The sequence below is a fragment of the Flavobacterium sp. ASV13 genome (genome assembly GCF_000745775.1).
In the GTDB taxonomy this organism is placed as follows: domain Bacteria; phylum Bacteroidota; class Bacteroidia; order Flavobacteriales; family Flavobacteriaceae; genus Flavobacterium.
The window spans coordinates 346030-461372 of the sequence record NZ_JQJY01000003.1 but is presented as its reverse complement, the minus strand read 5'-3'; the positions used below and the strand labels follow the sequence as shown (position 1 = coordinate 461372).

Genomic DNA, 115343 nt, shown 5'->3' with positions numbered 1-115343 from the left:
TTTGAAATGATTACAGATCCGAAAAAGTTCAATATCGAAAAAGGAATTGCTTATATCAGTGTAAGCGACAGGATTTTGGGACACTTTTTAGAGCAGTGCAAAGAGAAAGATTTTGAACCGGGAAAGGATGTCGGATTTTTATCCTATAACGAAACCCCAATGAAGAAATTTATATACAAAGGAATTTCGGTTGTATCAACTGATTTTAAAGAAATAGGAACCAAAGCAGCGGCATTTATTACGCATGACGAAGAAACGCAGTGTTATGTGCCGACAAAATTAATAATAAGAGAATCATTGTAAGTATGTATTATATCGGATATGATATTGGAAGTTCTTCTGTCAAGGCAGCCTTGGTAGAAGTTGAAACGGGAAAAAAAGTAATCGTTTTGAATGAACCGCAAAACGAAATGGAAATTCTTTCGATTCACCCGGATTGGGCGGAGCAGGATCCTGAAATTTGGTGGCAGCACATTTGTACGGCAACCAAAAGAGCGATTCGTGAAGCTAATATAGACGCATCGAAAATTCAAGGAATTGGGATTTCGTACCAAATGCATGGATTGGTGATTGTGGATGAAGCTGGAAATGCACTTCGAAATTCTATTATCTGGTGTGACAGCCGCGCGGTTGAAATTGGAAATAAGGCTTTCGCCGAAATTGGAGAAGAAAAATGTATGTCACATTTATTGAATTCGCCAGGGAATTTCACGGCTTCGAAATTAAAATGGGTTAAAGAAAATGAACCAGCAGTTTACAATAAAATTGCTAAATACATGCTTCCGGGCGATTATATCGCTTTGAAATTAACAGGCGAAGTAACGACTACCAAAAACGGTTTGTCTGAAGGAATGCTTTGGGATTATAAAGAAAATAAAGTAGCCGACTGGCTTTTGGATTACTACGGAATCGATCAGTCTTTGACGCCAAAAATCGTAGAGAATTTTACAAATCAAGGTGTTGTTACTGAAAAAGCTTCAAAAGAATCGGGTCTTCCAGCAGGAATTCCGATTGTTTACAGGGCAGGAGATCAGCCAAATAATGCGTTGTCATTAAATGTTTTGAATCCGGGAGAAGTTGCGGCTACGGGCGGAACTTCGGGCGTTTTTTATGCAGTAAGCGAAATGTCGTCTGGAAAAAGCACTCGAGTAAACAATTTTGTTCACGTAAACTACGAATTAGAAACGCCGAGAGTAGGTAAACTTTTAAATATTAACGGAGCAGGAATTCAATACAGATGGCTTCGAAATAATATGGGCAACGAAAGTTATGAAGCAATGAACGAAAAGGCTTCGAATGTTGAGGTTGGATCAGAAGGTGTTGTTGTAATTCCGTTTGGAAATGGTGCGGAACGTATGTTCAACAACAAAAACATTGGAACGCATTTCTTAAATCTGAATCTGAATATTCATAACAGTGCGCATTTGTTCAGAGCTTCTTTAGAAGGAATTGCGTTTTCGTTTGTGTATGGAATGGAATGTTTAAAAGAGGATAATGCGACGATTAATGTCATTAGAGCCGGAAATGATAATCTTTTCCGTTCGGAGATTTTCTCCAATACTGTAGCGACTTTAATTGGTCATGAAATTGAAATTTACAATACAACCGGAGCAGTTGGTGCAGCAAGAGCAGTTGGTTTAAAAGATGGTGATTATAGCAAATTTGGCGCTAATGTTAGTGACAACGATCACGTAATGACGTTTTTACCGTTGCACAACGCAGCCCCTTATGAAACGGCTTATAAAAAATGGAAACAAGAATTAGAATTAATATTAACAACTAAATAAAAGAACAAATGATAGTTTTAGGAGATAAAGAATACTACAAAGGTATTGGCCAAATTAAATTTGAAGGAAAAGAATCTGATAATCCATTGGCATTTAAATATTACAATCCAGATCAAGTTGTAGCTGGAAAAACAATGCGGGAGCACTTTAGATTTGCAATCGCTTACTGGCATACTTTCTGTGGACAAGGTAGTGATCCATTCGGACCAGGAACGCAACATTTTGCTTGGGATCAGTCTTCAGATCCATATCAGGCTGCAAAAGATAAGGCAGATGCAGCTTTCGAATTCATCAGCAAAATGGGATTTGATTATTTCTGTTTCCACGATTACGATTTAATTGCTGAAGGACCAACTTTCGCAGAATCAGAAAAACGTTTGGCTTTTATTACAGATTACTTAAAACAGAAAAAAGCAGATTCTGGAATTAAATTGCTTTGGGGAACTTCAAACTGTTTCTCAAACCCAAGATTCATGAACGGAGCAGCTACAAATCCTGATTTCAATGTAGTAGCAAGAGCTGGTGGACAAGTAAAATTAGCGCTTGACGCAACTATCGCTTTAGGTGGAGAAAACTATGTATTCTGGGGTGGTAGAGAAGGTTATATGTCTTTATTAAATACAGATATGGGAAGAGAATTAGATCACATGGCGCAATTCCTTACAATGTCTAGAGATTACGCAAGAGCACAAGGTTTTAATGGAACTTTCTTTATTGAGCCAAAACCAATGGAGCCATCAAAACACCAATACGATTTTGACTCGGCAACAGCAATTGGATTCTTGAAAGAATACGGTTTAGACAAAGATTTCAAAATTAATATCGAAGTAAACCACGCTACATTGGCACAACACACTTTTCAACACGAATTAGAAGTTGCTGCAAAAGCGGGAATGTTAGGAAGTATCGATGCGAACAGAGGTGATTACCAAAATGGTTGGGATACAGATCAGTTTCCAAACAATATCCAAGAAACTACTGAAGCAATGTTGGTTTTCTTAAAAGCTGGCGGATTGCAAGGTGGTGGAGTTAACTTTGATGCTAAAATCAGAAGAAATTCAACTGACTTAGAAGATGTTTTCTTAGCGCACATTGGTGGAGCTGATACTTTCGCAAGAGCTTTACTGACTGCAGATAAAATCATCACTTCTTCTCCTTACGAGAAATTAAGAACGGAAAGATACAGCTCTTTCGATTCTGGAAAAGGAAAAGATTTTGCTGATGGAAAATTAAACCTAAAAGATCTTTATACTATCGCTCACGAAAATGGAGAATTAAATCTTCAAAGCGGTAAACAAGAATTGTTTGAAAATATTATCAATCAATATATTTAATTGATCAACAAACTGTAAATACAGTTTTTGCATAAAATAATTTTCGGTTTTGTGTGAGGTTACAAAATCGAAATGAAGATTGTTTTTTGTAGTTTTTCTTCTCTGGTGCATATTTGAAGGTTAGTTGATGCGCCAGAGAAAAATTTATTAATTAGTAAGTATGGCTGTTCGTTGCATGAAGCAGCAACAGCCATATCATTAATTTCTTGTTCAAAAGATGGATTTCTACTGTCTTTTCAAAGTAATTTCTTTTACTTTTTTTATTTCAAATTAAAACATAATACCATTTTTTCTGTATTGAAGATTCATTTTGCTATGAATTGAAAATATAGAATTTCTTAATGAACTCTATTAACATAAAAACTAAAAACCAATGAAATTTTTTATTGACACAGCAAATTTAAATGATATTAAAGAAGCGCAGGCATTAGGCGTTTTAGATGGCGTAACAACAAATCCGTCGTTAATGGCTAAGGAAGGAATAACTGGAAAAGCTAATATTTTAAAGCATTATCTGGATATCTGTAATATCGTTGACGGCGATGTTTCGGCAGAAGTAATTTCGACAGATTTTGACGGAATGATTAGAGAAGGCGAAGAACTTGCTGCTTTGCATCCGCAGATTGTGGTAAAATTGCCAATGATTGCTGACGGAATTAAAGCATGTAAATATTTTTCTGATAAAGAAATCAGAACAAATGTAACATTAGTTTTTTCGGCTGGACAAGCGCTTCTTGCAGCCAAAGCTGGGGCGACTTACGTTTCTCCTTTTTTAGGAAGATTAGACGATGTATCAACTGACGGAATGCATCTTATTGCTGAAATCAGAGAAATTTATGATAATTATGCCTTCAATACACAAATCCTTTCGGCATCTGTGCGACATACAATGCATGTAATTAATTGTGCCAAAGTAGGTTCAGATGTTATGACTGGACCATTATCAGCAATTAAAGGTTTATTGAAACATCCTCTTACTGATATTGGTTTGAACCAATTTGTAGAAGATGCTAAAAAAATGAATTTATAAGATTTTAAAATCTGTAGAGCATCAAAATGGAAAAATTAGAGGTAATTACGATTAAAAACAAATCGGCATTGGAAATGACAATTTCTAATTTCGGTGCAACAGTTATTGGACTGAAGGTTAAAAATGCAAAAGGTGAAATCTATGACGTTGCAGCAGGTTTGAAAAATGCTTCTGATTATCTTGAACCGCCTTATTCAAATGTAAAACTATTTTTAGGATCAAGTATCGGTAGATATGCTGGCAGAATTTCTGGTGGTGGATTTGAAATTGAAGATATCTTTTATAAGGTTGAAAATCAGAATGGCGTTCATCTTCATGGAGGCGAAAACGGATTTTTTAAAAAATTCTGGTCGATAAAAGAAGTGGCTGATGATCGAGTAGTGTTTTCGTATCAAAGCCAAAATCTTGAAGAAGGTTATCCTGGAAATTTGAGTATTGAAGCTATATTTGAATTGACACCAGAAAACGAAGTAAAAATTACTTACAAAGCTGTTACAGATCAGGCAACTCTAGTAAATTTGACAAGTCATGTTTATTTAAATTTAAACGGAAAAGGTTCTGTTTTAGATCATGAACTTCAAATCAACAGCGATTTTTATTTAGATGTTGACTCGAAATTGATTCCGACAGGGAAGCTAAATAAATCAGAAGGAACTACTTTTGATAGAAATCAAAAAGCTAAAATCAGAAGAGAAGATTTTAAAGGTTTTGATGATACTTTTGTATTTAATGAAAAGCAGCTAAAAGCATCTTTGTCTTCTGCAGAAAGCGGTATTAATATGAATATTTTTTCGAATCAACCGGCAATGGTTGTTTATACTCCCGAAAAATTTCCTGACTTACCATTTTCAAATAATAATCAATTTGGAACTTTTCCTGCTATTTGTTTTGAACCACAAAATTTTCCAGATGCTCCAAATAAAAACCATTTTCCAAATTCAATTTTGAGAGTAGGTGAAAGCTATTTAAACGAAATGATTTTCGCATTTACTTTTAAATAAATTAGACTCAAATAAAATTTTAAAGCTTCTTTTTTCAAAAGAAGCTTTTTTTATTGTTTTATGCAAGCGATTGTGTGAAAAACGATTCCTTTTTCTGGCAAAATAAAAACTTGATTTTGATTCTTATTATAATCATAAATAGTCGTTTAAGATTATTTTTTAAATTGTATAAGATACACTTATTTTTATATGGTTTTTATTAATGTTAAAATGCTGTAAGTCTTAGTTTTATTGAGTTTTGTGGAATTATTAGTTATTATTGAAAATCAATTAATATAGACTTAAATGTTTTGTTAAAAAAGAAGTTTTGTTGTTAATCGTTTAATTATTTGGCTTTAAAATTATTCAGTATTTAATTTAAGTGGTAATTTTTTTTGGTGTAAATAAAAAAATAATACACAACCGGTTGTGCGATTTGAAATTTTATATATATTTGTTAAAGAAATGCAAAAACATATGCTTTTTAATCTTGTAAAAAGCACATGATTTTGCTTCATGATTCTAAACTAACTTAATCTATATATTAACTATCTAACTTAATTTTTATGACTGACTTTTTTACAATTAAAAGCAAATCAAAGCTCCTGAAATGTCTGGGGTTTTTATCTCTGATGTTTCTGTTTTCTGTGAGTGCGACGGCTCAGAGTACAGTAACTGGAGTTGTATCTGACGCAAGTGGGCCAATTCCAGGGGTAAATGTGACTGTTAAAGGCACTAAAAACAGTGTCGCTACAGGTTTTGACGGAAATTATTCTATTACTAACGTGCCTTCAAATGGCGTTTTAGTATTTACTTTTTTAGGTTTAAAGGATAAAGAAATTCCTGTTGGAGGAAAGAATAAAATAAATGCAGTTTTAGAGGAAAACCAGAATAACCTGCAGGAAGTTGTAGTTATCGGTTATGGTACGCAACGAAAAGAGGCCGTAACTGGATCTGTTTCTTCAATTAAAGGAGAGGCAATTCGTGAAGTACCATCGGCTAATATTACTCAGGCTTTGCAAGGGCGTTTGGCGGGAGTGCAATTGAATCAAACATCTTCTAAACCTGGTGCCGAAATGCAAATTCGTATTAGAGGTACACGTTCCCTAACGGCTGACAACAATCCGCTGGTAGTTTTAGACGGAGTCCCATTTGCAGGATCGATTGGTGATATCAGTCCAGACAATATTAAAAGTATTGATATCTTAAAAGATGCTTCGGCAACAGCCATTTACGGATCTCGTGGTGCAAATGGTGTTATTTTAATATCAACAAATAAAGGACAAAAAGGACAAAGAGCAAAGTTTTCATACAATACATACAGTGGTTTGAAAACCATTTTTGCTAAATTCCCAATGATGAACGGACCTGAATTTGTTGCTTTGCGTAAAGCTGCTACACTTCCGGGAACAACTACTCCGCTTTATACAAACGGCGCAGATGAAGCTGACAATATAAATACAGATTGGCAGGATTTGATGTATGGTGCAGGTTTAGTGACTAATCATGATGTTGGCGTTTCGGGTGGTACTGAAACGGGCAACTATAATTTTGGAACTAGTTATTACAAAGAAGAAGCAGTAGTGCCAGGGCAGGATTACAGCCGTATAACATTGAGAGCAGCTGTAGATCAAGCAATTGGACAGTACTTTAAAGTTGGTTTCACTACTAATAATAACTATTCTATTTCAAACGGAGGTAATTTAAGTCTTTATAATACTTTAAGTACGACTTCTATATCTAATCCATATAATGCAGATGGTTCTTTGAAAAGAACGGTTAAGATGCCATTAGATGAAAACTGGGTATATACGAGAGGAACTATAGAAAATTTGGGAGATAAATGGATCGATCAGACAAAAGCTTATAGTTCTTACAATACATTATACGGTGAAGTAAAAATTCCAGGTGTTGAAGGTTTAAAATTTCATTTAGATTTAGGAGGTAATTTCCGTACTACTAATGGAGGTCAATATACAGGAGAAGGAGTATTTAGTATTAATCCAACAACAGTTTCTACGGCTTCTGTAACAAATACTCTTAATACGAACTGGACGATTCAAAACTTACTAACATACGATCGTACTTTTGGAAAACATCAAGTGAATGCCGTTGCAATGTATTCATCTGAACAAACAACATACAACAAATCACAAATTTCCGCTAAAGATATTCCTTCAGACGATTTCCAATTTTACAATTTAGGAAGAGCGGCAGGTGAAATTTCGGTTAACCCAGATAATCAGGACTATCAACAAAGCGGATTGGTTTCTTACATGGCGCGTGCTATGTATTCTTATGACAATCGCTATATGCTAACAGCGACTGTTCGTTCTGACGCTTCTTCAAGACTTGCTAAAGGACATCAATGGCATACTTATCCTGCGGTTTCTGCTGGCTGGAATGTTAAAAATGAATCATTTATGCAAAATGTGAATTGGCTGGAGCAGTTAAAATTACGCGCAGGTTATGGTGAAACTTCTAACCAGGCAGTTGCTCCTTATTCTACATTAGGAAGTTTAGCTTCAAGACCATACAATTTTGGAGAGACAAATACAACAGGATATTATGTATCGACATTGCCTAATCCTGATTTAGGTTGGGAATATTCGACTACAGTGAATTATGGTGTTGATTTTGGTTTATTTAAAAACAGGTTAACTGGTACATTTGAATATTATGTTACAGATACAAAAGATATTCTTTTAAGTGTTGGTTTGCCTCCAACAGCAGGTGTGGGAAGTTATACAGCAAATATTGGTCAAACTCAAAATAAAGGTTATGAATTTACGCTTAACGGAACAATAATCGATAATGCAAATGGTTGGTCGTGGGATGCTGGTGTTAACTTCTATTCAAACAAAAATAAGCTTGTAGCGCTATCTTCAGGACAGACTCGTGACGAAAACAACTGGTGGTTTGTTGGTCATCCAATTGATGTAATCTTTGATTATGAAAAAACAGGACTTTGGCAACAAGGAGATGCAAATCTTACTAAATATGAGCCGGGAGGAAATGTTGGTATGATTAAAGTAAAATATACAGGAGATTTTAATGCAGATGGTTCACCAACAAGACAAATTGGACCTGCGGATAGACAAATCATAGATGTAAATCCTGATTTCCTTGGAGGTTTCAATACTCGTGTAGCTTATAAAAACTTAGATCTTAGTGTAGTAGGAGCTTTTCAAAGTGGAGGAGTTTTGATCAGTACACTGTATTCTTCAACAGGTTACTTAAATATGTTAAGTGGTCGTAGAGGAAACGTAGAAGTGGACTATTGGACACCAGAAAATACAGATGCAAAATATCCAAGACCAGGCGGAATTTCAAGTAATGATAATCCAAAATACGGATCAACTTTAGGATACTTTGACGCTTCTTATGTTAAAATCCGAACAATCACCCTTGGTTATAATATTACTGAAAAATTCATTAAGGATTTAGGAGTTGATAGATTTCGTTTGTACTGCACCGTGCAGAATCCATTCGTAATTTATTCACCTTACCACAAAGAAACTGGTATGGATCCTGAAACCAACTCATACGGTAACGAAAATGCTGCAGTAACTGATTTCTACAAAAGACGTTTACTGACATTAGGAACAAACACTCCTTCAACTCGTACCTTTTTGCTTGGCCTTAATTTAACATTTTAAAAAAGATAACAATGAAACCTATACAAATAAAAACTTTTATGGCAACAGCGATGATAGCGCTGTTCCTGGGAGCATGTTCTAATGTTTTAGAAGAAGAGCCTCGCAGTATTTATACTCCTGAATATTTTAAAACCGAAAAAGGGGTTACAGCAGGATTGACTTCTATGTATGCACATTTACGTTATATTTACGGACAAGGTTATTACTATAATACAACTGAAACCGGAACTGATGAGGCAACTTATGCACAAAGTGCCGATGCCAATTTCAAAGATATGGATCTTTCTGGCGTTGGATCAATCACGCCTTCTTCAAGCCGTGCAGATGCTTTATGGCAACCGGCATTTATCAACATTAATACGGCAAGCGGAGTTATAGAAAATGCTACAGCAATTGGAACTGTTTCAAACGCAATGATTGCTGAAGCTAGATTCTTCCGCGCATTTGATTATTTCTTGTTAGTTCAGACTTTTGGCGGAGTGCCATTAGATTTGGGAGCGGGCGAACTTAAGTTCAATACAAGTCCGTCAAGATTCTCTGTTAGAAATACGGTGCCACAAGTTTATACAAAAGCAATTTTTCCTGATTTAGTAACAGCAGTAAATGATTTGCCAGATGTTGGAAGAGTAAAAGGTGGCGTGACTAAAACGGCTGCCAGACTTTATTTGGCTAAAGCTTATTTGACGTATGCATGGTGGTTGAAAAATCCAAACAATATTCCAACTTATCCTGAAACTACGCGTGTAGATCCAGACGGGCATGATGCAGCTTGGTATTTCCAAAAAGCGTATGATGTAGCAGCAGCAGGAATTGATAGCCACGGTGCATTTGCATTGCAACCAACTTACTACGATGTAAACTTAGGAAGCAACGACCGCAATAGCGAAATTGTATTATATGCAGACCACACAGAAAAAAGCGAATTTTTTAATGCCAGCAGTCTTACGTTTTCAAATGGTAATGCACCAGAAAACTTTGCTGTTTGGATGATGACGCCAAATTATACTGTTTTAAGAAGTTCTGGCGTAAGTTCAGTACAGCGTGAAGCAGAACAGCATTTAGGTCGTCCATTTGTTCGTATGTGTCCAACTATTGGCGCTATTGCGAATACATTTGCCGACAAAACAAATGATTCTCGTTACGATGGAACGTTTACAACGGTCTATCGCGGAAACTGGAACAAAGCAGGAATTACGACTCCGACTTTAAATAATGCAAATGGTTTGCCAGTTGCTCCAGGAGGCGCAATACTTTCATTCTTAAATGCTGAAAATCCAGCTATTGTTTATGCAGCAGGAAACGGACCAGAAGGCGGAGCTGTTGGAGCAGGAGTATTGCCAGGAAGATCTGATTTTGTTATCGCTCCAAGCGGTATTAGTAGAATTATTTTCCCAGGTTTATGGAAACTAGGTACTTATAGAACAGATAACGGAACTGGACTTGGTTCTCCAAATGGAGCCAACACACGTCCTTATAATATTGCAAAATTATCAGAACTTTATTTGATTGCTGCGGAAGCTGCTGTTATGGGAGCAGCTCCTCAAGGAGGAAAAAGTGCGAGAGAATTGGTAAATGTTTTACGCGCTCGTGCCGGAAAATGGAGATTTGATAACAATGGAAATGTAGCAAAATCAGCTGATAACAGTGCAGCAATGACTGCAGCAACACCGGCAGTTATTGATATTAATTACATTTTGGCAGAGCGTTCTCGTGAATATTATGGTGAAGGATACCGTTGGTACGATTTGCTTCGTACTCAAAAATGGACAGAACTTTCAAGTTCGTACCAAATTTGCGGTCCAGCATACGGAAATCATACACCACTTACAGTAGCAAGAGATATTAAGCCATATCACTATTTACGTCCAATTCCGCAAGTTCAATTTGATGCAATGATTATGACAAATGAAGAAAAAGCGGTATATCAAAATCCAGGCTACTAGGAAATAAAATCCTAATGCTGGAAATAAAATGATAAAACAAATCAAAGCAGCAATTAAGTTAGATAAAGTTGTAAGTAAGTGTTTATTCTACAGAATTGGTTAGAACTGCAAATCAATTTGTTTTATAAAAAGCCGAGAGTTGAGCCCTCTCGGCTTTTTGCTGTCAGATATACGGGCAGAATAATTATATTTAGAAATGATTTCAGAATTAAATCAGAAAAAATAAATTGTAAAATGAAAAAAGTACTAGTTTTTATTAGCCTACTTCTTTATTCGGTCATTTATTCCCAAATAAAACTCCCGAGGTTGATTAGCGACGGAATGGTTTTGCAGCGTGATATTCCAGTGAAAATTTGGGGTTGGGCAGCGCCTAATGAAAAAGTTGAGATTGCTTTCAACAAAAATAAGTTTAAGGCCACAGCCGTACAAAATGGAAATTGGGAAATTATATTGCCTTCTCAAAAAGCAGGCGGACCTTATGAAATGACTTTAACGGCAAGCAATACAATTGTTTTAAAGAACATTTTATTTGGTGATGTTTGGCTTTGCTCCGGACAGTCGAACATGGAACTTCCTATGGAACGTGTAAAAGACAAATACAGGGATGTAATTGCAAAAGCAAATAACTCAGAAATCAGACAGTTTTTAGTGCCGGATCAATATGAGTTTGCAAAAGAAAATACTGATTTGTCAAGTGGTGAATGGAAAGAAGCAAACGCATCAAATATTTTGGGTTTTTCAGCTGTTGCCTATTTTTTTGCCAGCGAAATTTATGCAAAATATAATGTTCCGATTGGATTAATCAACAGTGCTTTAGGAGGTTCTCCGGCTGAATCTTGGCTTAGCGCCGATGCCATTAAAAAATTCCCTGATTATGATGCCGAATACCAGAAATTCAAAGACGGAACTTTAGGTGCACAAATCGAAGCAAACGACAGAAAAATCAGCAGCAACTGGTATTCTGAAGTAAATCGTCAGGATGAGGGTTTGAAAAAACAATGGGCAAAAGCAGATTTCGATGATATTGATTGGCCGGTTATGAATATTCCAGGATATTGGGGCGACTATACTTTAGAAAAAACGAATGGAGCAGTCTGGTTTAGGAAAGAAGTTAATTTATCAAATTTAAAAGCTTCTTCGGCAAAATTGATTTTAGGAAGAATTGTAGATGCCGATTCAGTTTATGTTAACGGAAATTTCGTTGGAACAACTTCGTATTTATATCCGCCGAGAAAATATTCATTTGATCCAAAGTTCTTAAAAGAAGGAAAAAATGAAATTGCAATCAGAGTTATTAATAATTCCGGAAAAGGTGGTTTTGTTGAAGACAAACCTTATCAATTGATTTTAGATAAAGATTCCCTTGATTTGAAAGGAGAATGGAAATACAAATTAGGAGTAAAAATGCCTCCTTTGCCACCGCCAACTTTTATTAGATGGAAACCTGTCGGACTTTATAATGCTATGATTGCGCCTTTGAAAAATTACGCAATAAAAGGCGTGCTTTGGTATCAGGGAGAATCAAGCACTAAAAAACCTCAGGAATATGCAGCACTTATGGAAACCTTAATCACAAGCTGGAGAACAGAGTGGAGGCAGGGTGATTTTCCGTTTTTATATGTTCAGTTGGCAAATTTTATGGAACCAAAAACAGAACCAGCTGAAAGCAATTGGGCAGCTTTAAGACAACAGCAAAAAAATATTTTAGCAGTTCCAAATACAGGAATGGCAGTAATTATTGATTTAGGGGAATGGAATGACATTCATCCACTAAATAAATACGATGTCGGAAAAAGATTGGCTTTACAAGCCAGAAAAGTGGCTTATGGAGAAAAAAATATAGTTTCTTCAGGACCACTTTTTAAATCGATGGAACAAAAAGGAAATCAACTTATTTTGTCTTTTACGGACACAGGAAGCGGGTTAATAGCTAAAAATAACACAAGTTTGAAAGGTTTTGAAATTGCAGGAAGCGACGGAAAATTTGTTTGGGCAAGCGCTGTTATCGAAAACAATAAAGTCAAAGTTTGGAATGAAACTATTTCAAAACCAGTAAAAGTTAGATATGCGTGGGCAGACAATCCAGTCGAGGCAAATTTATATAATAAAGAAAATTTACCAGCTTCGCCTTTTGAGGGAAGTTTAGATAAATAAAGATCAAAAAGAAAGCAGGATTTCAAACAAAGAAATCCTGCTTTTATTTTAAAATTATCCGATTAAGAAAAATGAATTAGCGAAAACTTCTTTCTTCTTGATTCTTTCATCTTGATTCTTTCATCTTGGTTCTTTCATCTTGGTTCTTTCATCTTGGTTCTTTCATCTTGGTTCTTTCATCTTGGTTCTTTCATCTTGGCTCTTTCTTCTTTACTACTGTGCAATCTTCAAATTTACATCGTTTACAAAAATCAATGTTTGCATATTGCTCATATTGGTAAGTGATAAAACGCCATTTTTGTTTTCATTTACTCCATTTATTTTAAAGCAATACTCATCGCCGTCTCTGTCTCTTAAGGTTATAAATTCAGAAGTATCACTTGAATTGTTCTGACAGCTGTTTGATATAGAATATTTATACATCACTTTCATTATGTCTTTGTCGTAGTTGTAAAGTTTTCCATCCTGTGTAAAAACCCATTTTGTCGTTCGGATGGTGTTCGAATACCAATTTCCTAAAATGCGTTTTGATGAAGGATCTTGAGTTTGTGAAAAAAGTGCTGAAACAAAAAACAGCAACGGCAGGGTAAAAAATAGCTTTCTCATAGATTTTAAATTATAAATAAGATTTGCTTTTGATAAACTTTAATAGTTCGCCGGAATATAAATGTCAAAAACAGCTCCTTTATTCAATTCGCCTTTGGCCGTGATGATTCCGTTATGATTGTCTACGATTTTCTTTACGATAGCAAGACCAATTCCGGTTCCGGTATATTCGAGTTTTCCGTGAAGACGCTGAAAAACTTCAAAAATTTTAGAGCTGTATTGCTGTTCAAAACCAATTCCGTTATCTTCAATCCTGATGTGACAGTAGTTAATTTCTGCTTCTAAATTTTGATTATTTAAAGCCGAACCTTTAGCGATTTCACTATTAATTTTAATGACAATCGGATTTTCAGGATTTGAAAATTTAAGAGAATTGCTCACTAAATTGTACAAAAGTTGTCTAAATTGAAACGGAATAATCTTCGCTTCGCAATTTTTCAGGCTTTCAATTCTGGCATTTTTTTGTTCAATTTCTTCTTTTAAATCCTCTTTTACTTCATTTATAATTTTGCCAATATTCGTTTTTTCAAAAATTCTTTCCTGAACATTTGTTTTGGAATAAGAAAGTAAATCGTTGATAAGCGTTTGCATGCGTTGTGCTGCATTTTGCATTCGTTTAAATTTATCTTTTCCATAATCAGATAAATTTTCCGATTCTTTCTCCATAATCTGTGTCGCAAAAGTCTGGATTTTGCGCAACGGTTCCTGCAAATCATGACTTGAAATATAAGCGAAAGACTGAAGTTCCTGATTCATTTTTTCAAGTTCTTTGTTTTTCTGTTCAAGTTCTAAGGCATTTAATTTCAGCTTGTCATCGGCAGTTTTTTTATCCGTCAAGTCATGTGTCATTTTTGAAAAACCAATAACCTGATTTTTTTTATTATGAACAGCTGTAATTGTTACATTTGCCCAAAAAAGGGTTTTGTCTTTGCGAACGCGCCATCCTTCGTGACTTGCTTTTCCTTTTTGAATCGCAAGGTTCAATAAAGTCTGAGGAAGATTGTTTTTTCGGTCAGTTTCGGTGTAAAATTCTGAAAAGTTTTTCCCAATAATTTCGTCCGCTTTATAACCTTTTATTTTTTGCGCGCCAAGATTCCAGTTTTCAACAATTCCTTCGTGATTAAGGTATAAAATGGCGTAATCCTGAACTTCTTCAACCATTAAATGATAACGTTCTTCACTTTTTTGAAGTGATTCGTTCATTAAAATCAGTTCTTTTGTTCTTGCCGTTACTTGTTGTTCAAGTTCATTTGTAAATGCTTTTTCAGTATGAATATCAGTAAAAGCGCCAACCCATTTTATAATTTTATTTTCTTCGTTTAAAATCGGCTCACCAATTACAGCATGCCATCTGTAAATACCATCATTTCTCTTGATTCGAACATCGCATCGGTAAATTTCTCCTGTTGCAAGGCTATGGCTCCAAATCCGGGCATTTTCTTCGTAATCATCAGGATGAATCATGCTTCTCCATTCTTCTTCACCTTTTGGATAAATTCCGGTGTATTCAAACCATTTTCCAGAGGCAAATAAGGAATTTCCTTTTTCGTCTGTTTCCCAAATTAATTGCGGAATACTCTCCGCTAAAGAACGAAAACGTTTCTCGCTTTTTTCTAGTTCCTGCTGATGATTTTTCTCGTCTGTAATATCTCTGACAGTGCCCAGAAGTTTTTCCGGATTTTTATTGGCATCAAAAAAGACTTTTCCTTTGGCTTCAACCCAATGAATCGAATTGTCCTTCCAGATTACTCTTAATTCATAATTTATAACTCCAGTAAGAAGTGCTTCATTATATGCCAGATTTCGTATTTCTAAATCGTCTGGATGAACGTAGGTAAGAATTTGTTCGTGAGTTAAATTGACATTTTCTTTATTTCCGGTTACAATTTCCAAATAACGTTGCGAATAATGAACTTGTTTTTCTTTTACATTTAATTCCCAAGTACCAAGTTCGCTGGCTTCTACAATAATTTTCAGTCTTTCTTCATTGAGTTCGATTTTTTTTCTGGCCTCAACTTTTTCGCTTACTTCAGTAACGGTAACAATAATTCCTGAGATTTCCCCATTTTCCTCTTTCAGCGGATTATAAAGAAAGTCAAAATAAGAAATATCAAGTTTTCCGTAGCGTTTTAAAGGAATTGGAACTTCATTTCCATGAAAAGGAATTCCGGTTGTCAAAACGTCGTTTAGAAGTTTGTTTACACTTTCTTTAACCTCTGGCAAGGATTCAAACAGCGGTTTGCCAACAAAAGTATTTTCCTCCCGATCAATAATCTTTAAATAAGCATCATTGGCCATTTCAACCATAAAATCAGGTCCGCGTAAAATAGTAATTCCTACCGGAGCCTGTTTTACAGTGTTGCGAAAACGCTTGTCAGCTTCTTCTATTTTTTTTGTTGCAAGATGCAGATCTGTAATATCTGCAGCCGTATTCATTACGCCATAAATTTTGCCATTTATATCGTAAAGAGGTGTAAAACTGTAGTTAAAATAAAAGCTTTCCAAAACGCCGTTCATTGTAAGATCAATGCGGGCATTTTTTGTATGAAATGATTGTCCAGTTTCAAAAACAGTATTTATTTGTTCAAAAACGGATTGATTGTCAAGTTCAGGTAAAATTTCTGTATATAATTTCCCAACAACATCATTGCCCTTTCCCCAAACATCCATAATGGCTTGATTGGCAAGTTCAATGCGTTTTTCTTTACCTGTATAAACACCAATTGGGAATGGTGCATTTTCGACCAATTGTCTTATTTTCTGCTCGCTTTCCCTTACTTTCGATTGTGCTAAAAGTTTTTCATTTTTTTCAGTCGTTTCAATTACAGTTACCAAAATTCCGCCAACTTCGCCATCTTCTTTTTTAATTGGGCTGTATGAAAAGTCAAAATAACATTCTTCGTCATAACCATTTCGGTTTAAAATAACCATAAAATCGGGAGAACTGACTGCGTTTCCTTTCATTACATCTTTAAACATGGGGCCAATTGTGTCCCAAATTTCTGCAAATGTTTCTTTTGAACTTATTCCTAAAGCTTCAGGATGTTTTGTTGCGCCTAAAATAGGGCGAAAGGCATCATTATAAATTTGGGTAAAATCATTTCCCCAGGCAATGTACATCCCGAATGGATTGCTGAGTATTACCGAAACCATCGTTCGCAGACTTTGAGGCCATAAATCAGGATCGCCTAATGAGGTTTTACTCCAGTCTTTGGATCGCATTAATTCGCCCATTTCACCGCCATTGGCTATAAAATAATGTTCCCTGTTTTTATGGCTCATTCCTGAAAAAATTACGGCTGAAGAACAAATTGTTCCCGCGCAGGCTGTTTTTGATTGTTTTCGACAGTTGTAGTCAAAGCATTGTTGATCACCGTTTTTAGTTTAGCAAATTCGCCGGGTTTTCGGATGTAATGTGTAGCTCCTTTTTGGTACATCAAATCAACAATTTCAATATCTAAAGAAGTTGAAAAAATAATGACAGGAAGTGTGTCAAACTCGCTAAGTTCCTTAATTTCTTTAAGACATTCATGACCATTTTTACGTGGCATATTAAGATCCAAAAAAAGAATATCGGGTAAAGCGTTCGGAGAATTGGCTTTTAAATAATCCATTAATTGTACACCATCATGTACTGTTACAAGAGTTACAGGAAGCTTCAATTCGTCGATTGCTTCTCTAAAAAAAGAGCAGTCATCATCATCATCATCTGCTAGTAAAATATTGTAATGTTTTTTATTCATTTTTATTGATGGAAGTAAAATTAAATTGAAAGCATATTTGCCGCGAAAAAGAATCTACGATTAAATGTAAGCCAATGTGCTTCAGTTGTTTTTGATAATGTATTGCCAATTTCTTATCATTTAAACAAGGCTTTGGTTAATTTATTGTCAATAATATGCTTTTTATACTGCTAATATAGGGCTATTTTTTCGACAACGAATAAATATTGCGCTAATAACTTCTTTGTATGATGCAAAAATATTGACAAAGCGATATGATTTTATCTAAGTTGTTGCAATTCATTTGAATATAATAAAATGTTTTTAAAATTTCAGATTTCCCTAAATGATATTTTTATGCGAAATAACTTGATATTTTAATTTTTATAAGTACTTTTAAGGTATAGTTTTAAATCCTTAAATATATGAAAAACAATCTCTTAAAAGAAATTTTATTGTTGGGTATTTTAACTTCTGTCTTTGCCTGCAATACAAAAAAAGAAGAACCTGTCGTAGTTGATAAAGAAGCGATAAAAAAGGAAATTCAGGCTAAAGAAAATGAATTTGCTGCGGTTTATAATTCTGGCGAAATAAAAAGCATCGGTTACTACGATGACAATGCTACAACTTTTTTTCAGAATCGTCCACCATTAGTTGGAAAAGCAGCGATTGTTGAATTCTTAATAGCTGACGCAGTAGCAAATTCGAATAAAATTTCATTTAGAACAAATGAAGTTTTTGTTTCGACTGACGGAAATCAAGTTGTTGAAACTGGTGCTTATACCGTAGTTGATTCGACAAATGCAACTATTGCAACTGGAAATTATATGAGTTTGTTTGAAAAGAAAGAGGGCAAATATGTATGCGTTAGAGATATGAGTGCTTCTGATACAGCGCCTAACTAAAACAAGATACTATATAAATAAAAAGGTGATTGAATAAAATTTATTCAATCACCTTTTTATTTTAAAACGTTTTTTTATCGTCTGCGTCCGCCGCCTCCAAAGCCGCCTCCACCGCCGTGAAAACCACCGCCTCCACCGCTAAATCCGCTTCCGCCTGATCTTGTACGACCACCAGAATTAAGGTTTGAAGAACTGCGATTTGATGTTGATGGACGATCAAAAGATCTATCTGATGTTCCTGCTGAAGGACGATTTACAGAAGATCTGTCTGATACTCCTGATCCACGATTCCCGGTTCCGTTTGAAGCTCTGTCAGATACTCCGGCTCTGTTTCCTGATCCATTTGACATTCGGTTTGAAACGCCTGTATTGCCGGCGCGATTTCCATAGTTTCCATTTCTATTATTGTTAGCGACCGTATTGGATCTGTTTCTATTGTTATTGTAATGATTGATACTATTTCTATTATTGTTGTTGATAATTACTGTATTACGGCTGTAATGCCCTCCATAATAACCGCCATGATACCAGTTATTATGACGATAAATACCAACTGCAAGAACTGTAAATGCTGCAAAATAAGGAGGATAGTAACCGTAATAATAAGGAGGATAATAGGGTACGTAAGCTGGTGAATAAACATATTGAACTATGGGAGCCGATTCGACCACTACTGTTGTTGCAGGGGCACTTACAGTAACAGGATTGGAACCCTGATAAGCTGGATTTGCAGTAACTGCAGGCGTACTTTTTGGCTCAATAACATAATTTTTACCATAAAGATCTTCATCTCCAACACATTGAATAGAAACTTTTCCGTTTTTATCTTTATTTACTAAAATGACAGCGACATCCTGTGTTTCAGTTTTGCTGACTGCATCCTGAAGTACAAATGTGAAAGAATTATCTTTTTTCGTCGTAGTGACTTTTATAAAATCTACTTTTTTATCCAGATTAAGATCCAGATTATTAATTCCGGTTTCTTTTTTATTTAACGCTGTTTCAAATTCTTCAATAGTTTTTGATTTTTGAAATAACGTCAATACAGCATAAAGGTCAAGATTGTCTCCTGGAAGATTCAAAGCTGGTGCATCGTCACCAGATTGCGAAAAAATAGATTGGCTTGATAAACTAATCACAACTGCTAAAAAAAAGAATAGAAATTTTTTCATAATGTGTTGGTTTTTAATTTGCTACATGCAAGTTAGATAATATTACGCATATAAAAAAGCATTCGTCTTAAAATTCTTATTGTAAGATTCTTTTAATCAGTGTGTTAGTTTTGTGTTGAAAGGGAAATTAGAATATAAATGAACTGAAATTGAAAAATGAGCTGGAACCTCTTGTTTTAAAGGATTTTTTTAGAAAACTTCGAAGTAATTCATCAAAATAAAATCTTATTGTGTTGTTTTTAAGTCTTTTAAGGTGTGGTCTTTCATGTGGAGACAAGATAAATTTGCATCAAAATAAAATAGTTTTTTAACAAGCTGTTTAACGTAAATTTTTAAATACCACTCTTATGAAAATTTTCAATTTAATCTTATTTCTTTCATTATCTATTTTTGGAAATGCAAAAACAATTTCAGGCAAAGAAAATTGGACTGAAACGGAAGCCGAAAGATTCAACAATCAACTGGCTGAAGTAAAAGAGAAAATAAAAACCTGCAATTTATATAATACAAAAATTGCTTTTTTTGTTGATATGAAAATCAAATCAGGCAAAAACCGATTCTTTGTATATGATTTGGAAAACAATAAAATTATCGACGAAGGACTTGTTGCACATGGTTGCGGTTCTGAAACCGGAATTGCCGGTAATTTGAAATTCAGTAATGAACCAAATTCAAATGCTACATCTTTAGGTTTATATGAAATTAGAAAATCCTATACAGGAATGTTCGGAAAATCATACAAATTACATGGTTTATCTCAAACGAATAGCAATGCCCTGAAAAGAGCCGTTGTTTTACATTCATATTCTGCAGTTCCTGAAGTAGAACAGGATTATTATATTCCACGAAGCCACGGATGTCCAATGATAAGCGAAGTTTTTTTTAGAAGACTTGAAAAAATTATTGATCATTCAAAATCTACAATTCTTTTAAATATCTATTACTAAACAGGATAGTACATGACGCAAACTTTATAGCTATTCAATAATTTTATTACGAACTAACTAACCGTAATAAATATGAAAATTCAAAAATGGTATTCCTTAAGCGTTGTTTTCGCAATGTTTTTCTTCGGAATATCAAATAAAACAATAGCTCAAAATCGTACGATTAAAAATGATGTTTTTTGGAATACAAAAGACGGAAAACCGTTAAACAGTCAAGGCGGTGGTATCTTCAAATTCCCGGATCCTATAACAGGAAAGCAAAAATATTATTGGTACGGAGTGCATTATGCCGAAGCGGATCAATATCGAGCAGATCCTTCTGTGACGCATGAAAAAAATAATTTTGAAGCTGTAACCTGCTATAGTTCTACTGATTTAGTGAATTGGACTTTTGAAAAAAATGTTTTGTCAAAAGAAGAAGCGAACAAAACTGGAAAAACCTGGGTTGGGCGTTTAGGCGTTTGTTACATTAAAGAAATAAATAAATATGCCATGTTTGTACAGCATGGAAGCGAGGTTCTAATTACGCTTTCTGATTCTCCAACAGGTGAATTTTTGTGGGATAAAAAGATAAATATGGAAAAAATGATTGGAACCAGCAATACTGGTGATCAAACCGTTTTTACAGATGAAGACACCGGAAAATCGTATTTGATTTATTCGTACGGAAGAGGACGAAACAAAATTTACGTTTCTGAAATTGGAATCAAAGATGGAAAAGTGAATTTGTTGGATTGTACCGAAATTTTTAAAGGAGAAAGCAGAGAAGGAAATTGTATGTTCAAATACAAAAACCGCTATTATATGTACGCTTCAAATATTTACGGCTGGGATGGTTCGTTTGCCTATTATTTAGTTGCCGATGATATTCGTGGACCTTATCTTCCAACGAATGAAATGTTGATTACAAAAGGCGCTGAAGATGATTTTGCACACGTTTCGCAAACCGGATTTTTCTTTTCTGTAAAAGGAAGTATACAAGAAACGATTGTGTATTGTGGAGACCGTTGGGCCGATTTTGCCGGAAATGGTTTAGGATATAATCAATGGTGTCCAATGTCATTTGATGGAAGTGTACCGTATTTCAATTCGCTGAGCGCTTGGGATTTGGATGCCAAAACAGGAAATTGGAAAGTAAACAAGGAAAATAATTATGTAAAAAACGGCAGTTTTGAAGCTGATCGAAGACATATTCCGAGTCCTGTAAAACCAGTACAGATTCAGTTAACAGGCTGGGCAAGCGAAGTTATTGAAGGCAATAAAATAAGTTTAGATACTCTTACTTCGCCAGTTCTAAATCATTTTAACACACAAGCCGAAAGAAAAATCGTAATTGGAGAAAAGAGTTTGAACATTAGTGATAAAATTGATTTCAAACGAAAAGTTTTTCAAATAATTACATCTTCGCCTTATGTTAAACTAGAAGACGGATCATATACTTTAACTGCCAAAATCAGAAACAGCAACGGATTTGATAATCTTGAAGTCTATGTTTTAAGTAATGAAAAGAGATTTCAGTTTGTTGTAAAAGAGGAAAATCCAGAGTGGAAAACAATTGTCATCAATAATATAACTATAAAAGGAGGAAAGGCCGAAGTAGGATTTCTTGCGAATGGAAAAGCAAAATCTTTTTGTTTAATAGATGATGTTTCCTTGATGAGAAGTGGGAAGTGATATTTAGAAAAAAGAAGCAAGAAGCAAGAAGAAAGAAGAAAGATTAAAGAAACTGGAGTTTAGATATTAGAAGAAAAAAAAGAGAAGAAAGTAATTTAATTTTATTTGTTTAGTTTTTTTTAAAGTCTGTAAGCGTTTTGTTTACAGATTTTTTTTATGGATTTTATTTCGAAGAAATAAGGATTCTACATTTTCTAAAATCTTGCTTCTTTCATCTTGCTTCTTATCTCTTTTTTCTAAAAACAAAAAAAATAATTAATAAAAAAGCGTTCATTCATTTATTGTTTTATCTTTGTCAAAAAAATACAGCTATGAGAGTTAGAGATATTGACAAAGAAAAACTGGTTATTGAAATGGCGATTGACCAGATTGTGCAGGAAGGATTTCAAGGTTTCAGTATGAATAAATTGGCGAAAGCCTGTTCAATTTCTGTTGGCACGCTCTATATTTATTATGCTGACAAAGATGATTTAATTCAAAAAATAGGAGCCAAGATCGGGCTGAAGTTTTTCAAAAGCACTATTAAAGACTTTTCGCCCGACATGCCATTTGAAGAAGGTTTGTGGAAACAATGGGAAAACCGCGCCAACTTTGCAATGAAATATCCTAAAGAAGTTGCATTTTTTGAAATCATCAAACATTCGCCTCACGGAGAAATCATTTTGGACTCTATTAAAGAATTTGCTGATTTTAGAACCATTATGACCCAATTTACAGACAACGCACTTCGGAACAAAGAACTTCTCCCAATGAGTTTTGAAGCGTTTTGGTGTGTGGCGTACGGACCTCTTTATACCTTATTGAACATGCATGCTGAACGCAAAAGTATGGGAGGAAAACCATTTGTGCTTACAAAAGAGATTATGAAAGAAGCCTTTCAAGCAGCTGTTAAAGGCTTAAAACCTTGAAAAATTATGGAAACAGATTTAAATATCATACATATTTTTAAAACGAATATCAGTGCAATTAACGCAGAATGCCCGGCGCATTATGTACTGAATAATCATCAAAACATTGAACAGTGGAGTATAGACTGTGAAGATGTTGACTGCGTTCTACGTGTGGTTTCAGAGACTTTGAAACCTCATGAAATTATTACAATAATCACCAATTTAGGCTTTGAATGCCAGGAATTGTCTTAAAACATATTTATAAATTAATGGAAAAAACTACCATTGAAAGCCCTGCTTTCACTTCAAATCAAAAAATTATTATTGCCATACTGGCGCTTTTGCAATTTACTGTAATAGTAGATTTTGTTGTAATTTCTCCGCTTGGAGATATATTAATGAAAAAGCTGAGCATGACGACTTCAGATTTTGGTTTTGCAGTTTCTGCATATGCTTTCAGCGCAGGAATTTCTGGACTTTTGGCGGCAGGTTTTGCAGATAAATTCGACCGAAAAAAAATGCTTGTTTTCTTCTACATCGGATTTATTATCGGAACTCTTTTTTGCGCATTTTCTTCAAATTATCATATGTTGCTTATGGCACGCATTTTTACAGGACTATTTGGAGGCGTAATTGGCTCGATTTCATTGGCCATTGTAACCGATTTATTTGTGATTCACCAACGCGGACGTGTGATGGGATTTATTCAAATGGCCTACGCATCAAGTCAAATTTTGGGAATACCAGCCGGATTATTTTTCGCTAATCACTGGGGTTGGCATTCTACTTTTATCATGATAGCAGTTTTGGCTTTGTTAATTCTTGTAGCAGTTTTTACGCAATTGCCGGCAATTACAAAACATTTAGAAATCCAATCAGACAAAAGTCCATTTTTGCACTTGTGGCATACGTTAAGCAATAGACAGTACCAGATTGGGTTTATGGCGATCGCTTTTCTTTCAATAGGTGGTTTTATGCTACAACCTTTTGGAAGTGCTTATTTAGTAAATAATATTCATATCAGTCAGGAAGAATTGCCAATGGTGTTTTTCTTCACAGGTCTTTCAGTATTAGTTATTATGCCACTTATTGGAAAATTAAGTGATAAAATAAGCAAATTCAAATTATTTGCAGCTGGATCGGTTTTGTCCATAATTATGATTTTGATTTATACTAATTTAAGCCCAATTCCGCTTTGGCAGATTGTTGCCCTAAATATGATTTTATTTATGGGAATTATGAGCCGAATGATTCCAGCGACAACGTTAAACACAGCAATTCCTGATATGCAGGATCGTGGCGCTTATATGTCGATCACTTCATCATTACAGCAAATTGCTGGTGGAATAGGAGCTGTTTCTGCCGGATTTATCGTGCATCAGCAAACAAAAACTTCGCCTTTGGAGCATTATGATATTTTAGGATTTGTAGTTGCAGGCGTTACTTTAATGAGCATATTGTTAATTTATAGAGTAAGCCAATTGGCGAAAGCAAAAGTTAAAGACGCTAATCTTTAATTTCAATTTTAGAATAAAATAAAAGCTTGTTCCCAAACGGACAAGCTTTTTTGTTTTAAGATCATGTGTAATGTTTTTTCTTCCAATAAAAATAAACGGAAAGCGCATTTATAGTGGCCAAAAGCCATAAAACCGGACTGCTGAAAAAACTGTAATAACTTCGCCCGTTTGGTATTTCTACAAAAGGAACGGTTATCAAAATATCTAAAATCAAAGCCGTTGCCGACATTGCAATTCCAAGGAATAAGCCGTGGGTTTCCAGAACTTTTTTATAATATAATTTTGCTCCGAGAATCCCAAAAAAGACAATTCCAAACATTACGATTATGGATTGAATCCAAAAGAAATTCTGTACAAACGGAATTTGATCCAAAATATAAAATGAAATACTGACTAAAATCCAAACTATAAAGCCAGAAAAGATTGCTCTGAAATAATTCATCTTTTTAGTTTTAAGAATTCCAAATTCCGGTTTTGGCAGTTTCTTTTGCGTAAACAGAAAAATCTTTTGCTTTTCGGCCTAAAACTTTTTCAATGTCAGAAGTGATATGCGAATTTCTTCCATCTAAGACTTCTTCAAAAAGATAATTTGCCAACCAAATATGATCTTCAGGAACCTGATATTCTTTCAACATTTGCGAATATTCAGCTAATGATAAACTCTGAAAAGTAATATTTCTGTCGCTTGCTTCGGCAATTGTATTAATGGCTTCTTTAAAAGTCAATAATCTTGGGCCGGTCAATTCGTATGTTTCTGTATTGTGTTTATCGCTCAAAAGTGATTCAACAACAACATCGGCAATATCATCGGCATCTGTGAAAGGCTCAAGTGCCTCGGCTCTTGGCAAAGCGACAATTCCGGCTAAAATAGGTTCTAAAAAAATGCTTTCGCTAAAGTTTTGATTGAACCAACTTGCCCGTACAATCGTCCAGTTTTTGGCATTTTCTTTTACGATTTCCTCACAAAGTTGTGCTTCTTTTTCACCTCTTCCAGATAATAAAACCATTTTTTGAACGCCTAATTCTGTTGCCAAAACGGTAAATTTCTGAATTGCCTCAACTGCCGAAGGAATGGCTAAATCAGGCTGAAATGTGATGTAAACAACTTCAATATCTTTCAGCACATTTTTCCAGGTTTCTGGATTTTCCCAATCAAAAGGAACTTTTTCAGATCGTGAACCCAAACGAACTTCAACGTCTGAATTATTTTTCAATCTTTCAATTACTCTGCGTCCTGTTTTCCCATTGGAACCCAAAACTAAAATTTTCTTTTTGCTCATATCAATATTCTTTAAATGATTACTGATACAAAGTTGATTAGATTAAAAACGAAACATTTGTCGCAAAAGAATTATGATTTGTTTGAAAGGAATTGAAGCCGAACTTCATTCGGGCGCATTCCGAATTTTTTATGAAAAGCATTCGAGAAAGAGCTCAAACTTTCATAACCAACTTCCCAAGCCGCTTCCTGAACCGTTTTTTCGCTTTCGCGGAGCAACTCATACGCTTTATGAAGTCGTTCTTCCTGAACATATTTGAAAACCGGAATGCCAAAAAGTTCTTTGAAATTCTTTTTTAATTTATTGCTGTTCAATCCAACCATTTGCGATAATTGAGTGATTGAAGGCGGTTTAGAATAATGCGTTGTAACAATTTCTTTCGCTTTGTATAATTTATTTTTGTCGATTTCCGAAAAGTCAATTTTTGCATCGGTACTCAAAAGAGCAAAAAAATGTGCCAAAAGTTCGTTGACCTGACTTTGTAAAAACAATAATCGAGTATTTCCTGTATAGGTTGTATTGAAGATTTTTTGAACCGCCAATTGCATATCGAGCGTCATATAATAGGATGGACCTTTTACAAAATGTTCCTTCGGATTTAATAATTCTGGAAGGTGTTTTTCAAAAATCTCTTTTTCGGCCTCAGGTAGCGAATTTAAATGTTTTGGTTTTGTAAAAATACTGATGGATTGCAAAGGTTTGTCGGGTTCAATTTTATGTGAGAATTCTACTTTTTGATTTCCGAAAAAACAAATCGCCAAACCGGTCGTATTCATCAAATACTTTGTCTGATTATTGTGTTTGATTTCCAGTTCGACATTGCCAGATCCATAAAAAGCAAAGCCAACTGCGTCGCCGTCGATTTCGCATTTCTGAACTATAGTTTTTGTCGTATTCGATTGTTCGATTAAAACAATAAAGTCATTCAATTCTATAATATCTGTTGTCATTTTGTTTGTCGTGTATTTTAAAACTGTTTAAGAAAAAAGTTCATTTTTTATTTCTTTCCTCAGATTTAGAAATTAGAGTTCAAACAATTCTTAAATTATGTAAAATGTTTAAAATTAAATAATTAGTTTAATTTAGGCAATTCGATTTTTTTGAACTTCAAACTTTTTTAGTGTACAAATGAGACTTTGAAATCCTTTTTTTGTAACAGTTTTTTGGCAAAATTTTGCTCTTTTTTGAGTTTGCTGTTGATAACTGTTTTTTTTAATCAACAAATAAAAGCGTTTTTTCCTGTTGACAACTTTATTTAGATTCTTTTTAAATAACTGATTTTTCGAGCATTATGACTTTAAAAAGTGATGTTGATAAAAACTTTTTTAACGAATAAAAAACCACAATTTTTCCTGTTGATAATTGCTTCTATTTTTAACATCAAAACGAAAGTAAAACAAAAATTCGTGGCTTAAATTTGTAAGTAACGAGATGTAAAAATACCTCCCAAATCTGCATTTCGTTTACTTACATATTCACCATTAAATACAATTTTATTATGTCTATTTTCGATAAAAGAATCAATTATAAGCCTTTTGAATACCCGGAGGTACTACAATTTACTGAAGCCATAAACAAAGCGTACTGGGTTCATACAGAGGTTGATTTTACAGCTGATACACAGGATTTTCATTCGCATTTGTCGCCAGCTGAAAAAACGGCAATCAAAAACAGTTTATTAGCAATTGCTCAGATTGAAGTTGCTGTAAAAAGTTTTTGGGGAAATATTTACGAGCATTTTCCAAAGCCTGAATTTAATGGTCTCGGAACTACTTTTGCCGAATGTGAATTCAGGCATTCTGAAGCGTATTCACGTTTGCTGGAAGTTTTAGGATATAATGATGAATTCGAAAAATTACTTGATGTTCCTGTAATCCGCAAACGTGTCGATTATCTTTCCAATGTTTTAAAAGATACGCGTTCGCAGGACAACAAAAAATATATGGTTTCGCTGATTTTGTTCAGCATTTTGATTGAAAATGTATCGCTTTTCAGTCAGTTTGCAATTTTGCTTTCGTTCACAAGATTCAAAGGTTATATGAAAAATGTAAGCAACATTATTGCGTGGACTTCAATCGATGAGCAAATTCATGCCAATGGAGGAATTTTCATTATCAATAAAATACGTGAAGAATTTCCGGATTATTTTGATGATGCAACTTTGTTGACCATCAGAGATACGGTTAAACATTCTATTGATGTCGAATCGGATATTTTGGATTGGATTTTTGAAGATGGTGAAATCGAATCGATCAACAAAACAGATCTGGTTAATTTTATGAAATTCAGATTAGACGAAAGTCTGAAACAAATTGGAATTCCAACTGTATTTGATGTTTCAGCAGAAGATTATAAAGCGATGTTGTGGTTTGAAGAAGAAGTTTTTGCTAATAGTCTTGACGATTTCTTTGCAAAAAGACCAGTAGAATATACCAAACACGATAAAAGTATAACGGCAAACGACCTTTTTTAAAAGTATAAAACAATGAATACGATAGATATAAATCCAGAAAGTCTTCCGATGAGCGAAGCTGGAAATAAAATGTGGTGGAAAAATTCAGAAAGCGAACAAATCTTGAATCGTGGTTATCTTTTAAAAGGCGAAACTGTTGAAGGTGCAATTGACCGAATTTGCACAGCGGCAGCCCGCCGACTTTATAAACCAGAATTAAAAGAGTCTTTTGTTGAAATGATTGAACGCGGCTGGATGAGTATCAGTTCGCCGATTTGGGCAAATATGGGTACAGAACGTGGTTTACCAATTTCGTGTTTCAATGTTCACGTTCCAGACGAAATAGAAGGAATTACGCATAAACTAGGCGAAGTAATCATGCAGACCAAAATTGGTGGAGGTACATCTGGATATTTTGGAGAATTACGCGAAAGAGGAAGCGCCGTAACTGATAATGGAAAAAGTAGCGGTGCGGTAAGTTTCATGAAACTTTTTGATACTGCAATGGATACAATTTCACAAGGCGGCGTTCGTCGTGGTGCATTTGCAGCGTATTTAGATGTTGATCATCCGGATATTGAAGAATTTCTGAAAATTAAAAGTATTGGAAATCCAATTCAGAATTTGTTTACCGGAATTTCTGTACCCGATTATTGGATGCAGGAAATGATTGACGGCGATATTGAAAAACGCCAAATTTGGGCGAAAGTTCTGGAAAGCCGTCAACAAAAAGGATTGCCTTATATTTTTTTCAGTGACAATGTAAACAAAAACAAACCTCAGGTTTATAAAGATAAAAATCTCCGAATCAATGCCAGCAATTTGTGCAGTGAAATTATGCTTCCGTCAGATTTTGATGAATCGTTTATTTGTTGTCTTTCGTCAATGAATCTGGAACTTTATGAGGAATGGAAAGATACTGAGGCAGTAAAATTAGCGATATTTTTCCTAGACGCTGTATTGCAGGAATTCATCGAAAAAACAGAAGGCAATTATTATCTTTCAGCAGCGAATAAATTTGCAAAAAGACATCGCGCATTAGGCTTAGGCGTTTTAGGATGGCATTCGTATTTGCAAAAAAATATGATTCCGTTTGAAGGTTTAGAAGCCAAAATGAAAACGACGGAAATTTTCAAACATATTAGTGACAAAGCCGATAAAGCAACTCAGGATTTAGCTAGAATTTACGGCGAACCAGAATTGCTGAAAGGTTATGGAAGAAGAAATACAACGACTATGGCAATCGCTCCAACTACTTCTTCATCGGCAATTTTAGGGCAGACTTCTCCGGGAATTGAGCCTTTCAGCAGTAATTATTATAAAGCCGGTTTGAGCAAAGGAAATTTCATGCGTAAGAATAAATATCTGAAACAATTATTGGAAGAAAAAGGTCTTGATAACGAAGAAGTTTGGCGTGGTATCATGTTAAATGGAGGAAGCGTTCAGCACATGGAACAGCTTACACAAACGGAAAAAGACGTTTTTAAAACTTTTAAAGAAATCAGTCAGCTTGAGATTGTTCAGCAAGCAGCAATTCGCCAAAAATTTGTAGATCAGGGACAAAGTTTAAATCTGAATATTCCTGCTGAATTGCCTATTAAAGAGGTAAATCGATTAATGATTGAATCCTGGCAACTCGGAATCAAAAGTTTGTATTATCAGCGAAGCCAAAGCGTTTCAAAAGAATTGGTTACAAGTTTGGTTAGCTGCAGCAGTTGTGAATCATAAATTTAAAATCGGAAGTTTTCTTCCGATTTTTTTTTGCTCTTAAGTTTCATAAAATACATCTAAAATTATAGTAAAGCTTTTTTTACTAATTCCTATAAGCTGTTTTCCGTTGCATTTCTGAACTAAGAAATTGGCTACGGTATTTTTACAATAATTAATAAAAACATGATTTTATCTTAACATGAACCGGTTTGTAAAATCCATTTTTAAAAGGTTAAAAATTATTTAAATTATAAATTTTTAGATTATTCAAGGTTTTTGATTGCCGAATTTATAACGATTTTGGTTTTTTGTGGAATAAAATCAACAACAAAGAATAGATGATCGACGGAAGAACAAATTAGGATTATTGGATAATATTATTAAGTTTGTTGCGAATTATTCAATTTACCAAAAGCCAAAAAACTTGCCGTCACTGTTATCAAATCAAGATAAAACTTTAATTGATCGTCTTCGTTCCGGAGATGAATCGGCTTTGACGGAATTGTACAATGCCTTTTGGCAGGCGCTCTTTGTGTCGGCTTACAATGTCATTAAAGACAAAGAATTGTGCGAGGATATTATTCAGGATATCTTCCTGAATATTTGGACAAATCGTGAAAAGTTAGAAATTCATATTTCATTAAAAGGCTATATGTATGCCTGCGCACGCTATCAGGTTTTTAATCATTTGAGAAAAAACAAAGACAAAATTCACGTCGAGCTTTTTGATGATTTAGAAAAACGATTTCAATATACTACACCTGAAACCCAATTGATGCACGAAGAACTAGTGCAGCAACTTCATTTAATTGTTGAAACGCTTCCTGAAAAATGTCAGGCAGTTTATAAATTAAGCAGAGAAGAACAATTGAGTCACAAAGAAATCGCTGAGCGCCTTAATATTTCAACCAAAACTGTTGAAAATCATATCACCAAAGCGCTTCAGACAATTCGTCTGTCTATGGGCAGCACGCTGGGCATGGCAATGGTTTTATGGCTGTCTAAAAATCTTTAAAGGAAAATAAAAATGATTGCCGATTTTAAGCCTAAAACGTTGATTTATCTAGTTTCCGGCGAGGCTTTTCTTAAAAGATTAAAAAAAATCAAAAAAAAAACACAATTTGGACTAGGGGGTAAATGTCTTTTTAGATACTTACTTAATATACTCCTGCATTAATAATAAAAAAAATGAAAAAAGAAGAATTCTTAACGTTATTAAACAGATATCTTTCTGGCGATACGAATCGGGAGGAGAATAAACAAATGTTGCATTTTTATGAAAGTTTCCAAACTTCAGAAGAATGGGACGAAAGTTTAGGATCAAAAGAAGAAATTCAAAATAAAATGCTGCATCGGATTCAGACGGCGATAAAATCGGAAGAAACAAAAGTTATTCCGTTAAGGCCATTCTATTCCAGAACAAGCTTTAAAGTTGCAGTTGCGGCTTCAGTTGCCATGTTGATTTCAATTTCGTTATTATTCAATACAGCGAAAAATTCAAAACAAAATATTCCAGTTGTTGTTAATAAAAACATTTTGATTGGAAGCGACAAAGCAACGTTAACTCTAGAAGACGGATCTGTAATTGAACTGAAAAAAGGAGAATCCTACAATCAAGGAAATGCAACTAGCAACGGCGAAAAATTGATTTATAATTCTAAAAATAATGCTGCAACGATAGCAAATAACTTTTTAACGATTCCGAGAGGAGGACAGTTTTTTGTTCAATTGGCAGACAGTACAAAAGTTTGGCTGAATTCAGAATCGCAATTAAAATATCCTGTTGCTTTTGTTGATGGCGAAATCAGACAAGTAGAGTTGGTTTATGGCGAGGCTTATTTTGAAGTTTCTCCAAGTACAAAACACAAAGGCTCTAAGTTTAAGGTAAAAACAGCAATGCAAAATGTAGAGGTTATTGGTACCGAATTCAATATCAAAGCCTACAGAGACGAAACGGCAATTTATACCACATTGGTAGAAGGAAAAGTTGCTGTAAGCAATGCAAGTAATAAAGAAATTTTAGCGCCAAACGAGCAATCCAGAATTAGCAAAAGTGATGATCGCATTGCAATTTCAGAAGTTGATGTGTACAACGAAATTTCATGGAGAAAAGGATTGTTTGTTTTTAAAGGAATGCCTTTGAAAGATATTGCAAGAGTATTGTCAAGATGGTATGATGTTGATATTGAGTTTGCAGATCCGGCACTCGGCAATGTTAGATTTAATGGTGTTTTGAATAAAAATCAAAAATTAGAAGACATATTAACCACGATCAAGAATATTAATTTTATTAATGCCTATGAGAAAAAAGACAATAAGATTATAATCAAATAAAAAAGAAAAGGGATTAAAGTTCAGACCTCTCACCGTACCGCACTTCATCCCTTTCTGTGTATTAATCAATTAATCATTTAACAACCGACCAACCAATTAACATGTAAATTTATGAAATTTAAATTAACCGACGTCTTTTTCTATTTTAGAAAAAGACTAATTATTAACATTATGAGAACTTTTATATTCTTGTTTTGTACTGCAATTTTTGGTTTTTCACCCGCAAATTTATTTTCACAAAACACAAAAATTGTAATTGCAACCGATAAAACGGTAACTGTTGACGAAGTTTTTGACCTTATAAAACAACAAACAGACTACACTTTTATTTATCAGGAAGATTTATTTAAGAAACTACCGAAAGTACATTTGAAAAAAGGTAAAATCAGAGTAAATGATTTATTAGAAGCCAGTTTTCCTAATAAAGATTTCGATTTTAGTTTGTCAAATGGAAACACCATTTTAGTTAGAAAATTACCAAAGGAAAATGTTGTCGTTTTTCAATCAAAACTGATTGAAATTAAAGGTATTGTTACCAATGAAAAAAAAGAACCTTTACCAGGCGTAAACATAAAAGTGAAGGGCAGTACTGTAGCTGCTCAAACTGATTTTGACGGAAAATATGTGATCAAAGCCCCAGAAGATGGACAAATTTTGTTTACCTACATTGGGCATTTAGCACAAATAATTCCTGTTAATAAAAGAAGTGTTATTAATGTTGTTTTAGAACAACAAACCAAAGAACTTGGTGGAGTAGTTATAAATACTGGAGTTACAGTTCGTAAAAAAGAATTAATTACAGGAGCAGTCTCTACTTATAAAGGTGAGGAGTTAAGACAAGTTTCGACGCAAAATGTTGTTCAGGCTTTAAAAACGTTAGATCCTTCTTTTATGGTTTTGAACAATAACATTGCAGGCTCAAACCCAAATGTCTTGCCAGTAATCGAAGTGAGAGGACAGACCAGTTTATCTGTTAACCAAGTTAATGATCGTTTTAAAGAAGATCCAAACCAACCTTTGTTTATCTTGGACGGATTCCCCACAACATTACAGCAGGTTGTCGATTTAGATATTAACAGAATTGCCAATATTACGCTTCTTAAAGATGCTGCTTCTACAGCATTATATGGTTCACGCTCTGCAAATGGAGTTGTCGTTATTGAAACAAATAAACCAATTCCTGGGAAATTACAAATTTCTTATGTCTATAATTCATCTTATGAATTGGCAGATTTAAGTGTTTATAATTTAATGAATGCCGAGCAGAAATTAGAATTCGAAAGACTTTCGAAAGCTTATGTTGTGCCACGTCTTGGCGACTATGCGCAACAATTTAAATGGGATGAAATTTACAACAAACGTCTGGCTGATGTGCGCCGTGGCGTTGATACGTATTGGCTGAATGAACCGATCCAAATGGGAATTACTTCTGGACACAGTTTGGCAATTGGCGGAGGATCTGACGAGTTTAGATTCAATCTTGCCGGAAATTACAAATCTTTGTCAGGAACAATGAAAGGTTCTGAACATAATACTTGGGGATATAATGCGAATTTGATTTATAGAAAGAAAAAAGTAAGCTTTAACAATAACTTCTTTGTTTCGGGTGGAAATAATCAGGAATCGCCATATGGCTCTTTTTCTACTTGGGCAAAAGCAAGCCCGTATTATGAAAAATATAATGAAAATGGAGTTCCAACACGTTACATGGACGGAACAAATATACCAGTCGGAAATCCTATTGTAAATGATTACGTAAATCAGGAAGAAAATCCTTTGTATAATGTTCGTTTAAATAGCTACGACAAAGGTGTAGATTTTAATTTTACAAACAACTTTGCTGTAAATTATGATGTTAACCCTCATATCAAAACAACTGCAGCAATTTCAGTTTCAAGATTACAGACTACATCAACTAAATTTATTTCGCCAGATGACACACAATTCATTTCAGATATTCCAACAGAAAAAGGAAGTTATAAAAGGACAGATTATCTGACCAATAAATGGAATGGAAATATTGGCGGAACATATTCAAATGTTTTCAATAATGTTCACTCGCTTAATTATACTTTGAGAGCTTCTGCATTAGAAACAAGATATGGTTATTATGGTTCTACTTTAAGAGGTTTTCCTTTAGGAGTTCCGGGTAATCCTAATTTTGCTTTTGGATTTGAAGTCAATTCAAAACCTGAAACTTACAGCGAAATGGTACGAAGTGTCGATTTAACCAATCAGCTGAATTATGCTTACAACAGAAAATATTTGCTTGATTTAACTCACACTATTTCTGGAGCAACCAATTTTGGAACAAACAAAAAATATTCTCCATATTACGGCATTGGTATTGGCTGGAATATGAACTACGAATTTAACATGAATGAAGATGTCGTAAATATCTTAAAGCTTCGTGCAAATTATGGTCAAACCGGAAATCAGAACCTTGTGGGATTTGCTTCTCATGATATTTATACTTATGATGCAAATACAAATATTTTTGGTGCTGGATTAAATGTTTCGCAATTGGCGAATATCGATTTGGAGCCTCAAAAAACAAAAGATTTGTCTTTAGGATTAGATTTGGCAATGTTCAGAAACAAGCTTACTGCAACTTTTGGAGCATACAGACGTAGAACTTCTCCACAAATTGTTGCAATCGATCTTGCCGCTTCAACCGGAGTTACTGCTTACCCGTTAAACATTGGTTATATTACGACTCAAGGTCTGGAGCTTAAAGCAAATTATACCATTATAAGCAATCCCAAAGCTAATTTTTATTGGGCTCTTGGCTTGACAGCAACTACAAATGAAAACGAATTAGGCGGTTTTAATAATGCTTTGGCTTCACTAAATGATGCAGCTAAAAAAACGACTAGCCTAACAAGATTTTATGACGGAGCAAGCACAAATGATCTTTGGGCAGTACCATCATTAGGAATCGATCCTGCTACAGGAAGAGAAGTTTTCTTGAAAAAAAATGGAGAAACTACATTTATTTTAGATAAAAATGATGAACGAATCATGGGGAACTCAAGAGAAATTGCAACTGGTGTTTTTTCTACAAGTGTTAACTATCAAAACTTTAGTTTAGGAGTATTCATTCGTTACAGTTTTGGAGCAGATCAATTTAATACCGCTTTATATGATAAAGTTGAAAATATCAGCTCAAGCAATATTTTTGATAATCAAGATGCGAGAGCATTTACAGATCGATGGACAACTCCAGGACAAATGGCACAATTTAAGGCAATCAGCTTGACAAATAATACTCCAATTTCTTCTCGATTTATTCAAAAAGCAGATTACATCTCAGGAGAATCCCTTCGTCTTGGATATCGTGTGACCAATAGAGATTGGCTTAATAAATCAGGATTGGCTGGTTTAGGATTCAATGCTTACGCAAATGAGTTTTTTAGAGTTTCAACTATAAAAGCAGAGCGAGGTATTGAGTATCCTTTTTCAAGAATTTATTCTTTAAGTATAAACTTATCATTTTAATACAGTAATTATGAAACATTATTTACATAAAATAACATTCATTGTCTTGATTGCATTGTCATTGGCGGGTTGCAGTGATTTCTTGGATGTAACGCCTCAGGATAAAATTTTAGAAAGTCAAATATTTGAAAATGAAGCCGGAATGCAGAATGTGCACAACGGACTTTATTTAAGTCTCGTATCTGATGACCTATACGGACGACAGCTTACCATGGATGCAGTCGAAATTTTAGGACAGCAGTACAATATGACAAGCAATGTTTCTAAAAGTAAAATAGCATCTTACGCCTATACAGAAAGCCATCCTAAAGCTGTGTTTTCTAATATTTGGGAAGCAGGATATAAAACTATTTTGTATACCAACAAGTTTTTAGAAAGCATGGACGAACATGCCGGAATTGTATCAAAAGAAAAAGCCGATCTTTTAAAAGGAGAAGCTATCGGAATTAGAGCAATGCTTCATTTTGATATGCTACGTTTGTATGGACCAATTTACAAAGTAGATCCTTCTCTTCAGGCAATACCTTATTATGATGCTGCTGTTACAGCGAACCAGCCTTTGATTTCAGCTAAAGATGTTGTTGCCAGGATTCTGGCAGATTTGGATAAAGCCTTAGAGTTGCTTCAAAAAGATCCAATTCTTACTTCAGGAAAATACAATGCCACAACAGACTTTGATGCTAATCCGTATTATTCAGCAAACAGAGGCATGCGTATGAATTATTTGGCAGTAAAATGCCTTAAAGCTCGTGTATTGTTATATTCTGGAGATAAAACGGGTGCATCTGTCGTTGCAAATGAAGTTATTAATTTTACAAAAACGACGACATTTTTTCCTTGGACTCCATTCTTAGAAGCTACAAATGCAGCAAATCCTGACCGAATTTTTTCATCTGAAAACTTTTTCGCTTTAAGTGATTACAGATTATATGCGAAACAAAAAGCTTTATTCGATTATAATTTAGCAGATGCCACTATTTATGCTCCCTTATTGAGCCGATTAACAGCTGTTTTTGAATCAAACGATAATGATTATAGAAGCCTGCCAAGCTGGAAAGTTCCTGTTGTTGGAGGAAAAACACAAAAGACATTTTATAAATACGAAGATGTAGCAAACAAAGAAAAGCTTTTTCGTCTGCAGATTCCTATGTTCAGACTTTCAGAGATGTACCTGATCGCAGCAGAAACAGCTCCAGTACCGGCAGATGGAATTGCTTACCTGAATACACTTCGTTTCAATCGTGGTTTAACCAATTTAGCTGCTACTGCAAATGTTACTACAGAAGTTACTAAAGAGTATAGAAAAGAGTTTATTGGCGAGGGACAGTTGTTCTTTTATTACAAAAGAATAAATAGTGCAACAGTTCCTAACGGCTCGGCCGCTTCTGGAAATCTTACTATGGGAGCACTTCAATATGTTGTACCATTGCCAGAGATTGAAGTTAATTTCCAATAATTTTAAACAAAGTAACATGAAAAAAATATTCATTTTAAGCATATTGTTTTTGTCAATTTTAGGTCTTGCTTCATGTGATCATGAAGAAATTGCAACATATTCAGGGAAGGACAGCGTGTATTTTACACCATCCGTTTTCGGAATTTCTGATGGAGCGATTACAGCTATAACCGATAGTGTAGGATTTACTTTTGCTTTAGAGAAGCCTGTAATTGTTGGCAAAACTTATAATCTACCAATTCAAGTACAAGGAAATATCAGCGATGTTGACAGAAAAGTAAAAGTAGTTGTAGATCCAAAAAGTACAGCTATTGCCGGAACTCACTTTGAAATTCCACAAGATTTTGTTATTCCTGCAGGGAAAGTAGTAAATGATCTTCCTATTAAGGTTTTCAGAACTGAAGATATGAAGAAAAATAGCTTTTTACTGATTTTGAATTTAGAAGAAAATGAATCATTTAAGACTGAAATGAAGAGCAAAGAAATTAATGCGTTGACGCATAAAAGAATCAGCTTTATTACTTTCAAACTTTCTTTTGATGATAAATTAACGCAGCCTATTGGTTGGTATGCACCATATTTAGGCGTTTTTACAGCAAAGAAATTTTTCCTGATGTGCGATTTGATTCATTTAGATCCGGCTATTTTCAATCAAAAATTGGGTAGTCCAGGACTAGCTATTGCTGATTTTATGTACTACCAAGCTTTTATGAAACGTTACTTGGCTGATCAAAAAGCATCTGGCAACATTATTTATGAAGACGATGGGAAAGAAATGATCTTTCCTTAAAAATCATTTAATAAATTTTAAAAATAGAACATTATGTTAAAAAATATAAAGATTCAATTTATTCTGCCACTGATGCTGGTTTTAGCCTACAGTTGTGCAGAAGATGAAGGGAATTACGATTATAATGCAATAAATGAAATACACGCGACTGGTATTGAAGAATCATATACAGTTTATACTGGAGATAATTTTAAAATTACGCCTGATTTGAATGAGACTTTAGTTGAAGGCAACAGTACAGATCGTTACAGCTACGAATGGGTAGCGCTTAATCCTTCTAAACTTTTATTAGAATCAAGAACATTACTTGCAACTACTAAAAATTTGGATGGAGTCATAAAGTTAGCACCAGGAAGTTACAATGTCTACTATTTTGTAAAAGATAAAGTTACAGGCGTTACTTGGCAGCAAGAACCTTTTAAGCTAAATGTGGTTTCGGCAATTTATGAAGGTTGGCTAGTGATAGGAAACGTGCAGGAAAAGGCGCGCTTAGATATGGTTTCAATTTTGCCAGGTATTTCACAACCTAAAATTATTACAGATGTTTTGGATGCTTCAGGTTCTGCTTTAAAATTAACAGGTAAAGCTGTTGATGTTTCATGTTTTGCAAGCGCAGTTTCTTCTGGTTCAGCTTACGGAGTTTACGTAACCACCACTGAAAATGGAACAGCAAGACTTGATCCAGATTCTTTTGGATGGACTCAAACACAAAATTTGGCTTATGAAACTTTAGGAGGAGCATTCCCAACAAATTTTGGCATTGATTTTATGGAAACACCTGGAGGCGGAGGCGAAAATTTTATTTACAGCAAAGGTGATATTTACTATTATTATCGTGCTTTTAATATAAAATATGGTCTTCCGCAAAACATATTAGAGACTGCAACAAAAACTTTTCATGCAGCGCCTTTTATTGCTTCTAATAGAGGTTCTGCCGCTTCACCGGTTTTCTTTAATAATGATACTCGCAGTTTCGTTCGTTTTAATTATTCAAAAGGAAATTGTTCGGCAATGCCACCAGTTACTGGATCGTCAACAGTTTTAGATTGGAATAATACAGATTCAGATCTAATTTACATGACTACCTCTGGTTTTAATGGTTTTGAAAATTTTGCAGTCCTAAAAAATCGATCAACAGGAAAATACTATTTACTGCGTTTTTCCACAGGTTTAATTCAAAGTTATTACAAAGAGATTCTGAATGCACCAGAATTTGACAAAGCAACAAAATTTGCAGTAAGTCCGGATTCAGGATATTTGTTTTATGCTGTTGGAAGCAAAGTGTATGAATATGACAACGGAACCCAATCGGCTAAATTAATGATCAACAAAGGTACCGATGAAATAACGTATATCGCTTTTAATCCTTTGGCAAAAAATGCAGACAAAAAATTAATTGTTGGCAGTTATGGAACTACGGGTAAATTAGAACTTTACAACGTTCCTCCTGTAAATGGAGATTTAATACTAACAGATACATTTAGCGGTTTATGTAAAATCGTTGATGTTGCTTACCGACGCAGATAATCTAAAACTATAAAAGAAAAACCGAATGAAGTATGAACTTCATTCTTCATTCGGTTTCTAAAAACCACATCTTATGAAACGTTTTTTTAAAATCGCAAGTGCAGTTTTGCTGCTTGCCAGCTCTTCTATTGCCTTAAATGCACAGATAAATCCAGCTGATGAAAGTTGGGAACTTGCTAAAAAACAAGCTCAAACGGAGAAAAAAATAATCTTTGTCGATTTGTATTTTACTGGTTGCGCGCCGTGTGCACAAATGGACAAAGAGGTATTTCCAGATCCTAAAGTAGCGGCTGTTTTAAGCAAAGATTTTGTCACTTTCAAATCGGATATTTTGAAAGAAGAAATTGGTAAAAAGCTATGTATGAAATATGGCGTTACCGGATTTCCAACATTTTTATTCTTGAACGCTGATGGAAAAGTGATTGATGTTGAAAGTGGTTTTCAAAGTGTTGAGCAATTTACAGCTTTGCTTGAAAATGCAAAAACAGCATCAAAAAATGGAATATTTAAAAAATACAGTCCGCAAATTCAGGAAAAAGAATATCCGGAATTTTATGCACAGGCTTATTTGGCAAATAAACGAAACGTTTCTTTTGAAACAGCCGATGCGTATTTAAAAGCACAACCTTCTTTATTGGCCGAGGTTCCTTTTGTAATTATTACTGGTTTAAGAATTGGCAGACAGTACGATGATTTTTTCCTGAAAAATGTCAGTCAACTTGAAAAAGATTACGGAAAAGCAAGTGTTGAGAATCATGTATTTACCATTTTACAGCGCAAGAGAAAAGAATTGGAGAAAACAAACGATTTAGCTTCATTCAAAAAATTACTTGATGAGGTAAAACCAATTTATTCTGCAGATGATTGGACAAAATTTGAAGGCATTTTATTGAAAGATTTTGGGGTACAGAAACCTGCAGCCAATAATCCCTATACTTTACAAAAGTAAACCGAAATGAAAAAGTTATTCTTGTTTTCAATATTGATTTTTGGATGCACTATTTATGCTCAAAATAGCATTCAAAAATCTATTGAATCTTTCGAAAAAGCATTTCAAAATAAAAGTTATAGTGAGATTAAAAGTCTTTTAGCTCCAGAGTTTACGGTTGGTGTTGGAGATGCTTCTTCAAATGAATTTTATTTAAACGGAATTTTCAATGCATTTCCTGTTCTGGATTCTATTCAGATTGGAAAACCGGTAGCAATGAAAAATGAAACTTTTGTTTTGGCCGATTTTTGTTTCAAAGGAAAAGAAAAAAAGCCATCTCAAATTGTTTTCAATTCAGATAATAAAATTTTGTATGTGACTTTTTTTGACGGTTTGTATAAAGTTGACCGACATGCTACTGTAAAAGAAGTAGCAAGTATTCCGTTTCAAATTGTCGAAAACGGAATCGCCATCAAAATAAAACTAAACAAAGCCGATCGCGAGTTTTTAATGCTTTTTGATACCGGCGCAGACGGAATGGCTTTGAATCCTGATAGCGCTTACAAAGCCGGAGTTGTGGTTACCAAAAATAAATCGGCTTCTGTGGTTGGCGGAAGTCAGCAAGTACAGTATTCGGCAGACAATACCATTTATATTGGCGATCAGGTTTTGAAGAATCAAGGTTTGGTTATTTTTCCAAAACACGGCGTTTACGACGGATTATTTGGCGCAAATTTGCTTCGCAATTTTATTACTTCTGTCAATTTTGATACGATGACGATTGATTTGTACAATTTCGGAAATTTCAATTACTGGGGAAAAGCAAAACCATTTGTTTTTGACTATAAATCAGGACTTCCGGTAGTAAAAATGAAGCTGACTTTTGAAGATAAAAAAACAGTCGAAGGCAGTTTCACTTTTGATACAGGAGCAGGTTATGATTTAATTGCATATGGACCTTTCAATCATAAAAATAATCTCGAAGCAAGTCTAAAAACAGAATACACTTCTGTGAATTATAGTTTAGGAAAACAAACTAAAATTGTCGGCGGTGCGATTCCAAATGTAGCGATTAACGGAAATAATTTTCCAAACGTAACCATCGCGTTGCAGGAATATGACGAAGCCAATAAAAGCTGGGCTTTCGCCGATGGATCACTCGGAATTGATTTAATAAAGCGTTTCAATTTCACAATCGATCTTTTGCATAAAACGGTCTATTTAGAGCCCAATAAAAATTTCAAAAAAATATCTTCTTTCTATCTAGGCGGAATGAATTTAGATTTTGATGAAAACCAAAATCTGATAGTAAAAAGAATCATAGATCGGCAAAATGAAGATTTGAAGAAAGTAAAAGAAGGAGCCAAAGTCACTCAAGTAAATGATTTTGAAGCCAAAGATTTACTGAATCCCGAGAACCTTAAAAAGCTGAAAGAAACTAAAGAAAGCAAAGATTTTATCATAGAACAAGGCGATCAATCGATGCGAATTTCAATTTAAAATTATCAACAAAAAACAATAGAATATCATGAAAAAACACATTTTAAATTTCATTTTGATCTGCTTTGCGGTTCAGGTGAGTTTTGCTGCAAATTTTTCGGAATATGCAGTTATTAAAGGAACAGTTTCAATTCCCGATTTTAAAGCAAAAGAAGTTACGCTTTATAATGTCGAAGAAGGAAAACCAGCGGTAGCTGCAACTGCAAAAGTCAACACACTTGGGGAATTTGGCTTTATGATACCGGTTTCAGCAGCTGGTTTTTATTACGTTGATTACGGTCAGATGAAAAGTAGAAATCAATTGATTCGCTTGTATTTGGAACCAAAATTAGACATTAGCCTTTTGATCAATAAAGAGAATTATGTTTTGAGCGGCAAAAATGTTGGACAGAATGTTTTGGTTCAAAAAGCAAATGAAATCTACAACGAATTTGCACCGTTTTCAAGACTCGGAACTAATATTACGTATGTAGATTTTTATCCGTGGATTGATAAAGGCGTTGCAAAAGCAAATGAATTTTCAAAAAGCATTAAAACCAAAGATGCAGCTTTTGATAAATTATTAAAATTAGCCGTAGCAACTGATGTCGAAGAATTGACATATACTTTTTTCAGAATGCCAAGAAGTGCTTTTCCTGATAAAGACGATCGCCCGGCGGTTATTAAAACTTGGCAGACAGATAAAAAATTTACAGATGCTGATTTGCTAAAATTGCAAAATGGTCTTTCATTAATGTCAAATTATTTCTTTTATGTAACAATGAATAGCGGTGATGCGCCAAAACGTTTGGATTTGGCAGAAGCAATTACACATATTACAGAACCGGCTCTAAAAGATGTTTATCTTCGTGACGCGGTAGCAACTTCAAGAATGAAAATTGAAGAATATGAAAAAATAGCTCCAAGCATCAAACCGTATATGATTTCTGATGCAAGTAAAACGTTTTTAATCGAATACGAAAAAGTGCTTCATAAAAATGTGGGTCAAAAAGGACTTGAATTTACGTATAACGACATAAACGATAAACCAGTTTCGTTTTCAGATTTTAAAGGTAAATTTGTTTACATCGATTTATGGGCAACGTGGTGCGGACCTTGTAAAGCGGAGATTCCGCACATGAAAAAAATTGAAGAGGATTATCACGGAAAAAATATCGTCTTTGTAAGTCTTTCGTTAGACAAACCAAAAGACGCTCAAAAATGGAAAGATTTCGTTACCAAAGAACAATTGAAAGGAATTCAGTTGATGGCAGATAAAGATTTTGGTTCCGATGTGGCTAAAAACTATGATGTGAATGCTATTCCGAGATTCTTATTGTTTGACACAAAAGGAAATATTATCAATGCCGATGCGCTTCGTCCGTCAAATCCGGAATTGAGGGTGCAGTTGGATAAATTATTGAAAGGTTAATAAATAGAAGTGAGATCACTATCTATTAATTCTCGGAAATTTAATGATGAGTTTAATAAAAATAAGCTATTAGCAAAGTAGTCTATGAAAAATAAAATAAAATTAATTTTCAATCACTTTTTACTGGTTTTAGTCGGGATACTACTTTTTAATTTAAGTTCTTGTGCAACTGAAGAATATTCTTCTGAGAATGCACAAATCGATCCTGATTTAATTGTTGCCACTAAGCAATTTGTTGAAAGTGAGATGTCTAAAAATAAGGATAATGCATTTTTAACTTCTTTTCCTTTAACTCCAGATTGGGAACATGTATTTGCAGGTAAAGATAAGTCTATTCGTGTGCCAATGATTTCTAACAAAGGTTCTCAAGATACTTTTGAATTATTTATTATCCAAAAAGAAGGGAAATTTGTAGGTGAGATTGTACAATTTATGCCATTTGATGTAATGGGAATAACAAGTTATCATCGTATTCTATATTCTCTGCAGGGCAAAAGAGAAACAGATCTTTTGATGCCAAAGTCATATGTTTCAGATCTACAAAAATTAGCAGGTAAGAAATTAACAGGAAAAACTAAAGGAGAAGATTTTTCTTATTTGTGTGGTTTTTTTAGAGACAATCAAGGGAATCCAGCTCAAATAGTTGTGTTAAATATTTGTCCTGATGGTACACTTTTTAATAATTCGATTCAGGTTTGTGATTGGCCTGATCTAGCTGGCGAAAATGCAAGAAAATCATTTTTTTCTGTGAGATTTTCAGATGGTGAAACTATCAATGTTAGTACTTATGGTTTTTTAGAAGAACTTGAAGAAGTTACAGTTGATAATAACTACCAAAATCCAAATTATGTGGGAGATGATAGTTCTGTCTGGATAAATTTCCCTCCTAATTATAGTTATCCTAGCTCTCCTGGTGGCGGTGGAGACGAATATTATCCGATAGGAGAACTTCCTACAGTAACAACTAAAGCTCAGGAAGTAAGATCAGAATTATCATTAAATAATGATCAGTTTAATTGGCTTAAGCAAAGACCGGAAATTGCAAATTCATTATTTGATTATTTATTTATGGAGAGTTTTAGTTCTTGGGCAGATGTTTTTGCTTTAGATATGATCAATCAAATGATGTCAAAGCCAGGATTGGTTCTTAATCCCATTGATTCTTATAAATCTCCTTTTAATGTTGATAGATCAGCAATTTCTACAACAACTCCTGAAGGAATTAAGTTCAACGAAATTTATGGCGCTTTGAAAAATTCTCCACAATTTAAAACATTATTTCTTGATATCTTTGATGGAGATCAAGCCAGGTTTAATGTTAAATTTGAAATTAATGATCACGTATATGAAGATAACAACCCAGCCGAAAAAGAGGTAAATGCAACTACAAGTCAAGATCCAATTACAAATATTATAACAATTAGAATAAATAGGCAAATACTAATTGCAGGAACTGATCAAAGTCAAACTAAGATAGAAAATGCCAAAACCATATTACACGAATGTATTCATGCTTATCTTTTCATTAAATCTAATAATTCTAACATAGGAATGGATATAGGAAGAACAATCAATTCGATGTATCCTGTAGCCAGCGAGCAACATGATTTTATGTATGGAAGAATGATACCGATAATGCAAAATGTACTTTCTGAGATTAGAGATTTTGTTACTACTCCCGAAAATAGAAATAAAGTTGAACAAAGAACAATGCACCCAACAATTAATCCCTTAACGTCAACTCCTTGGGATTGGAATGAATATTACAAATATTTAAGTTTAAAAGGACTAGATGAGGCATATTGCTTTTTATTTGATTATCCTAAAAACTCAGATCAATGGAATTTATTAGGAAATTATGTCAATTATGGACATGAAGATTTAAGACAATAAAATTTAATATTATGAAGAATTTTTCAATAGTAATAGTTCTCTTTATTTCAAGTTGTATTTATTCTCAGAGCTATGAGCAGATAAAGAAACTTGACACAATATATATACCTTTTAAAGAAGGAAAATATAATGTTAAGATCGATTTTCCTGAGGAAAAGGATGGGTTTAAAAATAGACGATATGTTTTTAATGACAACAAGAAAAATACTTACAGTTTTGAATTCAAGAAAAACGCAAATCTGACTTTAGAAAAAGAGATTATTAATAAATCTTTTTTAAAGAGATATAAAGGAAAAATTGTAAAAATAAAATCCTTAGAAAAATTTGATGATCAAGATATACAATGTGAATTATTCAATAGATCTAAAGTTTTTTACATTATAGATTTTTCAGAAAACAAAAAAGGTATTAAATATAGAGTCATTTTTATGAACATGTGTAATGTTAGGGAATGAAATAGCTATAGATAAAAACTGATGGTGTAAAAAAAAAAATATAAATAAATGAAAAATTTAGTAGCAATATTTGTAATGCTAACGGGCTGTATATTTTCTGGTTACGCCCAAAATTACAAAGTAAATGACCCAATTGTGGTCAATCAAAAAATCAAAAAAGGTGTTCTTCCAAACGGAATGACGTATTATATTTATCCAACAGATGTAAATAAAAATACGGCGAGTTATTACATTATTCAAAATGTAGGTTCGATATTAGAAAACGACCAGCAGAAAGGTTTGGCGCATTTTCTGGAACATATGGCTTTCAACGGAACCAAACATTTTGAAGGAAAAGGAATCTTGAATACGCTTCAGAAACAAGGAGCCGTTTTCGGGAAAAATATCAATGCATACACAAGTACAGACGAAACAGTTTACAATTTAGATAATATTCCGTCAAAAGATGGAAGCGTTGTCGATACATGTTTGCTGGTTTTGCACGATTGGTCAAATTTTTTGTCGCTGACAAATGAAGAAATCGATGCCGAACGTGGTGTAATTACCGAAGAATGGCGTACGAGACAAAATGCCCGAGCAAGAATTTACAATCAGTTGGCGCCTTATTATTACAACAATTCGCTTTATGCAGATCGCATGCCGATTGGCGATATGGAAATCATCAAAAACTTTAAATATCAGGTTTTAAAAGATTTTTATAAAGATTGGTATCGTCCCGATTTACAAGCGATTGCTATTGTTGGAGATATTAATTCAGATGAAGTTGAAGCAAAAATCAAAAAACTTTTTGCGGATATTCCGACGCCTCAAAATCCTAAACAACGTTTTGAAATTGCAATTCCTGAGAAAGAAGAACCAACTTTTAAATTGGCTTTGGATAAAGAAATTTCGGCTTCAAATATCACTTTCATGGTTCGCCATTCTGCCGAAAAACCAACGGGGACTTTTTCCGATTTAGAAAAATCAACACAGAGAAGCATTGCTTTTGGGATCATTAGCAATCGTTTATCTGAAATGGCTCAGAAACAGGAATGTCCTTTTAAAGGAGCACAAATTGGATATCAAAAATATTCTCGTTTGAATGATGTTTTTGTTTTAAGCCTAAGTCCGAAACCGGGGAAACAAGCGGAAGCTTTTACAACTGTTATGAACGAATGGGTTAGAGCGTACAAATTTGGTTTTTCAAAAGGAGAAATTGAAAGAGCCGTTACTGAAACTATTTCGGGTTACGAAAATTATTTAGAAAAACTAAATGAGATTTCGCATAAACAAGTAATCGGAATGGTAAAAGACGATTATTTGGATCATGAAATAATTGCCGATCCGAAAGTAGAATTTGAAATGACGAAAAGCATTTTGAAAAGTCTGGATAGCAAAATTCTTCAAGAACAAATTGCCAAATTATACACAAAACAAAATCGTGTTATTACGGTAACTGGAGTAGAAGGCGAAGAAAATCTAAGTCAGGAAAAAGCTTTTGATATTATTCAGAAAGCGGAAAACGACTCATCATTACAGCCATATGTTGATACTTTTGTGGCTAAATCACTTATGGATGGAACAGATTTAAAGCCAGGTAAAATAGTATCAGAAAAAGAAACTAAAGAAATTGATGCGACTACTTATATTTTAAGCAATGGCGTAAAAGTGCATTATAAATTTGCTGATAAAAATAAAAAGACGGTTAGTCTGCAAGCAGATAGTTATGGAGGAACTTCTTTGTATGACGGTGATGATATGCCATCTGCTCAACGTTGCGCAGATTTTGCTATGATGTCGGGATTAGGTTCATTTTCAGATACTGATTTAGAGAAAATATTGAAAGGAAAAATAGTTAGTTCTGGTGTTGGAATTAGTCCTTCGTCTGAATTTGTATCAGCGTCAGCTAATGTGAAAGACATTGAAACAATGATGCAGTTAGTTTATTTGCGTTTTGAGGGACCAAGATTTGATCAGGAGAAATTTTTATTGATGAAACAAAGATTTCAAAATTTTCTAAAAAATAAAGAAAAAGATATTAATTCTAAAATGTCAGATAGTGTGTCAGTTGCTGTGTACGGAAAAAATAATCCGCGAGTATATTCAATAGACCAAAAGTACATTGATGATTTGTCTTTTGATAAAATGAAAGTAATTTATGAAGATCGCTTTTCCGATGTGTCAAATTTTGAATTCAATATAGTAGGTGATGTAACGCCTGAAGTTTTAAAACCTTTATTAGAAAAATATATTGCCAGCATTCAAGGAGTTAAGCGTAAAGAAGGATATAAGGATAATAGAGCAAAATGGATTTCGGAAAAAATAAATAAAGAAGTTTTTATTAAAATGGAAACGCCAAAAAGTGCTGTAAAAATCAACTATACAAAAGCCTATTCTTACTCTGAAAAGAATAAAATGTTAGCATCATTTTTTGGAGATATTTTGACTTTAAGGTATACAGAAAGTCTTCGTGAAAAAGAAGGTGGTACTTATGGCGCTTATGTGCAGTGCGTTTCTACAAAGTATCCTGTACCAACGACTAAACTTGAAATTTCATTTGATTGTGATGCAAATAGAGCAGATCATTTAGTGCCTATTGTTTATCAGGAAATTGATAAAATTAAAAAAGGAGAAATCGCTTCTGAAGATTTAGAGAAAACGAGAACGAATTATTTGAAGTCAAGAGAGGACAGTAAAAATTTCAATAAATATACCAGCGATCTGCTTTACAATTACTTTAGGGAAAACTTCAATATGAATGATCCTAAAAATTATGAAGATATTGTAAAATCCATTACTGCAAAAGATATTCAGAATTTTGCGAATTCGTTTTTAAACAAAGCCGATTCGTATCAAATTGTCTTCAAACCCTCAAAATAATCTACTAGAATTTAATTTGTACTTCCGTAATCAATTGATATTTTGAATTAGTAAGCATTATTAGTTGTAATATCGGATTTTACGAGAGGGTTGTTTTTTGCTATTCAGCCCTCTTTTCTAAAATTTTACCCATGAACAAGAACATATTTTTAGTGAGTTTGCTGTTGTTGTTTACAATAATGGTAAAGGCTCAAATTTATACTCCCATTAAGTGGAAAACCAGTGTCGAAAAGATTTCAGATACTGAATATGAATTGCAGGCAAAAGCAACTTTAGACACAGGTTGGCATTTATACAGCCAGGAAGTTTCTGACGGCGGCCCAATTCCAACGCATTTTGTTTTTACTAAAACTCCAGATTTTCAATTGATTGGAAATGTAAGAGAAGAAAAAGGAAAAACCATAAATGATCCTGTTTTTAAAATGTCAATTAAGTTTTTTGAAAAAGAAACTACATTTAGACAACGTATAAAAAACATTGGAAAAAAGTCTTTTAAAATCAAAACAGAGGTGGAATATATGGTTTGCAATGATGAAAATTGCCTTCCGCCGAGTTATGATGAACTTGAGTTTGACGTAAACGCAACGATTAGTGCCAATGCCACAATTGTAAAAGAAATTGCTCCTGTTGAAGTTGTTGAAGAAATTAAGACAGATTCATTATTGGCAGAAGTTAAAACCGAAATTCCGGTTCAGAAAAAGACAGTTTTACCAACAAAATCAGTTGTTCACAAAAAGCTGAATAAAGCCGAATTAGATAGTTTATGGACGATTTTTATATTGTCATTTTTCTCTGGTTTTGCTGCTTTGCTTACGCCATGTGTTTTCCCGATGATTCCTATGACGGTAAGTTTTTTTACCAAACAAAGCAAAAGCAAATCGCAGGGAATTAGAAAAGCTATTTTTTACGGCATTTTTATTATTACGATTTATATTTTTCTAGGAGCCGTTGTAACCTGGGCTTTTGGTGCCGATTCGCTGAATGCGCTTTCGACAAATGTTTGGTTTAACCTGATTTTCTTTGTGCTTTTAATTGTTTTTGCCATGTCATTTTTGGGCGCTTTTGAAATTATGCTACCCAATGCATTAGCTAATAAAGTGGACAGTCAGGCAGACAGAGGCGGGATTATCGGAATATTATTTATGGCTTTGGCTTTAGCAATTGTTTCGTTTTCATGCACCGGCCCAATTGTGGGAACATTATTGGTCGAAGCTGCTTCAAGAGGCGGAATTGCACCTTTCATGGGAATGTTTGGTTTTTCTCTGGCCTTGGCTTTGCCGTTTACCTTATTTGCGGCTTTTCCGGGTTGGCTGAATTCATTGCCAAAATCGGGTGGATGGCTAAATTCGGTAAAAGTATTTTTAGGATTTTTAGAATTGGCTTTAGCCTTTAAATTTTTATCCAATGCCGATTTGGTGCTGCAATTGCATTGCCTGGAAAGGGAAACTTTTTTAGCCATTTGGATTGCGATTTTTGCGGTGCTGAGTTTGTATTTATTGGGGAAAATACAATTGCCACATGACAGTCCGTTATCGCATATCAGCGTTGGGAGATTGAGTCTTGGAATCGTCGTTTTATCTTTTACAATTTATTTGATTCCAGGTATTTGGGGTGCGCCTTTGAAATTAATAAGCGGTTTTCCGCCACCGTTAAATTACAGCGAAATTCCGAACGGCTTAGGAACTAATTCCGATGAATTACCATCAAAATTACCTGCCGGAGCAGAATTTGGACCCCACAATATTATCGCTTTTACCGATTATGATTTAGGAATGGCATACGCCAAAAAAATGCAAAAACCAGTCATGATTGATTTTACTGGACATGCCTGTGTGAATTGCCGAAAAATGGAAGATAATGTCTGGTCTGACAAAAAAGTGCTTAAGGTTTTGAAAGATGATCTTGTTTTAATTTCTCTATATGTTGATGATAAAAGAGAATTACCTCAAAATGAACAAGTTGTTTCCAAATTGACAGGCAGAAAAATTAAATATATTGGACAAAAATGGAGTGAATTCCAAACCATTAAATACAAAACAAATGCTCAGCCTTTTTACGTATTGGTAAATAACGAAGGCGAAGCACTAAATGAAACTTCGGCATATAATCCAGATATCGATGATTATCTGAATTGGCTCCAAAGTGGCATTTGTAATTTTAAAAATAGTTTTAATTAATTTTTATTTATTGTTACCCAAGGTTAAATTGTAAAAACGGAATAGCGAAACTGCTATTCCGTTTTTTTTGTGCAAATTCCAGATTTTATATCGTCTTTTTGGCAGGTAATAAATTGTTTCAAATTCTTAAAAAATCCACTAAAATATAACGTGAATGTGGATAATTTATCCGATCTTACTCTTTAAATTTGAAAGAAAAAGACAGAACTAAAATCATGAAACAAGCGATTGTAAATGCTGTAGTACATACAGGTGAAGAAATAATTGAAAATGGCGTTATTGTTATTGAAAACGGAAAAATCATTTCAGTACAAAAGGAAATTCCAAACGATATAGAACAGATTGACCTTAAAGGAAATCATATTGCAGCAGGTTTTATTGATATTCAGATTAACGGTGGAGAGCAATATTATTTTAGCCAAACGCCTAATGAAGAAACCATTCAGGATATTTATGATTCCAGTTTGAAATTTGGAACAACGCATGTTTTACCGTGTTTAATTTCGTCTTCAAAAGAAACAATCTTAAAAGGAATTGATGCGGTACGTGATTATAAAGCAAAATACAATAACGGAGTTTTGGGAATGCATTTAGAAGGACCATTTTTAAATCCGTTAAAACGTGGCGCGCACAGTATTGATCAGGTTCGAAAACCAACGAATGAAGAACTTGAAGAAATTATCAAACATGGAAAAGATGTTATAAAAGTAATTACAATTGCTCCTGAATGTTTTACAGAAGAACAACTGAAAATGTTGTTAGATAGTGGTATTATCATTTCAGTTGGACATTCTACAATAACCCACAAAGAAGCGCAATTTTATTTTTCAAAAGGAATAAATCTGGTAACACATTTATTTAATGCAATGACACAATTCGGACATCGTGAACCGGGTTTGGTTGGAGCAGTTTTTGAAAACGAAAAAGTGTATGCGCCTATTATTTTGGATGGAGCACATTGTGATTATGCAGCAGCAAAAGTGGCATATAATTTAAAGCAGGAAAAATTCTTTTTAATCAGCGACGCGACATTTTTAGGGCGAAAAGTAGCTAATTTTAAATGGGATAATTTTGATGCGCATTTAGAAAATGGTTTTTACAGAAATGAAGATGGAAATTTGGCAGGCGCTACAATTTCTATGAAAGAAGCGGTACAAAATGCTTATAATCATTTGGATGTTTCAGCAGATGAAGCAATAAAAATGGCAAATACGAGAGTGGCTTCGGCAATTGGAATGGAAGATAAAATCGGAAAAATAAAGGCTGGATTTCCTGCAAGCTTTGTGCAGTTTTCTGAAGATCTAAGCGAAATTGAAGTTCTTAATCTTGAAGTTTAGCTTTTAACTATAAAAAAATATTCGCATCATTGACTTAAAAATAGCAATGATGCGAATAAAATTTTATTCTAATTAAAATAGAATTACACTTTAAAAATCAATTTCTTTTTATAGAAAATCCACAAAATAAAACACCAGAAAGTCGCGTACAATAAAGCATAAGCTAAAGAAGCGTTTAATGGATTTTCAAACCAAGTAGCAATTCCGTGTTTGTATATTGAAGTTTGAAAGCTGATTTCTTCTCCAGCGATTTCTGGATCAGCAACTTTTATAGCGCTTAAAACCCTCGGAATTATTCCAGAAAAGAAAAATACAATCATTGGATTTACACCCCAAATTAAAAATAGTTTGGTCCATTTATTATAACCTTTTACATCAATTATAAAATATAAAAGTGTCAACAAAACGGTAGCTATTCCGGCAGTATACAAAACGTAAGAACTTGTCCAAAGTGATTTGTTGATCGGGAAAATGATATTCCAAAGTAAACCTCCAATTAATAAAACAATTCCTGTGATGGCTGTTTTTTTGACAATTTCAATTTTATCGATTGATAAGTTTAATAATTGACCAATGTACATTCCTAAAATTCCAGTTCCAATTGCTGGTAATGTGCTTAAGATTCCTTCAGGATCCCAAGTTTTAGAAGATGCCCATAAATGTCCGTTTAAAAGTGTATCGTCAATCCAAGCCGCTAGATTAGTCCCTTTTTCAAAATTAGCAGGACCAAATCCTGGAACGGGAACAAAAGCCATCAATAACCAATATCCAATTAAAAGTGTGGCTAAAACTAAAAGTTGTGTTTTTAAATTTGTCTTTAAATATAAAATAGAAGTAAAGAAATATACAATTGCAATTCGTTGTAAAACGCCTGGAATTCGGGTATCTTCAAAATGTTCAAGACCGCTAAATGATAATGCAATCAATATCAAAAAGATTCCAACGGCAAGATACGTTTTGACTTTCATTGAAAAATTTCCTAAAAGGGCATAAGCAACTGCAAAAGCGATTACCAATCGTACTCCTAATAACGGAATTCCTTCTAAACCAAATAAATGGATTCTGCTGAAGACGCTTAAAAATAATCCCAAACAAAAAATTCGAAGCGAACGAACTAAGATTTTATTAAAAACACTTCCGTCAAAATGTTTTACGGGCATTGCAAAAGGAATTGCAGTTCCCATTATGAAAACGAAAAACGGAAAAACTAAATCGGTAGGAGTACAGCCATTCCATTCAGCATGTTCTAAAGGCGGATAAATAGAAGACCAGCTTCCGGGATTATTGACAATTGTCATTAAGAAGATGGTAAATCCTCTAAATACATCTAGTGAGGTTAAACGTTCTTTGGTCATTGGGTTTTGTTTTTTTGTGGTTAGGTTTTTTTATAGAAGAAAGAAGCAAGAAGCAAGATGCAAGATCTTTGGTTACTTTATTATTGCTTCTTGGATTATTTTTTGAATGTCTTCTCGGATATTTCCTTTGGCTAATTTATTTTCATCGTTTACTACTTCTGGATACGTTCTGTTGGAAAGGAATACATACACAATTTCAGTTTCTGGATCTGCCCAGGCCATATTTCCTGTAAAACCAGTATGTCCGAAACTTGATTCAGAAACACAGTTGCAAGTTGGTCCGCCTTTGTGTACTCTCTTATCAAATCCTAAACCTCTCAAAACGCCTTGGTTTTTATAATAACAAGTATTGAAAGTATCAAAAGTTTGTGGAGAAAAATATTGAATACCTCCGTAATTTCCTTTTTGTAAAAACAGCTGCATCATTTTGGCAACATCCATACTGTTTGAAAAAATTCCGGCGTGACCCGCTATTCCACCTTCCATCGCGGCTGCCATATCGTGTACATAACCTTGAATTGTCTGATGTCTGAAATAATTGTCAATTTCGGTTGGAGCAATATTGCTTTTATCAAATTTATCCAGCGGATTGTAAAGCGTATTTGTCATTCCTAATGTGCTGTAGAAATTTTCTTTGCTTAAATCTTCCAGTTTTTTATGTGTTTTTCTTTCTAGATATTCTTTTAAAATGATAAAAGTAAAGTCGCTGTATTTGTATTCCTTTTTTTGTGATACCGGACTTTGAGCAATGATTTTCATAATCGTATCATGATAATCATTTCTGATATAAAGATTATCGGCAACTTTTGTTGTAAAACCGTTTTCGGCTATTTTTCGATAGTATTTATCAGAAGGTTGATTATTGTTGTCTAAAGTTGCTTTGTAAAACGGAATCCATGCCTGAAGTCCTGCGTAATGATTTAGCAAATCTTTGAAAATGATATTTTCTTTGTTTGTTTTGGCAAACAATGGTAGCATATCTTTTAGTTTCGTGTCTAGCGTTACTTTGCTTTTATCATACAATTGCATCACATTTGGCAGTGTCGAAATCATTTTTGAAATCGAAGCGACATCATATAAATCAGAATTGGTTACTTTTTTTCCGTTATCATAAGTCTGCGCTCCGTATGATTTCTGAAAAATTACATTTCCTTTTCTTGCTACCAAAACCTGCATTCCTGGTGCCATTTTACCATCAATTGCTTTTTGTGCCACAGCATCTATTTTAGATAAAATCGCAGGATTCATATCGACATTTTCCGGAGCGGTAAAAGCAAGCCGATTTAGTTTTTCGGTAGTTAAACCATCATTGACATGAAAAGCATTATTAATCGAAACAGGAAGTTTACCTTTCGCATCAATCGCTCCAAAAAGCAATTCTGCAGAAACTACCTGACTGATATCTGAGTTTTGATAGGAAACCACTAATCCTTCAATATCTTCAAAATTATCAATTGACAGAAGTGAATATGGTTTTGCAAAAACATCCAGAATTACTTTGTTGTGTTTTGCGACTTCTTTCAGCCAAAGCAATTCTGTTAAAGTAAATTCTTGTTTTTCCCAAGGTTTGTTTACTTTGTGAAAACTAATAATAACCTTGTCAAATTTTTTCAATTCCTTATTCAGACTGTCAAGATTGGTGTCTTTAACTTCTGTGATTTCGGTGTATTTTTTTAAGGTAGAAACAAAAGTGCTGTTCGTGTCTTCGCCAAGTTTTATGTAAGCAATTTTTTCGCTTAAATCTTTTATCGGAAGTATTTCTTTATCATTCTTTAAAACTGTAATTGCATTTTCATACAATTTATAATGTAAAGCATCATTACCAGAAGGATTTAGATCGTTATAAATATTAGCCATATCGATTGGCTTGTATTTATTTAATCCTGCTTTGTATTTGTAATGCAAAATCTTTTTTACAGAATGCGCCAATCGCTCTTCTGTAATTACTTTTTCGTTGTAAGCTGTTTCCAGTTTTTGGAAAGCTACTGGAACATTATCAGGACAAAGTAAAATATCATTTCCAGCTAAAATCACGGCTACTTCCAAATCTCCCGGGCCTTTAAAATTGGCAGCGCCTTTCATCCCTAAACCATCAGTAAAAATTAATCCATCGAAACCTAATTCTTTTTGAAGCAGATTTGTAACGACGTTATAGGAAGCTGAAGAAGGACAATTTGGCTGTGATTCTAAACTCGGAATATTAAGATGCGCAACCATAACAGAAACCAAACCTTCGTTGAACATTTTTTTGTATGGATACAACTCAATTAAATCAAGACGTTCTTTAGAAAAATTAACGGTAGGTAAGGCATGATGCGAATCGGTAGAAGTGTCGCCGTGTCCTGGGAAATGTTTTCCAGTACAGAAAACGCCGTTGCCTTGAATTCCTTTCATTAAAGCAATTGCTTTTTCGCTTACGTTTACTTTATCTTCTCCAAAAGAACGATTTCCGATAATTGGATTTTTAGGATTTGTATTAATATCTAAAACTGGAGCAAAATTAAAATGAACGCCAATTCGCTTATTTTCGGCCGCCATATTTCTTCCGACTTTTTCAATTAAACTCAAATCCTGAATCGCGCCCAAAGTCATGTTCCAAGGATAACGATAGGTAGAGTCTAAGCGCATTGCTAATCCCCATTCGGCATCGATTCCAACAAACAAAGGAACTTTTGCTTTTGACTGATATAAATTGGTCAATTTTGCCTGACGAACTGGCCCGCCCTGAAAAAAGATAACACCTCCAACTTTATAATCGGTAACTAATTTATTGATCTGGTTAATGTGAACGGAGTCTTTATTGGAATAAGCCGAGACCATAAACAATTGCCCGATTTTTTCCTGAACGGACATTTTATTATAAATGCTGTCAACCCAAGCCGTTTCTTTGTCAGAATCTTTGAAAAAAGTCTTTTTCTCGCTTTCTTTTTTTTGATCATACACAACGGTATCTTTTAAAGAAATGTCTTTTTTTGCATCAATTGTATTTGTGTTTTTTTTGGAAGCACAATTGGTAATTAAAAAGATAAAAGCGGCGTATAGACTTATTTTTAAGATTGAATTTTTCATGTAATTTTTTTTGAAACAATTGAATCTAAACATAGATTTCAATTGATTATTCTGGTAATTCTTATGCTGTTTAGAAACTTATTCTGGTAGTACTTCTTGAACTTGTAAAATATAATCCTAAATAGGTAATTAGTCCGTTTAGAACGATTAATTCATTGTCAAAAACATATCCTCCAAATAATGCTTTCGAATTTTCATTGATTAAATACGTGAAAAATGGAGAAAGCAAACAAATAAACGGAACTAGTTTATCGTTGACATTTCTTGTTTTTTGGAACAAACCAAAAGCATATAATCCTAACAATGGACCATAAGTATAAGAAGCCACTTTAAAGATCATTCCAACAACAGAGCTGTCATTTATCGAATTGAAAATCAAAATGATAAAAAATATTAAAATAGAAAAACTAATATGAACCAAATGTCTCACTCGTACTGTGTTTTTCTTATGATTGTTTTCGGCTTTGTTCATTCCTAAAAAGTCCACACAAAAAGAAGTCGTCAAGGCTGTTAAAGCCGAATCTGTAGTGGCAAAAGTGGCAGCAATAATTCCCAATAAGAATACGATGGCAGGAATTAGCGCTAAATGATTTAAGGCAATTTCAGGAAATAATAAATCGGTTCTTGGTTTTCCTGTTACTAAATCAGTTGGAATTGCGATTCCGTTTTTATTCGCATAAATGTATAACAGTGCGCCAACACTCAAAAAGAAAATATTGATAACAACAAATATTCCTGTAAAAGTGAACATATTTTTTTGTGCTTCGCCTATGTTTTTACAGCTCAGGTTTTTTTGCATTAAATCCTGATCCAGACCTGTCATTGCAATTGTAACAAACATTCCGCCTAAAATTTGTTTGATGAAATGGAATTTACTTCCCATAAAATCATCAAAGAAAAAAATCTTCGAATAATTACTGTTTTTTACTTCTTCAAAAGCGCTGATGGCACTCAAATCCATTCGGTCGCAGATAAAGTAAATCGTAAGGAAAACTGAAGTTACTAAAAAGAAAGTTTGTAAAGTATCTGTAATAATAATGGTTTTTAAACCGCCTCTATAAGTATAAGAGAAAATAAGTAACAGCGAAATCAAAACCGTGAAAGCAAATGGAATATGATAGAAATCAAAAACAAAACGCTGCAAAACAATCACCACCAAATAAAGTCGGAACGCCGAGCTAATGGTTCTGCTAATTAAGAAAATAGAAGCAGCTGTTTTATAACTGAAAACGCCCATTCGGTGCTCAATATAGCCATAAATTGAAGTCAGATTCATTCTGTAATACAAAGGCAATAATAATTTTGTAATAACAATGAAACCTAGTGCATTACCCAAAACAAACTGAAAATATTTGAATTGTTCACCACTTACAGCACCAACTTCGCCCGGAACCGATATAAAAGTAACTCCAGAAAGCGCAGTTCCAATCATTCCGAAGGCTACTAAATACCATTTCGAATTTTTATTGGCTGTAAAAAAAGCATCGTTTCCGCTGTCTTTTTTACTCACTCGGTGTGAGATATAAAATAATGTTCCGAAATAAACGATAATAAGGATAAGAATGGTACTTGGTGTCATTTTATTTTTTGGTTTTTGATTCTTTTATAAAACTATAAAAGATTTTAAATAGTTTTGGTTTTGCTGATTTTATTTTTGAGCCTGTAAAACCGCTCTTACGCTTTTGTGCTTATGAAGTAATTCTTCGGCTAAATCATATTCAATTCCAAGTTCTTCAATAATCATTTTAATAGCACGTTTTACCAGTTTCTCGTTAGAAAGTTGCATATCAACCATTTTGTTGCCTTTTACTTTTCCTAATTTAATCATCACCGAAGTTGAGATCATATTTAGCGTCAGTTTTTGCGCTGTTCCCGATTTCATTCGGGTGCTTCCAGTTAAAAATTCTGGTCCGACAATCAATTCAATCGGATAATCTGCTTCCTGAGCAATAAGTCCGTTGCTGATGCAAGAAATACTTCCTGTTTTAACATTGTGTTCTTTTGCTTTTTTCAAAGCTCCCAAAACATAAGGCGTATTTCCTGAAGCCGCAATTCCGATAATAAAATCTAAACTTGAGATTTCATATTTGGCCAAATCTTTCCAGGCTTGTTCCGTGTCATCTTCAGCATTTTCAACTGCTTTTCTGATAGCAGTATCTCCACCAGCAATAATTCCGATAATCATGTCATGCGGAACGCCAAAAGTAGGCGGGCATTCTGATGCATCTAAAATCCCAATTCGTCCTGAAGTTCCTGCTCCAATATAAAATAGTCTTCCGCCCAATTGCATTTTTTTTACAATGGCTTTAACTAGTTTTTCTATTTTAGGGATTTGCTCTTCAATAATATGCGGAACTTTTTTGTCTTCTGTATTAATGTTTGTAAGAAGTTCTTTCACGCTCATTTGATCCAAGTCTTTGTACAAAGATTCTTGTTCAGTTTCAGGATTTTTATTTTTCATTTTTCTTTTTTTTTGATTTTTGAAACCACAATTCTTCGAATTTCAGGTTTCACTACTTTACATTAATAGTTTGATATTTTTATCTAGAATGGAATTTAATTTTAAAACATAGAAACACAGATTTTGATTTTTGTATAAAAAGGTAACCAATCTTTAAAAAGAAAACCAAAGAGAAATACATTTATGCATAGCAATATATATGTGTGTGTTTATACTTATGAAACGCTTTTTTGTAAGTCTATAAAGTCTATGTTTCTAGTGTTTAAAAAATTAAGTTTAAAGGAACTGAATTAGAAATATTATTTATAAATGAGATATTTTATTCGCATTTTTTTGAAAGTTTCCAAGTCTTTTTTCCAACTTTTTCTGATTTCAGTTTCAGAAACGCCGTTTTCAATTTGTTGTTGTAATTTTTTTGTTCCAGCCAATTTGGTAAAAAAAGCATTAAAGAATTTCGTTTTGTCACTTGTATTTTGATACGCTTTAATAAGCCATTTTAATTCAAGCTGTTTTAATTTTGGGTAAGAAGTCAGGTCTTCACCAAAGCATTCTTTCCCGTTGTATAAAGGATCTTTTGCGCCAAAATTAGGTTTAGGTGTAAAAGTGAAATTCGTTTTGCTTAAATAAGGAGAACCGTAAATTTGAAATTGTGTTTCAGTACCGCGTCCCACGCTTACATTTGTTCCTTCAAAAAGGCATAAACTAGCGTAAAGATTGATGGATTGGTCATTAGGTAAATTTGGTGAAGGTTTCACTAATAAACTGTACGGCATTGTTCTTTTATAATCCAAACAAGGAATAACGGTCAGTTTGCATTGAGCGCCATCTTTCAGCCATTTTTCGCCGTTTACCATTTGCGCATATTCACCAATTGTCATTCCGTGTAATAATGGAATAGGATGCATGCCCACAAAACTTGTAAATTCTTTTTCTAAAAGCGGTCCGTCTACGATAGAACCATTTGGATTTGGTCGGTCAAAAACAATAAGCGGAATGTTGTTTTCTGCGCAAGCTTCCATTACATAATGCAACGAAGAAATATACGTATAGAAACGCGCGCCTACATCCTGTAAATCAAAAATCATGACATCGATTCCGGCTAATTGCGCTGGTTTTGGTTTTTTGTTATCACCGTAAAGTGAAATGATTGACAAGCCGGTTTTAGGATCTTTTCCGTCAACAATGTGTTCGCCAGCATCAGCAGTTCCTCTAAATCCGTGTTCAGGAGCAAAAATAGTTTGTACAGCAATTTTTTTCTCTAAAAGAAAATCAACAACATGTGTTTTGTTGGATAAAATTCCGGTTTGATTGGTTACAATTCCAACTTTTTTATCTTTTAAAAGAGGAAGATATTTTTCGTAATTATCAGCTCCGGTCTTGATAACAGCAGCATTGATTTCTTCTGAATTATTAGTTTGAATTGCTGAGGAATAAGTCGGAAGAGAAAATAGAAATGCCGCAACAAAAGCGCTTTTTGCTATAAATTTTATCATTTTAAATACAGTTAATAGTTAAGACAAAAATATTGACTAAATAAAATTAAGATATTATTTGGTTGTATGTGGATGTTTTAGGTAGATTGGGGAAATCTAAAAACTAATATTGTATAGCCTGAATATTGAGGTTAAAATTTTATTTGGTCTCTTTTTATCTATCACCATGTGTTTAAAAAAGAGTATTTTTAAAATACTGCCTCTGAAATAACTCAATTCAGAGGCAGTTTTATTATAAAGGGGCAAATAGTTTATTATGAATTCTGAATTACCAGCCTGGGTTTTGTTTCAATGTAACTCCCTGAGCTTTGTATAAATCAATGTCATTCGTTGGAATGTTCATTAAGTAATGTTTAGCCTCAAAATTTCTCGTACTTGCTGGGTATATTTTCACATAGCCATTAGCATCTACAACAGTTTGTGAACCAACTGGAGTTCCAATTCTTGCACCAAGATTTACGTCAGGATTTTTTGAAGTATCTAAATAATCACCTTTTTTCCAACGATAAATATCAGCTTGTCTTAATGTTGTCCAGCTCATGAATTCAATTTGACGCTCACGACGTACTTCCCAAATCAACGGGTTAACAACACCTGAAATTTGCTCTAAAGCAGAAGTTCTTCTTGGATCATTGATTGCTACACCTCCAGCAGAAGCATTAGTTCCATTAGTAGTTAAAGGAGCAATTCCTGCACGAGTACGTACTTTGTTGATTGATATATCAAGATCGTTATTAGTTGCAGTTCCTAATTCAGCACAAGCTTCAGCATAATTTAAATATACTTCACTTAGTGTAAATAATGGAGCATCAGTGTAATTACGTCCTCCAGTTGTTACATCTGGACCAGTAGTAGCTGGGTTGTTGTATAACTCAAATACATATCCAGACATTGAAACTAAAGCTGTTGTTCCAAAAGGTTTTCCTTTGTAACCATAGTTAGCAGGATTTACAGTTTTTCCAAAACGAGGATCTCTGTTAGTAAAAGTATTTGTAACTGTATTATCACCAAGATATTGGCTGTTTCCAGCTTGCTGAATTGGCAATCCGTTTGTAGTTACATAACTGTCTGCTGCCCATTTTGTTAAACCGTACTGAATTGTTGAAGTATTCGTATAGTTTTGCAATGAGTGCATTAATACGTTTGTTAAATAACGTTTTGCAAGAATAACTTCAGTATTTCCAAGTAATTCAACTGAGTTGTAAAGACCTTTCCAATCCGCATTTAATTTGTAAGCTGGATTATTCATAATAACCAAAGAAGCCGCTTTCGCTTTGTTTAGATAAGAGCTTCCGTCCTGACCTAAATGGTATTTTCTGTAAGTTCCTTCATAAAGACAAGCATTGCTTAAAGCAGCATAAGCTGTGTATTTATTAGCTGTAACATTTTTATCATCAGCAGGAAGCATTAAATCAGCAGCTTCTTGTAATTCTGCAATTACTTTGTCCATGATTTCTGCTCTTGGTTTTGCCGGAGCATAAACCTCTGCATCACCTTGTGCTAAATATTTATCAGTATACGGAACGTCACCAAATTTTTGAACTAAACGATAGTAAGTATAAGCTCTGAAAAATTTAGCCACACCAGTGTAATGGTTCTTTTTATCTGCAGACATATTTACAGTAGGCAGTTTTTCAAGCATCAAATTGCAACGGCGAATAAGTGTATAATATTCATTCCAAGAATAAGTATTAGTTGTAGCTGCTGTAATTGGCATTTGATAAAAAGTAAAAGCCGATAAATTGTCATCTACTCTGTAATCACTTCCGTGGTAGTAGAAAAAAGAAAGTCCAATTGTGGTTCCGTTTCCATAACCGTAAAAAGTATCATAGTTAAGCCATGAAAATGTTCTTACATTATCTTCTGATTGCCAGAAGTTATCATTGGTAAATTTATCTGCAGGATCATCTTGAAGATAATCTGTACAGCTCACTGCAGTCATTGATGTTGCAGCAACAGCAAACAAAAGCAGAAATCTTGATTTTATATTTGATTTTTTCATTTTAAAAGTTTTGTAAGATTAGGATTAGAAAGAAAGCTCAACACCAAAAGACCATGTTTTAGTATAAGGATAAGCTCTTCCCCAGAAAACTTCAGTTTCATCAATTTCAGGGTCAACAGGAAGACGTTTATCTTTCCATGTTACGATGTTTTCACCTGAAGTATAAAGTCTTACTTTATCTAACCCGGCTTTTTTCACAATATTTGCTGGTAAAGAATATCCAAGGCTAAAGTTTTTAAGACGGAAGTATGACATATCTAATAAATATCTTGTTTGTGTTACAAAGTTATTCATACCATTTGTGCTTCCTCCAAATGCAGTTGATTCACTACCGTAATAAGGATTAGGAAAATAAGCATCTGTGTTTTCTGGTGTCCAGTAATCAACTTGGTTTGCATACATCTGTTGTGGTGCACGATAAAAAGGTAAAACAGCATCAGAAGCAGCCCAGTAATCACGTTTACCAACTCCTTGGAAGAAAGCTGAAACATCAAATCCACGATATGTACCACCTAATGTAATTCCGTATTTGTAACGAGGAGTTGAATTACCAATTTTGCTTAAATCTCCATGATCATCTGCAGTTCCTGCTCCACGTGATATAGAACCATCTCCATTTGTATCGATATAATGAACATCACCAGCTCCGTATTTAAAATTACCAAGCATTGTTTTAGAATAATCAACACCATTAACCGTTTTACCGTTATTAGTAATTACGTCATCAGCCTGAAGAAGTCTGTCACTTGTAAGTCCCCAGATTTGTCCAATTTCATAACCATCATAATAAGTAGATAATAATTTAGAACTGTTGTTCCATTTCGTTACAACTGATTGATAATCTGATAAAGCAACATCAACAAATACCGAAGCATTTTCGCCTAATTGTTTGTTAAAGTTCAAAGAAAGTTCCCATCCTCTTGTTCTCATGTTTCCTGAGTTTGTCTGTGCAGCCGACTGACCAAAAGATCCTGGAAGTGTTATACCTGGAGCTAACATTCCTTTTGTATCACGTTGGTACCAGTCAAACGAAGCACCAAGCATGTCAAATATTTTAATGTCAATACCTACATCTTTTGTATATACTTTTTCCCATGTTAAAGCAGGGTCAACGTTAGTTGGCAAACTCATAGAAGGAGGAAGTGTAGAACCGCTATTTACCCAAGAAGGATTTGTAGAGTTTAATAAAGATAAGAAAGCATTGTTTCCTACGTTTTGATTTCCGATTGATCCAATAGAAGCACGTAATTTAAGGTCATTTAACCAAGAACGAGTACTTTCCATAAATTTCTCATTCACAATTTTGTATCCTACAGAAGCAGAAGGGAAGAAGCCCCATTGTTGGTCTGTTGGGAATTTTGAAGAACCATCATAACGAGCATTTAATTCTACTAAATAAATTCCATTATAATCGTAATTGATACGTCCAAAGAAACCTGCAATTGAATACGTTGTTTCTGCTGGATTTAAAGAACTATTTGCTGATCCTGAAACAAATTGTTCACCTACTGCAAGGTTAAATTCTGGTTTTGATTTATCTAAAAGAGTATTTCTTCTTGCATAATTACGAGAATATTCTTGCCACTCAGAGTTGAAACCTCCTAAGAATTTGAAGTTATGTTTATCCAATTGCTTTTTGTAATTAGCATAGACATTTATAACATTTGTAGCAGATTCTGATTTTGATTGCCCTACGAAATCATTTCCTGTTTCAAGTGTTGCAGGTACTGCTGTTTGAATTGTTGTCGCATCATATGGCATCGCAGACCAGCTATCCCAAGCCTGGAATTTTCCACCATTTTGTTTTCTGTTCGAATAGTTCGTTACGTTGCTTACTTCAGCAATTACATTGAATGCTTTAGTAATGTCAGCCGTAAATTTTGCGCTTAATCTAGTATTGCGGTTAGTGTTTTCATTTCTTGATGCATTCGATAAATATCCTCCTGCAGTACGGAAATTATATCCTCTGTATGTTCCAAAATTCGGAAAATACTGACCCCAACGAAGAGCATATCCAAAATAACCTCCATAACCAGTATCATCAGTACCAGAACCACCATAGTAGTTAAAAGGTTGCTCATAAGAACTGTTGATTGACATTACTTTGAAGTCACCAGTAAGCCATTCAGCTAATTTTGTAGTAAATCCTAAGTTAATATTGATACGCTGTTTTTGTTCCTGGTTTACTCTTAACATACCTTCTTGGTTGCTAATTGCAAACGAAGCAAAGAAAGAACTCTTATCACCTAAATTACCTTGTGCAGATAAATTGTGTGTTGTTTGAAGTGCATCTTTTGCATATAATTCTTTGTTTGCGTCCCAAACTCTGTAGAAGTATGGCGTACCATTTTTAATTTCCCAGTCTTCTCCATAAACCATCTCATGACTGGTACGATTATTTGCGTATTTTTCTTTCCAATTTTTAATTCCTGCAAGTAAAGTGCTATAGTTTTGACCAAAAATCTCTGGAGTAGAACCATCTGTACGTGTTCCCGCTGCAATTAACCCCGGAATCTCATCAGTTGGATCTAAGAATTTTAATGTAGAAATTGGGTTAACAAAAGCGGTGTTTCCACTATATGAGAATCTTACTTTTCCTTCTCCAGTTTTTCCTCCTTTAGTTGTAATAAGTACAACACCAAAAGCTGCACGAGCTCCGTAGATAGAAGCAGAAGCGGCATCTTTAAGTACAGACATCGTTGCAATATCATTTGGATTGATAAGAGACAAATCTGTCGGAACTCCATCAACTAATATTAAAGGAGCATCTGAACCATTAATAGTACCAGCACCACGAATATTGATATTGGCAGCACGATTAATATTTCCTGAGTTAAAACTAACATTTACACCAGGTGTAGTTCCCTGTAATGCTTTGCTGACATCAGTTAAAGGTCTGCTTCCGATTGTTTTTGCAACATCGATATTTGCTACAGCACCTGTTAAGTTTGTTTTTTTCTGAGAAGCAAAACCAACGACTACTACTTCATCTAATTTTGAAGTCGTTTCCGAAAGAGTGACATTTAATTTTTGCTGATTCTCAATTTTAATTAATTGGGTTTCAAATCCCATGTAGCTAAAGCTCAAAGTTCTTCCTGGCGCGATTGAGATGGTGTAGTTTCCATCAAAATCGGTGGTGGTGCCATTAGATGTTCCTTGAATAACGACAGTGACTCCAGGAATTGGAACTCCGTCCGTTTTGCTTTTTACAGTTCCAGTGATTGTTTTTGCTTGTCCAAACGCTGTTTGAATAAACAAAACCAATAATGAAATAAGAAGTAATTTTTTCATGATTATCTGGTTTTTTTTAATGGTTGTTGAGCAAATATATTTATTTATTGCATACAAATGCATTATTTAATCTTTTTTTTCAAAAATTAACTAAAATAACGCAAAAACATGCAAAAATTCATATTTAAATTATTCGTAATTAAGACTTGGAATTTAAAATTTGCGTACTGTTGCAGATTGTAAGGAGTTTTCGGATATAAATTGAAATATTTGATATATTTGTCCTGAATTTTAACTTTTCAAAAATATGCTGAAAGCCGAAAGACATAAATACATAATGACAAAGCTAATTGAGGACCAAAAAGTTGTCACAACAGATTTGGCTTTGGCTTTAGATTTGTCTGAAGATACTATTCGTCGTGATTTGAACGAACTTGACAGTAAAAAGCTGTTAGTGAAAGTATATGGCGGAGCAGTTCAGGTATCAGAAAAATCTGCTAATGTATTTGATATATATATTGCAGAAGAGGAGGAAAAAACTAAAATTGTGACAAAAGCATTGTCTTTACTTCGTGATGACCAGGTTATTATAATGAGTGGAGGAAGCACAAATTTGGTTTTTGCAAAGTTAATTCCAGCCAATTTAAAAGCTACTATTTATACTTATAGTCTTCCAATTGCCATGCAATTATCACAGCATCCAAATATAGATTTAATATTTATTGGTGGAAAAATGCAAAAAAACGCAATGGTAACTATTGGTATGGATGTAATTCAGGTTGTGTCCAAAATTAAAGCCGATATTTGCTTTATCGGTGCAAGTAGTATTAATATAAAACAAGGCTTGACGGAAATTGGTTATGAGATTTCAATTGTCAAAAAAGCTATGATAGAAGCTTCTGATAAGGTAGTTTCAATGTTTTCTTCGGATAAATTAAATACTAAAATGGCACATGGTGTTTGTGATCTTACACAATTGGATACTATAGTTACTGATCTTGATCCTAATGATAACAGATTGGAAGAATATAGAAAATCCGGAGTACTTATACTGTAATTTTCATTTTCATATTTCAATTTTTGCATGTTTTTGCATGTTTTTAATTTTATTTTGTTAAATAACGCAAAATAATGTAATTGTTCTGTTTTTGTTCTATATATTTGTTAAAACTAAATTTTAACTATATAGATATATTATGAAAACCACTACTTCTTTGGCTTACGACATACCAGGAAAATTTGAAGAAACCCGATTTGAGAAAAATCATAATGTAATCTTTGAAAGTTCTGCTACAGCTTCAAAAAATGTCGCTCAAGAAATAGCTGAATTAATACGTTTAAAACAAGCTACAAATGAATCCTGTGTATTAGGTCTGGCAACAGGTTCTTCTCCTATAAAGGTTTATGAAGAACTAGTGAGAATGCACAGAGAAGAAGGATTAAGCTTTAGCAATGTAATTACTTTTAATTTGGATGAATATTATCCAATGAATAAAGAAAATCGCCAAAGTTACCATTACTTCATGCATCAGCATCTTTTTAATCACATTGATATTAAGCCTGAAAATATTAATATTCCTGACGGTACAGTTGCAATTGATGAATTGAATCAATATTGTATCGATTACGAAATGAACATTAAACAAGCTGGAGGTTTAGATTTTCAATTATTAGGAATTGGTCGTACAGGTCACGTTGGTTTCAACGAGCCGGGTTCGCACATCAATTCAGGAACACGAATCATTACATTGGATCATATTACAAGAGTTGATGCTTCTTCTGATTTTAATGGAATTGACAATGTACCAAAACGTGCGATCACGATGGGAGTTTCAACCATTATGAAATCAAAACGAATCGTATTAATGGCTTGGGGGCAAAACAAAGCTTCTATTATTAAGAGAACAATTCAAGGCGAAATAAGTTCTGATGTTCCTGCAACGTTTCTACAAAATCATCCAAATGCAACTTTCGTATTGGATCAGTCTGCAGCTTCAGAATTAACTCGTTTTAAAACGCCTTGGCTGGTTGGAGAATGCATCTGGACAGAAGAATTAAAAAGTAAAGCTATCGTTTGGCTTTGTAAAAAAACGAAACAATCCATTTTAAAACTTACTGATAGAGATTACAATAATAACGGAATGTCTGATCTTTTGGCGCAGGAAGGTTCTGCTTACGATTTGAACATCAATATGTTCAACGTTCTGCAGCACACCATTACAGGATGGCCAGGAGGAAAGCCAAATACAGACGATTCACATCGTCCGGAAAGAGCCAATCCAGCCAAGAAAAGAGTGATTCTTTTCAGTCCGCATCCAGATGATGATGTGATTTCTATGGGGGGAACTTTTTCAAAATTGATCAAACAAGGACACGATGTGCATGTTGTATATCAGACTTCTGGAAATATTGCCGTTACTGATGACGAAGCATTGAAGTTCGCTGAAGTTTGCAACGACTTTGCTGGAGAAAATCTTCCAAAAGATATCAACTTCAAATCGGTTATTGAGTTTTTGAACAAGAAATCAGAAAATCAGATTGATTCTCTAGAAGTTAGAAAACTAAAAGGATTAATCAGAAGAAGAGAATCTTATGCAGCAACAAGATACATCGGCCTAAAAGATGAAAACACACACTTTTTAGATCTTCCGTTTTATGAAACAGGACAGGTAAAAAAGAATCCGTTAGGACCAGAAGATATTGCTATTGTAAAAGAAATCATCGCAAGAATAAAACCACATCAGGTATTTGCAGCTGGAGATTTGGCAGATCCACATGGAACGCATGAAGTATGTCTGAATGCGATTTTTGCAGCCATGAAAGAATTGAAACCAGAAAAATACATGGACGACTGTTGGTTATGGTTATACAGAGGAGCTTGGCACGAATGGGATATTCATGAAATTGACATGGCTGTTCCTTTAAGCCCTTCAGAAGTATTGTTGAAACGTCACGCGATTTTATACCATCAATCTCAAAAAGACCGAGTTATGTTCCAAGGAAATGATTCAAGAGAATTCTGGGTTAGAGCCGAAGACCGAAATAAAAACACTGCGATTCTTTACGATAAATTAGGATTAGCAGAATACGAAGCTATCGAGGCTTTCAAACGTTTTGATTATTAATTAGTATGCTTGTATGAAAGAACCTGGCGGGATTTTAAATTCCGTCAGGTTTAAAATTATACAGCCAATATCGACTTTCAAATTAACTTCCAAAAGCAATACAACCCAATAATGCCTGATTTAATTCAATTACAACAACTATCAGATTCCTTAGAAGGAACTCTTTTTTATGATGATCTTCATAAAAAACTGTATGCCACAGATGCTTCTGCTTATAGAATTATGCCGGAAGCCGTTGCTATTCCTAAAACTGAAGAAGATATTGTAAAAATTATTCGCTTTGCGTCAGAAAATAATATTTCAATAACACCAAGAACGGCAGGAACTTCTCTGGCGGGACAAACAGTTGGAAACGGAATTATTGTAGACGTTTCTAAACATTTTACCAAAATTGTTTCTTTTGATGCCGAAAAGAAAACCATTACAGTACAGCCCGGAGTAATTCGCGATGAATTGAATTTGTATTTAAAACCGCACGGATTGTTTTTTGCGCCAACGACTTCAACAACCAATAGATGTATGATTGGAGGAATGGTTGGAAATAATTCATCTGGAACAACTTCAATTCGCTATGGCGTTACTAGAGATAAAATAGTCGAAATAAAAGCAGTTTTAAGTGACGGAAGTATTGCGGTTTTTAAAGATTTAACTTCTGCAGCATTTATTGAGAAAACAAAAGGAGATTCTTTAGAAAGTAAAATCTACAAAACAATTTACGAAGAACTTTCAAACGAAGAAAATCAGAAAGAAATTTTAAAAGAGTTTCCAAAACCAGAAATTCACAGACGAAATACGGGTTATGCGATTGATGCTTTACTGAAATCAAAACTTTTTTCGGGTACAGAAGATACAATCAATTTAGGAAAATTGCTTTGCGGAAGTGAAGGAACTTTGGCATTTACGACAGAGATAACTTTAAAAGTAGACGATTTACCGCCAACCAATAATATTATGGTTGTGGCGCATTTTAATACCATTCAGGAAAGTTTAGAAGCAGTCGTTACCGCAATGAAACATCATTTGTACACTTGCGAAATGATGGATGATACAATTTTAGATTGTACCAAAACCAACAGAGAGCAAGCTAAAAACCGATTTTTTATTGTGGGTGAACCAAAAGCAGTTATTATGCTTGAAGTTGGATCACACATTAGTATGGAAGATGCCGAACTACAGGCCGATGCATTAATTAAAGAACTACAGGATAATAACTTTGGATATGCCTTGCCAAAAATTTACGGAGAAGATATTGATAAAGTAAATGAGGTAAGAAAAGCAGGTCTGGGACTTTTAGGAAGTATTGTTGGAGACGACAAAGCAGCTGATTCTATTGAAGATACAGCGGTAGAATTGAGCGATCTTCCTAATTATATTGCTGATTTTACGGCAATGATGGAAAGACACGGACAAAGCGCGATTTATTATGCGCATGCCGGAGCGGGAGAGCTGCATTTGCGTCCGAAAATAAATTTGAAAACAAAAGAAGGCTTGCATCAGTTTAGAAATTTATCTACTGAAGTAGCGCATTTGGTGAAAAGATACAGAGGTTCGTTAAGTGGTGAACATGGCGACGGAATTTTAAGAGGAGAGTTTCTGCCTTTTATGATTGGCGATAAAAATTACGAACTGCTAAAACGAATTAAAAAAGCATTTGATCCTAATACCATTTTGAATGTTGGGAAAATCGTAAATGCTTCCAAAATGGATGAAAATCTTCGTTTTGAAGCAGGAAGGGTAGAACCAGAGATTAAAACGATTCAGGATTTCTCGGATAGTTTAGGGGTTTTGCGTGCTGCCGAAAAATGTAATGGTTCTGGAGATTGCCGCAAATTGCCTTCGGCGGGCGGAACTTTATGTCCGAGTTATCGTGCCACAAGAAATGAAAAAGATACTACGCGTGCACGTGCGAATGCTTTACGTGAATATCTAACAAATTCAGAAAAAGAAAATAAATTCGATCACGAAGAATTATATAAGGTTTTTGAATTATGTGTAAGCTGTAAAGCCTGCGCAAGCGAATGTCCAAGTAATGTAGACGTAGCGACTTTAAAAGCCGAATTTTTATACCAATATCAAAAAGCAAACGGATTTTCTTTCCGAAATAAAATATTTGCTTTCAATTCTAAACTAAATGAATTTGGAAGTATTGCGCCATCTGTTACCAATTGGGTTTCCAATCTTTCATTTGTTAAAAAACGTATGGGAATTGCACCTGAAAGACAAGTGCCTTTATTGGCTCCAAAGACTTTTAGAAAATGGTACGAAAAGAATAAAAAGCTTAATACAGCGGATTCTTTTGAAAACGGCAGCATTTATCTTTTTTGTGATGAATTTACCAATTATTATGATGTTTCAGTCGGAATTGATGCCTACGAATTGTTTACGAAATTAGGTTACAACGTAATTATAATCGATCACGAAGAAAGCGGAAGGGCTTTTATCTCAAAAGGTTTTCTGGAAGAAGCGCAGGAAATTGCCAATAAAAATGTCAATACGTTCAAAAATATAATTTCTGAAAACACGCCTTTAATCGGAATTGAACCTTCTGCAATATTAACTTTTAGAGATGAATATTTGCGATTAGCCGGTGATAAAGAAAGTGCTGAAAAATTAGCCAAAAATACGTTTACAGTTGAGGAATTTTTCAAAAGAGAAATTACAAACGGAAAAATTCATTCGGGACAATTTTCTGAAAAAGAGAAAAATATCAAAATTCATGGACATTGTTATCAAAAGTCGTTAAGTACAGTTGAAGCGTCTTTTGCGATGCTGAATGTTCCAAAAAATAATACGGTTACGATTTACAATTCTGGATGTTGCGGAATGGCGGGTTCATTTGGATACGAAAAAGAACATTACGAAATAAGTATGCAGATGGGAGAAGATACGTTGTTCCCGAAAATCAGGACAACAGAATTATCAACTGAAATTGCCGCTGCAGGAACCAGTTGTCGTCATCAGATTTTTGACGGAACGAGTAGAAAAGCCATGCATCCCGTGACTATTTTAAAGGATTGCCTGAAATAATTTTTTTGTACTTTACTAGTGCTTTTCAAAAATAGTATTTTATAAAAACAGCAGTTATGAAAAAAACAATTTACACCTTTTTGTTCGCATTTCTAATTTTTACAGCAAGAGCAGCAAAGGTTGATACTTTACAAGTTTTTAGCGCTTCGATGCAAAAGAATATTAAAACTTGTGTCGTAGTTCCGGATAATTATAAAAAAAGCAAGAAAGCATTTCCGGTTGTTTATCTGCTTCATGGCTACAGCGGAAATTATCGTTCTTGGGCAAAAGATTTTAAGGAACTCGGAAAACAAGTCGATCAATATGGTTTTATAGTAGTTTGCGCCGACGGAAATTATGGAAGTTGGTATTTTGACAGTCCAATAGATCCGAGTTTTAAATATGAAACTTATGTTGTAAAAGAATTGGTTCCTTTTATTGACAAACAATACAAAACCATTGCAGACCGTAAAGCAAGAGCCATTTCAGGTTTGAGCATGGGCGGACATGGCGCATTGTATTTATCTTTCAAACATCAGGATGTATTTGGAGCTGCGGGAAGTATGAGCGGAGGAGTGGATATTCGTCCGTTTCCTGAAAATTGGGATATCAAAAAACGATTAGGATCAATTTCTGATTATCCTGAAAACTGGAATCAAAATACAGTAACAAATATGCTGGATTTGGTAAAAGACAATAAATTAAAACTGATTATTGATTGTGGAGTTGATGATTTTTTCATGACTGTAAACAGAGAACTTCATGCAAAAATGTTGGCTCTAAAAATAAATCACGATTATATTGAGCGCCCTGGTGAACATAATTTAAAATATTGGGAGAATTCCTTAAAATTTCAACTGTTGTTTTTTTACAATTATTTCAATGATGCTGAAAAAACAAAGTAAACGATAAGTGTATTGCGGTTTTTTTGTCAATTTACCGTGAGACATAAACTTTGGTTGGTTATCCTAACAGGTTTTAAAGCCTGTTAGGTTTTTTTCAGCCACAGATTAAAAGATTAAAAAAGATTTTTTTTTACTACAAATTAAATCTATTGAATCTGCTTGATCTGCGAGAGAAAAATAGCCACTAAAGATTAAAAAAAAAAGTAAAACTTTGCGAACATTGCGTAAACCATTGCGCACTTTGCGGTTAAATAAACTATACTAACTACCTAAAATAATAATTATGAAAAGCATAAAAATTATGATTTTGGTATTGCTGATTCAAACCAAAATTTTCAGTCAGCAATCTCCAAAAAGAGAAATGCGAGCAGCTTGGATTTCTACTGTAGAAAATATCGACTGGCCGTCTAAACCTGGTTTGTCAGATAAAGAAATGAAAAACGAAATGATTGCTATTTTAGATAATCTTCGTTCGTATAATCTTAATACCGTAATTTTTCAGATTCGCCCTACTGCCGATGCATATTACAAATCTACAAAAGAACCAGCATCACATTGGATAACAGGAACGCAAGGTGTTGCGCCAGGTTTCGATCCGTTACAGATGATGATTGATGAAGCAGGAAAACGCGGAATGAACGTTCATGTTTGGCTGAATCCGTATCGTGTTCAGAAAGATACCGTGAGAGATGTGCTTTCAAAAGATCATTTATATTTTAAAAGACCAGACCTTTTCTTGACGTACGGAAAAACAAGGTATTTTAATCCGGGTTTAAAAGAAACCAGAGATTTTGTGGCTTCTGTTGTTGGCGAAATTGTTCGTAAATATGATATTCAAGCAGTTCATATGGATGATTATTTTTATCCATATAAAATCGCTGGACAAGAATTTCCAGATGAAAAAACATTTGCCAAAGAACCGCGTCAGTTTAAAGATAAGGACGATTGGAGAAGAGACAATGTCGATTTAATCATCAAACAAATCAGAGATACTATTATTGCCAATAAACCAGAAGTTGAATTCGGAATTTCGCCTTTTGGAGTTTGGAGAAATATCGCCAAAGATTCTGAAGGTTCTAAAACTGTTGCCGGAGCTACAAATTATGATGATTTGTATGCGAATATCTTAAAATGGCAAAAAGAAAACTGGATCGATTATGTAACACCTCAAATATATTGGCACATTGGTTTTGACCGCGCCAATTTTGAAGTTCTGGCAAAATGGTGGGCAGAACACAAATATGGAGCAAATGTTTACGTTGGTCATGGTGATTATAAAATTTCAACTTCGGCGAAAGAACCTGAGTGGAGAAGCCCTGACCAAATCGTAAAACAAATTGAAATGATTCGCAAAATGCCTCAAATTGAAGGTTCTATGCATTTTACAGCTTCTACTTTTTTGAAAAAAGGAGATACGCTTAGAAATCCTCTTCTTCAAAAAGAATACAAATACATTGCTTTAACTCCAGAAGCAAACAGAATTACAAGATTAAAACCAGAACCACCAACAAATGCAGTAATTGCAAAAAAAGGCGATAAAGCAGTTTTAACTTGGAAAGCAGCATTTAACGACAAAAAATATGTGATTTACAGATTTCTAAAAGGAAAAATAACTGATTTTTCAAATCCTTCAAATATTTATTACGTGACAACAGCTCTAAAACTAGAAGTGCCAAATCCAGATTTGGAAAACTACGTTTATGCGCTCACCGCTTTGAGTCAGACCCAGACAGAAAGCAGTCCGATTGAATTTTCAATAAAATAAAATATAAAAAGAGATGAGAAAAAATATTCTTCTATTAGCCCTATTTCTAAGTTCGCTTAGTTTTGTACAAGCCCAAAAATTAGACATAATTCCGAAACCTGTATCCGTTCAACAAAGTGCGGGACAATTTGTTTTTCCTTCACCATTAAAAGTTGTTGTAGACAAAAAACTAAAAAATAGCGTCGATTATATCACTGCAGATTTTTCAAAAAATACCAGAATTACCCCAATTGTTTCCATTGGAAAAAAACACGGAAAAAATAATATTTCATTTTTAGTAGATAAGAAATTGGATCTTCCAAATGAAGGTTATCAATTAGAAATAAACGAAAAAGGAATTTTCGTAAAAGGAAAAACGGATAAAGGTGTTTTAAACGGATTCCAGACTTTACTTCAAATTTGTTCTGCGAAAGAAGTTAAAAAAGGAGCTGTTCCATTTGTCAAAATTGAAGATTATCCTCGTTTTGACTGGCGCGGAATGATGCTCGATTGTTCGCGACAATTCTTCGATAAACAAACCGTAAAAAATTATATCGATTGGTTGGCCGCTCATAAAATGAATGTTTTTCACTGGCATTTAACTGATGATAACGGCTGGAGAATCGAAATCAAATCGATGCCAGATTTAACTCTAAAAGGCGCTTGGAGGGGCCCAGGTGAAGTTTTGCTTCCATCTTATGGTTCTGGAGACAAACGTTACGGAGGTTTTTATACACAAGAAGATATTAAAGAAGTCGTGGCTTATGCAGCAAATCGCGGTATTTCTGTAATGCCAGAAATCGAAATTCCGGGACATTCGCGTGCCGTAACAGCTTCGTATCCAGAAGTGGGCTGTGCGATAACGCAGGAACTAAAAAGTGTTCAGGGCGAAGTAAAAAATGTTTGGTGTGTAGGACGCGAAGAAAATTATGATCTTCTGGATTCGATTATTAGAGAAGTATCTGGATTGTTTCCTTTTGAATATATTCATATTGCAGGAGATGAAGTCAATCGTGCGAATTGGGAACATTGTCCAAAATGCCAGGCTTTGATGGCGAAAGAAGGATTTACAGATAGTTTTCAGCTTCAGAATTATTTCTTTAGAAGAGTTCAGAAAATTGTAGATAAATACCATAAAAAAACCGATGGATGGAATGAAATTCTGAAAGGTGGAGAAATCAACCCAAATACGCTTATTTCTGCTTGGCAGGGAATTAGTTACGGAATTGAATCGGCGAAAAAAGGGTATAAAACTATTATGATGCCAGGACAATTTCTGTATTTTGATATGGCGCAATCTGAAACGGAACGAGGTCATCGCTGGGCAGCAATTACTGATACAAAAAGAGCCTATTCGTTTGAACCAATTCCTGATGCAGATTTAACTCCAGAAGAGCAAAAAAATATAATTGGAGTTCAAGGTGCTTTGTGGAGCGAATATTTGGATCGTCCTGCAAGAATTATGGAATACCAAAGTTATCCGAGAATTAGTGCACTGTCTGAAATTGGCTGGTCTAAAAAAGAAGATAAAAACTGGGATGATTTTTATGGAAGATTAACCAACAGCCATTTAAAAAGATTGGCTAATATGGGAATTGCTTTCAGAGATTTTCCTCCAACAGCCATTTATAAAAACGGAATTATTACCGTAACGCCGCCTTATGAAGGAGCAATCGTGCGATTTGATAAAGACGGAAATGAACCAACTAGGCAATCGACATTGTACACAGGGCCAATTCAGACTAAAGATTATGAGCATTATATGTTTAGAGTTTTCTTCAATGAAACTTCGGCAAGTCCTGCGGTGAAAGTAGAGAAACTCCCTGTTGCAACTTGGAATACTTCAAAAGCAGAAGTTTTGACTATTTCTGAAAACATTTCGGAACATGTGGATAAAAAAGGGATTTGGTATTTGACATTTAATCCAACAGAGGATGGAGCAAATGGAACAATCAAAAATGTTTCGCTTTTTGAAAATGATAAATTAGTGCAGACATATGCAGACGAAAAAGGGTTAAAATCAAAACCTCGTTTGCGATTTTTGATTGAAAATTATAATGAAAAAAATACGTACAGATTAGATTTTACAGTCGAAAATAAAGAAGAAAAAAAATCTGCTGCAAATGTAAAATTCAACTGTTCGCCATATCAGGAACCAGAAGTGAAAGTGACTTCTTCAATGGCAGAAAATCCGAAGTTTCCAATTTTGAATCTGCAAGATTATAATGAAGAATCGTATTTGCGTACCGATGTTGCATGTAAAGAGGGCGACTGGATTTTATATACTTTTACCAATCCTGTAACATCTTCTAAAATTGATGTTTTAACTGGAATTCCGCATCATCCGAGATTTATCATTAATAATGGTTTTGTGGAGTTTTCATACAATGGAACTGATTTTATAAAAGGCGATAATTTCGATTACGGAAACGCATCAATTTATCCGAAACAGCCTGTAAAAGCGGTTAGAATACAAATTACAGGAACCAATAACGAGCCTTTGATGGCAGGACAGGACTTAAAAATTAATCCATAGACTATGAAAAATATTGGTATCAAAATTATAATTGTTTCCTTGATTTTCTTAGGAATAAATGGCTATTCTCAGGAAAACTCAAAACAACCAGATGGTTTAGAACGAAATAAAGTTTACATCGATTCAATGATGACAAATGCTCTGGAAAAAGGTTTTTTTCCAGGAGCACAAATTATCGTAGGAACTGGAGATTTTAACTTAATTTCTAAAAATTACGGTTATCATGATTATTCCAAAAAGCAATTAGTAAAATCAGATGACATTTTTGATCTGGCTTCGATGTCTAAAGTTTTAGGAGCAACGCTTGTAACAATGCGTTTGGTTGGAGATGGAAAAATTAAACTTACAGATCAAGTAGGTGAAATTGTTCCGATGTACAAAAACACTGCTATTTCGGATTTAACTCTTTTTGAGTTGTTGACACATACTTCTGGATTAACACCAAGTATTACTTTTTATCAGGCATTGCTTTCTACACCAGATAATTCGCCATTTTTGAGCAATCAAAAATCGGAGAAATATGTTGAGCCTTTTGATAATATGTATGTAAATAAAAACATTGTTTACGATTCAAAATATCTTGTTTTTGAGCCAAAGGAAAATTGGGTTCAGATTTATAAAAACATGTGGCTGAATCCAGAATTTTATCCATCGGTTTATGAAAGGATTGCGAAAGCAAATACAAATCCGAGAGGGAAATATTTGTACAGCGATTTAAACTTGCTTTTGGTGAAACAAATGATAGAAACCAAAACAGGAAAAAAACTCGATCAGTTCACAAGTGAAATTTATGCAGAATTAGGCATTTCAAAAATTGGATATAATCCGTTAAAATGGACTTCGATCGAAAATGTAATGCCAACTGAAGTAGATAATTTTTTCAGAAAAGATACCGTTAAAGGTTATGTACACGATGAAGCAGCAGCTATTTTTGGTGGTGTTTCTGGAAATGCAGGTTTGTTTGCCAATGCAGAATCGATTGCCGTTATCTGCAAAATGCTAATGAACAACGGAAATTATAAAGGAAAACAAATTCTAAAAGCCAAAGTAGTAAAAGAGTTTACAGATTCTCCGCTTGCTAAAGAAGGAATTTACAGAGGCTTAGGTTTCGATAAAAGAAAACCTGACGAGTTTTTTACAAAAGATGATTTTGGACATACAGGTTTTACGGGAACTTTTTTCTTTATGAATAGAAATACAAACCGATTTTTAATCATTTTGACAAATCGAGTTAACCCAACAAGAACAAACAGATTAATGTACAAAGATGATTTTAGTGCCAAAATCTGGAGACAAATTAATAGGTGATTTTTTTTCGCCACGAATTGCTTCGCCTGTTCGCTATCGCTCGAGTCACGAATTATTTCAAATAATTGGTGTAATTCAACATGCTTTTTAAACACACAGATTATAAAAAAAATAATTCGTGAATTCGTGGCGAAAAAACTTTAACCCAAAATATTCACATGAAAAATATAATAATCTGCATACTAATTTCAGCAGTTTCTTTTGCGCAGCAAATAAAAACAGGAGCTGAGAATTCTGAAAAATATTTGTCATTATTAAAAGGCAAAACCGTTGGAATCGTAACCAATCAAACTGGAATTATTACTAAAGAAAAACATTTAGTCGACTTTTTAGTAGAACAAAAGATAAAAATCAAAACCATTTTCGCTCCCGAACACGGCTTCAGAGGAACTGCAGACGCAGGCGAAAAAGTATCTGACGAAATAGATTCTAAAACAGGTTTATCAATTGCTTCGCTTTACGGAAAAAATAATAAACCAACTCCAGAGCAATTAAAGGGAATCGATATCATGATTTTTGATTTGCAAGATGTTGGAACCCGACTATATACTTACGTTTCTACAATGCACAGAATTATGGAGGCTTGTGCAGAAAATAATGTTCCGCTAATTGTGTTGGATCGCCCGAATCCGAATATTGCGATTGTTGACGGACCAGTTTTGGATATTGCATTTAAAAGCGGTATCGGAATGCATCCAACGCCTTTGCTGCACGGAATGACTTTGGGGGAAGAAGCAAAAATGATTAACGGACAAAAATGGCTGAAAGATGGAATTCAATGTAATTTGACTGTAATTCCATGTTTGAATTATAACAGAAAAAGTTCTTACAGTTTGCCAGTAAGACCTTCGCCAAATTTGCCAAACGATCAGGCAATTAATTTATATGTGAGTTTGTGTCTTTTTGAAGGAACAAATGTGAGCATGGGGCGCGGAACCGAAAAACAGTTTCAAATTTACGGTTCGCCAGATCTTCCAAAAAGTAATTTTGCTTTTACTCCAAAACCTAATTTTGGTGATAAAGATCCTTTGTATAATGGAGTAGAATGTAATGGCGAAGATTTATCTGCAATTCCGAGAATAAATAGATTAGAAATAAAATGGCTTATTAAAGCATACCAAACCACAGCAGATAAATCGAAGTTTTTTGATAAAAGGAAGTTTTCAATTCGCGCAGGAAGCGAAAAACTGCAGCAGCAAATTGAAGCCGGAATCTCAGAAGATGAAATTAGAAACAGTTGGAAAGAAGGTTTGGCGGAGTTTAAAAAAATGAGGTCTAAATATCTGATTTATAAATAATAATAAATTCGTTTGCTTTGCTTTCATTTTGAGATTTAAATCGGGATTATAAAAAAACGTTCACGACTTGAATAATTATAAAAATGATTTGCTTGGTTGGAACAATAAGGTGTTACTTTTGCAAAAAAAAGTAAGCCAAAATGAAAAAACTCTATATTGCTGTTTTAACAGTAATTTGTAGCAATTTTTACGCACAAACCAAGAAAGATTCCATTAATGAAATGGATGAAGTCCTTATAAATGAAAACCGTTTTAGTACTCCCATTTCTAAACAAAACAGAAATGTGTACATCATTTCAAGTGAAACCATTAAAAAACTTCCGGGAAGAACACTTCAGGAGGTATTGCAATATGCTAACGGAGTCGATATCAGACAAAGAGGTCCGTTCGGGACACAAGCTGATATTAGCGTTGATGGTGGAAGTTTTGAGCAAACCGTAGTTCTTTTAAATGGAGCAAAAGTAATCGATTCGCAGACTGCTCATAATATGCTGAATCTGCCTCTTCCGGTAGAAGTTATTGAAAGAATTGAAGTCGTTCGCGGACCAGCTGCCAGAATTTACGGAATTAATAGTTTAACCGGAGCGATCAATATTATTACTAAAAAAACAAAAGATTCTGGATTTTTAGTAAGCACTTATGCCGGTTCTAATTTTGAAAAAGATACGCAGGATACCGGAGATACATTTTATGGAACCGGAATTCAGGCAGGCGCTGTTTTAGGGAAAGAAAAACAACAACATTTGATTTTCGCTTCGCACGATAAAAGTAACGGATATCGTTATAATACAGCATTTGAGAATAATAAAATTTTCTATCAGGGAAATGTTCAAATCAATGATAATAACGAAATTTTAGGTTCTGCGGGTTACATCAAAAACGGATTTGGCGCAAACGGATTTTACGCGGCACCCGGCGATATAAATTCGACAGAAATTGTACAAACGACTTTTGCTAATATTCAGTCAAAACATTCGATTACAGAGAGCTGGAAAATTATGCCAAGAGTTACTTACAGATACAATTATGATGATTATCGTTATTTAGGAAACTCAAATTTGGCGGTTGGAAGAAGTCAACATTATACCAATTCAATTGCTGCAGAATTGAATTCTACTGTAAAGTTGTCTAAAGGTGAAATTGGTTTTGGAGCTGAGTTCAGAAACGAAGATATTCATTCGTCAAACATTGGAGATCATGACCGCGAAAATGTCGGATTGTATGCAGAATACAGAACTAGTTTCTTCGAAAAATTAGACATTAATTTAGGAACTTATCTCAATTATAATTCAGATTATAAATGGCAAATTTATCCGGGAATCGACGCAAGTTATGCCATTACAAATGAATTTAAAATTATTGGTAATGTTGGCACAAGTCAAAGAATTCCATCGTTTACAGATTTATATTTGAAACAAACTGGAAATATCGGAAATTCGGATTTAGATTCAGAAAATGCTTTTCAGAGTGAAATCGGATTCAAATACAATAAAAAAGCGTTGAGTTTTAATGCGAATTATTTCTACAGAAAAATTGATAATTACATCGATTGGATGCGTAATTCCACAACAGTGCCTTGGCAAAGTCAGAATACAGGAGATCTAAATACAAACGGAATAAATTTGCGTGGCACTTACAGATTTGATTTCTCTAAAGATGCCAGATTAAATATTCTTTTAGCCTACACGTATTTGGATTCAGAATTCAAAAGTTCACGTACAGAAATCTATTCAAAATATCTTATATCGTCTTTAAAACATCAGATTACGAATACAATAGATTATCAATACAAAGATTTTTCTATCTTATTTGCAACACGTTTTAACGAAAGAATTACAGGCCCTTCTTATTGGATAAATGATTTTAGAGTAAGTCAGTCGATTCATAAATTTACGATCTTTTTAGACGCCCAAAACATCTTTAATGCTACTTATTATGAAGTTGGTGCGGTGCCGTTGCCTTCTAGATGGTTTACTTTAGGAGTGAAACTGGTGACTTTTTAAAGTTTGATTTTTTAAAAATAGAAAAAAGGAATAGTGAATTTGCTATTCCTTTTTTTGTGCTTTGATTCTGCGAAAAAGTTTTTCGTTAAAAATTTAATTGTTTAAAAAATTGTGTGTTAATTTGACACTAATTCTTTTTCTTTTTATGAAGCAAATTTTAATAATTGATGATCATTTGGTGGTACGAAATGGAGTTTCGATGGTTTTGGAAAAACAAATCGAAAATGTAGAAATTTCGCATGCTGAAAATTTCTTTGAAGCGCTTGCAATTTTAAGAGAAAAACCAATTTGTTTAGTGATTTTAGACATCAATATTCCAGGTGGAAAAAATACCGGAATGATTAGTGATATTAAAGCAATTCAGTCGGGTGTAAAAATTCTGGTTTTTTCAGCTCATGAAGAAGATCAATATGCTTTGCAATATATTTCTGCTGGCGCAAATGGATATCTGAATAAACTCTGCAGTGAAGAAAAAATGATATTTGCCATAAACTCAATTTTTGAAACTTCGACTTATGTGTCTTCAGAACTTGTGAGTAAATTATTGGAAACAAGAGTTACCAAAAAAACTAAAAATCCACTGGAAAGCCTTTCGAAAAGAGAACTTCAGATTGCCGAAATGCTAATAAACGGTAACGGAAATCTCGAGATTTCAAATATGCTTAATATACATATGTCAACCGTAAGTACTTATAAAGCCAGACTTTTTGAAAAACTTAAAATTACAAATTTAGTCGAACTGATCAATCTTTTCAAAACTTACGAATATTAATCATATTCAACAATTATTTCAATTGCAGTTCCTTCATCAAGAGTACTTGTGATATTGATATTTCCTTCAATAATTAAAAGAAGCTCAATAATCATATGCAGGCCTAAATGATAATTTTTGACAATCGGGTTTTTGTAAAAATCCATGTAATAATCAATTAGTTCCTTGCTCATTCCTCTTCCATTATCAATAATTGTGATCATTAGTTTATTTTCTTTAGTTCCCGAAAATAATTCTACGTGACCATTTTGCGAGTTTTTTAAAGCGTTATCTACCAAATTATGAACAATGATAGATAATGCTTTTTTATTTGTTCTGATACGAAGATTTTTATCAACGCTATTTATGATTTCTATATTTTCAGCTTCGGCAATTTTTTCAAAAATGTCAATTTTTTCTTTAATCAGTTCATATAATGAATAGGATGCATCTTCCAATTTTTTCCCTTCAATAAAAATGGAGGAATATTTGATTAAATTTTCAACATATTCATAAAGTTGTGTAGTCGACATTTTTATTGTTCCTACATGTTTTTTTAGTTTTGCATCATCTTGAATGGTTTCATTTTCAAATAAATGGCTAATAGAATTGGTCAGGAATTTTAAAGGACTTTTAATATCATGGCTGATACTTTTTACTAAAGTTTCTTGTTGTTTGATTTCTTGTTTTAAATTGTTTTTTGTCTTCTGCAGTTTTTTTACTGTCGCAGCTAGTTTCTTTGTTTTTTCATCAATAACCTGTTGTAATTTTATGTTTTTTCGTTTGATATAATACAATCGTACATACCAGATGAAAATTACAAATGCAATAAATAAAAGATAAGTCAAGAATGTAAACCAAGGGGTTTGATAAAAGTTGGCAGGAACTTTAAGCAATATTTTTTTGTAAACATATTGAGAACCAAATCCCGACAAGCTTCTTATCATTAATTTATATTCGCCTGGAGGCAAAGTAGTAAACGATATTGATCTCTCGTTTTTGATTCGTTCCCAACGACTATTTGGGGTTTTGTCCAGTTTTGCTTCAATATGCAAATTTTCAGGATTTCCATAATACGGATAAGCAATTAAAATGCTCACCCTTTGAAAATTGTTAGGAAGTATAATTTTTTCTTGAAGCGGAATTACTTTTTGGTCAACAATTACCCGATCTATAAAAAGTTCTTTACCTGGAAGCAAAGGCACAACTTTATACGGATTAAAAAAAACAAAACCATTTATTGATGGCAAAGCAATAGTATTACTTTTAAGAAAATTGCTATTTGGCTCGCATCCTCCATTGAATTCATTGGTTAAAAAACCATCCGATTTGTTGTATTGATGATAATAGATTGCCTTTATTTTATTCTTACTATATTCAAGCAACGATTTTCTTGAAACCTGAAAAAGTCCTTTGTTGGTAGGAATCCAAAAAAAACCTTTTTTGTCTTCTACAATGCAATGTGATGCATTTAAATAATTGTCTTCATCAGTAGGAAAAGAATGAACCTTGTTGTCAGCATATAAAAAAAAGCCTTTTTCATAAGTAGTAAGCCAGATCTTTTTCTCGCTATCGATAAAAATACTTCTGATATTTATATTTTCGGAGTTTTTTACAAAAGAGAGTTTTCTGGAGTTTCTATTAAATTTAAAAAGCCCTTTTTCTGTTCCTAGAAGCAGCGTTTCACTGTCATATTGGGCAATGTAATTGATATTGTTTTTAAAAATGGCAACAAGTGAAATTTTTCCGTTTTTGATTGAATACAACTTCGCTTTTTTAAATTCAGTATTACCTAAACTAACCCAGATCGTATTTTGATCATCTTTGAAAATGGCCTTCGGATTTTGATCAAATTGATAAGTGAGATATTTTTTATAATCAGCACTTTTTAAATAGCACAAAACATTCCAGAGTCTTGAAATCCATATGTTTTTAGCATCATCTAGCGCAATGTTCACCTTTTCATCTAAAAAAACGGTTTTTGGAAAAGGAATACTGTCCTTGAATTTTTTGTTGCTGAATATCCGTCCGCTGGACGTTATAATTGTGCTGTCGCTAAAGGCATGAGCTGCATAATAAACTTCAGTTTTGTAGTTCTCTTTTTTTACCGAAGTAAAAGCAGGAAAGCTCACAATACACAAGCCGTTTGTATTGCTTCCTAAATATAATTTTTGATTGAGACGATCATAATAAATGGAGACAATATTACTGTTTTCAAATTCTTTAAACTCGATAATAAACTCGGCTGAAAGCTTATTATTCTGACCTTTTAAAAGATAAATTTTATTTTTGAAAGAAAGAAAAACCTGCCCCGTTGTAATGTTCCAGTAAATCTTATGGGGTGTTTTAAAAATTCCTGAATCCAATTTTCCTGAACTCTTTCCGTTTTTAGAAAAACAGTCATAAGTCCCATTATCTTTAAGATAAAAAAGATCATTTCCGATAGCAAAAAAGTTGAAGACGCTAGAATTTGGATAGGGAATTTTATATACGCTTTTCATTTTTGGATCGCAGAGTTCTACTTCCTGGGAATCCATGAAAAATATATTTCCATTTGAAATTTTGAAGCAAAATTGCTGAGAAGGATCAATTGAAAGATAGGAAGGAAGTCCGTCGTGAAAGTAAGAGTGCTGCCCTTTTCTGATAATGTTGGAAGCAGGTGGTTTCTGTTTGAAGATCTTTATTTTTCGGCCAGTAATTAAGGCTAATTCTTTTTTGCCTTGATTATAACAAAGCAAACTATCTTTTTCAATACTTCCAAAAATATCTGTAAAACGGCTTCCCTCTAAGTTTGTATTTGAGGAATTGAAAGCTGCAAAACTATTCCCATCATACCTGACCAAACCATTTTCGGTGGTCATCCAAATAAAATTATACTTATCTGGAACGATTGCTTTTATACTGCTCTGTGGTAGCTCATTATTATCTGCAGTATACCATCTGAAGGCGTAGTTTTCCTGACAAAAACCTTTCACTGCAGTTAGAAGCAGTAAAAGCCAGCAATAACGAAAAGTAGGGGATAACGTCATTTGTGCGATCAGATTTGTATGCACAAACATAGCAAACATAATTCAGAATTTTCAGTTTGTAGTTTTAAATCTACAAAATGTAGATTTATTGGTACGGCATTACTAATCAATCGATTACATTATAGGTTTATATTTGTTATGTAACCTTTTTACTTTAACGATTTAATAATTTTTATCAAAAATCAAAGTAGATTAAAAAATAAAAAAATATGAAAATTGGATTTATAGGAGTTTGCAGAACAACAATGGAATTAGCAGCAAGAGCAGCTAAATCAGGACATCAGGTTTTAATAAGCCACACTAAAAATAATTGCCACGCAAGAGATCTGGTAGGGATGATGGAAGGAAAGGTGAAATTAGTGAGCAAAAAAGAAGCAGCAAAAGCAAAAATGCTGGTATTATTTATTCCTCGCGAAGATATTCAGGTATTTTTATCTGATTTGCCTGATATGACTGAGAAAATTTTAGTGCATGCAAACAATCCAATTTATAGTTTAGAATGTTTGTCGCCAAGTCTGAATTTGAAATCTTCGGGTGAAATAATTGCGTCATTACTGCCTGAAGCTCATATAGTTAAAATACATAATATTGTGGATTCTGAAATTGCTCCGCCAACAATTAAAAAACAAACGACAAACGAATTGTTTTATACGGGAGCTAATTCTCAAGCAAAAAATAAGGTCAAAAACTTTTTAAAAACTTTAAATTTTTCAGGAATTGATTTTGAAGAAATGTATCTTGAGACTAAGTTTGCCTATTCGCCAAATTGAGCAGATAATTTAATGAAAAAAGGGGGAATTTTTTTTATTATCCTGGTCAACAGTTACTTTTTCAAATTACTTTATTAAAATTTAGGTTTTAAAGCTGCTTTTTAAGCAGTTTTTTTTTGCTTATTTTTAAACAATATTTCTTTTGATTTAAATTGAGACTTAAAAACAGAATTCTAATTTCTTAAACTTATTATACGATGAAAGCATTAGTAATTGGAGCAACAGGCGCAACAGGGAAAGAACTAGTTGAAAAGCTTCTGGATAATAATGATTACACTTCGGTTTCTATTTTTGTGCGTCGGTCAATAGGGCAATCTCATCCTAAACTCACAGAACATGTTGTTAATTTTTCAGAAGTAAATCAATTTGAAGATTTGATCAAAGGAGATGTCTTTTTTTCCTGTCTTGGCACTACATTAAAAGTAGCAGGTTCAAAAGAAAATCAATGGAAAATAGATTTTGATATTCCTGCTGCATTTGCGACAGCGGCCAGAAAAAATGAAGTAAAATCTTTTGTATTGGTTTCTTCCTATGGAGCTTCTGCCAAAAGCAATGTTTTTTATTCTAAAATGAAAGGAAAACTAGAGGATTTCATAGCCGATTTAAATTTTGAGCAGTATTTGATTTTTCGACCTGGACCCCTAATAAGAGAAAATACAGATCGCTGGGGAGAAAAAATTTCTGTCAAATTAATTAAAGCATTAAATGCAATCGGTTTGTTTAAAAATTTAAAACCGATTTCAACAGCATTTTTAGCAGAGAAATTAATAATTGCGCCCAAAAAACTTCCGACAGGAACTACTATTCTTGAACTTAATGCGATTTTAAATTTGGAATAAAAAATTCCCTGATAATAAATTTTAAAAAGCCTTGAAGACCAATTTCTTTAAGGCTTTTTAATACAATTGAAAGGAGATTTTTGTCTGTTTATTTAAGACAGGCGAGCATTAAGACTACTAATGTTTTTATTGAATACAAATACGCCTAAATAGTGAAAAACAATTCCCACTGCCCATGCTGGTGTAGACCAAAGTGGCCAAGGATATGTTGTGTTAGTCAAATACCAAGTTATAAATACAATTGGTGTAACTAATAAAAATACAAGAAGGTGGATTCTAAATCCTAATTTTGAATTCTTGTTTGCTTTTGCTTCGATGTTGAATTTAGTTTTCATTATTCAGTTTTTTAAAATTATTAGTAATAGAGTATTTTTTAAGTTATTGTTTGTAAATGATTGATTTTTAACTTATTTACATGACAAAGGTAGAGCTGTAATTTTGTTCATGCCATTGACTTTGGTTAAGAACGTTTCTTAGATATTTAATGAATGTAATTTTGTATTTAGAAGAATTAAATTTACTTTTAAGCAACTTATTTCTCTTAAAATCAATAGTATGGATGCCCTTAAGAACGTTATTACATCAGTTGTTCCAATGTCTGATGAAGAGTATAATTTTATGTTGCCAATTATTAGTAGAGTAGAAGTAAAGAAAGACACCGATATTTTGCAGCAAGGAGAAATCTGTCGTCACATCTATTTTATTGAAAGTGGTTTTTTCAGAATGTTTTATGTGGATTACAGAGGAAACGAAATCAACAGCAGATTTGTAAAATCAAATGATTTTCTAGTTGATTTTGCTAGTTTTATTACCCAAGGAACGGCCCATTATAGCTGCAGAGCGATGGAAGATTCGACCGTAATTGCTTTAGAATATGAGAAAGTCGAAAAGTTATATAACAGTTGCCCGAACTGGTCAAAATTTGGAAGACTGATTGCTGAATCTGCGTATCTTATTATTATCGAAAGACAGGAAATGCTTCATTTTCAAACTCCCGAAGAGCGATATAAAACAATCTTAAAAAAAGAACCTTATCTTTTTCAAATGGTATCACAGAATCAGCTTTCGTCTTACATTGGCATTAAGCCAGAATCTTTAAGCAGGCTTCGCAAAAGAATGATTGGCAAATAAATTAAGCGAATTGCAGTTCTTCATACGTTTTCCAGTCGGTATAACCGTGGTTTCCTAAACCGTAATGAAGATTTCTGTCTGGAGGAGTCAATTCCCAATTGTTTTCTAAGCGTTCGACTAAATCAGGATTTGAAATAAAGGGTTCGCCAAAACCTGCAATATCAATAGTTCCTGCATGAATCAGTTGTTCCGATTTTTCTCTGTTCATGCTTCCGGCCAAAATGATAACGCCATCATACCAAGTTCTAAAGCGTTCCAAAAATCCATCAGGCAATGCATGACTTCCTTTAGATTGCTGATCCATTAAATGCAAATAAGCCAAATTTCTTTTGTTTAATTCTTTAGCCAAATATTGATAAGTCGCTTCAATTTCATCATAATGAGGCAAATCTCCCAAACCTCCATAAGGCGTCAATCTGATGGCGGTTTTTTCGTGACCAACTGTCTCAATAAGAGCATCAATGGTTTCTAATAAAAATCGAGATCTGTTTTCAATAGAACCGCCATATTCATCTGTACGATTATTAACAAACGGATTTAAAAATTGTTCGATCAAATAACCGTTTGCTCCGTGAAGTTCAACGCCATCAAAACCTGCATCAATTGCATTTTTTGCTGCAGTTGCAAAGTCTTTTGTAATTTGTTTCACTTCAGCATTTGAAAGTGCTCTTGGTTTAGAAGAAATTACAGGACCTTCTTTTCCGTTTTCATCATAACCCCAGGCAAAAGAAGTTGTAGCCTGAATATCTGACGGACCAACAGGCGCAATTCCGTTTGGTTGATTTGAAGTATGTGAAACGCGTCCAACATGCCATAATTGTGTAAATATGGTACTCTCTTTTTTGTGTACTGCTTTTGTTACTTTTTTCCAGCCTTCAACTTGTTCTTTTGTATATAATCCCGGAATATAAAGAACACCTTTAGCCGTGTCAGAAATGGCGGTTCCTTCGGTAATGATTAATCCGGCTCCGGCGCGTTGTGCATAATACAAGGCGTTATCATCATTCGGAATTCCGTCAGCATTTCTTGCTCTTGTCATTGGAGCCATTGAAATGCGATTTTTTAATTGTAAAGAACCAATTTTAACAGGTTCAAAAATATTTGTTTTCATTGTTTTATGATTTAATTTTTTTGAATTATTTTTTAGCCAACCAGCTTTCTACAGCTTTAGAAAAATCGGCTACGTCGATTGGGTGTCTGCTTGTAATAATGTTTGAATCAACCACAACAGGTTGGTCAGAAACAATTCCGCCTGCGTTTTTAAGGTCAATTTGAATGTTCCAATATCCAGTAAGTTTTCTTCCTTTAAGAATATCAGCCGAAGCCAAAACAACTGGTGCGTGACATATAGCGGCAATCAGTTTTCCTGATTTATTAAAATCCTGAATGAATTTGATCACGTCTTTGTCATAACGAAGGTTATCTGGATTCCATGCGCCACCAGGAATAAATACAGCATCATAATCGCTTACTTTAATTTGATCTGCAGTTCTGTCAAATTTGATCCAGCCAACAGGTTGTAAATATTGAATCGCCATGATATGAGTTTTTGCCATTTCAGGAGTACTCAATCCGTATCTTGCCGGAGCCGGATTGAATTTTGGAGCGATGATGTCAACCTGAGCACCAAGTTCTCTGAAATACCAAACTGGTCCAGTAAGTTCAATTTCTTCAAAACCATCTGCAGCTAATACAGCGATTTTTTTGCCTTTTAATACGGTTTTGTCTTTTACAGGAGTAAAAAAGAATGCTCTCAAAGCTTCATTTCCCGGTGCATTTAATAATTGAGAAACGGGCATCACAGATACGTGTGAAGGAGTTGCTAATTGATTCATTACATTTAATTCATGATTTACCTGAGCTTCTGCACTTAATGCTGTGCCTACTAAACCTGCTGCAATAACTTGTTTTAAATTTTTCATGATTTCTAATTTTTTAAAATGTTGATAATTGTTTTTTATGAATTTATTTTTTGAATGTTTTCAGTTAATAATTTTTTATGCGAAATAATTAGCTTTTCATCTGAGACAAAGTTCCGTCAAGTTTAAAACCTGGCGGTTGACCGAACTCACTTTAAAAGTGTGATTCAAATCACACTTTTAAAAAAGCTTAAATAAGTAACTATTGATTACGGGGCAAAAGTAGATTTGCAGCGTCTTTAAAATCATTGACTTTGGTTAAGAATGATTTTTGCTGTTGAAGTGGGGATATAAAAAAAGCGTGATAAAAATCACGCCTGTATTTTGATATTATCAGCCATTATTAGAATACAGACGGCTTAAAGTTTCCCGACTGACACCTAAATATTCGGCTATATATTTTTTTGGAATTTTTTGCATTATGTTTGGATACAAATTGGCAAATTCTTCATACCTTTTTTTGGGATTGTTTGAAAGCAGCGAAATAATACGTCTTTGTTGTGCCGAATAACCGCTGGTTAATTTCATTCTAAAAAAGTGTTCCATTTTATGAAATTCCGATGCTAATTGTTCCCGGCCAGAAAGTGTCAGGCATAAAACTTCGGCATCATCCATGCAAACAATATTGATGTTGGATTCTTTTTGGTTGAAGAAAGCATTATAATCAGAGAGCCACCAATTTTCAAGAGCAAACTGCAAAATATGTTCTTTTCCATCTTTATCAATATGGAAAGCGCGAAATATACCTTTGACAATCCAATATTCAGAAGTCACTTTATCACCATCCTGAAGCAGATATTGGTGTTTTTTTACTTTTTTTTCCTTGAAGAATGTTTTGATATAGTCAAATTCTTCATTGGTTATCGGAGTAATTTCCTCTATATGTTTTTTCAGTTCATCCATCGAAGTAAATTTAATTAAACTTTTCGTTAGGATAAATAGTTTAGCAAATGAAAATCAATAAAATAAAAAAATCGCAATTATCAATTTTTAGATGATTGCGATTTAATAAGTTATTTTGAATAAAAAATTAATTCGTTCCTGCAGCAGCTTTATCTACCAAAAACAATAATTCACCAGAAACAGGTTTAATCAATTGCATTGGATATAAAGTCGGATTGTAATCTCCAGTTGTAACTTCTTTTAAAGCGTGTGTTTTTTTCTCGCCAAAAGCCACTACAACAATTTTTTCTGCTTTGTTGATTAATGGCGCAGTAAGTGTAATACGGTGCATTTTCTGTGGAGCTAAATAATAAGCGTCAACCCATTTGGTTTGTTCTTCTAAAACAGCTTCACCAGGGAAAAGAGAAGCGGTGTGTCCGTCATCTCCCATTCCTAATAAGATTAAGTCAAATTTTCCTTCTTCACCTAATATCTTTCTAAGGATTTGTTCGTAGGTAACTGCATATTCTTCAGGAGTAACGCCGTCTTTGTACATTTCGAAAATATTTTCCTGCGGAATAGCAACGTGGCTTAATAATGTTGCGTACGACATTTTAGCATTGCTCAAATCATCGTTTAACGGAACCCAACGTTCATCTCCCCAAAAAATATAAACTTTGCTCCAGTCTATTTTATTTTTGTAAGCATCAGAAGCCAATAATTTGTAAATCCCTGCAGGAGAAGAACCTCCTGTAAGTACAGCTGTAAATTTACCTTTTGCAGCAATCGCTTTTTGAGCAGATTCGACAAAAAGGTCTGCAGCTGTAACATTGATTTCTTCTGTGTTATTATAAATCTGTATCATTTAAAACTTCTTCTTTTGTTTGTGTATTCGGAATCCATTTGTGTCCTTGGCGCGCTAATAATTCATCAGCTTCTTCAGGTCCCCAGCTTCCTGCTTTATAATTTGGGAAATTTGTTGGAGCTACTGTTTTCCAAACTTGTTGAATTGTATCAATTGCGTCCCAAGCTTCTTCCACTTGATCCCAACGCATAAATAGAGTAGGGTCTCCTAATAGTGCATCTGCAATCAATGTTTCATAAGCTTCTGGCGACATTGTTGAACAGGCAAAATAATCAAAAACCATTTCTGCTGGTCTTAAAGCCAATGATAAACCTGGCTTTTTGGTCATGAACTGCAGTTTAATGTCCATTGCAGGCTGAATGTTGATAATCAATCGGTTTGGCGTCATTCCTTCTTTTCCATAAGAAAATGAAGAATGCGGAACCGGTTTAAACTGAATAATGATTGAAGATTGTTTTTCTTCCATTCTTTTTCCTGAACGCAAATAGAACGGAATTCCCTGCCATCTCCAGTTGTCCAGATAAATTTTCATTGCCACGTAAGTTTCTGTATTAGAATCTGGTGCAATGCCTTTGTCCTGACGGTAACCCGGAACAGGAACTCCTTTTATTTCACCAGCATCGTATTGACCTCTTACTATATAATGATCCACTTCTTCTGGTTTGATTCGGCGAATCGATTTCAAGACATCTGCTTTTCGGTTACGAATGTCATCTGCATTTAATGATGCAGGCGCTTCCATAGCCGTCATACATAAAATTTGTAGCAAGTGGTTCTGAATCATATCTTTTAATGCTCCAACACCTTCATAGAATCCGCCTCGTTCTTCAACGCCGACTTCCTCTGCTACGGTAATTTGGACAAAATCAATAAAATTACGGCTCCATAATGGTTCAAACATCGAATTTCCAAAACGGAAAGCCAAGATGTTCTGAACGGTTTCTTTTCCTAAATAGTGATCGATTCTGTAAATCTGCTCTTCTTTGAAAGTCTGTGAAAGCATTTCATTAAGTGCAATTGCAGAAGTTTTATCATATCCAAAAGGTTTTTCAATAATAATACGATCTTGTTTTGGATTCGCCGCAAGTCCGATTTTCTTGATATTGCTCGAAATAGTTGAAATGAAAGAAGGCGTAATTGAAAGATAAAAAAGACGATTTGCGCGTTCTCCAAAAGACTGATCAAAGCCTTCAATTTTCTCGTTTAATCCAATATAGGATTCTTCTTTGTCAATATCTAAACTATGATAGGTTATGTGCGAAAGGAATTTTTCTGTTTCTGGATCATCAATTCCTTTTCTTCTTGAAAAAAGAGCCAGATTTTCTGCTACATAAGCGCGAAAATCTTCATTTGTTTTTTCTGCTCTTCCAAGAGCAATAATCTGGAACTTTTCAGACATACGTCCGTCAAGGTACAGATTTTGAAATGCGGGAAAGAGCTTTCTCTTTGCCAAATCTCCGGTTCCTCCAAAAATGACAATGATTGTTGGATTCTTTAGTTTATTTTTAGTCATTGTGTGTAGTTGTGTTGCTTTAATTTGCTTATTCAGCCCATTGTGTGTGGAAAACTCCTTCTTTGTCTATACGTTCGTAAGTGTGTGCTCCAAAATAATCACGTTGTGCCTGAATTAAATTTGTTGGAAGATTTGCCGAACGGTAAGCATCAAAATAAGATAACGAGTTCATTAATCCTGAAACTGGTAATCCTTTTTGAACTGCAAACTGAATTACAGCTCTCATTCCTGCTTGGTTTTCTGTTAATTTAGAAGCAATTCCGCCATCTAAAAGTAAGTTTGGCAAATCTGCTTTTGTAACATATGCTTTTCTGAAATCTTCTAAAATTGTCGCACGAATAATACATCCACCACGCCAGATTTTAGCAACAGTTTCTAGATTCAATCCGTAGTTGTATTCTTTAGAAGCGGTGTGAAGTTGTGCTAAACCTTGAGCATAAGTCACAACAATAGAAAAATACATAGCCGATTTTAAAGCTGCGATTGCTTCGCTTTGAGGAACATTCGTTTCGCCAGCGTTCCAAACTAATTTTTTAGCCGCTTCAATTCTTTCCGGTTTGGTTTTAGACATATCGCGCATGTTAACTGCTGCATCGATTGTTGGAACAGGAACTTGTAAATCCATTGCATTTTGCGAAGTCCATTTTCCTGTACCTTTAGATCTTGCCCAATCAGAGATTTTATTGATTAATTGCGTTCCGTCTTCATCTTTTTGTTTTAGGATGTTTCCGGTAATTTCAATTAAATAAGATCTTAAATCATCGGTTTGATTCCATTCTGCAAAAGTTTTCTGAATGGTTTCATCATCCAAATTATAACCTCTTTTCATAAGGTCATAAACTTCAGAAATCAACTGCATGATTCCGTATTCAATTCCGTTGTGAACCATTTTTACATAGTTTCCAGCAGAACCATTTCCTAAATATTCTACACAAGGTTCTCCGTCCACTTTTGCTGCAATTGCTTCAAAAATAGGGCGAAGTCTTTCATAAGCTTTCTGATCACCGCCCGGCATCATAGCAGGACCGAAACGAGCACCTTTTTCACCACCAGAAATTCCCATTCCGAAGAAATGAATTCCTTTTTCAGATAATTCTAAAAATCTTCTGTCCGTATCAGTGAAATAAGTATTTCCTCCATCAATAATAATGTCACCTTTATCTAAATGAGGAAGTAAGCTTGCAATTGCGCTGTCAACTGGTTTTCCCGCAGGAACCAATAACATAATCGCTCTAGGTTGCTGAATAAGCTCTACAAAATGCTTGACATCTGTAGTGGCTTCAATAGTATGGTTTTCATCGGCTTCTTGCTGAAGAGAATTGACTTTTTCTGTGTCTAAATCTAAACCTGCAGCCGCAAAATTATGACTGGCAATATTTAAAAGTAAGTTTCGGCCCATTACACCTAATCCTACAATTCCAAAATCAAATTTGTTCATAGTTTTCAATTAACTAAATTATTAGAAGAATGTTTACTGCAAAAAAGTAAGAGAAAAAACGGTATTGTTTTTTTATTCAGTGTTTTGCAGAAAAACAAAGTTTATTTTAAATCGCATATTTCAAATATACAGACCGCTAAGTTAGAGAAAAATGATGAAAAAGAAGGGGTAAAATAGTTCACTTTTGGTCTTTATTGTGATACTTTTTTGTGTTCGAAACACATTTATTTTTAACGAAAACGATACAGTGAATACGGCCTTTGTAGGTTGTTCTCAGAAATTTCTCATATCGTACCAAAATTCATTTTCATTTTAACTATTTAATTTTTAATGATTTAAAATTACTAAATTTTTTTAGTTAACATTTTTTTTGCAAAAAAATCGCATAAAGTTTTTGAGTTAATATTTTTAATTTACCTTTGTTCTATCAAATTAGTAGAATTTAAAATAAAGATTAAAAATTGTCAAATGATTTCTGAGCGAGTAAGAACTTTTTGATAGTTAATGTTTTAGGAGATGTCTCTGCTAAAATTCTTCAATCCTTGATTTATTAAATTTTATAACAACGACCCTCAATTGCAGGGGGAATAATATTGTATAGACCAAATAAAATAATAATAACCCAAAATAAAAAAAAGAAAAATGAAAAAACGAATGTGTTGCAGATAAAAAAGAAAAAACCATTTCTGTTGCAGCAGAAATGGTGAAGCTTAAAGAAATTGTCATCTCTAGAAGGAAAGCGAAAATGGACTAAATCTGTTTTCGGCTCACCTTTTTATTAAACTAAAACAAAGTAATGAAAAAAAAATTAAATAGATATATACTGACGTGTATTTTCTTGATTTCCATAGGGGTTAACGCGCAAGAAACGAAACCGTTAATCCAGTCAAAACTTGAAGGAACAGTTGTAGATGCTGTTACAAAAGAGCCTGTAATTGGGGCTTCAATCAACATTAAAGGGACTACACACGGAGTTGTAACCGATTTTGATGGTAAATTTTATTTCCAAACCGGACAAAAATTCCCTTATACTTTAATTGTAAGTTATTTAGGTTATAAAAAAGCAGAAGTTGTAGTTAATAAAAATGCGGTAGTGATTGATCTTACTCAAGAACAAAATGCATTATCAGAAGTTGTAGTTACGGCTCTTGGAATTACAAAAGAAAAGAAATCATTAGGATATACGACTCAGGCACTTAAAGGTAAAGACCTTGCTAGTACAAAAGAAACGAATTTCTTAAACAGCCTTACTGGTAAATTAGCGGGTGTTCGTATTACCAATTCGCAAGGAGATATGGGATCTTCGCGAATTATTATTCGTGGTGAAACTTCTATTGCAGGAAATAATCAGCCGTTATTTGTTGTTGATGGAGTTCCTGTAGATAATTCACAATTGAATTCTGGTGGAGCAACTCGTGATTTCAGAAATGCAATTTCCGATTTGAATCCTCAGGATATTGAGACATTAACAGTATTGAAAGGACCAAATGCAGCAGCGCTTTATGGTTCACGTGCGGCGCATGGTGTAGTTTTGATCACTACAAAATCTGGAAAAGGTCAAAACGGACTTGGTATTACTTTTAATTCTGGTATCACGGTGTCTCAGGTTACTACTTTGCCAGATTTTCAAAATTCATACGGACAAGGATCAAATGGAAAATTTAGTTATGTAGATGGAAAAGGAGGAGGAGTTAACGATGGTGTTGATGAAAGCTGGGGGCCACGTTTAGACGGACGTTTGATTCCTCAATTTTATTCAAATGGTCAAGCAGTTCCGTTTGTAGCGCATCCAAATAATGTGAAAGACTTTTTCAATACTGGACTTACTTATGATAATAGTATTTCGGTGGCAAAATCAGATGAAAAATCAGATTTCCGCGTAGGAGTAAATAATCAGAAGCAATTAGGGACTGTGCCTAACAGTGAAATAAACAAAACAAATTTCACAATTAATACGAATTACCAAATATCTAAAAGTATTAAAGTTGGTGTAACAGGTAATTATATTGTAACAGATGCTCCACAACTTCCAGGTGGTCCATCAGGCGGACGTGCTGCAGGTGTAATGTTGCAGTTTCTTTGGTTTGGACGCCAAGTCGATATCAATGAGCTTGATAAAGATTGGACTAGAAACTGGAACAACAGCTATTATAGCAATCCATATTGGAATGCTTATTATAATACCACTAGCCAACAACGTAATCGCTTAATTGGTGATATTCATTTGGAAGCGAAAATTTTCGACGGACTTGATTTTAAATTCCGCACAGGAGTTGATTATTATAATGACCGAAGAAAATACACCATTAAATATGGTACAAACGGAACGCCATTCGGATCTTATGCTGAAGATGCTTATACTGTAAACGAACAAAATACTGAAGGGCTTTTTCATTATAACAAAAACCTTAGTGAAGATTTTACTTTAGATGCTCTTGCAGGTTTTAATATTCGTAACCACAGCGATGCAAATAATTACCAAAAAGCGCCACGTTTGGCTGTGCCAGACTTATATACATTGACAAATTCACGTGACCCGTTGACTTCTTCAAACACATTATCACGATTGAGAGTTTATAGTGCGTATGCTTCGGCTCAATTAGGTTTTAGAAATTATGCGTTTTTGAATCTTACAGCTCGTAATGACTGGTCATCTACATTGCCAAGCAGTAATCGTTCGTATTTCTATCCTTCGATTAATGGGAGTTTAGTTTTAACTGATGCGCTGAATATTAAAAGCAATACGCTTGATTTCTTAAAACTGCGCGGTGGTTGGTCTGAAGTTGGTAACGATGCAGATCCATATCAATTATCGACAGTTTATAATTTCCAAACAGCATTTGATGGAAATCCAATTCAGACCTCTTCACAAAAGAAACTGAATCAAGACTTGAAACCAGAAACAACTCGTTCTACAGAAGTTGGTATCGAATCTTCTTTCTGGAAAAACAGATTGCATTTTGATGTTGCTTATTATAATACAAACAGTTTCGATCAAATTTTGGAAATTAAAACAACAGCTTCAAGTGGTTATAATTCGCAATTAATCAATGCAGGGAAAATTAATAACCAAGGTATAGAAGTTCAGTTGGACGGAAATCCTATTCAGCTTGAAAATTTCAAATGGAATGTTGGTGTAAATTACTCTAAGAATACAAGCAAAGTTGAGATTCTTGATTATGATAAAAAGATTCAAAACTACACTATTGGTACTTCGGGAGGTGTTGATGTGTTAGCTTCAGTAGGACAAGCTTACGGAGCACTTTACGGAACAGCTTATGAGCGTGATGCAAATGGAAATATTGTAGTAGGTGCGAATGGATTACCAAAAGCAGATCCGACAAAGAAAGTTTTAGGACATTATACACCAGATTACTTAGCGGGTGTTACAAACACATTTACTTATAAAAATCTTGAGCTTTCGGTTCTTGTTGATGCAAGTGTAGGAGGTGAGCTTTTTTCAGGAACAAACAGAACCGGTAATTATACAGGAGTTTTAGCGCAGACGCTTCCGGGCCGAGGTGCTGAGAATGGTGGATTAAGCTATTATTATCCAGGAAACAACACTTCTAACCCAAAAACATTGGTAACTGGAGGAGCTGCTCCAGGTGGTGTAGCGGTTTATGATGACGGAATGATTTTCGGTGGTGTATTTGCTGACGGAACTCCAAACAATAAAGTGATTAGTGCACAGGAATACTACAAAGCATCATACAATATCAGCGAAGCTTACATTTACAGTTCAACTTATGTGAAACTAAGAGAAGTTAGGCTTACTTATAATGTAGATAAAAAACTAGCTAAGAAACTAGGACTTCAGGGCGCAAGTATTACTGCTGCTGGTCGTAACCTATTATTTATTTACAAAGATGTGCCAAATATAGATCCTGAAACTGCTTTCAATACTGGAAATGCACAAGGTTTGGAGAGTTTAGCTTTACCAACTACGAGAAATTTCAGTCTGAATGTTAATCTTAAATTTTAAAAACTCGGAATCATGCTTAAAAAACTATTATATACAACCTTGATTGCATTGACACTGAGTTCTTGCAACGATACTTTGGATGATATTAATGCAAATCCAAATGCAACTGAAACACCTTTAGCACCTTATTTGTTGACAGGAACACTGAAACAAGGAGCGGACTTATATTGGGGTGACGGAAATAACTTTAACTCGTCTTTGTTGTTTGTTCAACATTGGGCTAAAATCCAGTATACAGAACCAGATCGATATGATGTTTCAAATACTTCGTTTACTTCTTTATGGAATACAGGTTATGCAACATTGATTACAGATTTGAACACTATTATTAAATTCCCAGATGCGCAGGCAAATTCAAATTATAAAGGAATTGCATTAACGCTTCGTTCTTGGACATTTTTATTATTGACTGACGCTTATGGAAGTATTCCGTATAAAGAAGCCGGTTTAAAAGTAACTCCAGCCTACAATACTCAAAAAGAAGTTTACACCGGATTGCTTGATGATTTAAAACAAGCACAATCTTTATTGAATACAGCAAATGGCGCTGTGACTGGAGATTTGGTTTATAAAGGCGAAATTTCAAAATGGAAAAAATTGGTGAATTCGCTTCGTTTAAGAATCGCGTTGAGAATTTCTGACAGAGAACCAGCTTTGGCAAAACAAGCTGCAATTGATGCCACAAGCGATGCAGGCGGATTAATAAGCAGTAATGCAGATACTTTCAAATTTACTTACATCAGTTCACCACAACAAAATCCGGCTTCGGCTTGGTTTGAAACTCGTGATGATTTCCGTATTTCGAAAACATTGGTTGACAAGTTGTATGAATTATCAGATCCACGTTTGCCAGTTTATGCACAATTACCGTCAGATGCAAGTGTTGGAAAATACGTTGGTGGAGCTAACGGATTATCAAACAGTGATGCCAATAGCCAGGGTTTTGCCAAAACATCAAAACCGGGAACCTACTTTTTGACTTCGACATCGCCGGCAGTAATTGCTTCTTATTCAGAAACATTGTTCAATCTTGCTGAAGCTGTAGCTCGTGGCTATATTTCTGGAGATGCTGAACAGTATTATAAAAATGCAATTACAGCATCATTTAATCAATTTGGAATTACAGATGCAACAGCTATTTCGAATTATCTGAATCAGGCAACAGTAAAATATGATGCTACAAATTATGCCAAATCGATTGGTACACAAAAATGGATTGCTTTTTACGGACAAGGTCTTGACGCTTTTACAGAATGGAGAAGATTAGATTATCCGGTTTTAAAAGCAGGTCCAGCAACAGTTTTAGATGGAAAAATACCTTCACGTTTCTTTTATCCGGGAACAGAACAATCATTAAACGGAGACAGTTACAAAGCTGCAGTTGCAGGTCAAGGAAAAGATTTACTGACAACGAAACTTTGGTTTGATGTAAAATAAATTTTATACGCCGATATTTAAATATTTTGGAAAATAAAAGCCTGATGAAAATGTTGAATTTTTATCAGGCTTTTTTTGATTTGTGTTTTACGAGTAAGATGCTCGCGCCAGTAGGGGGGGATTTGGGACTAAATTAAGCTCATTATTCGAATTTGCCACCCGAGCGATAGCGAATAGGCGAAGCAAATTATCCCAAATACAAAACAAACTTTCCTCCCGTTACTTCGGGAAAGCCAATTGCCCAAATCCGTTGTAGTAACTGTTACCAGTAGTTGTTTTTAATTATAGCTATCGAAGTTAAACTTTGCAGGCATCTTGTATGAGCCTGTAAACTCTCTGTTATTTTTGTCGATTCCTTTATCAAAATGGATATAATTTTTACTCGCATAAACATAACCTAAAACTACATTTTTTGTTCTTTTTAATTTGATTTCTAAAAAGATGTGTCCAGGTTTTTCTAAAAGACCACCCGAATATTTTGCTAATTTTAAATTCTTCTTCAAATGTTCAAGTTCTACTGAAGTCATTTGGTGTTTTCCATTAATATTCGTAATTATAACTGACTCAATTTTTTCTATTGGGAAAACTTCACCAAGCATCTTTGCTTCAGAATCTTGTTTAAAAATGCATTTAGGTGAAATGAATGAGGAGAGAGAGAAAGCAATGATTAAAATAAAATATGTTGTTTTCTTCATAATTCGTTTTTTATAATTACTGGTAACGTTCCCGCGCTACACGCAGTTTGGGATTAAATTAAGCCCATTCTTCGGATTTGCCAATCCCGATAGCTATCGGGACCCAAATACAAAACCATTTTCCATTAAACTAATTGCCCAAATCCGTTGTAGTAGCTGTTGTGCCTAGCTTTTTTATGTCGTTTGATATAGGTGTACAACTAGGTTATGTTCTCGGCTGTAAAAAACATAAATTTTCTTGTCGCAAGAATCTTTACAAAATGGATATGTCTCAATTTCTGTGATAAATAACATTGGATTTCCACTTGGGTCATTTGGTGTCGCATCTCCTTGCCACCATTCTGGTTCTCCACCGATTTTAATTTCAGCAATATTAAATTGATTTCCAGTATTCAAAAATTCATTTTTCGATTCTTCAAACTTTTCTTTTGTTTCTATTTGATATTCTTTCCAATCGTCTGTTACATCAAAATAGCCTAAATCAGTGTCAAAATCATATTTTCCATTTCTAATTGTAAAAGAAATCATTGTATCAGTGCAGTATTCAGTGAAATATTTTACTGTTTCTCTATTGTATGGATCTTCATTAAATTGAATGACAAAAAAGTAGCCTTCCCAGTTTTCATTAACCATTGTTTTTGGGATTGCGACAACAGGTAAAAATATTTCATAATGTCTTTCTGTAATGCTATTGAAGACATCTTCTAATTTTGGAAATAGGATTAATTCATTTTTCATTTCAGAATTTTATTTGGTATGTTTGGTTTCACAAAGTTGCTTACAACGTTCTCGCGCTACAAGCAGTTTGGGATTAAATCAGCGTTATCTTTCGGATTTGCCAAATCTTCCAAATACAAACCAATTTTTCCATTAAGCCAAATCCCCAAATTGCTTGTAGTGTGTGTTGGGAGAGGTTTGTTTTTTATTTATGATTAATTTAATCAGTTTTACTTTTTAAGTTTCTGCTATTCAAACCTCAATTTCTAAGTTTTAATTAATTTGTTTTACTTTCTTTCGGTTATTTATTTCAACATTTAATTGATAAGAAAACTGAAAAATAATATATAGATACAATTATTGGAATTATACTTAAAATAAACGTCAGGATTTTACTTTCCATTTCGCTTTTGTAAATTATGATCAGGATTAAGTTTGCAATTGCGCAACAAAATACTATGATTAGTGCTAAAAGACATAATATTGGAAGCCATCCAATATTAATATTTATTTTCTCAATCGCAAATAAAATAAGTATTGACAAAGCGAATGCTAATATAATTTTGATTGAATTATTTTTAAGTTTTTGCATTAAATTTAAGATATTCGATTGTTAAAACGTCATTTTCGGTCAAATCTCTCCCAACTAGTATATATGTATGACAAAATCATACAAAGCCAACCTATTTTGGGTAGATATGTATAAAAATATCAATTTAATTTAACCCAAATATATCGATAATTCTTTAAAACTGTTTAAGGTAACTTTTATTTACTGAGTGCTTTTCGTGTTAATTTTAAATTATTCTCCTAACGAAAATTAAACGTAAACTATAAATAAAGTAATTTATCGGAACTTAAATTACTCATTTCAAAAATTGTATTTTAAATGCATAGTCATATTTTGCTTTTCTTTCCATAAAAAATGCCCCAAATAGTGTCTAACTTTTTGGGGCATGTTCAAATTGACTACAAGGCTTTTTTGTGGAGTAGCGAGGGGTCGAATCCGGCCGGGTCCAAACAAGCAACTAAAGAGCTTTCTGCACGCTTATTTCCTGATTGAATTTTAGTAGCATATATAGCCGATAAAGATCTGTTTACAGTGAAACTTTGGTTTGATGTAAAATAATTTTTATACGCCGATAGCTTAATATATTGGAAAGTAAAAAGCCTGAAAAATTAAATTTTCAGGCTTTTTTGATTTTTTTTAATCGAATTTATTTAAGTTTTGTTTTTGATGATGCATAAGATTGCAACGCAACTGAACTTATAATAAAAAGTATTCCGTAATCCCGCAAGTAAATTGGTCAGCCTAGATTCTCGACTACATTTTTAATAAAGTAAATTTGCTCTTAATTAAAAATAAGTGTATGTTTAACACTTTAGTTTTGTGTTGTAAATAAAAATAATAAATCCAAAAAAAATGAAGCAGATTATAAAAAGAAAAATATTCAAAAAGTCCGTGCTAACTTTTTTGATTGCAATGGTTTGTATTGGGGCAAATGCTCAAAAATTTGAAAAGTATTTTCCAAAAAAAGATCTGACTACCGTAGGAGTTTATTATTATCCCGAACATTGGGATGAAAGCCAATGGGATAGAGATTTGAAAAAAATTGCAGAAATGGGTTTTGAGTTTACTCATTTTGGAGAATTTGCTTGGGCACAATTAGAACCACAAGAAGGAGTTTATGATTTTAAATGGCTTGATAAAGCAGTAGCAATTGCAGCAAAATACAAACTAAAAATTGTCATGTGCACTTCTACAGCAACGCCTCCCGTATGGCTGGTGCGCAAGCATCCTGATGTACTTGTTACGTATGAGGACGGTACCAAAACAGATCACGGTTCTAGACAGCATGCTTCATTTTCGAGCAATTACTATAGAAGTTATTCTTTAAAAATGGTCGAACAATTAGCAAAAAAATATGGGAATAATAAAAATATCATAGGTTGGCAGATCGACAATGAACCAGCACGTTTTCTGGATTATGGAGCAGATGCACAACAACGTTACCGCAATTGGCTAAAGGAAAAATATCAGAATATCGACATTCTTAATAAAGCTTGGGGCAATAGTTTTTGGAGTGGTATTTATTCTGATTTCAGTGAAATAAATATTCCTTTGCATAAAGAATGGGGAATGAATTTGCATTCGCAATTGGATCATTACAGATTTGCCGATAAAGAAACTGCTACTTTTCTGGATTCTCAAGCGGCAGTCATTCGCAAATATGTAAGCAAGGATCAATGGATTACTTCTAACTATAGACCTGCTTATGATGAGAGTTTTATTGGTATGAGCAAAGAATTTGATTTTGATTGCTACACTCGTTATATGGTTTATGGTGGAAGTTTTGGGATAGGAAAAAATGGATATCGTTTGGGAGATTATGCTGCTATCGGAATGGCTAATGATTTTTTCAGACCGCTTAAAGGAATGTATGGTTGTATGGAATTACAGCCGGGACAAGTGAACTGGGGAAGCATTAATCCGCAACCTTTGCCGGGCAGTGTTCGAATGTGGCTGTGGCATGTTTTTGCAGGAGGCAGTAAATTCGAATGTACGTATCGTTTCCGTGCTCCTTTGTATGGTTATGAGCAGTATCACTATGGTATCGTTGGTACAGATGGCGTGACGCCAACACCGGGCGGACTGGAATTCAGCCAATTTATAAAAGAAATAGAAACACTTCGAAAAAACTATAACGCAAAGGCAGAATTACCAGACTACTATCTAAAACGCAAAACCGGAATTTTGTTCAATCCGGATAATGTGATGGGGATTGACTTAAATAAGCAAACCAAAGAATGGAATACGATTAATCACTTTTTAAAATATTATAAAGCTTCAAAGTCAATTGGTGCGCCGGTTGATTTCGTCAGAGACACAACAGATTTTTCAAGATATCCTTTCTTGATCGTGCCGGCTTATCAAATGATCGATCAAAAATTGATTGATAAATTAACCTTGTACGCAAAAAATGGTGGAAATTTAATCATGAGTTGCCGATCTGGAATCCAAAACCGTCAAGGACATCTTTGGGAGGCAAAATTTTATGAGCCGATTTGGAGTTTGATAGGATCTCAAATAGAATCGTATGATTTATTAATGCCTCATTCTCCTGGTGCTATTAAATTTGAAAATCAAGAATTTGCCTGGACAAGTTGGGGAGATTTACTAAAACCGAATAAAGGAACAGAAATCTGGGCAACTTATCAAGGTGATTTTTATGCAGGTACAGCATCTGTCGTTTCGCATAAATTAGGAAAAGGAACCGTGACATACGTTGGTACAGATTCGAAAAATGGCGACTTAGAAAAACAAGTAATCAGAAAATTATACAAACAGCAAAACGCACCTATAGAAGATTATCCAGAAGGAGTAATGGTCGATTATCGCGACGGTTTCGGAATAGCAGTTAACTATTCTGATAAGCCTTATAACTTCAATTTGCCAAAAGATGCAAAAATTATCTTTGGAACTCAGTCTATAAAAACGGCCGATGTTTTGGTGTGGAAATATTGATGAGAAAATTTTTAAAAATAAGTAAAAAGCCTGATGAAAATTTTGATTTTTTGTCAGGCTTTTTTTGTTTTATGATATTTCAGGACGAGACAGTTTATTAGGCTTTTTGGTAGTGTCTTAGATTTTAATGCAATGCTTAAATATAAAAAAACATGTTTAATAAATTTATTTCCTATTAAACAGATTATTGTTTAAAGTCTGATATTTAATTCATTGCTCAAAGAGTTAATGCTTGTCCCAAGATTTGTTACAGATTTGTCAAAACCAAATTGTGCTCCTTTATTGAAGACATCGATTATACTATTCAGATTTTTTTCATTTGCGTTTTCGTCAGAAATACTTCTATCATCTCTTAATGCGATAAATCCAGCTCCGATTGCAGTATGCAATATAAAATCTAAGTTTACCCAAGGTTGATAATATTTGTCTTCTTTTTTTCTAATTTCTTCCAGATTATCAGGTTTCCAAATGTTTAATTTATAAGCCAGATTTGGATTTATGGGTTCAAGAGCTTCAATTAAAAAATCTCTGGCAAATGCCGGACTATATTTTTCAGATAGAATTTCTTCTGCCAAAGCCCCAATACTGTTTAAATCTGCAATTGAAATATTTTCTCTTTTTTCAAGTGGGTAATTCAAACTTGCTTCTATAAGTTGTGAATCTTTTAAAAGGTAGTACCATATATATCTTCTCAAACATATAAATGCTTTGTTTTTGGTAATCCAAAGCGCAATATTCATATAATATTGTCTGATAACCTTAAAATCAGCTGTGGTTAAACCAGATTGTAAACCCGGTCTGTCATCTCCGTTGAAATAAGATTCGGACCCATTTAGATTAACATTTACAAAATGATGCCATGTTGAATCGACTACGATACGACCCACTTTTGCCAAACGGCCATCCCATACAGCAATAGAAGAAAAAGAATGTGGAATAGTTAGCGATTTTCCGCCACCTCCGGTAGTGCTGCCTCCTAAAACATGAGATGTTGCAATATTTTGAGTAGCTACAGTGATGCCATTAACAGTAAATGATGTTTCAGGTTTGCATTCACCTTCATGCGGGTGATCTGGCATAATATCAATCAATCCAGATGGTCTGATACTTTTTTTAATGGATAACAAAGGATGCGGCAGGCCTGTACCAAATATTCTTACGGAAATATTTTGAGGAATGTTGTCTGATTGGTTATCAAAATACAAAGAAGTTGCATCACCTGCTTTTGGTCGATTTGTATCGTTTCTTCGTGGTTGGGTCATGCCCACTTCATTTGCGCCGAAATCAGCCCAATGTCTCATGTCTTTTACTCTTGGTATATTACTGCACATAGCTGAACCTAAAGTCCCATGATCACCTGTAGCAAATAATCCACCACCATTATTCATATAAGTTTCAACTGCGGCTAATTCATTGGTTGGTAAACCTGATCCAGAATTGATACCAAACAACCACACCTGGTCAAAATTAGCAAGCGTTACACTTGAAACAAAATTAAAACTTGGAATAGTTGCTGTAACCAATGGATTAGGATTTGAAAAAGCGGTAGGACTTCTGTGACCAAGTGTTATTTGGTAATTGTACCAGGTAGTTCTTTGCAGTTCATTAAAAGTGGTTAAAAATTCAGATAATCCAAATGCTCCCGTTCCAAAATCCAAGCCACCATCTGTTACAACTAAAACTTTTAGATTGCAGCGTTTCCAAAGCCATCGTCCAGGGAAAAAAGGTTTCAGGATTTCAGGGCGAATTATATCTATTTTACTGAGTAATCTCAAGCGCTCATCGCGGTCAAGAAGATGCATGTTTTTGAATTGTTCTTCTAAAGTTTCCATTTTATTATGAATAAAATTATGTCTACTCTTTCTTGGATTTTCGACTTACTCCGAATTAAATTCTGGCCATGAATTCTGAAACTAAATTATAAGTTTAGAAACGTTGCAACAAGGGCAGATTTCCCCTAATTACTGGGGGTTTTTACGTGATTTACTGAGTAAAGACTAAACCTAAAAATGTAGACGATTTTTATAGCAATATGTGATGTATATCACATACGTATCCGAGTTTTTAGCCGGAACTTTATGCTTTAATTCGAAGGCTTAATAACCTTCAGAGAATTGCAATATTTTGTTGATGAAAAGAAAAAAATATTAACTTAAAAATATTAAAAAATGAGAATATCACATAAAAACTTAAGCATCCCTTCACTCGGATTTGGTACCCTAATTCCTGATCCATTATTAACAATAAGTGCCACTAAAGATGCATTAAAAGCGGGTTTTCGTCATTTTGATGCCGCAGAACGATACCGCAACGAAAAAGAGGTAGGAGAGGCCTTAAAAGAAGGAATGGCGATTGAAGGAATTGCCCGTGAAGAGATTTTTGTTACTACGAAGTTATGGAACACCAATCACAGACCGGAACGTGTTAAACTAGCATTTGAGGCAAGTTTAAAGAGACTTGGACTGGAATATCTGGATCTTTATCTTATTCATACTCCATTTGCTTTTCAACCTGGAGAGGAACAAGATCCTAGAGATCAAAATGGTAATGTAATTTATGATCACGAAGTAACTTTGCTGGATACATGGAGAGCGATGGAAAGTCTTGTTGATAGCGGGAAGGTCAGATCAATTGGTTTATCTGATATTAGTTTAAAAGAGCTAATTCCTCTCTACGAATCTGCTAGAATAAAACCAACCGTAGTTCAGGTAGAATCACATCCTTATTTGCCAGAAAATGAGCTTCTTGATTTTTGTAAAGAGAAAGGAATTGTTTTTTTGGCTTTTGCTCCACTAGGACACGGAATAAAACCCGGACCAATTGAAGATGAAGTTGTTTTAAAGATTGCGGAAAGAATTGGAAAAACACCTGCACAAGTATTACTGTCTTGGGCAGTACAACGTGGTACAACCTTGTTGACTACTCCTAAAAGTTTGTCACGAGCTTATGAAAATTTTAATATTGGTGTTTTGTCACAAGAAGACTTTGGCCAAATTAATAATATAGAGACCAGACAGCGATTTAATAGCGTAGTCAAAACTGGAGTTCCGGGTTTTATTGCAAAAGGGAATTAATTGCAAAAGACGTTGCGATGATTTATCTTTAAGTAACTTTGTTAGGATCAAAATTATGTATAAAGCAATGGATATTTTTAAACTTATAATTAACCGATTTGAATTTCATAAATGTTAACTGATATTATTAAAGAAAATCTAAATGTGCTTTTTTGCGGCATTAATCCGGGCTTAAAATCGGCATCAGATGGACATCACTTTTCCGGAAGAAGCAATCGATTTTGGAAAGTATTACATCAGGCTGGTTTTACTCCATATCAAATAGAAGCTATAAACGATATTGACATCTTAAATTTTGAATTTGGTTTGACAACAGCCGTAGCAAGGGCAACTTCTCGTGCAGATCAGCTATCAAAAGAGGAATTTGATGATGCAATTGAGATTTTTAGTGACAAGATCAAGCAATTTAAACCTAAGTATGTTGCTTTTCTTGGTAAAGCCGCCTACAAAGCTTTTTCAGGTAAAAAACAAATTACATGGGGATTACAGCCCGAAGATTTTTGCGGGGCCAAAGTTTGGATACTCCCTAATCCTAGTGGGTTAAATCGTGGATTTACACTTAGCGATCTCGTGGTTTCTTATTCAGAATTACGTGAAATAATTATTTAAGCTACATAAAAAAACAAAAAGCCTGTAAACATTGAGTTTACAGGCTTTTTTTATGATTTAGAATTAAACATTTATAAGGGGTATTTATGATTTTACTTGTTAATTTTTTTAACTGCATTTTAGAAAACATAATTATATGCATTTATGCTTTTGTCAATTTTATTAAATCCTTATCAAACTTAATGTTTTAATTAAGAATTTATTATGTCGTTTTAAAAGTGGATTGCTAAAGAAAATTTAGTTGAGAATTCAGATTTTTTTTCTGTTTTGGCAAATTGTGATAATGGTTTATTAATAATGTTTAAAGAATAAAAGCTCAATGGAATTCATTTTTTTTTTTTGAAAGTTTTGTAAACTTTGATTTTAAAGATGGTGTGAAAGTATTGATTTTGATTTGAGGATTAAAAATTGTATTTCCATGTATGTGTTTAGGCTTATTTTAATATTTTTTTGCTCTTTTTAGAAAGTGGTTAGAATATGACATGGCTAATTTCGCGCTATTCAAAAATGCTGGATTTACGCTGTTAATTTTATCAAAATTGAGTACAGATTTTTGAATTTAATAATAAAAATTTAAAAGAATGAAAAAAATATTGTGCGTTTTATTGTTATCAGGGGGAGTAAGTTTAGTTGCTCAAGTAAAGAAAAAAATTACCAGTGTATATGGCGAATTGTTGGACTATCCACCGTCATCAACAGTGTCAAATACTTTATCAGGTGTTAATCTTACAACTACTGTAAATGGTGTTACTGGTGCTGCTGTAGATATTAGTGTTATTGAACCTTGGAGAGTTATGGGGGGTAGTGTGCCTGCTACATCAAATTTACAAGATATTTATCAAACTGGAAAAGTGGGTATTGGCGCAGGAAATTCAGCATGGTCCGAAAAACTTCAGGTTACTGGAAATAGTGTATTTGTCGGTTCAGTGAAAATTCAGGATGGTACACAAGGAGCTAATAAAGTTCTTACAAGTGATGCTAGTGGCCTAGCATCATGGAAAAGTACTGCTGTAGATATTATTGATGGTTCTGCTAACCCAGGAAAATACGTAGAATTTACTACAGGAGATAATTTTCTTGGTCCAAATATTACATTGCCTCCCGGAAAATGGGTTGTTAATCTTGGACTTCTTATTAGTCCGAAGACGGGAGCTGGTGTTGTACCAAATAGTAGTTATTCGCCAAGGATGACACTATCTTCGAGTAGTACTGCTCTTCAACAAAATGGGTTTAGTTTTAATGGTAGTAGACTTGTGATATCTATGGTTTCAACAGGCCCTGTTGTTCCGAAATACGTAACTTTTGCCTCAGGTGCTTTTAGGGTAAATAATACTTCAGGTGGTAATGTTACATTGTATGTCTGGAATACTGGTTCTATCAATGATAATAATTCATGGGGGAAAGAAACGCCTGCTATTAATGATCAGGGGGAGAATTATTTATATGCAACACGAGCAAACTAGTTAATTTTTTAGACTCTTAAAAAGTTTTTCATTGGGGAAAGAGTTCTTAAAAAGCTTTCGGAATTAATAAAGGTTATTGAAAATAAAAAAAGGGAAGATATATTTAAATATCTTCCCTTTTTCTGTGGAGTCGCCGGGAATCGAAAACTAAAACGTGTGTATTTGAAATAGTAAGGCATTGAATTTATTGACTTTACAAACAAATTAAAATGTGTTTTTATTAGTTTTTGTTCACTTTTTTGTTCACTGTGTATTTATTGTTTTTCTGAAGAAAATAATTCTTTTATTTCTCCTGTTTCTAGGGCTGATTCGTAGTCAATATACACAGGTAATCCATAGCCTTTAAATAAGGCATACATTTTATATCCTCTAGTATTTGATCCGACTGATTTTAAGTTTGAAATGGCTACTTTTTTGTTGCTTAGAAAAGCGGCAACTGGTTGGTTTCCTTGTGTTAAAAATGTAAATTCTTTTCCGAGTGGATAGCCAATTGTTATGCTGTCACCTACTTTTAAAATCGACCCGTTTTTGCTTTGGTATTCTTTAAAGTTTCCGGTTGATTTTGTTTTGTTGTAAATAGCTGTTTGTGCGTTGCAAAACGATGCTGTTAAAATCAATGTGAAAAGTAAATTTTTCATATCTAAAGTTTTTAAATTCTTCAAATATAGGAATTTTCTACATATCTGTTTTGTGGTTTTCCTCAGCTTGTTTTATGATGTCTATTTGTTCTTTTAACAGGCTAATGATTTTTTCTTGGTGACTAAAATCTTGCTTTTTTTCTTTTAAGAGCTTTATTGTTTCTAATCTTGTTTTAATTTCTTCTTCTTTTTCGGAAATTTTTTTGCTGTATCCGCCTAATGTTTTTGTATAACATTCGACATTTTCTTTGACTACGTTTGTCTCTTTGTTTAGTAAAATATTGTACAGTATGTCTCTTTTCGATTCAGGAATTACTTCACCTTTTTCATAGTTGACAATTGTTTGTCGGGAAACTCCTATTTTTTTTGCTAATTCGTTTTGCGATAATCCTTTTTGTATGCGTAATTCCTTAATGTTTAGATCGTTCATAGGGCTGTTATTTGTAATAAAAAACATAAAACAATGTTAAAATTTGTAAAATATTGTACAAATAATTGTTTGAATGTAAAATATTGTACATATATTTGTCTTGTCAAACAATTTAAGTATTGTATAACAATTCACATGCCAAACTTGACAAGACAAGACAAATATATGGAAAATATTATACAAATAGTTCCGGTGAATGAGGAAATGGCTTTGTTAGCAAATGCCGTTCGTATTCTTAATAATTACAAGGCGCTCGGATTTGTGAAACGAGAGGGATTTGTAGAGTTGATTATGGATGCTGACCATTCATATCATACTCGTGAGGGAATGAAAAAATTAGATAATTTTTGGGCTGGTAGAGTTAAGGATGCTGATTTGAACAAAGATTTAGAAAAAATCTACGACGGTTTAAAAACTTCTTGATAAACCTTTTATAAGATAAATATGAAAACGGTTCTTATACCTGAAAACGATTTAAATGTCTTGCGGGAGACGTTAGAAGTAGCTTTGAAAATTCTTCAAAGTTATGGTGTGACTGGGAATTTAATTATTCCCAGTGTTGCACCAAAAGAAACTAAAAGGGATCGAGAACTTAAATATACAAAGATGATTGATTCAAAAATCAGAGGAACGAAACCTAACTACTTAAAAATTAAAAATGGAAAATCAACTGGAATTAACAGAAGCTGAACAAAAAGCAATCAATAAAATTAAGGTGAATGATCCGGTGACATGTAATAGTGCCACACGAGTTTGTTACCCTGAAGATGTGTTTGATGTGATTCAACAATGTAAAAGCTGTGGAAGATGTGTGTAAATAACTTTTTGGATTTAATGATTATAGCCGGAGTTAACGGTTGTGTCTTGTTGCTTGTTGGTTTATTTATCGCTTATGCTGATTACAAAGAGGATAAGGATTATTACGAAAATTTTGAATATGTAAATCGTGGTAAAAAATGGAACACTTAATAAATATCGGGTATCTGATTCTAGGTGCTTTAGGGCTGGTTGTCTTTTTGGTGATAATGTGGTTTGCTGTCGGAATGACTAAAGCGATGATCGGTATTTTTTTTAAACGAAAGGAACCTAATCGAAATTTTATTAGCCATGAGAAATTGATAGATTCTTTAAAGAATAAAGCTGATTAATAACAACTAAATATAAAACATGGAAACATTACAAATCAACAAAAAAGATGCGATTAAAGCGCATGATGAAGCCGGACCAAAGTCTAAGCAGCTTCTTGAAAATTTGCTTGGTAAAGCAGTTTTCTTAAAATCAATCAAAGAACGAATCAAAAGTTTTGATGATGTTCTCTCGGAATTGGAAATTCTAAGATCAGATTTCGATTTATCAAATCACGGTTTGGAATCTGACGAAGTTGCTTATAGAAAAGCAAAACTAGTTGCAAAAGCTTTAAATGAAGGCTGGAATCCTGACTGGAGTAATAGTAATGAATATAAATATTTTCCTTGGTTTAAGATGGGTTCTCCTTCGGGTGTCGGGTTTTCGTTCAGCGACTTCGTTTACTGGTTTACGTTTTCGGGTGTCGGCTCGCGCCTTGCTTTTAAATCAGCTGATTTGGCTTATTATGCAGGTGAATTGTTTGAGCAGGAAATCTACAGACCATTAATGATAATTGAAGCGGCTTAATTATGGAAACAGTTCAAATTAATAAATCGGATGCTTTGAAAGCGCACGACCAGGCAACACCAAAACAAAAAAACATGCTTGAAAATCTTTTCGGTAGAAAAGTTTTTGTTAAGAATATCAGAGAAAGAATCCAAACGATTCAAGATGTTTTTGAATTGAATGGTACGACTGAAGCTGATTTCTATGAAAAATGGAATGGCTTTGCTGAATACGAAATTGGTCAAGCTTTAGAGGTTCTCATCGTTGCGGCATACAATGAAGGTAGATTACCTGATTGGACGAACGAAGATGAATACAAATACTTCGCTTATTTCAAGATGGGTTCTCCTTCGGGTGTCGGGTTTTCGTACGACGGCTACGATGGCTGGACTACGAGTTCGGATGTCGGCTCGCGCCTTGTTTTCATTGGTCCTGATGCTAAACAAAATCTGCTTGATGCTGTGAAGAAATTTTTGCCTGAGTACCAACAATCAAGAACAAAATAAATCGAATTATCATGAGTAAAAAAATCGCTACAATAGAAGAAATTTTCGAAAGCGAAAATTTAGATGCAAATGCAATTGTCGTAACGGGAATTCCTGAAAGACATATTGAAGCTGTGAAAGCAATCGCAAAACTTTTTGTTGCTACAGATTATCACAACTCGACATTTAAGCCTGATTTTACTGATTACAGTCAGGATAAATTTTCAGCTGTAGCTGACATGGGTTCTCCTTCGGGTGTCGGGTTTTCGTGCCACGACAGCGATCGCTGGTTTTCGCCTTCGGCTGTCGGCTCGCGCCTTGTTTCTGAATCCAGGGAAACTGCAAAAATGATTTTCAATGAATACCAGGATTTGTATAAAGCGTTTATGGTGTACGACAGGGAAGTGAAATAAAAAAAAACAGGTTGTGCAGTGAGTTGCTGACAGTTCTCCTTCAGGTGTCAGGTTTTCGTACAACAACTACGATAACTGGAATACGAATTCGAATGTCAGCTCGCACCGAGCAAAAAAAATAAATCATTGCAAACCGTGCCAGCATGGCAAAAAATCACAAAATTAAAAGGTCGTTGGTACTGCAAGGGAAAACGACCTCTTTAAGCAAGGCATGAAAAGAGTAAGTAATTTATACGATAAGATAATAAGCTTAGAAAATCTTAGAAAGGCTGATCAAGTTGCTCAAAAAGGTAAACAGAATCAATATGGCGTTGTGCTGCATAATCAGAACAAAGAAGCGAATATTTTAAAGCTTCATGAAATGCTGAAAAGCAAAACCTATAAAACTTCTGAATACCAAATTTTCAAAGTGTACGAACCAAAAGAAAGGGATGTTTTCAAGCTTCCATATTTTCCTGACAGAATAATGCATCATGCTATCATGATTCATCTCGAAAAATTGTTTGTATCGGTTTTTACTGCTGATACGTACAGTTGTATCAAAGGAAAAGGGATTCATGCGGCATCCAAGAAATTGAAGCTGACTTTGAAAGATGTTCCAGGCACAAAATACTGTTTGAAATTGGATATTAAAAAGTTCTATCCTAATGTAAATCATGATGTTTTAAAAATGCTTCTTAGAAGAAAAATCAAAGATCAGGATTTGCTTTGTTTGTTGGATGAAATAATTGACAGTGCTGAAGGATTGCCGATTGGCAATTATCTAAGTCAATATTTCGCCAATTACTTTATGACTGGTTTTGACCACTGGATAAAAGAGAGTAAAAGGGTAAAATATTACTTCAGATACGCAGATGATATTGTGATTCTGTCTGAAAGCAAGGTTTATCTGCATTCTCTTTTAGGAGAAATTAGATTGTATTTGAGTGACAATTTAAAGCTGACTGTAAAGGATAACTATCAGGTGTTTCCTGTTGGTTCGAGAGGAATAGATTTTTTAGGTTATAGGTTTTATCATGATTATGTATTGCTTCGAAAATCGATTAAAAAACGATTTGCAAAAGCAGTTTCAAAAAAGAAAGATAGAAGTGTTTTAGCGGCTTATTGGGGCTGGGCAAAACATTGTAATTCAAAGCACCTAATTAAAAAATTAATACCTAATGAAAAATTTTAAAGATTTCAATATAAAAGCAGTTATTGAAAATTTTGTTGGTGACAAAATAGAAACCAAAAAATTATTGGATAAAGAAATTGTAATTAAAGATTTTAAAGTTGTGCCTTCAAAATTTGAAGGGAGAGGAGACAGATTGGATTTACAAATTGAGTATAAAGATGAAGACAGAGTTGTTTTTACAGGTGGTAAATATCTGATTCAAACAATTGAAAAAGTTCCAAAAGATTGTTTTCCTTTTAAAGCAAAGATTGTAGAAACAGATGGTCATTTGGAATTTGCGTAAAACATGAAATAAATGGAAACAAAATTTAATGAAGTCGTTGTAAGAACTGCTGTTCTTGACGAAATGAAAGAAAAATATTTTGCAGAAAGACTTTTAAGAACCTGGACTGAAGATTTTGTTGATGAAGATTCGGGTAGTATTGTACCTATTCAGAGAAACGAAATTCTGTTTAATCGTGGTGT

General features: G+C 34.0%; 86 protein-coding genes (2 of these 86 only partly in view). 59 read left to right on the top strand and 27 right to left on the bottom strand.

The features are described 5' to 3' along the window. The 8 genes from GQ47_RS09260 to GQ47_RS09225 form a co-directional block, all read left to right on the top strand. A protein-coding gene (locus GQ47_RS09260; protein WP_035647539.1) for a GntR family transcriptional regulator crosses the window boundary here: on the top strand, positions 1-303 show its 3' portion. The gene continues 705 nt to the left of window position 1, outside the view; the window shows 303 of its 1008 coding nt (coding positions 706-1008); its start codon lies off the left edge, out of view; it ends in the stop codon at positions 301-303. 2 nt (positions 304-305) lie between these two features. Then, the gene (locus tag GQ47_RS09255; protein WP_035647537.1) at positions 306-1787 is read left to right on the top strand and encodes a xylulokinase; all 1482 of its coding nucleotides are present in this window, start codon (positions 306-308) and stop codon (positions 1785-1787) included. An 8-nt stretch (positions 1788-1795) separates the two neighbouring features. Continuing rightward, positions 1796-3121, top strand: a complete 1326-nt coding sequence (gene xylA / locus GQ47_RS09250) for a xylose isomerase (RefSeq protein WP_035647535.1) — start codon at positions 1796-1798, stop codon at positions 3119-3121. A 373-nt stretch (positions 3122-3494) separates the two neighbouring features. Then, positions 3495-4151, top strand: coding sequence for a fructose-6-phosphate aldolase (gene fsa, locus GQ47_RS09245; RefSeq protein WP_035647534.1), 657 nt, complete (start codon positions 3495-3497; stop codon positions 4149-4151). A gap of 26 nt (positions 4152-4177) precedes the next feature. Next, entirely contained in the window at positions 4178-5152 is a 975-nt protein-coding gene (locus tag GQ47_RS09240) for an aldose epimerase family protein (protein WP_035647532.1), read from the top strand. A 545-nt stretch (positions 5153-5697) separates the two neighbouring features. Continuing rightward, on the top strand, positions 5698-8790 hold the full coding sequence (locus GQ47_RS09235; protein WP_035647531.1) for a SusC/RagA family TonB-linked outer membrane protein: 3093 nt from the start codon (positions 5698-5700) through the stop codon (positions 8788-8790). Positions 8791-8801: 11 nt separating this feature from the next. Then, entirely contained in the window at positions 8802-10733 is a 1932-nt protein-coding gene (locus GQ47_RS09230; RefSeq protein WP_035647528.1) for a RagB/SusD family nutrient uptake outer membrane protein, read from the top strand. A 234-nt stretch (positions 10734-10967) separates the two neighbouring features. Next, complete coding sequence (locus GQ47_RS09225; RefSeq protein ID WP_051951457.1) at positions 10968-12887, top strand: sialate O-acetylesterase; 1920 nt, start codon at positions 10968-10970, stop codon at positions 12885-12887. A 213-nt stretch (positions 12888-13100) separates the two neighbouring features. Here the strand turns inward: GQ47_RS09225 and GQ47_RS09220 are convergent, their stop codons facing one another. Genes GQ47_RS09220 through GQ47_RS09210 form a run of 3 tightly spaced genes read right to left on the bottom strand, consistent with a single transcriptional unit; the run spans position 13101 to position 17236 of the window. Beyond that, positions 13101-13493: a hypothetical protein gene (locus GQ47_RS09220; RefSeq protein ID WP_035647525.1), complete on the bottom strand. Its 393-nt coding sequence runs from the start codon at positions 13491-13493 to the stop codon at positions 13101-13103. A gap of 39 nt (positions 13494-13532) precedes the next feature. Next, positions 13533-16775: a PAS domain S-box protein gene (locus GQ47_RS09215; protein ID WP_035647522.1), complete on the bottom strand. Its 3243-nt coding sequence runs from the start codon at positions 16773-16775 to the stop codon at positions 13533-13535. 11 nt (positions 16776-16786) lie between these two features. Then, positions 16787-17236, bottom strand: a complete 450-nt coding sequence (locus GQ47_RS09210) for a response regulator (RefSeq protein WP_035647519.1) — start codon at positions 17234-17236, stop codon at positions 16787-16789. Positions 17237-17640: 404 nt separating this feature from the next. Here GQ47_RS09210 and GQ47_RS09205 point away from each other — a divergent pair, with 404 nt between their 5' ends. Next, entirely contained in the window at positions 17641-18120 is a 480-nt protein-coding gene (locus tag GQ47_RS09205; RefSeq protein WP_035647515.1) for a YybH family protein, read from the top strand. Between the two features lie 74 nt (positions 18121-18194). On the opposite strand, the gene GQ47_RS09200 is transcribed toward GQ47_RS09205, so the two are convergent. After that, positions 18195-19292, bottom strand: a complete 1098-nt coding sequence (locus GQ47_RS09200; RefSeq protein WP_035647511.1) for a hypothetical protein — start codon at positions 19290-19292, stop codon at positions 18195-18197. 347 nt (positions 19293-19639) lie between these two features. Between GQ47_RS09200 and GQ47_RS09195 the strand changes: the two genes are divergently transcribed. From GQ47_RS09195 to GQ47_RS09175, 5 genes are all read left to right on the top strand, one after another. Then, positions 19640-20239, top strand: a complete 600-nt coding sequence (locus tag GQ47_RS09195) for a murein L,D-transpeptidase catalytic domain-containing protein (RefSeq protein WP_035647509.1) — start codon at positions 19640-19642, stop codon at positions 20237-20239. A 72-nt stretch (positions 20240-20311) separates the two neighbouring features. Then, complete coding sequence (locus GQ47_RS09190; RefSeq protein ID WP_035647507.1) at positions 20312-21913, top strand: family 43 glycosylhydrolase; 1602 nt, start codon at positions 20312-20314, stop codon at positions 21911-21913. A 311-nt stretch (positions 21914-22224) separates the two neighbouring features. Then, the gene (locus tag GQ47_RS09185) at positions 22225-22821 is read left to right on the top strand and encodes a TetR/AcrR family transcriptional regulator (RefSeq protein ID WP_035647505.1); all 597 of its coding nucleotides are present in this window, start codon (positions 22225-22227) and stop codon (positions 22819-22821) included. Positions 22822-22827: 6 nt separating this feature from the next. Beyond that, the gene (locus tag GQ47_RS09180; RefSeq protein ID WP_035647504.1) at positions 22828-23055 is read left to right on the top strand and encodes a hypothetical protein; all 228 of its coding nucleotides are present in this window, start codon (positions 22828-22830) and stop codon (positions 23053-23055) included. A 17-nt stretch (positions 23056-23072) separates the two neighbouring features. Further along, the gene (locus GQ47_RS09175) at positions 23073-24320 is read left to right on the top strand and encodes an MFS transporter (RefSeq protein ID WP_035648127.1); all 1248 of its coding nucleotides are present in this window, start codon (positions 23073-23075) and stop codon (positions 24318-24320) included. A gap of 61 nt (positions 24321-24381) precedes the next feature. On the opposite strand, the gene GQ47_RS09170 is transcribed toward GQ47_RS09175, so the two are convergent. The 3 genes from GQ47_RS09170 to GQ47_RS09160 form a co-directional block, all read right to left on the bottom strand. Next, complete coding sequence (locus GQ47_RS09170) at positions 24382-24762, bottom strand: DUF5367 family protein (RefSeq protein ID WP_051951456.1); 381 nt, start codon at positions 24760-24762, stop codon at positions 24382-24384. A 10-nt stretch (positions 24763-24772) separates the two neighbouring features. Next, positions 24773-25600 (bottom strand): SDR family oxidoreductase, encoded by an 828-nt coding sequence (locus GQ47_RS09165; protein ID WP_035647502.1) that lies wholly within the window; start codon positions 25598-25600, stop codon positions 24773-24775. 71 nt (positions 25601-25671) lie between these two features. Further along, complete coding sequence (locus tag GQ47_RS09160; protein ID WP_035647500.1) at positions 25672-26550, bottom strand: helix-turn-helix domain-containing protein; 879 nt, start codon at positions 26548-26550, stop codon at positions 25672-25674. Positions 26551-27098: 548 nt separating this feature from the next. Between GQ47_RS09160 and GQ47_RS09155 the strand changes: the two genes are divergently transcribed. From GQ47_RS09155 to nagA, 16 genes are all read left to right on the top strand, one after another. Beyond that, positions 27099-28073: a ribonucleotide-diphosphate reductase subunit beta gene (locus GQ47_RS09155; protein ID WP_035647497.1), complete on the top strand. Its 975-nt coding sequence runs from the start codon at positions 27099-27101 to the stop codon at positions 28071-28073. A 12-nt stretch (positions 28074-28085) separates the two neighbouring features. After that, positions 28086-29780: a ribonucleoside-diphosphate reductase subunit alpha gene (locus GQ47_RS09150; protein ID WP_051951455.1), complete on the top strand. Its 1695-nt coding sequence runs from the start codon at positions 28086-28088 to the stop codon at positions 29778-29780. Positions 29781-30186: 406 nt separating this feature from the next. Next, a complete protein-coding gene (locus GQ47_RS09145) occupies positions 30187-30777 on the top strand; it encodes an RNA polymerase sigma factor (RefSeq protein WP_193745220.1) in 591 nt (196 codons plus the stop codon). Positions 30778-30950: 173 nt separating this feature from the next. Then, positions 30951-32096 (top strand): FecR family protein, encoded by a 1146-nt coding sequence (locus GQ47_RS09140; protein ID WP_035647494.1) that lies wholly within the window; start codon positions 30951-30953, stop codon positions 32094-32096. A gap of 171 nt (positions 32097-32267) precedes the next feature. Continuing rightward, complete coding sequence (locus tag GQ47_RS09135) at positions 32268-35594, top strand: SusC/RagA family TonB-linked outer membrane protein (RefSeq protein ID WP_051951452.1); 3327 nt, start codon at positions 32268-32270, stop codon at positions 35592-35594. 10 nt (positions 35595-35604) lie between these two features. Next, entirely contained in the window at positions 35605-37050 is a 1446-nt protein-coding gene (locus GQ47_RS09130) for a RagB/SusD family nutrient uptake outer membrane protein (protein ID WP_035647493.1), read from the top strand. A gap of 16 nt (positions 37051-37066) precedes the next feature. Further along, a complete protein-coding gene (locus GQ47_RS09125) occupies positions 37067-37840 on the top strand; it encodes a DUF4843 domain-containing protein (RefSeq protein ID WP_035647491.1) in 774 nt (257 codons plus the stop codon). 33 nt (positions 37841-37873) lie between these two features. Beyond that, entirely contained in the window at positions 37874-39367 is a 1494-nt protein-coding gene (locus GQ47_RS09120; RefSeq protein WP_035647489.1) for a PKD-like family lipoprotein, read from the top strand. A gap of 73 nt (positions 39368-39440) precedes the next feature. Further along, entirely contained in the window at positions 39441-40316 is an 876-nt protein-coding gene (locus GQ47_RS09115) for a thioredoxin family protein (RefSeq protein ID WP_035647486.1), read from the top strand. 6 nt (positions 40317-40322) lie between these two features. Further along, on the top strand, positions 40323-41795 hold the full coding sequence (locus GQ47_RS09110; protein WP_035647483.1) for a retropepsin-like aspartic protease: 1473 nt from the start codon (positions 40323-40325) through the stop codon (positions 41793-41795). A 28-nt stretch (positions 41796-41823) separates the two neighbouring features. After that, the gene (locus GQ47_RS23760; RefSeq protein ID WP_051951450.1) at positions 41824-43206 is read left to right on the top strand and encodes a TlpA family protein disulfide reductase; all 1383 of its coding nucleotides are present in this window, start codon (positions 41824-41826) and stop codon (positions 43204-43206) included. Between the two features lie 84 nt (positions 43207-43290). Further along, positions 43291-45099: a chitin binding peritrophin-A domain-containing protein gene (locus GQ47_RS09100; RefSeq protein ID WP_035647478.1), complete on the top strand. Its 1809-nt coding sequence runs from the start codon at positions 43291-43293 to the stop codon at positions 45097-45099. Positions 45100-45110: 11 nt separating this feature from the next. Beyond that, the gene (locus GQ47_RS09095) at positions 45111-45554 is read left to right on the top strand and encodes a hypothetical protein (RefSeq protein ID WP_035647477.1); all 444 of its coding nucleotides are present in this window, start codon (positions 45111-45113) and stop codon (positions 45552-45554) included. A 48-nt stretch (positions 45555-45602) separates the two neighbouring features. Then, the gene (locus GQ47_RS09090; protein ID WP_035647474.1) at positions 45603-48413 is read left to right on the top strand and encodes a M16 family metallopeptidase; all 2811 of its coding nucleotides are present in this window, start codon (positions 45603-45605) and stop codon (positions 48411-48413) included. Positions 48414-48544: 131 nt separating this feature from the next. Further along, positions 48545-50590 carry a protein-disulfide reductase DsbD family protein gene (locus GQ47_RS09085; RefSeq protein ID WP_035647472.1) on the top strand — a complete coding sequence of 682 codons (2046 nt, stop codon included), beginning with the start codon at positions 48545-48547 and terminating at the stop codon, positions 50588-50590. A 215-nt stretch (positions 50591-50805) separates the two neighbouring features. Beyond that, entirely contained in the window at positions 50806-51927 is a 1122-nt protein-coding gene (gene nagA, locus GQ47_RS09080) for an N-acetylglucosamine-6-phosphate deacetylase (protein ID WP_035647469.1), read from the top strand. A gap of 83 nt (positions 51928-52010) precedes the next feature. Here nagA and GQ47_RS09075 read toward each other — a convergent pair whose 3' ends face one another. From GQ47_RS09075 to GQ47_RS09045, 7 genes are all read right to left on the bottom strand, one after another. Further along, positions 52011-53282 (bottom strand): acyltransferase family protein, encoded by a 1272-nt coding sequence (locus GQ47_RS09075; RefSeq protein ID WP_035647466.1) that lies wholly within the window; start codon positions 53280-53282, stop codon positions 52011-52013. A gap of 72 nt (positions 53283-53354) precedes the next feature. Continuing rightward, entirely contained in the window at positions 53355-56351 is a 2997-nt protein-coding gene (locus tag GQ47_RS09070; RefSeq protein WP_035647464.1) for a glycoside hydrolase family 3 N-terminal domain-containing protein, read from the bottom strand. Positions 56352-56421: 70 nt separating this feature from the next. Continuing rightward, on the bottom strand, positions 56422-57930 hold the full coding sequence (locus GQ47_RS09065; RefSeq protein ID WP_035647462.1) for a sodium:solute symporter: 1509 nt from the start codon (positions 57928-57930) through the stop codon (positions 56422-56424). A gap of 69 nt (positions 57931-57999) precedes the next feature. Beyond that, positions 58000-58812 (bottom strand): N-acetylmuramic acid 6-phosphate etherase, encoded by an 813-nt coding sequence (gene murQ / locus GQ47_RS09060; protein WP_035647460.1) that lies wholly within the window; start codon positions 58810-58812, stop codon positions 58000-58002. A gap of 299 nt (positions 58813-59111) precedes the next feature. Next, positions 59112-60305, bottom strand: coding sequence for an exo-beta-N-acetylmuramidase NamZ family protein (locus GQ47_RS09055; RefSeq protein WP_035647458.1), 1194 nt, complete (start codon positions 60303-60305; stop codon positions 59112-59114). Between the two features lie 268 nt (positions 60306-60573). Continuing rightward, the gene (locus tag GQ47_RS09050) at positions 60574-62307 is read right to left on the bottom strand and encodes a RagB/SusD family nutrient uptake outer membrane protein (RefSeq protein WP_035647455.1); all 1734 of its coding nucleotides are present in this window, start codon (positions 62305-62307) and stop codon (positions 60574-60576) included. Between the two features lie 24 nt (positions 62308-62331). Beyond that, on the bottom strand, positions 62332-65598 hold the full coding sequence (locus GQ47_RS09045; protein WP_035647453.1) for a SusC/RagA family TonB-linked outer membrane protein: 3267 nt from the start codon (positions 65596-65598) through the stop codon (positions 62332-62334). A gap of 247 nt (positions 65599-65845) precedes the next feature. On the opposite strand from GQ47_RS09045, the gene GQ47_RS09040 reads away from it, so the two are divergent. The 10 genes from GQ47_RS09040 to GQ47_RS08995 all read left to right on the top strand — a co-directional run bounded on the left by GQ47_RS09040 (position 65846) and on the right by GQ47_RS08995 (position 82235). After that, a complete protein-coding gene (locus GQ47_RS09040) occupies positions 65846-66595 on the top strand; it encodes a DeoR/GlpR family DNA-binding transcription regulator (protein WP_035647451.1) in 750 nt (249 codons plus the stop codon). Between the two features lie 139 nt (positions 66596-66734). After that, a complete protein-coding gene (gene nagB, locus GQ47_RS09035; protein ID WP_035647450.1) occupies positions 66735-68663 on the top strand; it encodes a glucosamine-6-phosphate deaminase in 1929 nt (642 codons plus the stop codon). A 111-nt stretch (positions 68664-68774) separates the two neighbouring features. Further along, positions 68775-71690 carry an FAD-binding and (Fe-S)-binding domain-containing protein gene (locus GQ47_RS09030; RefSeq protein WP_035647449.1) on the top strand — a complete coding sequence of 972 codons (2916 nt, stop codon included), beginning with the start codon at positions 68775-68777 and terminating at the stop codon, positions 71688-71690. A 56-nt stretch (positions 71691-71746) separates the two neighbouring features. Further along, positions 71747-72574, top strand: a complete 828-nt coding sequence (locus GQ47_RS09025) for an alpha/beta hydrolase (protein WP_035647447.1) — start codon at positions 71747-71749, stop codon at positions 72572-72574. 283 nt (positions 72575-72857) lie between these two features. Next, positions 72858-74339, top strand: coding sequence for a glycoside hydrolase family 10-like protein (locus GQ47_RS09020; RefSeq protein ID WP_035647446.1), 1482 nt, complete (start codon positions 72858-72860; stop codon positions 74337-74339). Positions 74340-74352: 13 nt separating this feature from the next. After that, positions 74353-76854, top strand: coding sequence for a beta-N-acetylhexosaminidase (locus tag GQ47_RS09015; RefSeq protein ID WP_035647444.1), 2502 nt, complete (start codon positions 74353-74355; stop codon positions 76852-76854). Between the two features lie 3 nt (positions 76855-76857). Beyond that, complete coding sequence (locus tag GQ47_RS09010; RefSeq protein WP_035647441.1) at positions 76858-78162, top strand: serine hydrolase domain-containing protein; 1305 nt, start codon at positions 76858-76860, stop codon at positions 78160-78162. A gap of 158 nt (positions 78163-78320) precedes the next feature. Continuing rightward, positions 78321-79460 carry an exo-beta-N-acetylmuramidase NamZ family protein gene (locus GQ47_RS09005; RefSeq protein ID WP_035647440.1) on the top strand — a complete coding sequence of 380 codons (1140 nt, stop codon included), beginning with the start codon at positions 78321-78323 and terminating at the stop codon, positions 79458-79460. A 140-nt stretch (positions 79461-79600) separates the two neighbouring features. After that, a complete protein-coding gene (locus tag GQ47_RS09000) occupies positions 79601-81463 on the top strand; it encodes a TonB-dependent receptor plug domain-containing protein (protein WP_035647438.1) in 1863 nt (620 codons plus the stop codon). 145 nt (positions 81464-81608) lie between these two features. After that, positions 81609-82235, top strand: a complete 627-nt coding sequence (locus GQ47_RS08995) for a response regulator (RefSeq protein ID WP_035647437.1) — start codon at positions 81609-81611, stop codon at positions 82233-82235. Here the strand turns inward: GQ47_RS08995 and GQ47_RS08990 are convergent. After that, entirely contained in the window at positions 82232-85282 is a 3051-nt protein-coding gene (locus GQ47_RS08990; RefSeq protein ID WP_035647435.1) for a ligand-binding sensor domain-containing protein, read from the bottom strand. The two genes, GQ47_RS08995 and GQ47_RS08990, sit on opposite strands and share 4 nt — an antisense overlap. Before the next feature lie 170 nt (positions 85283-85452). Between GQ47_RS08990 and GQ47_RS08985 the strand changes: the two genes are divergently transcribed. Both GQ47_RS08985 and GQ47_RS08980 read left to right on the top strand, forming a co-directional pair. Beyond that, entirely contained in the window at positions 85453-86013 is a 561-nt protein-coding gene (locus GQ47_RS08985; protein ID WP_035647432.1) for an NAD(P)-binding domain-containing protein, read from the top strand. A gap of 197 nt (positions 86014-86210) precedes the next feature. Continuing rightward, positions 86211-86852 carry an NAD(P)H-binding protein gene (locus tag GQ47_RS08980; protein WP_035647430.1) on the top strand — a complete coding sequence of 214 codons (642 nt, stop codon included), beginning with the start codon at positions 86211-86213 and terminating at the stop codon, positions 86850-86852. 92 nt (positions 86853-86944) lie between these two features. On the opposite strand, the gene GQ47_RS08975 is transcribed toward GQ47_RS08980, so the two are convergent. Beyond that, positions 86945-87187: a 2TM domain-containing protein gene (locus tag GQ47_RS08975; RefSeq protein WP_035647428.1), complete on the bottom strand. Its 243-nt coding sequence runs from the start codon at positions 87185-87187 to the stop codon at positions 86945-86947. Positions 87188-87407: 220 nt separating this feature from the next. Here GQ47_RS08975 and GQ47_RS08970 point away from each other — a divergent pair, with 220 nt between their 5' ends. Beyond that, positions 87408-87983: a Crp/Fnr family transcriptional regulator gene (locus GQ47_RS08970; protein WP_035647426.1), complete on the top strand. Its 576-nt coding sequence runs from the start codon at positions 87408-87410 to the stop codon at positions 87981-87983. A gap of 1 nt (position 87984) precedes the next feature. On the opposite strand, the gene GQ47_RS08965 is transcribed toward GQ47_RS08970, so the two are convergent. The 6 genes from GQ47_RS08965 to gndA all read right to left on the bottom strand — a co-directional run bounded on the left by GQ47_RS08965 (position 87985) and on the right by gndA (position 94600). Further along, positions 87985-89094 (bottom strand): alkene reductase, encoded by a 1110-nt coding sequence (locus tag GQ47_RS08965; RefSeq protein WP_035647423.1) that lies wholly within the window; start codon positions 89092-89094, stop codon positions 87985-87987. A gap of 25 nt (positions 89095-89119) precedes the next feature. Further along, complete coding sequence (locus tag GQ47_RS08960; protein ID WP_035647421.1) at positions 89120-89905, bottom strand: DJ-1/PfpI/YhbO family deglycase/protease; 786 nt, start codon at positions 89903-89905, stop codon at positions 89120-89122. 330 nt (positions 89906-90235) lie between these two features. Further along, positions 90236-90805, bottom strand: a complete 570-nt coding sequence (locus GQ47_RS08955; RefSeq protein WP_035647419.1) for a Crp/Fnr family transcriptional regulator — start codon at positions 90803-90805, stop codon at positions 90236-90238. A gap of 127 nt (positions 90806-90932) precedes the next feature. After that, complete coding sequence (pgl, locus tag GQ47_RS08950) at positions 90933-91649, bottom strand: 6-phosphogluconolactonase (RefSeq protein WP_035647416.1); 717 nt, start codon at positions 91647-91649, stop codon at positions 90933-90935. Further along, on the bottom strand, positions 91633-93162 hold the full coding sequence (zwf, locus tag GQ47_RS08945) for a glucose-6-phosphate dehydrogenase (RefSeq protein ID WP_035647414.1): 1530 nt from the start codon (positions 93160-93162) through the stop codon (positions 91633-91635). Before zwf ends, pgl begins: the two co-directional genes overlap by 17 nt. Before the next feature lie 28 nt (positions 93163-93190). Continuing rightward, positions 93191-94600 (bottom strand): NADP-dependent phosphogluconate dehydrogenase, encoded by a 1410-nt coding sequence (gene gndA, locus GQ47_RS08940; protein ID WP_035648117.1) that lies wholly within the window; start codon positions 94598-94600, stop codon positions 93191-93193. 796 nt (positions 94601-95396) lie between these two features. Here gndA and GQ47_RS08935 point away from each other — a divergent pair. Together GQ47_RS08935 and GQ47_RS08930 are read left to right on the top strand one after the other, a co-directional pair. Then, the gene (locus GQ47_RS08935; RefSeq protein ID WP_035647412.1) at positions 95397-98585 is read left to right on the top strand and encodes a SusC/RagA family TonB-linked outer membrane protein; all 3189 of its coding nucleotides are present in this window, start codon (positions 95397-95399) and stop codon (positions 98583-98585) included. 12 nt (positions 98586-98597) lie between these two features. Further along, positions 98598-100022 carry a SusD/RagB family nutrient-binding outer membrane lipoprotein gene (locus GQ47_RS08930; protein ID WP_035647410.1) on the top strand — a complete coding sequence of 475 codons (1425 nt, stop codon included), beginning with the start codon at positions 98598-98600 and terminating at the stop codon, positions 100020-100022. A 278-nt stretch (positions 100023-100300) separates the two neighbouring features. Here GQ47_RS08930 and GQ47_RS08925 read toward each other — a convergent pair whose 3' ends face one another. Together GQ47_RS08925 and GQ47_RS08920 are read right to left on the bottom strand one after the other, a co-directional pair. Beyond that, entirely contained in the window at positions 100301-100717 is a 417-nt protein-coding gene (locus GQ47_RS08925) for a hypothetical protein (RefSeq protein WP_152561014.1), read from the bottom strand. Between the two features lie 174 nt (positions 100718-100891). Further along, a complete protein-coding gene (locus tag GQ47_RS08920) occupies positions 100892-101455 on the bottom strand; it encodes a hypothetical protein (RefSeq protein ID WP_035647404.1) in 564 nt (187 codons plus the stop codon). A gap of 1402 nt (positions 101456-102857) precedes the next feature. Here GQ47_RS08920 and GQ47_RS08910 point away from each other — a divergent pair. After that, positions 102858-104960: a beta-galactosidase gene (locus GQ47_RS08910; RefSeq protein ID WP_035647401.1), complete on the top strand. Its 2103-nt coding sequence runs from the start codon at positions 102858-102860 to the stop codon at positions 104958-104960. A gap of 191 nt (positions 104961-105151) precedes the next feature. Here GQ47_RS08910 and GQ47_RS08905 read toward each other — a convergent pair whose 3' ends face one another. Continuing rightward, positions 105152-106792, bottom strand: coding sequence for a hypothetical protein (locus GQ47_RS08905; RefSeq protein ID WP_035647399.1), 1641 nt, complete (start codon positions 106790-106792; stop codon positions 105152-105154). Between the two features lie 336 nt (positions 106793-107128). Between GQ47_RS08905 and GQ47_RS08900 the strand changes: the two genes are divergently transcribed. From GQ47_RS08900 to GQ47_RS08890, 3 genes are all read left to right on the top strand, one after another. Further along, complete coding sequence (locus GQ47_RS08900; RefSeq protein WP_035647397.1) at positions 107129-108034, top strand: aldo/keto reductase; 906 nt, start codon at positions 107129-107131, stop codon at positions 108032-108034. 111 nt (positions 108035-108145) lie between these two features. Beyond that, positions 108146-108643: a G/U mismatch-specific DNA glycosylase gene (gene mug / locus GQ47_RS08895; protein WP_035647395.1), complete on the top strand. Its 498-nt coding sequence runs from the start codon at positions 108146-108148 to the stop codon at positions 108641-108643. 671 nt (positions 108644-109314) lie between these two features. Further along, positions 109315-110106, top strand: coding sequence for a hypothetical protein (locus GQ47_RS08890; protein ID WP_152561013.1), 792 nt, complete (start codon positions 109315-109317; stop codon positions 110104-110106). 254 nt (positions 110107-110360) lie between these two features. On the opposite strand, the gene GQ47_RS08885 is transcribed toward GQ47_RS08890, so the two are convergent. Both GQ47_RS08885 and GQ47_RS08880 read right to left on the bottom strand, forming a co-directional pair. Beyond that, complete coding sequence (locus GQ47_RS08885) at positions 110361-110744, bottom strand: hypothetical protein (RefSeq protein ID WP_035647390.1); 384 nt, start codon at positions 110742-110744, stop codon at positions 110361-110363. 37 nt (positions 110745-110781) lie between these two features. Beyond that, positions 110782-111201, bottom strand: coding sequence for a helix-turn-helix transcriptional regulator (locus GQ47_RS08880; RefSeq protein WP_035647387.1), 420 nt, complete (start codon positions 111199-111201; stop codon positions 110782-110784). A 108-nt stretch (positions 111202-111309) separates the two neighbouring features. Here GQ47_RS08880 and GQ47_RS08875 point away from each other — a divergent pair, with 108 nt between their 5' ends. The 10 genes from GQ47_RS08875 to GQ47_RS08835 form a co-directional block, all read left to right on the top strand. Continuing rightward, positions 111310-111597, top strand: a complete 288-nt coding sequence (locus GQ47_RS08875) for a hypothetical protein (protein ID WP_035647386.1) — start codon at positions 111310-111312, stop codon at positions 111595-111597. A gap of 21 nt (positions 111598-111618) precedes the next feature. Further along, the gene (locus GQ47_RS08870) at positions 111619-111864 is read left to right on the top strand and encodes a hypothetical protein (protein ID WP_035647383.1); all 246 of its coding nucleotides are present in this window, start codon (positions 111619-111621) and stop codon (positions 111862-111864) included. A 117-nt stretch (positions 111865-111981) separates the two neighbouring features. Continuing rightward, on the top strand, positions 111982-112143 hold the full coding sequence (locus tag GQ47_RS23625; protein WP_193745219.1) for a hypothetical protein: 162 nt from the start codon (positions 111982-111984) through the stop codon (positions 112141-112143). After that, positions 112131-112322, top strand: coding sequence for a hypothetical protein (locus GQ47_RS08865; RefSeq protein ID WP_035647382.1), 192 nt, complete (start codon positions 112131-112133; stop codon positions 112320-112322). The genes GQ47_RS23625 and GQ47_RS08865 overlap by 13 nt, the downstream gene beginning before the upstream one ends. Positions 112323-112341: 19 nt before the next feature. Next, on the top strand, positions 112342-112827 hold the full coding sequence (locus GQ47_RS08860; protein WP_051951448.1) for a hypothetical protein: 486 nt from the start codon (positions 112342-112344) through the stop codon (positions 112825-112827). Positions 112828-112829: 2 nt separating this feature from the next. Next, positions 112830-113312 carry a hypothetical protein gene (locus GQ47_RS08855; protein WP_035647381.1) on the top strand — a complete coding sequence of 161 codons (483 nt, stop codon included), beginning with the start codon at positions 112830-112832 and terminating at the stop codon, positions 113310-113312. A gap of 11 nt (positions 113313-113323) precedes the next feature. Beyond that, complete coding sequence (locus GQ47_RS08850; RefSeq protein ID WP_035647380.1) at positions 113324-113704, top strand: hypothetical protein; 381 nt, start codon at positions 113324-113326, stop codon at positions 113702-113704. Between the two features lie 211 nt (positions 113705-113915). Next, positions 113916-114878, top strand: a complete 963-nt coding sequence (locus tag GQ47_RS08845; protein WP_035647379.1) for an RNA-directed DNA polymerase — start codon at positions 113916-113918, stop codon at positions 114876-114878. Further along, on the top strand, positions 114865-115161 hold the full coding sequence (locus GQ47_RS08840) for a hypothetical protein (protein ID WP_035647378.1): 297 nt from the start codon (positions 114865-114867) through the stop codon (positions 115159-115161). Before GQ47_RS08845 ends, GQ47_RS08840 begins: the two co-directional genes overlap by 14 nt. Before the next feature lie 12 nt (positions 115162-115173). Further along, positions 115174-115343, top strand: the start of a protein-coding gene (locus GQ47_RS08835; protein WP_035647376.1) for a hypothetical protein. The gene runs 553 nt beyond the window's last position; the window shows 170 of its 723 coding nt (coding positions 1-170); its start codon is at positions 115174-115176; its stop codon lies beyond the right edge, outside the window.

What these genes read in the sequence shown, in the direction of transcription:
- GQ47_RS09255 (WP_035647537.1), top strand. Translation starts at nt 306, where the DNA reads ATGTATTATATCGGATATGATATTGGAAGTTCTTCTGTCAAGGCAGCC.
- xylA (WP_035647535.1), top strand. Translation starts at nt 1,796, where the DNA reads ATGATAGTTTTAGGAGATAAAGAATACTACAAAGGTATTGGCCAAATT.
- fsa (WP_035647534.1), top strand. Translation starts at nt 3,495, where the DNA reads ATGAAATTTTTTATTGACACAGCAAATTTAAATGATATTAAAGAAGCG.
- GQ47_RS09240 (WP_035647532.1), top strand. Translation starts at nt 4,178, where the DNA reads ATGGAAAAATTAGAGGTAATTACGATTAAAAACAAATCGGCATTGGAA.
- GQ47_RS09235 (WP_035647531.1), top strand. Translation starts at nt 5,698, where the DNA reads ATGACTGACTTTTTTACAATTAAAAGCAAATCAAAGCTCCTGAAATGT.
- GQ47_RS09230 (WP_035647528.1), top strand. Translation starts at nt 8,802, where the DNA reads ATGAAACCTATACAAATAAAAACTTTTATGGCAACAGCGATGATAGCG.
- GQ47_RS09225 (WP_051951457.1), top strand. Translation starts at nt 10,968, where the DNA reads ATGAAAAAAGTACTAGTTTTTATTAGCCTACTTCTTTATTCGGTCATT.
- GQ47_RS09220 (WP_035647525.1), bottom strand. Translation starts at nt 13,493, where the DNA reads ATGAGAAAGCTATTTTTTACCCTGCCGTTGCTGTTTTTTGTTTCAGCA.
- GQ47_RS09215 (WP_035647522.1), bottom strand. Translation starts at nt 16,775, where the DNA reads ATGAGCCATAAAAACAGGGAACATTATTTTATAGCCAATGGCGGTGAA.
- GQ47_RS09210 (WP_035647519.1), bottom strand. Translation starts at nt 17,236, where the DNA reads ATGAATAAAAAACATTACAATATTTTACTAGCAGATGATGATGATGAT.
- GQ47_RS09205 (WP_035647515.1), top strand. Translation starts at nt 17,641, where the DNA reads ATGAAAAACAATCTCTTAAAAGAAATTTTATTGTTGGGTATTTTAACT.
- GQ47_RS09200 (WP_035647511.1), bottom strand. Translation starts at nt 19,292, where the DNA reads ATGAAAAAATTTCTATTCTTTTTTTTAGCAGTTGTGATTAGTTTATCA.
- GQ47_RS09195 (WP_035647509.1), top strand. Translation starts at nt 19,640, where the DNA reads ATGAAAATTTTCAATTTAATCTTATTTCTTTCATTATCTATTTTTGGA.
- GQ47_RS09190 (WP_035647507.1), top strand. Translation starts at nt 20,312, where the DNA reads ATGAAAATTCAAAAATGGTATTCCTTAAGCGTTGTTTTCGCAATGTTT.
- GQ47_RS09185 (WP_035647505.1), top strand. Translation starts at nt 22,225, where the DNA reads ATGAGAGTTAGAGATATTGACAAAGAAAAACTGGTTATTGAAATGGCG.
- GQ47_RS09180 (WP_035647504.1), top strand. Translation starts at nt 22,828, where the DNA reads ATGGAAACAGATTTAAATATCATACATATTTTTAAAACGAATATCAGT.
- GQ47_RS09175 (WP_035648127.1), top strand. Translation starts at nt 23,073, where the DNA reads ATGGAAAAAACTACCATTGAAAGCCCTGCTTTCACTTCAAATCAAAAA.
- GQ47_RS09170 (WP_051951456.1), bottom strand. Translation starts at nt 24,762, where the DNA reads ATGAATTATTTCAGAGCAATCTTTTCTGGCTTTATAGTTTGGATTTTA.
- GQ47_RS09165 (WP_035647502.1), bottom strand. Translation starts at nt 25,600, where the DNA reads ATGAGCAAAAAGAAAATTTTAGTTTTGGGTTCCAATGGGAAAACAGGA.
- GQ47_RS09160 (WP_035647500.1), bottom strand. Translation starts at nt 26,550, where the DNA reads ATGACAACAGATATTATAGAATTGAATGACTTTATTGTTTTAATCGAA.
- GQ47_RS09155 (WP_035647497.1), top strand. Translation starts at nt 27,099, where the DNA reads ATGTCTATTTTCGATAAAAGAATCAATTATAAGCCTTTTGAATACCCG.
- GQ47_RS09150 (WP_051951455.1), top strand. Translation starts at nt 28,086, where the DNA reads ATGAATACGATAGATATAAATCCAGAAAGTCTTCCGATGAGCGAAGCT.
- GQ47_RS09140 (WP_035647494.1), top strand. Translation starts at nt 30,951, where the DNA reads ATGAAAAAAGAAGAATTCTTAACGTTATTAAACAGATATCTTTCTGGC.
- GQ47_RS09135 (WP_051951452.1), top strand. Translation starts at nt 32,268, where the DNA reads ATGAGAACTTTTATATTCTTGTTTTGTACTGCAATTTTTGGTTTTTCA.
- GQ47_RS09130 (WP_035647493.1), top strand. Translation starts at nt 35,605, where the DNA reads ATGAAACATTATTTACATAAAATAACATTCATTGTCTTGATTGCATTG.
- GQ47_RS09125 (WP_035647491.1), top strand. Translation starts at nt 37,067, where the DNA reads ATGAAAAAAATATTCATTTTAAGCATATTGTTTTTGTCAATTTTAGGT.
- GQ47_RS09120 (WP_035647489.1), top strand. Translation starts at nt 37,874, where the DNA reads ATGTTAAAAAATATAAAGATTCAATTTATTCTGCCACTGATGCTGGTT.
- GQ47_RS09115 (WP_035647486.1), top strand. Translation starts at nt 39,441, where the DNA reads ATGAAACGTTTTTTTAAAATCGCAAGTGCAGTTTTGCTGCTTGCCAGC.
- GQ47_RS09110 (WP_035647483.1), top strand. Translation starts at nt 40,323, where the DNA reads ATGAAAAAGTTATTCTTGTTTTCAATATTGATTTTTGGATGCACTATT.
- GQ47_RS23760 (WP_051951450.1), top strand. Translation starts at nt 41,824, where the DNA reads ATGAAAAAACACATTTTAAATTTCATTTTGATCTGCTTTGCGGTTCAG.
- GQ47_RS09100 (WP_035647478.1), top strand. Translation starts at nt 43,291, where the DNA reads ATGAAAAATAAAATAAAATTAATTTTCAATCACTTTTTACTGGTTTTA.
- GQ47_RS09095 (WP_035647477.1), top strand. Translation starts at nt 45,111, where the DNA reads ATGAAGAATTTTTCAATAGTAATAGTTCTCTTTATTTCAAGTTGTATT.
- GQ47_RS09090 (WP_035647474.1), top strand. Translation starts at nt 45,603, where the DNA reads ATGAAAAATTTAGTAGCAATATTTGTAATGCTAACGGGCTGTATATTT.
- GQ47_RS09085 (WP_035647472.1), top strand. Translation starts at nt 48,545, where the DNA reads ATGAACAAGAACATATTTTTAGTGAGTTTGCTGTTGTTGTTTACAATA.
- nagA (WP_035647469.1), top strand. Translation starts at nt 50,806, where the DNA reads ATGAAACAAGCGATTGTAAATGCTGTAGTACATACAGGTGAAGAAATA.
- GQ47_RS09075 (WP_035647466.1), bottom strand. Translation starts at nt 53,282, where the DNA reads ATGACCAAAGAACGTTTAACCTCACTAGATGTATTTAGAGGATTTACC.
- GQ47_RS09070 (WP_035647464.1), bottom strand. Translation starts at nt 56,351, where the DNA reads ATGAAAAATTCAATCTTAAAAATAAGTCTATACGCCGCTTTTATCTTT.
- GQ47_RS09065 (WP_035647462.1), bottom strand. Translation starts at nt 57,930, where the DNA reads ATGACACCAAGTACCATTCTTATCCTTATTATCGTTTATTTCGGAACA.
- murQ (WP_035647460.1), bottom strand. Translation starts at nt 58,812, where the DNA reads ATGAAAAATAAAAATCCTGAAACTGAACAAGAATCTTTGTACAAAGAC.
- GQ47_RS09055 (WP_035647458.1), bottom strand. Translation starts at nt 60,305, where the DNA reads ATGATAAAATTTATAGCAAAAAGCGCTTTTGTTGCGGCATTTCTATTT.
- GQ47_RS09050 (WP_035647455.1), bottom strand. Translation starts at nt 62,307, where the DNA reads ATGAAAAAATCAAATATAAAATCAAGATTTCTGCTTTTGTTTGCTGTT.
- GQ47_RS09045 (WP_035647453.1), bottom strand. Translation starts at nt 65,598, where the DNA reads ATGAAAAAATTACTTCTTATTTCATTATTGGTTTTGTTTATTCAAACA.
- GQ47_RS09040 (WP_035647451.1), top strand. Translation starts at nt 65,846, where the DNA reads ATGCTGAAAGCCGAAAGACATAAATACATAATGACAAAGCTAATTGAG.
- nagB (WP_035647450.1), top strand. Translation starts at nt 66,735, where the DNA reads ATGAAAACCACTACTTCTTTGGCTTACGACATACCAGGAAAATTTGAA.
- GQ47_RS09030 (WP_035647449.1), top strand. Translation starts at nt 68,775, where the DNA reads ATGCCTGATTTAATTCAATTACAACAACTATCAGATTCCTTAGAAGGA.
- GQ47_RS09025 (WP_035647447.1), top strand. Translation starts at nt 71,747, where the DNA reads ATGAAAAAAACAATTTACACCTTTTTGTTCGCATTTCTAATTTTTACA.
- GQ47_RS09020 (WP_035647446.1), top strand. Translation starts at nt 72,858, where the DNA reads ATGAAAAGCATAAAAATTATGATTTTGGTATTGCTGATTCAAACCAAA.
- GQ47_RS09015 (WP_035647444.1), top strand. Translation starts at nt 74,353, where the DNA reads ATGAGAAAAAATATTCTTCTATTAGCCCTATTTCTAAGTTCGCTTAGT.
- GQ47_RS09010 (WP_035647441.1), top strand. Translation starts at nt 76,858, where the DNA reads ATGAAAAATATTGGTATCAAAATTATAATTGTTTCCTTGATTTTCTTA.
- GQ47_RS09005 (WP_035647440.1), top strand. Translation starts at nt 78,321, where the DNA reads ATGAAAAATATAATAATCTGCATACTAATTTCAGCAGTTTCTTTTGCG.
- GQ47_RS09000 (WP_035647438.1), top strand. Translation starts at nt 79,601, where the DNA reads ATGAAAAAACTCTATATTGCTGTTTTAACAGTAATTTGTAGCAATTTT.
- GQ47_RS08995 (WP_035647437.1), top strand. Translation starts at nt 81,609, where the DNA reads ATGAAGCAAATTTTAATAATTGATGATCATTTGGTGGTACGAAATGGA.
- GQ47_RS08990 (WP_035647435.1), bottom strand. Translation starts at nt 85,282, where the DNA reads ATGTTTGCTATGTTTGTGCATACAAATCTGATCGCACAAATGACGTTA.
- GQ47_RS08985 (WP_035647432.1), top strand. Translation starts at nt 85,453, where the DNA reads ATGAAAATTGGATTTATAGGAGTTTGCAGAACAACAATGGAATTAGCA.
- GQ47_RS08980 (WP_035647430.1), top strand. Translation starts at nt 86,211, where the DNA reads ATGAAAGCATTAGTAATTGGAGCAACAGGCGCAACAGGGAAAGAACTA.
- GQ47_RS08975 (WP_035647428.1), bottom strand. Translation starts at nt 87,187, where the DNA reads ATGAAAACTAAATTCAACATCGAAGCAAAAGCAAACAAGAATTCAAAA.
- GQ47_RS08970 (WP_035647426.1), top strand. Translation starts at nt 87,408, where the DNA reads ATGGATGCCCTTAAGAACGTTATTACATCAGTTGTTCCAATGTCTGAT.
- GQ47_RS08965 (WP_035647423.1), bottom strand. Translation starts at nt 89,094, where the DNA reads ATGAAAACAAATATTTTTGAACCTGTTAAAATTGGTTCTTTACAATTA.
- GQ47_RS08960 (WP_035647421.1), bottom strand. Translation starts at nt 89,905, where the DNA reads ATGAAAAATTTAAAACAAGTTATTGCAGCAGGTTTAGTAGGCACAGCA.
- GQ47_RS08955 (WP_035647419.1), bottom strand. Translation starts at nt 90,805, where the DNA reads ATGGATGAACTGAAAAAACATATAGAGGAAATTACTCCGATAACCAAT.
- pgl (WP_035647416.1), bottom strand. Translation starts at nt 91,649, where the DNA reads ATGATACAGATTTATAATAACACAGAAGAAATCAATGTTACAGCTGCA.
- zwf (WP_035647414.1), bottom strand. Translation starts at nt 93,162, where the DNA reads ATGACTAAAAATAAACTAAAGAATCCAACAATCATTGTCATTTTTGGA.
- gndA (WP_035648117.1), bottom strand. Translation starts at nt 94,600, where the DNA reads ATGAACAAATTTGATTTTGGAATTGTAGGATTAGGTGTAATGGGCCGA.
- GQ47_RS08935 (WP_035647412.1), top strand. Translation starts at nt 95,397, where the DNA reads ATGAAAAAAAAATTAAATAGATATATACTGACGTGTATTTTCTTGATT.
- GQ47_RS08930 (WP_035647410.1), top strand. Translation starts at nt 98,598, where the DNA reads ATGCTTAAAAAACTATTATATACAACCTTGATTGCATTGACACTGAGT.
- GQ47_RS08925 (WP_152561014.1), bottom strand. Translation starts at nt 100,717, where the DNA reads ATGAAGAAAACAACATATTTTATTTTAATCATTGCTTTCTCTCTCTCC.
- GQ47_RS08920 (WP_035647404.1), bottom strand. Translation starts at nt 101,455, where the DNA reads ATGAAAAATGAATTAATCCTATTTCCAAAATTAGAAGATGTCTTCAAT.
- GQ47_RS08910 (WP_035647401.1), top strand. Translation starts at nt 102,858, where the DNA reads ATGAAGCAGATTATAAAAAGAAAAATATTCAAAAAGTCCGTGCTAACT.
- GQ47_RS08905 (WP_035647399.1), bottom strand. Translation starts at nt 106,792, where the DNA reads ATGGAAACTTTAGAAGAACAATTCAAAAACATGCATCTTCTTGACCGC.
- GQ47_RS08900 (WP_035647397.1), top strand. Translation starts at nt 107,129, where the DNA reads ATGAGAATATCACATAAAAACTTAAGCATCCCTTCACTCGGATTTGGT.
- mug (WP_035647395.1), top strand. Translation starts at nt 108,146, where the DNA reads ATGTTAACTGATATTATTAAAGAAAATCTAAATGTGCTTTTTTGCGGC.
- GQ47_RS08885 (WP_035647390.1), bottom strand. Translation starts at nt 110,744, where the DNA reads ATGAAAAATTTACTTTTCACATTGATTTTAACAGCATCGTTTTGCAAC.
- GQ47_RS08880 (WP_035647387.1), bottom strand. Translation starts at nt 111,201, where the DNA reads ATGTTTTTTATTACAAATAACAGCCCTATGAACGATCTAAACATTAAG.
- GQ47_RS08875 (WP_035647386.1), top strand. Translation starts at nt 111,310, where the DNA reads ATGCCAAACTTGACAAGACAAGACAAATATATGGAAAATATTATACAA.
- GQ47_RS08870 (WP_035647383.1), top strand. Translation starts at nt 111,619, where the DNA reads ATGAAAACGGTTCTTATACCTGAAAACGATTTAAATGTCTTGCGGGAG.
- GQ47_RS23625 (WP_193745219.1), top strand. Translation starts at nt 111,982, where the DNA reads ATGTGTGTAAATAACTTTTTGGATTTAATGATTATAGCCGGAGTTAAC.
- GQ47_RS08865 (WP_035647382.1), top strand. Translation starts at nt 112,131, where the DNA reads ATGGAACACTTAATAAATATCGGGTATCTGATTCTAGGTGCTTTAGGG.
- GQ47_RS08860 (WP_051951448.1), top strand. Translation starts at nt 112,342, where the DNA reads ATGGAAACATTACAAATCAACAAAAAAGATGCGATTAAAGCGCATGAT.
- GQ47_RS08855 (WP_035647381.1), top strand. Translation starts at nt 112,830, where the DNA reads ATGGAAACAGTTCAAATTAATAAATCGGATGCTTTGAAAGCGCACGAC.
- GQ47_RS08850 (WP_035647380.1), top strand. Translation starts at nt 113,324, where the DNA reads ATGAGTAAAAAAATCGCTACAATAGAAGAAATTTTCGAAAGCGAAAAT.
- GQ47_RS08845 (WP_035647379.1), top strand. Translation starts at nt 113,916, where the DNA reads ATGAAAAGAGTAAGTAATTTATACGATAAGATAATAAGCTTAGAAAAT.
- GQ47_RS08840 (WP_035647378.1), top strand. Translation starts at nt 114,865, where the DNA reads ATGAAAAATTTTAAAGATTTCAATATAAAAGCAGTTATTGAAAATTTT.